Raw genomic sequence first — 94,676 nt, 5'->3', positions numbered from 1 at the left:
GTTGAGCTAACCGGTACTAATGAACCGTGAGGCTTAACCTTACAACGCCGAAGGTGTTTTGGCGTGATTTGAGCAATTCAGCTTGTGACGGATACAGCCTGTGGCCGGAAGTGGCGGCAGGTGAACAGAATTTGCCTGGCGGCCGTAGCGCGGTGGTCCCACCTGACCCCATGCCGAACTCAGAAGTGAAACGCCGTAGCGCCGATGGTAGTGTGGGGCCTCCCCATGCGAGAGTAGGGAACTGCCAGGCATCAAATAACGCAAGAGCCCATCCTCACGGATGGGCTTTTTGCATTTCTGCGTCTGGACTACAAAGCGCTATAGACTGCTCTTCCTGCGGGAACACGTCGTTCCCTTTTCGACATGTTTTTATCCAACAGCTCCAGAACCAGTGATTACCTATATGTCCCTAATGGCCAGTTTTGAAAAGCCGGTGACATGTTTTATTGTTATCTGCCTTTCTGCTCTTTCAGCCATGTAATAATGAACAAGCCAATCTGCTCAATATCATTAATATCGAGCAGGGGACAAACGCTATCAAGCTTAACGTCAGTAGCAACAGCAATAACAAACTCATCGAGTTCTAAATCTTCAGCGATATGCCCCGCTCCCTCCCGAAACAGAACGATTTTAGGTAGCGCTTCCTGTTTGAATCCCTCGACCAGAATAAGATCAAGCATGCTGGCGTCCATCCGGCTTGCAAGATAATGCAAATCAAGCGGCGGTCGCTCTGGCGTTTCAGTCATTAGCGCCCAACGCTTCTCACTGGCTACCAGGGTCTGATTGGCGCCAGCATGACGTAATTCATAACTATCTTTGCCAGGCTTATCCACATCCATTTCATGGTGGGTATGTTTGATTATTCCTGAACGGATCCCGTTTTGGCGTAGCCAGGGAATAAGCTGTTTGAGAAGTGTTGTTTTACCCGTTCCGCTCCATGCGGCAATGCCTAATAGTGGAACCATCATCTTTCCTGCCAGTAAGCCAAATCGTCGGTAGTATTAACGTTAATAAAACATGCGCTTTCGTGTTGAAAAGAGAGGCTATGCCCGCCTGCCTCGCGCAAAAAAAGCATTACGCGACGCTCGCCTCTCTCCAGGTAGTCATGCAATGGTTTTTCTAATGAGTGATGAAGCAAAGCAAGCGTGGGATGATCACGCTCGCCATCATGCGCCCAGACAGCTTTAGCATTCTGCCGTCCCTGCCACAGAACGGCGACTAAGTCTGATGGAATAAAAGGCGTGTCGCAGGGGCAAAAAAGAAACCATTCACTTTTGAGACTTTGCATTGCAGCAAGCATGCCGGCCAGCGGACCGGGATAATCAGGCAGCGTATCGCTAATAACCTGCAAGCCGCTTTGCTTATACGCTCCCATATTGCGGTTAGCGCTTATGGCTATTTTGTCCACCTGCTGTGATAAGCGCTGCGCAACGTGTTGCCAGAGCGGCTTTCCCTTCAAAAGCTGCAAGCCTTTATCCTGGCCATGCATTCTTCTTGCCTGTCCGCCTGCCAGAATCACGGCTGTTATTTCGTTACCGCGCATCACGTATATCACCTCTTTTCTTGTGGGTTTGAGCCTGCTAACGTGTCCTTCTTAAGCCAAAGGAGCTCATTATGAAATGCAAACGCCTGAATGAAGTTATCGAATTGCTGCAACCTGCCTGGGAAAAAGAGCCAGATCTTAACCTGCTGCAATTTTTGCAGAAACTGGCGACTGAGTCAGGTTATACCGGTGAACTTGCGGATCTCTCTGACGATATTTTGATTTACCAACTAAAAATGCGCGATAGCGCCAAAGATGCGGTGATCCCGGGTATCCAAAAAGATTACGAAGAAGATTTTAAAACCGCCCTGCTGCGCGCCCGCGGCGTAATTAAAGAGTAAAAGCTTGTAAGCGGATCCACCACTGCGGTCACAAAATGCTATTCTTGGCCATTCGCTTTGCTTTGCGGTTTTTGGAATGACCAATAACGCTTTTACTTTCCAGACATTACACCCGGATATGATTATGGATGCCCTGTTTGAACAGGGTATCCGCGTTGATTCAGGCCTGATTGCGCTTAATAGCTATGAGAACCGCGTTTACCAGTTTCAGGATGAAGATCGTAAGCGTTACGTGGTGAAATTCTATCGCCCCCAACGCTGGAGCGCGGAGCAGATCGGCGAAGAACACCGCTTTGCGCTGGAACTACAGCAAGAAGAGGTGCCGCTTGCCGCGCCTTTGCGTTTTAACAGCGAGACGCTGCTTTGCCATCAGGGATATTATTTTGCTGTGTTCCCAAGCCTGGGCGGTCGGCAGTATGAGGCCGATAGCCTTGATCAAATGGAATGGGTCGGAAGGTATCTCGGCCGGATTCATCAGTGTGGACGCCGCGCTCGCTTTGAACATCGTCCTTCTATCGACGTTCAGGAATATTTGATCGAACCTCGCCAGATTTTTGAACAACAGACCCTCATCCCGGCCTCGCTCAAAGCGGATTTTCTTAACGCAACGGATAAGCTAATTGAGGCTGTCAACGCGCAGTGGCATACCGGTTTTACACCGTTACGCCTGCATGGCGACTGCCACCCCGGCAATATTCTCTGGCGTGACGGGCCGCTGTTTGTCGACCTTGACGATGCGCGTAACGGCCCGGCGATACAAGATTTATGGATGCTGTTAAACGGCGATAAAGCCGAACAGCGCATCCAGCTTGAGACAATAATCGAAGCATACGAAGAATTCATGCCCTTTAGCCTTAACGAGCTTGCGCTGATAGAGCCTTTGCGCGCTATGCGTATGGTCTATTATCTGGCGTGGCTGCTTCGACGCTGGGAAGATCCCGCTTTTCCCAGAAGTTTTCCCTGGCTTGCCGAGGAAGATTACTGGCGCCGACAGACCGCCATTTTTATCGAACAGGTCAGGGTCTTGAGTGAACCGCCTCTACAATTAACGCCGATGTATTAATCAGTAATTTTCAGGAGAAAGTAGATTATGAAAAAGATTTGGCTGGCGCTGGCAGGTATGATTCTGGCTTTCAGCGCCTCAGCAGCGCAGGTTACCGACGGTAAAGAGTACATCACCTTACAAAAACCGGTGGCTGGCGAGCCCCAGGTACTGGAGTTCTTCTCCTTCTACTGCCCGCATTGCTATCAGTTTGAAGAAGTGCTGCATGTATCCGACACGGTGAAGAAAAAGCTGCCGGAAGGCACGAAAATGACCAAGTACCATGTCGAATTTCTTGGGCCGCTGGGTAAAGATTTGACTCAGGCATGGGCTGTAGCAATGGCGCTGGGCGTGGAAGACAAAATCACTGCGCCAATGTTTGAAGCGGTGCAAAAAACACAGACCGTTCAGTCGGTGGCGGATATTCGCAAAGTTTTTGTTGATGCGGGCGTAAAGCCGGAAGAGTATGACGCTGCATGGAACAGTTTTGTGGTGAAATCGCTGGTTGCCCAGCAGCAAAAAGCGGCGGCGGATCTGCAACTGCAAGGCGTTCCGGCCATGTATGTTAACGGCAAATATCAGCTGAACCCGCAGGGTATGGATACCAGCAATATGGACGCTTTTGTTCAGCAATATGCTGATACTGTTAAAGCGCTTGTCAGCCAGAAATAGTCGCTATAAAAAAACGCCGGTCATTCACCGGCGTTTTTGTTGCTTTCCGCCATGCGTTCCAGCATCGCATCTTTTTCACTCCATAAGTTATTCAGCCAGCGCTGAAAACCTCTTTTGAAGTTTTTATCGTTTACATAATCGCCATGTAATGTTTCATCAATCGGCAATAAATTAATCCGTACTACGATACGGGTAAGCTTGCCGCTCAGCATGTCATAAAACGGTTTTTCGTTATTTTCCGGATAGCTCAGCGTTACGTTAAGTAATTTATCAAACTGTTTCCCTAATACGTTCAGCGCCATAGCAATACCTGCCGCTTTTGGCGGGAGTAAACGTTTATAAGGGGAATGCTGCTGTCGCCGCTTTTCTTCCGTAAAGCGGGAACCCTCAACAAAATTCACTATTGTGGTGGGATGATGACGGAACTTCTCACAGGAGCGACGCGTCGTTTCTACATCTTTGCCGCGTCTTTCCGGGTGTCTAAGAAGATAGCTGCGTGAATAGCGCCGCATAAAAGGCATATCCAGCGCCCAGCAGGCCAGACCAATAAAGGGGATCCATGCAAGTTGCTGTTTCAAAAAGTACTTGTTCATAGGGATATGCTTGCGGAACAACACGCAAAGCACCACGATATCGGCCCAGCTATGATGATTACAAATGAGCAAATACCAGTTTTTTTTGTTAAGCCCTTCTAATCCTTCCACATCCCATTTCAGATGCGGATTTAAATGCAGCAATATCGCCAGCCCCTCGCACCAGCAATACATCATGAAATTGCAAAAGGCAGAGACAGAGCGCCAGACCGGTGGAAATGGCAAAACAAGCTTAATAATACCCGCCAGAATGATCGGCACAGAACAGCAGAGGGTAACCAGGACAGTTAATGCGATACTTAAAACCAGCGTTATCGCGGCGAGTATTCTCGACATAATGGCGTTTTCGATAAGTAATTGGAAAAAAACATAACAAAAATTTAAGAGAGCGATTTTACCAGAAATCAGTCCGCAACGAGGCTCTTAAAGGTAACCGGGTTTAAGAGAATGAAATTCATAAAACAAAATAGCAGCTTAATAATCCAGCTAACCTTTTTATATCCACATCAATAATTTTTCAGTCTGGCATAGTTAGCTAAAGCATTAATTACGCAAGTCATTGATGAAAATGGTTTTTTGTTATGCGAAGCGGTAAAATTCTATTACGTTATTAATGGCTTATAAAACTGTACACAAAGTTATCCACAGGCGGCGCTGGGAGGGATCTCGCGGATCGACAAAACTTTCGCCCCAGTTGGCCTGAAAAGTTCATGTTTTTTGCCAGGCTATGGCATCCTTTATCCATAACTTGATAATCAGGCACGGACACATGGTTCAGATCCCAGAAAATCCCCTTATCCTTGTTGATGGCTCTTCTTATCTCTACCGGGCTTATCACGCTTTTCCACCGCTGACTAACAGCGCAGGCGAACCGACAGGTGCGATGTATGGCGTACTGAATATGCTGCGCAGTCTCTTGCTGCAATATCAGCCGACGCACGCCGCAGTGGTGTTTGATGCGAAAGGAAAAACTTTCCGCGACGAGCTTTTCGAGCACTATAAATCTCATCGCCCGCCTATGCCGGATGATCTTCGCGCCCAGATTGAACCGCTTCACGCCATGGTAAAAGCTATGGGGCTGCCGCTGCTTGCCGTGAGCGGCGTCGAGGCAGACGACGTTATCGGCACGCTGGCGAAAGAAGCCGCCGCCGCAGGCCGCGCCGTGCTTATCAGCACGGGAGACAAAGATATGGCGCAGCTGGTCACGCCGCAGGTTACGCTTATCAATACGATGACCAACACCATTCTTGGCCCGGAAGAAGTACAGACCAAATATGGCGTGCCCCCGGAGCTGATTATTGATTTCCTGGCGCTGATGGGCGATTCGTCGGATAACATCCCCGGCGTGCCGGGCGTAGGAGAAAAAACCGCGCAGGCGCTGCTGCAAGGGCTGGGCGGGCTGGACTCGCTTTATGCTAACCCGGAAAAAATTGCAGAGCTTGCTTTTCGCGGCGCGAAAACCATGGCGGCGAAGCTTGAGCAAAGCAAAGACGTGGCTTATCTCTCCTATCAACTGGCGACTATCAAAACCGACGTGCCGCTGGAGCTCACCAGCGAGCAGCTTGAAGTGCAGCAACCGCTGGTGGATGAGCTGCTGGGCTTATTCAGGCGTTATGAGTTCAAACGCTGGACGTCTGACGTAGAGGCGGGCAAGTGGCTCCAGGCTAAAGGGGTAAAACCTGCCGTTAAGCCGAAAGAAACTATCCAGATTGAGGCTGAACCAGAAGAAGAAGCCGTTGCGCTCTCCTTTGAAAATTACGTCACGATTCTGGATGAAGAGACATTGCAGACGTGGATAGACCGTCTGAAAAAAGCGCCCGTTTTCGCCTTCGATACCGAAACCGACAGCCTGGATAACCTGACGGCTAACCTGGTGGGTATCTCTTTTGCCACGGAACCGGGCCTCGCCGCTTATGTCCCTGTCGCGCATGATTATCTGGATGCGCCGGATCAGCTTTCCCGTGAGCGCGTTCTCGAACTCCTCAAGCCATTGCTGGAAGATGAAAAACGGTTGAAGGTGGGACAGAACCTGAAATATGACCGTGGCGTGCTGGAAAATTATGGCATTGAGCTGCGCGGCATTGCGTTCGATACCATGCTGGAATCTTACATTCTCGACAGCGTTTCAGGCCGTCATGATATGGACAGCCTTGCTGAGCGCTGGCTTAAGCATCAAACCATTACCTTTGAAACCATCGCCGGCAAAGGAAAAAACCAGCTAACTTTTAACCAGATAGCACTGGAGGAAGCGGGGCGCTATGCGGCGGAAGATGCCGATGTCACGTTGCAGTTGCATTTGAAGATGTGGCCGAAGCTGCAAAAGCACGCAGGCCCGCTCAATATCTTCCAGAACATTGAAATGCCGCTGGTGCCGGTTATCTCGCGTATTGAGCGTAACGGCGTAAAAATTGACCCTGCCGTTCTGCATGCGCATTCTGAAGAGATAACCCATCATCTGGCGGAGCTCGAACAAAAAGCACACGAGATTGCAGGCGAGCCGTTCAACCTTTCTTCAACGAAACAGCTGCAAACGATCCTGTTCGAGAAGCAGGGCATCAAGCCATTGAAAAAAACGCCTGGCGGCGCGCCGTCCACCTCCGAAGAAGTGCTGGCGGAGCTGGCGCTGGACTACCCGTTGCCGAAGGTGATTTTGCAGTATCGCGGCCTGGCGAAGCTGAAATCGACCTATACCGATAAGCTGCCGCTGATGATCAACCCAAAAACGGGACGTGTTCATACCTCTTATCACCAGGCGGTAACGGCAACAGGGCGGCTTTCCTCAACCGATCCAAACCTGCAAAACATTCCGGTGCGTAATGAAGAGGGACGGCGCATTCGTCAGGCTTTTATTGCCCCTGACGATTACCTCATCGTTTCTGCTGACTATTCGCAAATCGAATTGCGCATTATGGCGCACCTTTCCCGCGATAAAGGCTTACTCAAGGCGTTTGCCGAAGGCCAGGACATTCACCGCGCCACGGCCGCTGAGGTATTCGGCATGCCGCTGGAGAGCGTTTCCGGCGAACAGCGGCGCAGCGCTAAAGCCATTAACTTTGGTCTGATTTACGGCATGAGCGCATTTGGCCTTTCGCGTCAGCTGAATATTTCCCGTAAAGAGTCGCAGAAGTATATGGATCTCTACTTTGAACGCTATCCGGGCGTGCTGGAATACATGGAACGCACCCGTAAGCAGGCAAAAGAGCAGGGATATGTTGAGACGCTGGAGGGGCGGCGTTTATACCTGCCGGATATTAACGCCAGTAATGCGGCGCGCCGCGCTGGCGCTGAACGCGCGGCGATCAACGCGCCGATGCAGGGAACCGCGGCGGACATCATCAAGCGCGCCATGATAGCCGTTGACGCCTGGTTACAGGAAGAGAAGCCGCGGGTAAAAATGATCATGCAGGTGCACGATGAACTGGTGTTTGAAGTGCATAAAGATGATCTCGAAGCCGTGTCGCAGAAGATTCATCACCTCATGGAAACCAGTACGCAACTTGACGTGCCTTTGCTGGTGGAAGTGGGCAGCGGTGAAAACTGGGATCAGGCGCACTAAACGGGTCAATGCATAGCCGTTTTATGTAACTAAGCAACATAAGTCATAGCGTTTTGTGATGATCATTAGAATTCGCTATGTAAAGAGTGAAAAAAAACTACAAAAAGTGCTTTGTAGGTCAGAAAAAAAAAGGTAGAGTTAAAGACGTAGGGTACAGAGGTAAGATGTTCTATCTTTCAGACCTTTTACTTCACGTAATCGGATTTGGCTGAATATTTAGCCGCCCCAGTCAGTAATGACTGGGGCGTTTTTTATTGTGCGGAACAAAGGGTGCGGGAAGCTGCCCCGCACGCGATCACGCCTCTTCGGCGTTTTCTTCTTCCGCGTCTGCCGGCATATCATTAAACCAGCTGTCCAGCTTGTGACGCAGTTTGTCGACGCCCATTTTCTTCAACGAAGAAAACATTTCTACCTGCACGTCGCCGTTAAACGCGATCACCGCTTCGCGCACCATATTAAGCTGTGACTTACGCGCGCCGCTTGCCAGCTTGTCTGCTTTGGTCAGCAGCACCAGCACCGGGATCTGGCTGTCCACCGCCCATTCAATCATCTGCTGATCGAGATCTTTAAGCGGATGACGAATATCCATCAGCACCACCAGCCCTTTCAGGCACAGGCGTTTCTCCAGATATTCACCCAGCGCGCGCTGCCATTTGCGTTTCATTTCTTCCGGCACTTCGGCATAACCATAGCCTGGCAGGTCTACCAGGCGCTTGCCTTCAGCCACTTCAAACAGGTTGATAAGCTGAGTACGCCCCGGCGTTTTACTGGTGCGCGCCAGGTTTTTTTGATGGGTGAGCGTATTTAACGCGCTGGATTTCCCCGCGTTAGAGCGACCGGCAAAGGCCACTTCAATGCCGGTGTCGGCAGGAAGATGGCGGATATCTGGCGCGCTGGTGACAAAGTGCGTCAGCTGATAATTCCAGTTAGTCAAAACGGTTTTCTCCGTCAGGGGATAAGCAATTGCCAGGATTATACCTGAACCTGGCCGAAAGACGGTGTTTATCCTGGCTGCTGGCTTACAACGCTTCCCCGCGCTTTTGTAAGCGATCGGCTATTCCTGCTTTGAGATTTTTTAGTAAAAAATCAGCAACATGCGAAATTTAAGTTAAGTAAAACAGCAGCTTATGCGTACAGAAATTTCTGAAAGTCCCCCAGTTATGGCTGCGCTTGCTTGAGCATCGGCAAGATCCTGGTAAAGTAGAAAGCACAGGCAAGGCAGCCTCAGGGAGAGGATTCCGCAACAGGATGCTGGCGTCAGGATGACGAACAACGGATTACGGCCAGGCTGGCCCGCCAGGGGAAGCGGCGTTAAAAGGGAAAAGGAAAGCGACACGGAGCGTTGCAGGCTAAGGGAAAGACAGGGGTTGTCGAAAAGCGACAGGGACGGAAAAACCGGTGACCGGTATAGAGTCAGGAAAAAGGGCGACAGGTAAATAATCTGTCGCCTTTTTTCTTTGCTTGCTTTCTGCTAGATTCCGCCGCAATTCTATACTGATCAAAACGGCTTAAGACGACATCACATGAAGCAACCAACCTCTGCCGGGCGCAGCAAAAACGGCGCCAAAGCGGGTCGTAAGACACGCGAAGACATCAATCAGGAAGCTCGCGACCGCAAGCGCGAGAAAAAGCACCGCGGCCACGCGCCGGGTAGCCGCGCCACAGGGACGACCGCAGGCTCAAAAGGCAAAGGCGGCGCGCAGGCAAAAGATCCGCGTATCGGCAGCAAAAAGCCGATTCCTCTGGGCGTGAACGAGGCGCCTGTTAAAAAGCAGCCTAAACCGAAGAGCGAGAAACCGATGCTTTCACCGCAAGCCGAGCTGGAGATGCTGGAAAACGACGAACGCCTGGATGCCCTGCTGGAGCGCCTTGAAGAGGGCGAAGCCATCAGCGCTGACGATCAGGCCTGGGTGGACGCTAAGCTTGACCGCATTGATGAGCTGATGCAGCAGCTCGGCCTCTCATATGACGACGATGAAGAGGAAGAGGAAGAAGGCCAGGACGATCTGATGCGTTTGCTCAAGGGCGGCAACTAAGATCGCGATGGGCCTGCCGGTTCTGCTCATACTCTTTCCAATAGTATGTTATCTGGTGTGGTTATTCGTTAAACTACAGCGGCTGTCGCGGCGACAAAAATGGCTGCGCAGCCGGCTTATCCCTCATCGGGCGGGTAGGCCAGTTCGCCGAACGCGTCGGCGAAACCGTCGGAAGGAGTAAGCATGTCTGAGCAGTTAATCGACTGGGATCTGGCCCTTATCCAGAAATATAACTATTCCGGGCCGCGCTATACCTCGTATCCCACCGCGCTGGAGTTCGCCGAATCGTTTGGCGAGCAGGATTTTCTTGAGGCATCGGCCCGCTATCCTGAGCGCCCACTTTCGCTCTATGTTCATATCCCGTTTTGCCACAAGCTCTGCTATTTCTGCGGCTGCAATAAAATCGTTACACGCCAGCAGCATAAGGCGGACCAGTATCTGGATGCGCTGGAGCAGGAAATCGTTCACCGCGCGCCGCTTTTCGCCGGGCGCCGCGTTAGCCAGCTGCACTGGGGCGGCGGCACGCCGACTTACCTGAACAAAGCGCAAATCAGCCGTCTGATGTCGTTGTTGCGAAATAACTTCCACTTTAACGAGGCGGCGGAAATCTCCATTGAGGTTGACCCGCGTGAAATCGAGCTGGATGTACTCGACCACCTGCGTGCCGAGGGCTTCAGCCGCCTGAGTATGGGCGTGCAGGATTTCAACAAAGAAGTGCAGCGCCTGGTTAACCGCGAGCAGGACGAAGCCTTTATTTTCGCTCTGATTAAGCATGCGCGGGAAATCGGTTTTACCTCCACCAATATCGACCTGATTTATGGCCTGCCGAAGCAGACGCCGGAAAGCTTCGCCTTTACGCTTGAACGCGTGGCGCAGCTTAGCCCGGACCGCCTCAGCGTCTTTAACTATGCGCATCTGCCGAACCTGTTTGCCGCCCAGCGCAAAATCAAGGAAGCGGATCTCCCTTCCGCGCAGCAAAAGCTCGATATTCTTCAGCAAACCATCCAGTCGCTGACTGGCGCAGGCTATCAGTTTATCGGCATGGACCATTTCGCCCGTCCGGACGATGAACTGGCGGTTGCCCAGCGCGAGGGCGTCCTGCACCGTAACTTCCAGGGTTACACCACGCAGGGAGATACCGACCTGCTGGGGCTTGGCGTTTCCGCCATCAGCATGCTGGGCGACTGCTACGCGCAAAACCAGAAAGAGTTGAAGCTTTACTATCAGCAGGTCGACGAAAAAGGCAATGCGCTGTGGCGTGGTCTTGCGCTGACGCGCGACGACTGCATCCGCCGTGACGTTATCAAGGCGCTGATTTGTAATTTCCAGCTGGCGTTCGCTGATATCGAAAAGGCCTGGCAGCTTAGTTTCGCTGACTATTTCGCAGAAGATCTCGCTTTGTTAAAACCACTGGCGCAAGACGGGCTGGTGGAAATAAACGCGCAGGGCATTCGGGTTACGGCGAAGGGCAGGTTGCTTATTCGCAACATCTGCATGTGTTTTGATATCTACTTGCGCCGCAAAGCGCGGCTCCAGCAATTTTCGCGGGTGATATAAAAAAGGCGGGTTTAAAACCCGCCTTTTTTAATTAAAGAAATTGACCAGCGCCGCACAGAGCAAAGCCGCTATCGCCGTTTGCGGCGTATGGCTTGCTGCCGCGCCCGCTTCGGCGCTGTGCGACACCAGTTGAATTAATGATTCCAGCATGTTGATCCCCCCGCGTGAACGCGCCAGATCATACTGAACTCATTATTACAGTAAAGTACAAAATTAACGCAATCTGCGCCGTGTGCTTATTTTTTACACAGCGCTACTGCGCTATTCCATTCCCAGCTCTTTCAGCTTACGCGTCAGGGTATTTCTTCCCCAGCCAAGCAACCGCGCCGCTTCCTGTTTATGGCCCTGCGTGTGGCGCAGAGCGGTGGTCAGCAATGTGCGCTCCATTTCCGGTTGTGCTTCCGACAACAGGTTTTGATGACCGGAACGCAGCGCCCGGTCGGCCCACTGCGCCAGCAGCGTCGCCCAGCTATCCGGCAGGCTCTGAGAGGGGCTGTCGGGCACGCTGGTTTCAAACAGTTCGCCAGGCAAATCCTGAATCAGCACCTCCTGGCCTGCCGCCATCACCGTCAGCCAGCGACAGGTGTTTTCCAGCTGGCGCACGTTGCCAGGCCAGGCGAGCCGGGTCAGCGCCGCCTCGGTTTCCGGGTGCAGCTGTTTAGCCTCCACGCCCAGTTCACGCGCCGCTACCTGCAAAAAGTGGCGGGCCAGGCGGGGAATATCTTCCCGGCGCTCGCGCAGCGGCGGCAAATGCACGCGAATTACATTCAGGCGGTGGAATAAGTCCTCGCGGAATTTCCCTTCCTGCACGCGCAATTCAAGATTCTGGTGCGTTGCAGCAATAATACGAACATCGACTTTTACCGGCGCGTAGCCGCCAACGCGGTAAAACTGACCGTCAGCCAGCACGCGCAGCAGGCGCGTCTGCACATCCAGCGGCATATCGCCAATTTCATCTAAAAACAGCGTGCCGCCGTCCGCCTGTTCAAAACGGCCCTGACGAATCTGGTTCGCGCCGGTAAAAGCCCCTTTTTCATGGCCGAACAGTTCGGATTCAATAAGGTCTTTGGGTATCGCCGCCATGTTCAGGGCGATAAAAGGCGCTTTTACGCGCGGGCTGTGACGATGCAGCGCATGCGCCACCAGCTCTTTACCGGTGCCGGATTCGCCATTGATAAGCACGCTGATGGAAGAGCGGGAAAGCCGGCCGATAATGCGAAAGACATCCTGCATCGCCGGCGCTTCGCCGATAATATCGGTCGTCGGGCCGAATACCTGCACGTTTCGCGGCTGCTGCTGTTCCTGATAGTGGCTAATCGCGCGCTCCACCAGCGCCACCGCCTCGTCAATATCAAATGGCTTTGGCAGGTAATCAAACGCGCCTTGCTGATAGGCGCTGACGGCAGCGTCCAGATCAGAATGCGCCGTCATTATGATGACCGGAAGCATCGGATGGCGCTGTTTAATCTGCTTAAGCAGCGCCAGGCCATCCATTCCCGGCATCCGGATGTCGGAAAGCAAGACGTCAGGCGTTTTGGTCGCCAGCGCATCGAGCACACCGCTTGCACTCTCAAAGGTGGTGCAGCTTAAGCCTGCGCCGGTAAGCGCGCGTTCCAGAACCCAGCGGATGGAGCTATCGTCATCAACGATCCAGACTATCCCTCGTTGCATAGAGACCTCTACTTCCGAATAGGCAGGTAAACCGAAAACTCGGTATGACCCGGCCAACTGTTAAATTCGATTTTTCCCGAATGTTGATCGATAAGGTTTCGGGCAATGGAAAGGCCCAGACCGGTGCCGCCTTCGCGGCCACTGACCATTGGGTAGAACAGCGTGTCCTGCAAATGGGCCGGAATGCCTGGCCCGTTATCTTCTACATCAATTCTGGCCGCAAGGCGGTAGCGCACGCCGTGCAGCGTTAGCTGGAAAGCGGTGCGAGTGCGCAGCACAATTTCGCCGCCTTCTTCTCCCAGCGCCTGTAGCGCGTTGCGCACAATATTAAGCAGCACTTGCTCAATCTGGTCCGGGTCGTGAGCGAACTCGGGCAGGCTTGGGTCGTAATCACGAACCAGCGTGACGTTTTCCGGCAGCTCCATCGACACCAGCTTAACCACGCGCTCGGCGACTTTGTGAATGCTTTCGGTGACATGCATGCCAGGCTGCTGCGGGCCCAGAAGCCTGTCTACCAGATTGCGCAGGCGGTCCGCCTGCTCAATGATGACTTTGGTGTATTCCGTCAAAGACGGGTCTGGCAGCGCTTTGCTCAGCAATTGTGCTGCGCCGCGCAGTCCGCCGAGCGGGTTTTTAATTTCATGCGCCAGCCCGCGCACTAAATCGCGTGCCGCCACTTGTTGCGCGTGTTGCAGTTGCTCCTGGCTCAGGCGGCGCTGGTTATCCATGGGCGCCATTTCGAGCAGGATGAGTCCTTCGGGCAGCCGCTGCGCCGTAAGGGAAAGAATATGCGAACGTCCGTCAATCACCAGCGTGACTTCGTTATCAGTAAAGCCCTGGCCTGCGTTCAGGCTCTCCTGCATCAGACTAATGTTCAGAGAAAAGTAGCTCAGCAGCTCAGGCAGCGGCGTGCCGTAAAGCTTGCGCGAGCTTTGCGCCAGCAGCTGTTGCGCCGCCGGGTTCGCGTAATGCACCGCGAGTTCATCATCTACCAGCAAAATGCTGTTGATGAGCGAGTTGAGGATCTGCCCAGCATCGGGCAGCGTGCCTGTTGCCATTCAGCAGTCTCCCAGGTTGCACCATTTTGGTGCATTATAACGTTTTGCGGCGAGAGATCGCCTGAAAACAGCGTTTGCGTGGAGAAAAAAGCCCATCCGAAGATGGGCTGAAAGTTTCCACGGCAACAAAAAATGACTTCGGATTAAACGCTGTAATACAGTTCGAACTCAACCGGGTGCGGCGTCATGCGTACGCGGTCGTTTTCTTCGCGACGCAGGGCGATGTAAGCATCGATAGCATCGTCAGTGAATACGCCGCCTGCGGTCAGGAACTCGCGGTCTGCGTCCAGTTCGTTAAGCGCTTCTTCCAGAGAACCGGCAACCTGCGGGATCTCTTTCGCTTCTTCCGGCGGCAGATCGTAGAGGTTTTTATCCATAGCTTCGCCCGGGTGGATTTTGTTCTTGATGCCATCCAGGCCGGCCATCAGCAGCGCGGCGAAGCACAGGTACGGGTTAGCCGCCGGGTCCGGGAAGCGCACTTCGATACGACGCGCTTTCGGAGAGGCAACTACCGGGATACGGATAGAAGCAGAGCGGTTGCGTGCGGAGTAAGCCAGCATAACCGGCGCTTCGTAACCCGGAACCAGACGCTTGTAGGAGTTGGTGGTCGGGTTAGACAGGGCGTTGATCGCTTTAGCGTGTTTAATTACGCCGCCGATGTAGTAAAGCGCCTGTTCAGACAGACCAGCATATTTGTCGCCAGAGAACAGGTTAGTGCCGTTCTTGGACAGAGACATGTGGCAGTGCATACCGGAGCCGTTGTCGCCGAACATCGGTTTCGGCATGAAGGTTGCGGTTTTGCCGAAGCGGTGCGCAACGTTATGCACTACATATTTATAGATCTGAATTTCGTCCGCTTTTTTGGTCATGGTGTTGAAGCGGGTCGCCACTTCGTTCTGACCTGCGGTGGCAACTTCGTGGTGGTGAGCTTCAACCACAAGGCCCATCTCTTCCATCACCAGACACATGGTAGAACGCAGATCCTGCGCGGAGTCTACCGGCGGAACCGGGAAATAACCGCCTTTCACGGCCGGACGGTGACCTTTGTTGCCGCCTTCGTATTTGGTAGAGGAGTTCCACGCGCCTTCGATGTCGTCGATAGCGACATGAGAGCCGGAAATCGAGCTGCCGAAGCGAATGTCGTCAAACAGGAAGAACTCCGGCTCCGGCCCGAACAGCACGGTGTCCGCAATGCCGGTAGAGCGCAGGTACTCTTCAGCGCGTTTAGCGATGGAGCGCGGGTCGCGGTCATAGCCCTGTAGGGTGCCTGGTTCCAGGATATCGCAGCGGATGATGAGCGTCGGTTCTTCGTAGAACGGGTCAATGACAGCGGTGGAAGCGTCCGGCATCAGCACCATGTCGGATTCGTTAATGCCTTTCCAGCCACCGATGGAAGAGCCATCAAACATTTTGCCTTCTTCAAAGAATTCGGCGTTTACCTGATGAGCAGGGATAGTGACGTGCTGTTCTTTACCTTTGGTATCGGTGAAACGCAGATCGACAAACTTCACCTCATGCTCGTTCAGCATCGTCAAAACGTGTTCAGCGGACATACTTAACTCTCCCGGATTTGTCATTGTCGTCGTGGTAACGAGGTATTCAAACACTGCTTAAAAAGGCTTTGTCGCCATGAAAAAGATAAAGCGAAAAGTGTGCCAACTTTTAAAATGCCTGCAAAAGGCGCTATGATGCGCACCATAGTGCAAAAGGGCTGCACCATTGTGGATAAATTGCACCAATACAGTGCCTGAATGTAAAAATAAGGCACCGTGTTGGTGCAATTTGCGTTATGTGGCCCTTTTATCGCTCCGTGAAAGCGATCACAAAGCCCGGCAGCTAAACTTGTTTGGGAAGGAAGTCTGTGATCCTGTTTAGTCCTTCGATTAATACGTGTACAATAACGCGCTATTTCTAATGCCTGAGGCAAAGTTGTGATCGAAAATCTGCGTAACATCGCCATCATTGCGCACGTTGACCACGGTAAAACTACCCTGGTTGACAAACTGCTCCAGCAATCCGGTACGTTCGACGAGCGTACTGAAGCACAAGAGCGTGTGATGGACTCCAACGATTTGGAGAAAGAGCGTGGGATTACCATCCTCGCAAAAAACACTGCCATCAAATGGAATGATTACCGTATCAACATCGTTGATACCCCAGGGCACGCCGACTTCGGGGGTGAAGTTGAGCGTGTTATGTCCATGGTTGACTCCGTGCTGCTGGTGGTTGACGCTTTTGACGGCCCGATGCCGCAAACGCGCTTCGTGACCAAAAAAGCATTTGCCCATGGTCTGAAGCCTATCGTGGTTATCAACAAAGTCGACCGTCCGGGCGCGCGTCCTGACTGGGTTGTCGATCAGGTGTTCGACCTGTTCGTAAACCTCGACGCCACCGACGAGCAGCTGGACTTCCCGATCGTTTACGCTTCTGCGCTGAACGGTATCGCGGGTATGGACCACGAAGACATGGCTGAAGACATGACCCCGCTGTACCAGGCGATTGTCGACCATGTTCCGGCGCCGGACGTAGACCTTGATGGTCCGCTACAGATGCAAATCTCCCAGCTCGACTACAACAACTACCTGGGCGTTATCGGCATTGGCCGCATCAAGCGCGGTAAAGTGAAGCCGAACCAGCAGGTTACGGTTATCGACAGCGAAGGCAAAACCCGCAACGGTAAAGTGGGCAAAGTACTGGGCCACCTGGGCCTGGAGCGTATCGATACCGACCTGGCGGAAGCGGGCGATATCATCGCTATCACTGGCCTTGGCGAACTGAACATCTCCGACACCATCTGCGATCCGCAGAATGTCGAAGCGCTGCCGCCGCTCTCTGTTGATGAGCCGACAGTTACCATGTTCTTCAACGTCAACACCTCGCCGTTCTGCGGTAAAGAAGGTAAATACGTTACCTCTCGTCAGATCCTTGACCGCCTGAACAAAGAGCTGGTGCATAACGTAGCGCTGCGCGTTGAAGAAACCGAAGACGCTGATGCATTCCGCGTTTCCGGTCGTGGCGAACTGCACCTGTCTGTTCTGATCGAAAACATGCGTCGTGAAGGTTTCGAAATGGCGGTTTCCCGCCCGAAAGTAATCTTCCGCGAAATCGACGGCCGTAAACAAGAGCCGTTCGAAAACGTAACGCTGGACGTTGAAGAGCAGCACCAGGGTTCTGTCATGCAGGCGCTGGGCGAGCGTAAAGGCGACCTGAAAAACATGAATCCGGACGGCAAAGGCCGCGTACGTCTCGACTACGTGATCCCAAGCCGTGGCCTTATCGGCTTCCGTTCCGAGTTCATGACCATGACCTCCGGTACCGGTCTGCTTTACTCCACCTTCAGCCACTACGACGACGTTCGTCCGGGCGAAGTGGGCCAGCGCAACAACGGCGTACTGATCTCCAACGGTCAGGGTAAAGCGGTAGCGTTCGCGCTGTTCGGTTTGCAGGATCGCGGCAAGCTGTTCCTGGGTCACGGTGCGGAAGTTTACGAAGGCCAGATTATCGGTATTCACAGCCGCTCTAACGACCTGACGGTAAACTGCCTGACCGGTAAGAAACTGACCAACATGCGTGCGTCCGGTACGGACGAGGCGACGGTTCTGGTTCCGCCGGTTAAGATGACGCTTGAGCAGGCGCTGGAGTTTATCGATGACGACGAACTGGTAGAAGTTACGCCGCAGTCTATTCGTATCCGTAAACGTCACCTGACCGAGAACGATCGTAAGCGCGCTTCTCGCGGTTCGAAAGAAGACTAATTTTAGTTAATAGTATAAAGCCCTGGTAGATAGAATCTATCAGGGTTTTTTTTTGATTATAATCACATACAGGAATGAGTCGTCCGTATATCCTGGCGATATAGTCTACTTTGTCAATTATAAGCAAAGCAGATAGTTAAGTAACATTAATAAACAATGTGTATGTTTATTAAGGGATTAATAAATGTCTAAATATATACTTGGTGATCGGGAACCTCATTACATAAAAGACTATGGGTCAGGTGGGTGGTGTAGCCTCTGTCTATCAAATTCATCAGACTTAAATTATTTAACAGCTATAGCAAAAGTTATTTATAATGCTTTGAATAATAAAGAAACAGAAGATTATGCTTACATTATAAAATTCATAAAATACCGTTACCCGATTGCCATTAATCATTTAAATCACTATCTTAAAAATCCTCTTGCGGGACAGGAGGATATTAATTATGATTTTCAGATAATGCAATATTTCATGCAAAAATCGCCTGGATTAAGAATGCTCTTCAATAATGAAATTCAGGAGGCTAAAACTTTTTGTGAAGATATTTCAGGGGAATTGTTTCCTGGTGTTTATAAAATAAGTTCAACGGAAGTTTCTCAGGGTGATTTTAAGAATGATAGTGCTGATCTTTTTTATGCAATCGGTGGATATCAATGCTGGGGGAAAGGTGAACTTACTGTGTCAGAAATACCTTATACAAAGCATGTTAAAGTAATATATAAGAATAACGATATCGGATCTCGCGGAAGATATGAATATAATTTATTATTTACTTTCGTGTTCTTTGATAGATATAACTGGAATATAACCAACAATAATTCAAGAGGTGTTCTGTTGGGCGGTGTGATACCTGTAAATGATGATTTTATGGGGAGGTTTCATCAGATGGGATTAGCAAGAGAGTATAATATTTGGGGGGAGTTATCGAAAAATATTCAATGGGCCGAAAGTTTTTGAGGGAAAGGAAATGCAAAATTTTTTTCATGGCCTTTACAGACTCCTGATTAATTTGATGGCCTTTATTTCTGTTTCCTTTATGTTATATACCCTACTAGCTTTCTATTCCAATACAAAAAGAAACAGTCAGTTATTGGCCGTGCAGTGGTGTGATGTACACACCGAACATCATTTCTGGGCTAATCAATATCGCGGTTTTTATCTCTACGCAGAAGATAATGGCAATAATCAAGTAAACATAAAAGCTCAAATGTTTGATGGGAGAAACTATAGTATATGGGATAATTACCGTCTCTATTTTACGGATGTCATTGCGAAGGAAAAAAGCATAGAAGATGCGAGGAAAAATTGGAGTAAACTAACATGCCTTCCCGGGGGTAAAATCGCTGCCGGGGAAAATGAGTTATTAATTGATTAGTGTGGTGTAAAATGACAGGCAAAAATAAATTAGGGATAATTTTTATTTGTTGTTTCGTTTCATGGTTTATGATGTTTACTACCGCTCGTTATTTTTCTATATCGTATTTCAGATGGGTAAATGGATATGCGATAACCTTTTCATTGGATAACAGACAGAGCGAAGAGAAAGCCGGAGAACCTTATGCAAGCTATAACGAATATTTTGATGTCAGACTAAGTGTTTATAAAAATAGAATGTTGTGGTTCATTGATCATCCTTGTTATACAAAGATATTGACTAAGCATACTGAGGATCAAAGAGACGCCAGTAACTGGCATGTATTAGAAATGACCAGTGAAAAGGGAAAAATTAATAACCACAAAAGAACTTTTGAGTATCAGCACGGCTGTGGTTAAATAAGACCGGGCAAGCACACCATTACCCGGCATTTCTATCAAAATGAATACCGTAACCCTAACCGAATACGGTATTGCTCCTGGTTATAGTCATTCCATCTGTCCAGCCATTGCAGTTCCAGATATGGCCGCCAGTGCGTGTCAATCTGGTAGCTAAATTTATTGGTAATCTCCCAGTGATGGTCTTTGCCATTTTTACTGTGATAATCATTTGTCCGCTGGAAAAAATGCGGTTCGAAGTATAAGAAAACGCATCGGTTACTTTAAAGTTCCAGTAATTCGCCAGTTCATGCGTGTCGTTTTTATCCATCTCGCCATTAAAGTCTGGCGTCTTATAATTATTATGATTATAGCGATAGCGGAAAGTCAGATTAAACCACGGGGCGAATGTGTAATTCGTATCAAGATAAACGGCTCCGCCTGAACCATCGCGGTTATCATTAATTAAGCCGCCCGGTTGAAAGGTCAGTTTATCGGTCGGCTTGAATAAAGGATACCAGCCTTCAATTTCGTTATAGCTGTGTTTGAGTTCGTCCCACTTGCCTACATTGTAAGCGTTAGTCAGCATAACCCCCGCGCCCTGGTCGAAATGATAACCGGCGCGGAGGATAACTTCATGCAGCTCAGAAGCCGTATTATAAGCTTCCCGGGTTTCAACCCAGGCGCCTGCCAAAGCAGAACAGGAGACAGAGGAAATCAGCATAAAAGTGGCGAGTCTTTTCATAATTTATCCATCTATCAGATACAGAAGGGCCGCCCCGTCTCTGTTACAGAGAAAGGCAAGGGCGGCCAGGCTTATTTTTATAAAGTGACTACTGACGCTTTATCTTTGGTTTTTATTTCGGTTTCCTGGGCTGGAAATTTTTTACGGTTGCTTATCTCCTCAATAATTAAAGCGAAGCGTTTTTCATTAAGCTTATAAAAGAAACCCATTGTTAATGCCGCGATGATGGCGAGGCTACAGGGCCAGATAAAAATAAGCTGACGCAAGCCGAGCAGCGTTTCAGCGCTTTGCAGCGTATTCGGGATATAACCTATTTGCGTGAGCATAATGCCAGGCAAAAAGCCGGCCAGCGCAGCGGATATTTTTCGTGAAAAGGTATAACCGGTATAAACCGAACCTTCGGCGCGGATCCCGGTTTTCCATTCGCCATAATCAACGGTATCCGGCACCAGCGCCCAGTTCAGGCTGTTAACAAACGCGGTGCCGAAAAAAGCCATGCAGGAAAACAGCACAAACATCAGCGAACTGTTGCCCCAGACAAAATTGAGCACGTCGCCTGCCGCCCATAACGCCAGCCCGCCAAGATAAACCTGCTTTTTACCAAACCGCTTCACCGCGCCAGGCACCAGAAACACGCCAACCAGAATGCAGCCCATGCTGAAAAAACCCATCCAGGAAAGCAGATGAATATCGTTGAGCACGTACTGGGTGTAATAAACCTGAATAGCCAGCTTGATGTTAAACGCGGCCAGCGTACAAAGATTGGCGATACAGAGCACCAGCAGCGGCGGGTTACGAAAAATAGCGCAGAACGATTTAACGATGCTGGGCTTATGGTTATCCGGCGTAACGTCAACATAGCGCTCCTGGACGCCGCTATAGCAACACCACATACAGAATAACCCGCACGTAGCGAACAGAAGCGCTGCCACAAGATAACCCTGCGAAGGGTTGCCCGCGAACAGCGACTGCACCGGCATAAAACCTACGGTACAGAGCAGCAACCCAAGCGTTGCGCCGCCCTGACGCCATGCCGCAAGTTGCGCTCGCTCGTTAGGGTTTTTCGTGATGGCGGGAACCATCGCGCCATAAGAGCAGTTCATCAGGCTGTAAAACAGGCCAAACATCATAAACAAAATGGTGGCGATGGCGGTTTTTACCGTCAGGCTAAAATCATTCGCCATAAACTGCGCGGTGGCGACCAACGCCACAGGTACAGAGGCATAAAGGATGAATGGCCGGAATTTGCCCTTCGCGCCAATGTTGCGGCGTGAATCTAACAGCACGCCAGTCAACATGTCGGTGAAAGCGGTAAAGAATTTCGCGACCAGAAAAATCACGCCGCCGTAAAAAGCGGGCATCCCCAGTTCATCGGTATAAAATTTCAAAAGATAAAGCGTACCGATGCACAGCATCAGATTTGAGCCAAAATCACCCATTCCATAGGCGCATTTTTCACGCAGGCTCAGTTTTAGCGTTAGCGGATCAGCGTTGCGGTTCATAATCGATCCTCGGGGCGCCCTCACGGGCACCCGGTCAACACGTTCAGGCCATACGTTTACGCAGCTCTATTTCTTCAACGATGCGGACATACAGCTTTTCGTTGAGGTTATAGAAACAGCCCATCGCAATAATGGTTAACACCGCCAGCGCGCAGGGGTAGATAAATATCAGCTGGCGAAGCCCTTCAATGGTGTCTGCGGATTGCGCCACATTAGGCACATAACCGATTTGCGTTAGCATCAGCCCCGGGAAAAAGCCCGCCAGCGCCTGCGAAACTTTGCGAAAGAAGGTAAAGCCGGTATAGACCGTGCCTTCGGACCGCACGCCAGTGCGCCATTCGCCATATTCCACCGTATCGGAGACCAGCGCCCAGTTCAGGCTGTTGACGAAGGCGGAGCCGAAAAACGCCAGGCAGGAGAAGGCAACGAAGCTGACCGAGCCGCTGCCCATCGTATAGTTGAGCAAATCGCCTGCAACCCATATCAGCAGCCCGCCGATATACACCTTCTTCTTACCAAAGCGACGTACCGCGCCGGGCATCAAAAAGACGCCAATAAAAATGCAGCCCATGCTGAAAAAGCCCATCCAGGAGAGGAGCATCGGATCGTTCAGCACGTATTGGGTGTAGTAGACCTGAATAGCCAGCTTAACGTTGAACGCGCCCAGCGTGCAGAGGTTAGCTATGCAAAGGATAAACAGCGGCCGGTTGCCCGCAATCGCGCGAAAAGATTGCAACAGCCCGGGCTTATGCGCAGGGTTTGCAGGCTGCGCTTCCACGTAACGTTCTTTCACGCCGGCGTAGCACCACCACATAAAGAACAGACCAAACAGCGAGAACAGCGTGGCGGCGAAGATATAGCCCAGCTGTTGATTACCTTCGATGAGGTTCATCACGGGCACAAAGCCAACCGTACAGAGCAACAATCCAAGCGTAGCGCCGCCCTGACGCCATGCCGCCAGCGAGGCGCGTTCATTGGGGTTTTTCGTCATAGCGGGCACCATCGCGCCATAAGAGCAGTTCATCATGCTGAAGAACAGCCCATAAAGCATGAACAGTACCGTCGCCATCACCGTTTTACCGGTGATTTCAAAAGGGGTGCCGACAAAGTTTGCGACAGCCAGCAGCGTAACGGGAAACGCGGCATACAGCACGAACGGGCGGAATTTCCCCTTCGGGCCGATCTTGCGCCGGGAATCGAGCATGATCCCGGTGCCCATATCGGTGAAGGCGGTAAAAAACTTCGCAATCAGGAAGATAATCCCGCCGTAGGTGCCGGGCAGCCCCAGCACGTCTGTATAGAATTTCAGCAGATAAAGCGTGCCGATATCGAGCAGGATATTGGAGCCGAGATCGCCCATTCCATAGGCAACTTTTTCTTTAAACGGCAAACGCAAGGTAGCAGGATCGGATGAATGCTGACTCATTTATTTCTCCTTCTGCCCGCCGGGTGGCCTCCGGCGGGCGAGCCTTATCAGATGAGACGTAACGCGTTAAACAGCGAAGCCCATTCGCTTTGCGCGCGGTAAAAGACCGGCGGCTGACCGAGAGGGGCGTTGATGGTGATTTCGCCGCCGCCGCACTCTTCCCCTGTCCAGAGGTTGATCCAACTGTCCTGCGGCAGATAAAGCGTCCAGTCGCTGCGGCCTTGCTCATACACGGGCGCGACCAGCAGATCGCGGCCAAACAGGTACTGGTATTTCAGCGTGTAGGTATGCGGGTCATCCTCGTAATGCAGAAACAGCGGGCGCATTACCGGCAGACCGGTTTTGGCGTTTTGCGCCACCGCCTGTTTGATGTAGGGCTTAAGCGTGGTGAAAACCGTGGTCATTCTGGCGAAGTGGGCAATGGTCCCGGCGTCGGCGTCAAATTGCCAGTTGTCGCCCGGACGGTTGCCTTCATGGGTGCGCATCATCGGCGTGAAAGCGCTGAAATCACACCAGCGCAGCAGCAGCTCTTTACTGCGCTTCATATCGAACAACGTGGTATAGCCGCCAATATCGCTATGGTGCAGCCCGTGGCCTGTCATCGCCAGCGAAAGCGCGGCCGGGATCACCGAAGCCAGCCCGTCGTCAAGACTCCAGTCAACGTTCTGATCGCCTGCCCACATCATCACCGAATGCTTCTGGCTGCCGGTGTAGCCTGCGCGCATGAAAAACAGCACTTCGCCAAGTTTGCCGGTCTCTTCCAGCGCTTCGTAATTGCATTTCGCCCATAGCGCAGGCCAGGCGTTATGCATAATTTCTGCGCTCACGCCGTTATGCAGGAATGTGTCTGTCGGCAGATACTCGCCAAAATCCGCCATCCAGCCGCCGCAGCCAAAGGCGATCAGGTTTTGTTTAATAACGTTTTTATACCAGTCATAGGCTTCCGGGTTGGTCAGGTCGATTACGCCGGCATAAAATTCACCAAATTCAACGTGATAGTCTTTACCCTGCGCGTTTTTCGTCAGATAACCGCGTTTCGCCGCCTCTTCGCACAAATCGCGATCGCTTGCGACATAAGGGTTGATGTAAGAAAGAAACTGAACGCCTTCGCGCTTCCACTGTTGGATCCGCTCGCCAAGCTGCGGGTAAAGCTCGCTGTTCCACTTCCAGTTCCACATCACGCGTTTGCCGAAAGAGGTCATGCGTATGCCGGACCAGTCCTGCGCCCAGATGCCGTTTACTTTCACGCCGCCGTTGCGCATGACGTCGAGCTTCTGCTGGCAAACGTCGGTGCCGCCCTGGATCCCAAGCGTGACGCCGTTATAAACCCAATCCGGCAGCTCGGGTTGACGGCCCAGCAAGCCGGTCAGTTTTTCCAGCAGCGCAATGTAGGTTTCTGCGCATTCGAAGCGCAGCGTGGCTTTATCTTCCCAGAACGCCAGCTCGTGATACTCCGGCGCGCTGAAATCAAAGTTCATATAACAGCTGTTATCGACGTGGCAGTAATACTTCTGCGTGCTGACGAAGGTGGGCTGCGGGAAAAAGGTCCAGTAATAATCGCCGCCAGCGTTCTCTTTGCAGTCAGCAAGCCAGGTGACATAGCTTTGCTTGTTGCGGCCGACGCCCTGTTCGCTGGTCCACAGAGGAAACGGCTTGCCGCGCAGATCGAAATAAGAGAACTGCTCTCCACAGCCATAAATATGATCGTCCGGCTGAGCCGCCAGCCGCAGCCAGATTCGATTATGGCTGCTGGCTTCATTTTGCAGCCGTAACTGAAGGCGGCCAGCGTCGTCGGTATCCACCACGAGCGTAGCGCTGACGGCATCGCCGCGACTAAAGCGGATAAGCCAACCCTCGCCTTGCTGCTTTACGGTTGCGTCAGGCAGGGCGATTTTTTCGTTTAGCTTATCTTTGATGCTGAAATTACCGCGAAACATATCAATGTCCGCCGCGCCTGCGCCAATCCACAGGCAAGGAGCTTGAGAGGTATGGCGCAGAATAAGACGCTGCTGCCAGATAAGCGTGAAACCGTCGCTGTGTTCGCGAAGTTCAGGAACAGGTAAACCCAGTTTTTGAGAAGTCATGACGATCTCCGTTGTAAGGTCTTCGGTAATTTGTTCATTTCTGTTTTTGTTATTCGCCGCCGATGGAAAAATGCAGCTGGTGCGTCTGGCCAGGCGCCAGAGAAACCAAATCCTGGCCGGAATTAAACGCATCGGGAGGACAGCTCATCGGCTCAACGGCGAGCCCGATCCGGTTTAACTTGTCGCCGGTATAGATTTGCAGCCAGGGTTGGTCGGAACGCAGGCAAGTCGACATAGCCTGACGTTGGCTGGTCAGCCGCACTTCCCAGGCCCCCTCGCGGCGAAGCGCCCTGAAGGTGTGATCGATTATGGTGGCGCCGATTTCCCTGGATGGCGAAAACAGCAGGCCTGAGGCCTGTGCCTGCATTAAACGCAGGGGATTACGTTGCGCATCCACGCTGAAAACTTCTTCAGCCGGTAGCGAGAGCGAGCAGTTGTCTACTTTTTCCAGATTGCAGGTTAAATAAGGGTGAACGCCAGCGCCGTAGGGCGCAGGCGTATCCCCTTTGTTTTGCGCGCTAAGACGGGCGCACAACCCCGCATCAGCATCCAGCTGATAACTGACTTCACAGGCGAGCATAAAAGGGTAGCCGTAAGTCGGCGGTAAAAAAGCGGTCAACGTGACGCCGGAAGCGGTCTGGCTCGCAATCTGCCAGTTGTGCCACGCCAGCAGCCCATGGATCGCCGAGCCAGACTCGCGGTCGTTAATCGCAGGCGCCAATTCTTTGCCTGCGTACAGGTAACGACCACCAGCAATACGATTTGGCCAGGGCATTAACACCTTTCCCATATGGGCTAAAGGCATCTCTTCCGGCTTATGCGGCACAACTAAATGTTGTTCGCCGCGAGTCAGCTCAGCAATGCCTGCGCCCACCGTAACGATTTTTGCCCGGTAGCGGCCAGCGGCCAGCGCGATGGTTGTTCCACTTTTATGCATGCCCGATCTCCCTGCGAAATTTACCGTGCGTTTTTATCCAGCAACCCGGCGGCAACGGCAGGCGCTAAGCCCGGCGCCAGAGGCAGGCGGGGGATCACCAGACAGTGCAGCAGATGGTAAATATCCTGTTTGCCATCCCAGACTTTGGTGGTGACCTGATTATTGGTATCGAGTTCCTGCCACCAGGAGCCGTTCTCGTAATCCATCAGGTATTTGACGCAGTAATCCCACCATTTCTGATACCAGGCTTCGTATTGCGGGTCGCCGGTCACGGTATAGAGGGCATAGGCGGTGCCCATCGCTTCAACGATTGGCCAGCGGACGCGCTCACGAACAATAGGAGTGCCGTCCCAGTCGACGGAATAGACGAAACCGTCTGCGCCGTCAGGCGCCCAGGCGTCGCGAAGGGTGGCGTGAAACAGCCCTTTGGCATCTTCCAGCAACCAGGCTGGCGGCGTTTCAAAGCGCGCTTCGAGCGCGGCGCGAAGGTGCAGCATCAGGCGGCCCCACTCAATCCAGTGGCCGGGCGTGCCGCCATAGGCGCGAAAACGGTGGGCGGGGTTATCTTTGTTGTAATCGCGAATAGGGTTCCAGTTAGCGTCGAAATGCTCGTTTACGCGGTACTCCCCTTTACGGGCGACGTCATGGATGATGACCGAGGCGATTCTCAGCGCACGGTCGAGCCATTTTCTGTCATGCGTCACGTCATAAACAATCAGGAACGCTTCTACGGCGTGCATATTGGCGTTGCCGCCGCGGTAATCTTCCGTTTTGCTGAATGCCTCGTCCCAGGATTCGAGGCACATCTGCTCCGTCTCGCTCCAGAAATAGCTTTCAATGACGGCAATGGCTTCGTCCAGCAAAGGGCGGGCGGCAGGGTGGCCGGTGGTCACCGCGCTGGCGGCGCCGAGTAAAACGAAAAAGTGCTGATAACCCTGTTTTGACGCGTCCACGACCCCTTCATCGTTTACGCAGGCGTACCAGCCGCCATACTGTTTATCTTTTAACGCGCCGTTCAGGGCGTTAATGCCGTGCTCCACCAGCGCGTATGCGCCAGGGCGACCCATCGCCGCCGCAACGGCGTAAACGTGCAGCATACGGGCGGTTATCCATAAATGCGTGCCCATATCCGTTCTGACCTGGCCGTTGTTTCCCAGCCAGCCGAAGCCGGTCGGCACTGCCGCCTTTGTGCCAAACGCAAAAATACGATCGGTTTCCTGCTCCAGCCAACGGTTATGACTCAGCGTATTAAACCATTTCATCTTGTGGTCCTCTTCTCAACGGCCAGCCATCATTTCGTCAACGATTTCGCCTAATCGCTGCAATTTCGGTACGGAGATGTCCCGGAGCATCGCTTCGGAATCGGGTAAGCCAATGACGGACGACCAGACGGCGCGGCCTGCCAGGAAACCAGAAGCGCCTGCCGTCATCGCTACCCTGACGGCGCGCGGGAAGAGTTTTTCATCTACGCCCGAAGAGAGAATGACCCAGGGCATATTGATATGTTCATTCAGCCTTTGCGAGGCGGTAAGCAGCGCATCGCGGGAGCCTTTCCCAAAGAGCGGCATTTCGACTTTGTAGAGGTCGGCGCCGCTGTCCCCAAGCTCTTTCGCCGCGTCGATAATCGCCTGCTCGCGATCAAACTTATCGCCGCGACGCGGCGGACGCACAACGGGTTCGATAATGCTGACCAGGCCGCTGGAATGGCACAGCTTATTAAACTCACTGACCATCTCCAGCCGCTGCTGCGGGTCTTCATCGCTGCGCCACAGCACCAGCAGTTTCAGCGCCTTTGCGCCGTCGCGTTTTACCGCTTGCGGATCGACGTTTTTATCAATAACGACGCTATCCACGGGAATACCGTTTCCGGGAATAAATTCATCTGCCGCGACAATCGTGGCGCAGCTTTGCGCTACGGCGTTTTGCTCAACCACCTGGCGGTAACAAAATTGCTGATCGACCAGAATAGCGGAGGCGTAGGGCGACAGAATGCGGGCGGCGTTGACTTTAAAATCCGTCAGCACCTTGTCGGCGACAGGGGTTGGCTCGCCTGCGGCGGCAAACATTAAACGCATCGCTTCCCGCTGGTCGACGGCCAGCATGGCGAAGCCGCCGGAAGGTCGGGTGATATCTTTAAGCGTGTAGTGAGTCATTCTTCTTTCCTTTTGCTTATTAAATTTTGCGGCTTCGCCCGGCTGACGTTCGCACCTGCTCAAGGATGGCGGTCCAGTCTTCTCGACCGCGCCCTGCGGCCCGGGCCTGACTGTAGACTTCACGGGAGGCGGCCCCGAGCGGCATGGGAACCTGCAACTGATTGGCGACATCCAGCGCAATACCCAGATCTTTGTGAGCAAGATCGATCATAAAGGCGGGAGAGAGATCGCCTTTCAGCACCTTGTTTGGCCACGATGTGGTGAAATGGCCTTTACCGGCAGGCGTGCCGCTCATCACTTTGAGCGCAACGTCGAAAGAGAGGCCGAGCGCTTCGCACAGGACGGCGGCTTCGGCGGACAGGGCGTTCAGGGCAATGCTCATGTAGTTGTTAATCAGCTTGACGCGAATGCCCATGCCAGGTCCGCCCGCGTTAACCAGCTCGTTACCCATGGCCATTAAGACTGGCGTGGCGCGTTCAACCTGCTCTGGCGTTCCCCCCGCCAGCAGCAGCAGCGTGCCGGCAATGGCGTGATCGGAGGTGCGGCCTACGGGAACATCCATCATGCTGAACCCGCGCTGCTTCATTTCGCTGATTAACCGATCTGTCTGCAACGGGTGAATAGTCGACATATCAATCACTAACGCCTCACGCGACAACGTTTCGCAGACGCCGTTTTCATCAAACAAAACAGCGCGAACCCGCTCGCCGTCAGGCAGCATGGTGATAACAAATTCCGCATCGGCAGCAGCCTGCGCCGCTGTCGATGCGGCCTGCGCGCCTTTTTCAACCAGCTGTTGAACCGCCTGCGCATTGAGGTCAAAGACCTTAAGCTGGTGCCCTTGCTTAAGCAGATTGCTTGCCATCGGCGCGCCCATCTGCCCCAGCCCTATAAAAGCGATTACCGGCATACTCTTCTCCTGAGCCTGTTGTATGTCATATTGTGTCAATAACTGAGCATTCATCTTGGTTGTTTTTGATCGTATTTGTAATTTATGGTCAAAAAATTGACAGGCGTCACTTTTTAAACATTTGATGGATCTAAAATGGCAACATTCAGAAAAGCCGGAAGGAATCTCTATGACTCGTATTGCTTGCGTGGGCATCACTGTTTTAGATCGCATCTGGTATCTCAATGCGTTACCTCATGACGGAGGGAAGTATGTCGCTGATAACTATCAGGAAACGGGAGGCGGCCCGGCGGCGACGGCAGCCGTAGCGGCAGCGAAACTGGGCGCACAGGTTGATTTCATCGGCCGGGTTGGCGATGACGATACGGGTAAAAGGCTGCTTGGCGAGCTTGAATCTCAGGGGGTAAATACCCGCTACACCAAAGTCTTTGCGGGCGCGCGCTCGTCGCAATCCGGCGTTTTAGTGGATGCCAGCGGCGAGCGAATTATTGTCAATTACCCGGGGCCTGAGCTTGCGGCCAGCGGCGACTGGTTACAGGCGTTAGACTTTTCACAATGGGACATCGTGCTGGCGGATGTACGCTGGCACGATGGCGCAAAGCAGGCGTTCACTCTGGCCCGGCGCCATGGCGTCACCACTTTGCTGGACGGCGACACCACGCCGCAGGATATTTCAGAACTGGTGGCCTTAAGCGACCATGCGGTGTTTTCATCGCCCGGCCTGCGACGCCTGACCGCCAACCACGATCCCCTGGAAGCGCTCAAAAGCGCAAAAACGCTCACAAACGGTCTGGTGTATGTCACTCAGGGGAGCGAGGGGTGTTATTGGCTGGAAAACGGCGCGCTTTGTCATCAGCCTGGGTTTGCTGTCAACGTGGTGGATACCACGGGCGCGGGCGATGTTTTCCATGGCGCTCTGGCCGTCAGCCTGGCGCAGCAGACGCCCACCTCTGAGGCGGTTCGCTTCGCAAGCGCGGTAGCGGCGCTAAAATGCACCCGTCCGGGCGGCCGCGAAGGTATCCCTGATTGTGATCAAACCCGCTCTTTTCTGTCACTTTTTGTATAAAATGCGGGGCGTGATGGTTTTCAGAGGACGGCCTATGAGCCTTACCGAACTAACCGGCAATCCGCGACACGATCAATTGCTCACGCTGATTGCCGATCGCGGTTACATGAATATTGACGAACTGGCGCAGCTGCTGGATGTTTCAACGCAAACGGTGCGCCGGGATATTCGTAAGCTTAGCGAGCAGGGCCTGATTACCCGCCATCATGGCGGCGCGGGCCGCGCTTCCAGCGTGATCAATACAGCTTTTGAGCAGCGGGAAGTCTCTCTGACGGAAGAAAAACGCGCCATTGCGGAAGCCGTGGCGGACTATATTCCCGACGGCTCTACCGTTTTTATTACTATCGGCACCACGGTAGAACATGTGGCCCGGGCTTTGCTCAATCATAACCACCTTCGCATTATCACCAACAGCCTGCGGGTGGCGCATATCCTGTTTAAAAACCCCCGTTTTGAGGTGATGGTGCCGGGCGGCACGCTGCGCCCCCATAACGGCGGCATTATCGGTCCTGCCGCAACGACGTTCGTTTCCGGTTTTCGCGCAGATTATTTGGTAACAAGCGTGGGGGCTATTGAGAGCGATGGCGCAATGCTGGAGTTTGATGTGAATGAAGCAAGCGTGGCGAAAACCATGATGGCGCATTCTCGCCATATTCTGCTTGCCGCCGATCATACGAAGTACCATGCTTCGGCGGCGGTAGAAATCGGTAACGCCGCCCAGGCCACCGCGCTCTTTACGGATAAGCTTCCCGACCCGGCTTTGCACAGCCTGCTCAAATCGGGGCATGTCGAGATCGTGCATGTCACCGACTCGGGCGATCAGGATAAAAATTAGTTTCTTATACCGGGGAGCCTGGCGCTGCCCGGTCACCTAAGCCACATCGCGATTCTCCTGCTCTGTTTTGCAAGCTATGCGCTCACGCGTAGTCAAACATCTTCATTCCCGCTACAGTTACCTCTCCATGGCTGACAGGAGAGCGACATGCTCTATATCTTTGATTTAGGTAATGTCATTGTCGATATTGATTTCAATCGCGTGCTGGGCGCCTGGAGCGATTTCAGCCGCGTGCCGCTGGCGAATCTGCAAAAAAGTTTCACCATGGGCGAGGCGTTTCACCAGCATGAACGCGGCGAAATCAGCGACGAAGCGTTTGCCCGCAAACTGTGCGATGAAATGGCGCTGCCTCTGAGTTTTGAACAGTTTTCTGCCGGCTGGCAGGCGGTCTTTGTTGCGCTGCGCCCGGAAGTCATCGACATCATGCATAAACTGCGGGAGCAGGGGCACCGCGTGGTCGTGCTTTCCAATACCAACCGCCTGCATACCACGTACTGGCCGGAGCAATATCCGGAAATCCGCGCCGCCGCCGATCGCATTTATCTCTCCCAGGAGATGGGCGCGCGTAAGCCAGAACCCGCTATTTATCAGCAGGTGCTCGAACAGGAAGGCTTTGCCGCCAGTGAAGCGGTATTTTTTGACGATAACGCCGATAATATTAAAGGAGCCCAACAGGCCGGCATCACCAGCATTCTGGTGACAGGCAAACAAACCGTGCCGGACTACTTTGCGAAGCTGTTATGTTAAAAACCGTTCATCATAAAGCCCGACATCACACCAGGCCCATCGTGGCCTGGCTGAAGCTGCTCTGGCACCGTATCGACCAGGATAATATGACGACGCTTGCCGGTAATCTGGCTTACGTATCGCTTCTGTCGCTGGTGCCTCTGGTGGCCGTTATTTTCGCGCTGTTTGCGGCGTTTCCCATGTTTTCAGACGTCAGCATGCAATTGCGCCATTTCGTATTCGCCAATTTTATGCCCGCAACTGGCGACATTATTCAGCGTTATATTGAGCAGTTCGTCGCAAACTCCAACAAGATGACGGCGGTAGGCGCCATCGGGCTAATTGTCACCTCTTTGCTTCTGATGTACGCCATCGACAGCGCGCTAAATACCATCTGGCGAAGCCAGCGCACGCGGCCGAAAATCTACTCTTTCGCGGTCTACTGGATGATTTTAACGCTTGGGCCTTTGCTGGCCGGGGCAAGTCTGGCTATCAGCGCCTGGGTGCTTTCACTGCGCTGGGTCAGCGGCATCGACAGTATGATTGACGATGTGCTGCGTATTTTTCCGCTGCTTCTCTCCTGGCTCTCTTTCTGGCTGCTTTACAGCATTGTTCCCACCACCCGCGTGCCGGGTAAAGACGCGCTTATCGGTTCGCTGGTGGCGGCGTTGCTGTTTGAGCTGGGAAAAAAAGGCTTCGCCCTTTACATCACCATGTTCCCTTCTTATCAGCTGATTTACGGCGTGCTGGCGGTTATCCCCATTCTGTTTGTCTGGGTTTACTGGACCTGGTGCATCGTCTTGCTTGGCGCGGAAATAACTGTCACTCTCGGCGATTACCGGAAATTAAAAGAAGCTGCCAGAGAAGAAGCTGAGAAACCATGATTGCATTAATTCAACGGGTCACGCAGGCCAGCGTCCGCGTGGCAGGCGAAGTGACGGGCGAAATTGGCCCGGGACTTTTGGTGCTGTTAGGTGTCGAAAAAGAAGACGACGAACACAAGGCTAACCGCCTGTGCGAACGCGTGCTGGGCTATCGAATTTTCAGCGATGACGCGGGCAAAATGAACCTTAACGTGCAGCAAGCCGGCGGCAGCGTGCTGGTTGTCTCGCAGTTCACGCTGGCGGCGGATACCGAACGCGGCATGCGCCCGAGCTTTTCGCGCGGCGCCGCGCCGCAGGACGCCGAGACGCTGTATGAATACTTTGTCGGCCGCTGCCGGGAACAGGGCGTTACCACCCAGACCGGGCGCTTCGCCGCCGACATGCAGGTATCTTTGATCAATGACGGGCCGGTAACCTTCTGGTTGCAGGTATGAGCCAGATTGCCGCATGGCCGCGGGTAACCAGAGAGAGTACAGCTATGTATCACCTTCGCGTACCGCAGACTGAAGAAGAACTTGAGCGCTACTACCAGTTTCGTTGGGAGATGCTGCGCAAGCCTTTGCATCAGCCAAAAGGCTCCGAGCGCGACGCTTACGACGCGCTGGCGCATCACCAGATGGTGATGGACGAAGAGGGCAACCTGGTCGCCATCGGCAGGCTATATATCAACGCTGACAATGAAGCTTCTATCCGCTTTATGGCGGTGCACCCTTCCGTTCAGGATAAAGGGCTTGGCACGCTGGTGGCGATGACGCTGGAGTCGGTCGCCCGACAGGAAGGGGTAAAGCGCGTGGTGTGCAGCGCGCGCGAAGACGCGGTGGAGTTTTTCGCCAAGCTGGGGTTCGTCAACCAGGGGGAGATAACCACGCCGCAAACCACGCCGTTGCGCCACTTTCTGATGATAAAACCGGTGGCGACGCTGGATGACATCCTGCATCGCGCCGACTGGTGCGCTCAGCTTCAGCAGGCCTGGTACCAGCATATTCCGCTCAGCGAAAAAATGGGCGTGCGCATTCTTCAGTATACCGGGCAGAAATTTATCACCACCATGCCGGAAGCGGGTAATCAGAATCCTCACCATACCTTGTTTGCGGGCAGCCTCTTTTCCCTGGCCACGCTGACTGGCTGGGGGCTTATCTGGTTAATGTTGCGCGAGCGCCACCTCGGCGGGACGATTATTCTCGCCGATGCGCATATCCGTTACAGCACCCCGATCACCGGAAAGCCTGGCGCGATTGCTGACTTAGGCTCCCTGAGCGGCGACCTCGACCGCCTCGCGCGCGGGCGCAAAGCACGGGTGCAGCTTCAGGTTGAGTTGTTTGGCGACGACACGCCAGGCGCGGTTTTTGAAGGTATTTATATCGTGTTGCCCGCTAAGCCCTTCGGGCCGCTGGAAGAGGGCGGCAACGAGGAAGAGTAGCCGCCCCGGAAAGCGTATCCATTCACTCTCTCGCTTCTGGCTGCTCTGCCCCCTTAGCGTTTGGGGGCAGGATAAAGCAAGGCAGATTATGCGCCCGGCACCACGCCGCCCTGCATCACTTGCTGGACTTGCTGCCCGCCAGCGCCTGTTACCTGCAACTGGCCATTCACGCTTGGCCGCAGCGGCGCGTCAGCCGCCAGGCTGCCGCTGGCGGTCAGTTGCAGATTGCCGTCTCCCTGTAGCGGCACCTGCGCCCATCCCCAGTTGCGCAACACATTCACCGGCACGGCGCGTCCGTTCAGGCTGAGCGTAACCTGCCGCTGCGGTAACTGCGAAATAGCCGCCGTCGCTTCCAGCATGCCTAGCCCGGCAAACGCGCTCAGTTCGGTAACGTTAATGGTGGATGCATTCGCGGTAAGCGTAATGGAAGGCCGACGCACATCGATGCGGTTAAAGGTTCCCGCCGCGGCGTTAAGCGTCGCGTTGCCGCCCCAGATCCCCCACTGGCTGTTGCGCGCGAGCTGCAAATTGTTGCCGTAGCCGTCCAGCGCCGTAAGCTGGAACGGGAAAACCGGATCGATATCGATTATCAGGTTGCGGCTGGCGGCGAGCCTTTTCACCGTGATGGCGTTAAGCCAGTCCGGGAGCTTCTGCTGCCACTGCTTTTTCCAGTCCGCCGGCAGGGTATATTCCAGCCCCGCCAGCGCTACCTCGTCCAGCTCCAGCCGACGCCCGTCGCGCAGCCAGTTGCCGGAAGCGCGCGCCATGCCGCCTTCCCAGCGTGTCGTGAACTGGCGCAGGGCAATGCCCTGAGAAGAGAAATCGGCATTCACAATCGGGTCGAAGAAATGCAGCGAGCCGGAGATAAACTCGCTGGCGTTCATGGAGAGCCTGCCGTCGTCGCTCTGCCAGTCGCCTTTGGCTATCGTCAGGTTGCGCACGCTAACATCGAGATCCGTCGCCGCCCAGCCCGGACCTTCCAGCCTCGCATCGGTGATTTCAAGACGGCCCAGCGCCAGCGAAGGCACCGTGGTCAGGGGTTTAAAAAAGTCGCTCAGGCTTTTATCGCTTTGCAGGCGAACGTCGCTGATGCGCAGGCTTTCCACCACCCAGCTACCGTCGGCGTTACGCCGGGCGGTGCCGGTCAGCGCGCCGCGCGCGACATCAGCGCCGATAGTGGAGAGCGTCACCTGATCTTTATCAATCGCTCCCTGAATCAACACGTTGCTTAATGGGACGCCGTTCAGCGTCATGGAACCTGCGCTTAACTGGATGTTTGCCTGAGTGCCGAGGATTTTACCGGCCTGCGGCAGCCAGGGGCTGATGCCGCCGTTTACGCGCTGTGCGCTGAGATCCCAGTCGGTATTCGGGCTGTTAAAGGCCATATCGCTAAGCTGCAAACGATCGGCGCGAAAGGGCAGAGGCGCGGTAGAAGGCGAAAAGTTCAGCGTGCCCTTTTGCAGCAGGATGGTGTCAACGTGAGAAGGCTCGGTGAGCTGGCGGCTGCTGAGTCCGATATCCACTTTCTGCGCCACCAGCGTAGCGGGCTGGCCGTTACGGCCGAAAGTGACATTTTTCAGCACCAGATGCGAGGGCGATGAGAAACGGTGATCCATTTCATCGAAAGTGATGTGGTAATCACTGTGGCCGTTAACCCAGCTTGTTATCCACCCCGCGCCCCAGCGCGTTTGCAGCAGGATATAAAACGCCAGCAGAACAAGCAGAACGGCTATCAGCAACGTAAGGATGAGCTTTCCAAGAAATTTCATTGTTTTCCATCCTGTGAAGTTCCGATGATGGAGTTATGCCCCATTCAGAAAAATAGCTCAAGGAAGGGATTGTCAAAGAGGGTAACAGCGATGGCGGCAGGGCGCCGCCATCGGAAAGTATTACGCTTTTTCGGGCGGGAAAACCAGGTTCAGCACAATAGCGGTAATGCCGCCTGCGGCGATGCCGGAAGAGAGCAGGTTCTTCACCCAGTCCGGCGCAAATTGCAGGATAAGCGGCTGCTGAGAGACGCCAAGGCCCACCGCCAGCGACAGCGCGATAATCATAATGGCGCGGCGGTTGAGCGGCTCGCGGGAGACAATGCGCACGCCGGACGCGGCGATAGTGCCGAACATCACGATGGTCGCGCCGCCGAGCACCGGTTCAGGGATATGCTGCACGAAGCCGCTTACCGCCGGGAACAGGCCCAGAACAATTAACATCAGCGCCACGACAAAACCTACGTAACGGCTGGCGACGCCGGTCAGCTGGATCACGCCGTTGTTCTGCCCGAAGCAGGAGTTCGGGAAGGTATTAAAAATGGCGGAGACGCAGGAGTTCAGGCCGTTCGCCAGCACGCCGCCTTTCAGGCGCTTCATATAAAGCGGGCCGGAAACGGGTTGTTCAGAGACGTCGGAGGTGGCGGTAATATCGCCGATGGTTTCCAGCGAGGTCACCATAAACACCAGCATCAGCGGCACCAGCAGGCTCCAGTCGATGCCAAGACCATAATAAAGCGGCGTGGGCACCATAATCAGCGATGAATTGGCCGCCGCGGTGCTCTGAGGCAGCATATCCATGCCCCACGCCAGCAGGTAGCCTACCGCCATGGCGATGACCAGCGACGCGACGCGCAGGTACGGGTTGCGCTGGCGATTAAGCAGAATAATCACCGCCAGCACGGCGCCCGCCAGCAGCAGGTTTTTCGGCGCGCCGAAGGTATGGTCGTTCATCGCCGCATAGCCGCCGCCAATCGACGTCAGGCCTACCTGAATCAGCGACAGGCCAATAATCATCACCACCACGCCGGAAACCAGCGGCGTAATGATGCGGCGCGCCAGGTGCAGCACGCGGGAGAGCAGCATTTCGGTGCAGCTTGCCAGCATCAGCGTGCCGAACAGCGCCGCCATCATTGTGGGGAGATCCGCGCCGCCGTTTTTCAGCGCCAGGCCGCCCATGATCAGCGGCGATACAAAGTTAAAGCTGGTGCCCTGAATTGACAGCAACCCGGACCCTACCGGCCCCCAGGCTTTGATCTGGATAATCGACGCCACGCCGGAAGCGAACAGCGACATGCTGATGATGTGCTGGGTATCCTGCGCTGGCAGCCCTAACGCCTGGCAAATTAACAGGGCCGGCGTAATCACCGCAACGAACATCGCCAGCAGATGCTGACAGGCGGCAAACAGGGTTTGCGGCAGCGGCGGGCGGTCTTCAAGGCGATAAATCAGTTCACTGTTCTGCGTCTTAGCAACCGGTTGCGCATTTTCAGATTCAACGGTATTAACGGACATCAACGGCTATCCCCAGGCGGAAAAGCGCACATTTTATCGGACTGTCTGGTAAAAGCAAACGATTGCATACAGGCTGCTTGAATAATTAACGTTTATTATTGATACGACTAATAAAGCCTTTTCTCCTTTTATGCCCATAGAAGTAAAAAGGCCATCCTTTTCAGGATGGCCTTTTGTTTATTCAGTTATATAAGCTGAATAATTACAGACGTTCGATTTCAATGGTCAGAGAACCGTGAACCGTACCGCTATTCGCCTGCTGGCCAGTCAGTTTAACCAGGCCAACACCCAGTTTGGTTTCCAGGCTGTTTGAAACCAGAGAATCCTGGTTAATTTTCAGCACGGTGCCGTCTTCTTTATACAGACCGATACCTACGCCGGTCGCGGTGCCGGTATTGGCCATTGCGGTGCCGGCAGCAGCGTCTGCGGTGCCTTTCAGTTTATAAGCAATTTTGCCCTGTGAAGCTAAGGTTTCACAGCCGTTGCCGTTACCGAACACGCTTACTGCTACGATTTTTGCCGGAACGGTAGCCTGATCCTGCGGTTTCAGTTCAACAAGGTCTGCCGTTAAGTTAATTGCGCTGTTATCAAGGCTAACGAAGCAGGAAGAGGAAGCGGTGTTAACCTGACCAACCACGCTCAGAGTTGCAGCGACATCAGTCGCCTGTGCAGTGCCAACAGCAAACAGTGAGGAAACAACAAGCCCTAAAAGTGTCTTTTTCATAATATAATCCTTTAAATATTCCTTGAAATAAAATAGGTGAAGCACACTCTGCCAGATAAATGGCGTGATTATGCTTCCATATTTTTTTATGTTTCCACTTCTAAAGATAAGTTATTCGTAGCGTAATTTGCGATTTTACTTTGCCCGCTTTAATTTCTTTTCCTGTTGCTGCATAACGTACCGCCAGCGGTAGAGGAAATGTATTTTGCTGTGAAGGCAGTGTAATTTCCAGCGGATTATGCGGCATTAGTACACTACCGTTATATAACATCTCTATTCCTACATTTTGTGCTGCATTTCCTGTCTGTACATTTGAAAAAACTGACGGGAAATTGGCATTATTAATTCCTTCAATATTAATGCTGGCCTTTCGGGTATTCATACATTGAAGGTTTACGCCTACCGGATAAGCGGGTTGCGTCGCCTGGCGCATTAATGCGCTGTCTTCAACAGGCGGCAGAGTAACCTGCGGCGTTATCATCTGGATAGCGCAATGGGCCTGCGCGGCCAGTACCGTTAAAGCCAGATTAACGACCAGCGAATTATCATTAAAAGAAACCAGAGACGGCGCGCTGAAAGTAGCCGTGCTGCTCTGCGTGAAATCTCCTGTTTTAATTACTTCGATTCTGAAACTTATATCTTCCGTGGAGACGGGTTGATGTGTAATGTTATTTAGTGTCTCGCTAAAAGGTAAAACCCACTCCTGATGTGCCGCGCCCGGTTTATCATAGATAACGGTAATACGTATACCTAATCCAGGTATTTCAGTGGCGTAAATATTCTGCCCCCGCTGCGATGTGGAAATACGGCCGGTTAGCGTTTTTCTTATTGCCTCCAGACACGCTTCGCTAACCGTTTCATGAATGCCCGTCAGTTGCGCCAGCGAGGCCTCTTTTTTAAAAAGCACCGTGCCCGTGGGTGCCTGGCCGGTATTATCCGGCAGCTTTACGGTTAATGGCACTGTCAGGTTAAGCGGCTCTGAACGTGCTGTTTTCTGGCAGCCATCCGCCATGGCATAAAAGGCTGCGCCCATTAAGGCGATTCCAGGCAGGATTGTCTGCAACAGGCGAGAGTTCTTTTTCATTTTTACTGACACTCAAGTGTGATAATAGCTACCGGCAATTTTTCCTGCTCTTTTTGCGGTAACGTAAAGGGAGCGGAACACGTTTCATTGTCTCCCCATTTAACATGCAATACGCCCTTATCTGGCGCGGCGTTCAGATACACTTGCCCGCCATCGCCGACGTAATAAACGGCATCGCTATCGTCGATTTTGGCCCGGGCGCCAAAAGGCAGCGTTTTGCCATGGTAATTTAAGGTCGCCACCGCTTTACGGCCGGATATCGCTTTAAACTGCGCAAGCACGATGGCGTCTTTTGTCGGCACAACATGCGTAGAAGTGCTGGCGAAATCCAGCGCCTTGCTGGCTCTACGCATATCAATGCTCAATGGGTTGCGATGGTAAGGCCGTATATCCGGCACGATGGTATAACCGTTAGCGTCGGTCATAATGTTCTGTCCGTTATTCAGCGGTACATCCTTATGACCAGGGATCGCCACCAGCGCGGCGCCGTTGTTAAAATATTTTCCGGCGGTGATGCCGTGACGATGGGCCAAAAGGCTGCCGGACGCGCTCCATGAAACGTACTGGTTGCGATCGGCATTCCAGGTAGCATCCATATCGCCGTACCGCCCGCGATAGTTAATTCCCAGCGAAGAGGACGTCGTGTCGCTTTGATCGGGTTGGGAAAGATAAGACAGGTTGCCGTTCCAGCTTAGATTGTCATTGTCGCCAACCCGGCCGTTGACGCCCAACTGGTTTGAAAGATCGCCCTTAAGTCCAGAAGTGCCGGTATAGGTGACCATGGGCTGCACCCGCGGGAAAGCTTCGTTAAAAGGCACCGACAGCGTTATCGACAGCTGCTTATCCCATTGCGGCGCGCTTTCATTGCGCGTCATGCTGTAAGCAAGCGAAAAGCTGACGGTTTTCCACGCGCCATTCCAGCCAAACTGCCACATGCGTGAAACCGTATTATCGTTGTTTTCTGTCCGGTTAAGCGTGGTATAGAAGCTGTGCCCGTCCGTTACCGGTTGGTTAATCGTCAGGTTATATTCCCGGCGTTTACGGTTAAGGTTGTCAAGCGTGGTGGTGTCCGCCCAGTCGCTGAACGACTGGTAATTACGAAAGTAATAGTGGTTATCGAGCTGGATCTGCGTATCTGTTTCCGCAATCGTATTACGGTAGGTCAAACGCACCATGTCGCCTGTTTGTTCAGCCGTAGTGTCGTGCCGGTATTTGCTGCGCGTAATATCAAGCGCCACGCCGCCAAGACGCAGCATATCCAGCCCGACGCCAACGCTAAACGCTTTAAACATCTCGTGATACTGGCTGCCGCCGTAGACAGTGGTATTTAACGGCAAACCCCATGAGAGTGCGGCCTGAAGCAGGTTGGGCTCTTTTTCCAGTCCATCGGCGGTAGAAATATAACGACCAGCCGCCAGCGTGTATTTTAACTGCCAGGTGCGCAGCAACTGCGGCACGCTGGAGTAGCTCACCGTATTATGCGTTTCTGAACCATCCGCTTCCGTTATCACCACATCCAGCTTGCCGCCGCTCGAAACCGAAGACAGATCGCTAATCACGAATGGGCCTGGCGGCACGGAGCGTTCGTAAATCGTGTAACCGTTGCTGCGCACCCTTACCCGGGCATTACTTTTAGCAATGCCGCGAATAACAGGCGCAAAACCGGTGAGCTGATCCGGAATCATGTCATCATCGGAATTGAGCTGTACGCCGCGGATCAGCAGCGCATCAAAAACGTTGCCAGAGGTACTGGCGTCGCCCACCGACAGCTCGCTTTTTAGCGCACGGATAGCCGTTTCGACATAGTTGGTGATGTTCTGCCAGCCGCTGTCCTTGTTCAACGTCGCGTTATTGCGATAGCGCCAGCGGCCAAGGTTCAGCCCATTCCTCAGGTTGGCGTAAAGGGAATCGGTTACATTTCCGCTGCGCTTGATATATTGCTGGCCGGAAAGCTGATAGGTGTTGAAGAGCGCGGGCAGCCCATCATCCCACTCTTCTTGCGGAACGCCTGTTAAGGTTTCATCGCGCAGCACCGTCTGGGGAATATTGACGCTCAGGTTGAGTTTGGAAAAATCAAAACTGGTTTTTGTGCCCGGGACCTGCTCTTCCATCGGCGCGCAGGCTTTTTTTAGCTCGTTATCTTCAGCTTTTGAGTTTACTTTGCTCATATCCACTCCCAGCTTTTGATAGTTACTAAAAGAGAGGCACGGCACCAGCCGTTTCTCTTTATCCAGTTCAAACCGAACGTTACTGGTCATCGTCTCGGCGCCATTGACGTCAATGTGCACCATATAGGTGCCCGGTGGCTGATAACCCTGGCTCAACAGTGTGGTATCGCTAATCGTCGCGTTACCGTTTACTGACTGAAGCAATCCAGGGTCAAAATATTCTCCCGCTACCGCCGTACGAGAAAAGAGTACCGACGCGACAAATGAAGCGAGCCACGTAATCCTTGTGTCGCGCATACTGCCCTGTTATTTACTCGAGAGGCTGTGATAAAGGCTCAGAGGTTGCGCCAGCGTCATTAACCGCATCCCATTCCACGGCGGAGCCGCTCGCAGGCTTATGCTTCAGCGTGTAGGTTTTTGAGCCAAACGCTGGAATGACGGTATTATTCGTGACCACGGAAACAGGTACCGATTCTTTATCAATAACAATCTTGTTCAGTACCAGGTTAAAGGGAGTATCGTTTTTCGCCGTCACGTTATTACCGGAGCGTATCCAGTGTAATTTTTTGACCGCCTCATCCGGCGTGCCCTCTAAGCCTGCGGGACGAAAGAAAAATTTAATGCGGTTATTGATAGCCAGCACCATGCGGCTTTCGATTTTGGTTTCTTCATCATTCAGGCCCGGCACGCCCTTCACATCCAGCCAAAAAAGACTTTCTCTGTCGGTGGGCAATCCTTTACCTAAATAAACGACGCGGATGACGTTATCGCTTTTAGGCGCAAGGCGAAAAAGCGGAGGTGTAACAACAAACGGCAAATCTTTTTTCACAGCGCTGTCGCCCGCGTCAAGCCAGGACTGCACTAAATAGGCGCGATCTTCATCACTGCGAACGGTAACAGAGGCATCACCCTCTTTTTCATTATAAACAAGGCGATCTGCGCTAAGCATCAGTGCTGCATTGGACATTCCTGACCAAAAAGCCGCACTCATCATTACCGTCAGGAATAGTTTTTTCATTGCAAATTCCACAAAAATAAAATGCTCGTTAATGTCATTACACCTGGTGTGGGGCCGCTAATAACTTATTAATAAACCAGGTTTGTTAATAAGAATTAAGATTAGAGGCGTTCTACCTGAACCGTTATAGACGTTTGTACTGACCCGGCCGTAGGGGCTGCTGCGCCTCTTAACTGGATCATGGCGACATAAAATGGATATTTCTGATTTAACGCCGGTACGGTATCAACATTAGGTTTAATGATAGTGCGGTTGGTGCTATAAACCTGTACGCCAACACCTTTTGCAGCGGTATTGCTGGTTGATGCGTTAACAAAGGCGTTGCCGAAGTTTGAATCCGCTGTACCCATGAATTTAATCGCCATCGCGCCGCCTGAAGCGTTAGTGCAACTTCCAACCAGACGAGCTGAATTTGGATACAGAATATTTGATTTAGGTACCGTGACGGACTGAAGCGGTAACGATGGAAGATAGTGTCTGCCTAAATCCAGCTGACTATGTTCCAGCTCAACCGAGCAATCCGCATTGGCGCTGCGAAGCTTTTTCGTTACTTTCCCTACTATTGTTAACGACCTTGTTACATCTACTGCCTGCGCCGCATTGGCTATAAATAAGCCGCACAGCGCAATAGCTAAGACTCGTTTTTTCATTTCAGATGTCCCTTTAAACTTTTTTCCTGCCATTAATGCCATTTCGCCAGTGAGTTTTTTTCTACAATCTTAAAAACCTGGCGGAAATGGATCATAACGATGCACGAATACCTTATCAAATAGGGCGTGAGAGGGAAAAATGCCCTATGAAATGCTATTAATTAACATGGTTTATACTTGTGCTATGAATAGCCGAATATATTTTTAAAATTATTAGGAATAGCGCCCGGTTATTAGCGCTGGAAGGTGGGCTGGTATTTTTAAAAGAAATAATGCGCGTTAGTAATATTTGTTATTTGGATTTTATAAGAAGTGATGAGTTACAAACGATTGATGGCGCGAATACTATTTTGACTTATAAAAAATTGTAAGTTTTTGCTTACGCATTGGAATAGCGTTCTGTTTCCGGCATCCAGCGTTCAATCAGAGCGGCTGCCTGGGCTGGATAACGCTCGTGAATGTGGCGCGCAACGCGCTGTACTTCGGGGATCAGTGCCTGGTCGCGCAGCAGATCGGCTACTTTGAATTCGGCGTTGCCGGTCTGGCGCGTGCCCAACAGCTCGCCCGGGCCGCGGATTTCCAGATCTTTTTGCGCAATCACAAAGCCATCATTACTGTCGCGAAGCACCTGCAAGCGTAGTTGCGCTGTTTTAGAGAGAGGAGATTTGTAGAGTAAAACGCAATGCGAGGCGACAGCGCCGCGGCCTACGCGGCCACGAAGCTGATGAAGCTGCGCAAGGCCCAGCCGCTCCGGGTTTTCAATGATCATCAGGCTGGCGTTAGGCACATCAACTCCCACCTCTATCACCGTTGTTGCTACCAGCAAATGCGTTTCGCCCTGCTTAAACGCCTGCATGACTGCCTGTTTTTCTGCGGGTTTCATGCGGCCATGCACCAGTGCTACCTTGAGTTCCGGCAACGCTGCTTTCAGCTCTTCCCACGTCGCCTCGGCAGCCTGAGCCTCAAGCAGTTCCGACTCTTCAATCAGCGTACAGACCCAGTAAGCCTGGCGGCCTTCTTGAGTGCAGGCGTGCCGCACCCGGTCGATAATATCGCCGCGGCGCGTATCGGGGATGGCGACGGTTGTCACTGGCGTACGGCCGGGCGGCAGTTCGTCTATCACCGAGGTATCGAGATCCGCGTATGCCGTCATCGCCAGCGTTCGCGGGATAGGCGTCGCGGTCATAATAAGCTGATGCGGGTGAAAGCCCTGCTGCTGACCTTTTTCCCACAGCGCGAGGCGCTGATGCACGCCAAAACGATGCTGCTCATCAATAATGACCAGCGCGAGGTTTTTAAACTGCACGTGCTCCTGGAAAATAGCGTGCGTGCCGACGACCATCGCGACCTGACCGCTGGCGATGGCCTCCTGCTGCGCCTGGCGCGCCTTCCCTTTCTGCTTACCGGCAAGCCAGCCAACCTGAATGCCAAGCGGTTCAAACCAGGCGCGGAAATTATTGGCATGTTGTTCGGCGAGAAGCTCGGTGGGCGCCATCATCGCCACCTGCTGGCCATGCGCGATAGCGCGTAATGCGGCAAGAGCGGCCACCAGCGTTTTACCGGAGCCGACGTCTCCCTGCACCAGGCGCATCATGGGAATATCCAGCGCCATGTCATGTTCTATTTCCGCCGTTACGCGCGCCTGGGCCGCGGTGGGCTTAAACGGCAGCGCGCGAAGGAATTGAGCCTTTAAGGTTTCTTTGGCATCAAGCGGCAAGGCACGATAGCGTTGCGCGCCCGCCCGCAGCGCCAGCATGCTCAGGTTATGCGCCAGCAGTTCTTCTAAAATTAAGCGCCGCTGCGCCGGATGCTTGCCGCTTTCGAGATCGGCCAGCTGTAGCGAAGGCGGCGGGCGGTGCAGCGTGCGGATGGCTTCTGGCAGGCTCATTAAGCCTTGCGACAGTTCGGCAGGCAGCAGTTCGGCCACCGGGCAGGTTTCCAGCACTTCCAGCGCCTGGTCTGTCAGCTTGCGAAGCGTGGCCTGGCGAACGCCTTCGGTTGTGGGATAAACCGGCGTCAGCGTTTCCTGCAATTCAGTGGTTTCCAGATCCCCCTGCACACGGTATTCAGGGTGTATCATCTCCGCGCCAAACTGCCCGCGTTTTACCTCGCCGTAGGCCAGTACCCTGCGCCCGTGCGCCAGGTTATTTTTCATACCGGGGTTGAAGTTGAAAAAACGCAGCGTCAATACGCCGGTGCCGTCGCTAAGCTGGCACACCATCATGCGTTTACGGCCAAAGACAACGTTACAGTTCAGCACTTCGGCTTCTACCGTGGCATAAACGCCAGGCAGCAGGTCGCTAATGGTGGAAAGTTGAGTGCGGTCTTCGTAACGGAGCGGGAAATGGAAGAGCAGATCCTGAACGGTATGCAGGCCAAGTTTCGCCAGCCTGGCGCTCTGGCTGGCCCCTACGCCGGTAAGCGAGCTGAGCGGAACCGCATCCAGCAGGCGGCCTTTCATGATTTACTCCGCAGCCTGCATTGTTGCCCACCAGCCCGCATCGGCTTCAATTTCGCCATTCTGATCCACAGAGGGGTAGGGCAAGCCTTTACGCTTCGCCACTCTCGCCAGCACCGGATAACCGCCTTCAAAAAGCAGGCGCTGCTGCTCAGCCAGGGAAAGCGTGCTGTTTTCCCGCTCGTACATGCCGGCATTTTGCCGCTGGCGCTGCGCCTCGTAGAGAATCAATGCGGACGCGACGGAAACGTTGAGCGATTGCACCATGCCGATCATCGGAATGATGATGTCCCGGTCGGCCAGGGCCAGCGCTTCCTGCGTGATGCCGGTTTTTTCCTGACCCATCAGAATGCAGGTCGGGCGGGTATAGTCAATTTCGCGAAAATCGACTGCTTTATCAGAAAGATGGGTGGCGAGAACCTGCATGCCTTGCGCTTTGAGCAGGCTGACCGCATCGCCAATAGTGCGGTGCGTTTTTACTTCCACCCAGCTATTGCTGCCAGCCGCTGAGGAAGCCATTGTACGCATGCGGTTGCCGGGCCAGACGGCATGCACTTCGTGTACGCCAACTGCATCTGCCGTGCGGATAATCGCCGAGACGTTATGAGGTTTATGCACCTGCTCCATGCAAACCGTCAGGTCTGGCTGACGGCGGGCAAGCATTTCACGGATTCGCGCGTAACGCTGTGGATTCATAACGCTAGTTTCTGTTGCGGTTAACTTTGATCACATCCGGCATCACGCGGATTTTACGCATAATATTTGCCAGATGGATGCGGTCGCGCGCGGTCAGGCGAATGAATGCGCTATAAACGCGACCATCTTTCTCTTCGGTGTTCAGGCTCTGGATATTGCTGCCAGCCGTGTTAATCGCCGCTGTCAGATTTGCCAGCGCGCCCTGGTGGTTAAACATATCCACCTTAATTTCGGTGATAAATTCCTGCTCGGTCTCTTTATCCCACTCAACCGCCATGAATTTTTCCGGCTCTTTCTGGTAACCGCGAATGTTTCGGCAGGATTCATGGTGGATCACCAGCCCTTTGCCGGGGCTGACGTGGGCGACAATCGGGTCGCCAGGGATAGGACGGCAGCATTTCGCAAAGGTGATAAGTACGCCGTCTGCGCCTTTAATCGGCAGATGGCTGTGGCTTGTGGAACTGCTTTGCGGCCCGGATGCAGAGGCCTCGCCTTGCAGAAGGTTTTTCGCCACTACCACGCTCATGGCGTTGCCAAGGCCAATTTCCGCCAGCAAATCATCAAGCGTGGCGAGCTTCATGCGCTCCAGCTCGCGCTGAATGTTCTCTTGCGGAATTTCGGCAAGCTTGCGGCTGCCGCCAAGCGCATGGTTAAGCAGGCGACGTCCCAGGCTTACCGAATCGTCGCGCTTGAGGTTTTTCAGCATCTGGCGGATTTTGGCGCGCGCTTTTGAACTCACGACAAAGTTCAGCCAGGCTGCATTAGGCCGGGCGCCCGGCGCGGTGATAATTTCCACCGTCTGCCCGCTGGAGAGCGATTGGGAAAGCGGATAAGGCTGACGGTCAACGCGCGCACCGACGCAGGCATGGCCGATATCGGTATGTACCGCGTAGGCGAAATCAACAGGCGTCGCGCCGGCGGGCAGTTCGACGATACGGCCTTCCGGGGTGAAAACGTAAATTTCATCCGGGAAGAGATCGGATTTAACGCTTTCGATAAATTCAAAGGAGCTGCCTGCGCTCTGCTGTAGCTCCAGCAGGCTTTGCATCCAGCGCTGCGCGCGGATTTGCGCCGTCGTGCTGCTTTCGTTGCGCTCTTTATAAGCCCAGTGCGCCGCGACACCCATTTCCGCCATCTGATCCATATCTTCCGTGCGGATTTGCACTTCCACCGGCACGCCGTGCGGACCAATCATGGAAGTATGCAGGGACTGGTAGCCGTTCGCTTTCGGGATGGCAATGTAATCTTTCATGCGCCCCGGACGCGGCTTATAAAGGCTGTGCATCTGGCCAAGCACGCGATAACAGGTATCCACATCCCTGACGATAACGCGAAACGCGTAAATATCCATGATGGAGTGGAAACGCTGTTCTTTGAGCACCATCTTGCAGTAGATGGAATAGAGGTGCTTTTCACGACCGCTAACGCGGCATGGGATCCCCGCTTCCTGTAAACGCCCTTCAATTTCAGAGAGGATTTTCTGAATCATCTCTTTGCGGTTGCCGCGCGCTGCTTTCACGACCTCTTTAATGACGCGATAGCGGTTGGGGTAAAGCGCTTCAAAACCGAGCTCTTCCAGCTCTGTCTTCAGGTGATGAATACCGAGACGGTGAGCCAGCGGACTGTAAATTTCAAGGGTTTCACGGGCGATACGACGACGCTTATCGGGGCGTAAAGAGCCCAGCGTGCGCATGTTATGCGTGCGGTCGGCAAGTTTGATGAGAATGACGCGGATATCCTGCACCATCGCCATAATCATCTTGCGAAAGTTTTCGGCCTGCGCCTCTTTCTTATCGCGGAATTTAAGCTTATCGAGCTTAGAGACGCCCTCTACCAGTTCAGCTACGCTTTTGCCGAACAGCTGCTCCATGTCCTGATAGGTGGCGGGCGTATCTTCAATCACGTCATGCAGTAGCGCGGCCATGAGCGTTTCATAGTCGAGTTTCATCTCGGCCAGAATGCATGCCACCGCTACCGGATGCGTGATGTAGGGTTCACCGCTTGAACGTGCCTGACCCTCGTGAGCGTCACGTGCAACGAGATAAGCCTGCTGCAGGCGCTTAATCTGGTCCTGCGGCAGGTATTGTTGAATCAGCTGATTCAGGCTTTCAAACAGATACAAGGGCTACCCGCAGAGTTATTAACGACGACCTTCAGCAATCGCGGTGACGGCCTGCAGTTCTGCGGCTTCCTGCTCCTGCTGCTCCTGGCGCTCGCGTACGTCGAGGATCTGGTTATTAATCAGACCTTCTTCAATTTCGCGCAGCGCGATAACGGTAGTTTTATCGTTTTCTTCCGGTACCAGCGGATCTTTGCCGCCTACCTGCATCTGACGAGCGCGACGAGCGGCGACCAGCACCAGATCAAAACGGTTACCAATTTTCTCTACAGCGTCCTGAACAGTTACGCGTGCCATACTAAAAATGCTCCACAGATGAAGAAATGACTGGGCATGATACTGAAAGTGGCTTCAGTCTGCCAATAGTTTGGTGATTAAAGCGTCATGTCGCTGCTTTTGGCGGCTCATACGCAAACGTTCGGCGCGAAGGATGGTTTTCAGATCGGCCAGCGCCATATCGAAATCATCATTCACAATAAGATAATCATATTCAGCGTAATGGCTCATTTCCGCGACCGCCTGCGCCATACGTTTCGCAATAACCTCTTCGCTATCCTGACCGCGGCCGCGCAAACGTCGATCTAACTCTTCTTTTGACGGAGGCAGAATAAAAATGCTGCGCGCTTGCGGCATTTTTTTACGGATTTGCTGAGCGCCTTGCCAGTCGATATCCAGAAAGATATCCACGCCAGTCGCCAGCACTTGCTCAATAGTAGAACGCGAAGTCCCGTAATAATTGCCAAACACTTCCGCATGCTCAAGAAAAGCATCTTCAGCAATCATGTTTCTGAACTCATCATGATTAACGAAGAAGTAATGCTCGCCGTGCACTTCGCCGGGGCGTGGACCACGCGTGGTATGCGAGACCGAAACTTGTGAATCGTAAAGCGGTTGTGTCTTTAAAAAAGCCTGAATAAGACTGGATTTACCCGCGCCGCTGGGGGCGGAAATAATATAAAGCGTGCCTTGAGCCATGAGTCTGTTTACGTCCTGGTGTGCCAAAAGAGGAGGCGTATACGGGCTTATTATACACGTAGCGGCTGTACGACGTAGCCTTTGTCACACTTTTCATCTTTAGCTTCTGTTTTTGCGTACCCGCTTCCAGCTCTGCGCAACTTTTGCGGCTCTGGCGTTATTTCTTTGAAAACAGCTCCATAAACGCTTGTTTCTTTGTAGCGCAGCGGCGCAGCCAGGCTTATGTTTCGGCGAAAGTGCGCAAGGAGATGCGGGATGAGAATCAGAATGTATTGGCTATTGGCCAGCCTGTATGGTTTCGGCGCTCAGGCGGGCTGTCCGGACTGGCCTTTACCTCGGGCAAAGGACGAAATATCTCATCTCCAGGCGCAGCTAACGCGCTGGGATGAAGCCTACTGGCAAAAAGGAGAAAGCCAGACCAGCGACGCGGTGTACGATCGGCTTAACGCGCAATTAACGCAATGGAAGCGCTGTTTTCACCAGGAGGCGGTTCAGAACGCGCCGCCTGCGCTGGCGCGGGGCCGCACTCCTCACCCTGTCGCGCATACCGGGCTGCGAAAGCTAACCGATGCCAGCGAGCTCAGAGAGTGGATGCATCAACGCACGTCAGTATGGGTACAGCCCAAGGTTGACGGTGTGGCGGTGACGCTGGTTTATCGTCATGGCGAATTGCAACAAGCGATAAGGCGGGGTGATGGTTTATATGGGGAAGACTGGACCGGAAAAGCACGACATATTCCCGCTATTCCGCAAAAGGTTGCTGGGGCACTAAAAAATAGCGTATTGCAGGGCGAGATTTTTTTACGTCGTCATGGGCATTTGCAGAAAACAGCAGGCGGCATTAACGCCCGGGCGCTGGTCGCGGGTGCGATGATGCGCCGTGAACCCTCGTCATTACTTAAAGAGCTGGATGTTTTTATCTGGGCCTGGCCGGATGGTCCCATAAATATGAAAGCGAAATGTAGAGGCGCTGGCAGCAGAAGGTTTTAGTCTGACAAAAGCGTGGACGAAACCGGTGAAGACCCGCGCAGAGATCGCGCAGTGGCGGGAACACTGGTTTACTACGCCTCTGCCGTTTGTAACCGATGGTGTGGTTGTGCGCGACGACAGCGAGCCTGCCGGTAAATTCTGGCGGCCGGGGCAAAGCGAGTGGGCTGTGGCCTGGAAATACCCGCCTGTAAAGCAGATGACCACCGTCAAGGGGATCCGCTTCGCAACGGGGCGTACAGGTAAAATTAGCGTTGTCGCAGATCTGGAACCCGTTTTGCTTGATGATAAATGGGTGAGGCATACCAATATTGGCTCAGTTTCACGATGGCATAAATGGGATATCGCCTCAGGCGACAGCGTCGCGGTAAGCCTTGCGGGACAGGGCATTCCCCGGCTCGATGAAGTTATCTGGCGCGTGGCGAAGCGTGATAAACCGAAGCCGCCAGCCAGGCAATCGAACGCAGCAGTAAGCTGTTTTTATGCATCTCATGAATGTGAAGCGCAATTTCTGGCGCGGCTGGTATGGCTAAGCCAGAAATCCGTGCTTGGCCTGAGCGGATTGGGAGAAGCGTCCTGGCAACAATTGCATCAGGCGCAGCGTTTTGAACATCTTTTTTCCTGGCTCGCGCTTGCGCCAGACGCTTTATCGTTAACGCCCGGTTTTTCCTCCCGCAGGGCGAGCCAGCTCTGGCATCGCTTCTCCTTTACGCGCAAGTTGCCTTTTCGGCAATGGCTTAAAGCGCTGGGGTTGCCGTTACCCGCCAGCGCTTTGCAAGCATTACCCGATCAAACCTGGCAAGAGCTAAGCGCACGCAATGAAACCAGCTGGCAGCAATTGCCTGGCGTTGGAGCAGAGCGTGCGCGGCAGCTTGTCAGCTTCATCCACCATCCGCAGGTTAGCGCACTGGCTGAGTGGCTAAGTAAGCAGCAAGTTACGGGTTTCACCAACAAGGCGCTATAAAGAATTTTTGCTCGCTTTTTTAACCGTGATATCAGGCTTAGGGTCATTAAAATGCGCCCTGAGCTGTTGATATTCGAATATATGACGACCGCCATCCATTACAGGGAACGTGTTATCCGGCTGAAAACAGGCATCAAATAATGAGCGGCAGTTTGGTTCGCCCGTCTTAATGCCCATCCAACTCAACATCAGGAAATAATTGTTGGCGGTAGACCAGGGCGTTTCAATTTTGCCTGTCTTACGTGGCTGGCTTTTAAGCGCATTGTCGCTGTACCAGAGGAACTGTGGTACATCATAAGCTTCTTTGCTTGGAAAGCGTGAACCATGCATATAAACAGATTCAAGCTGGGCATTTTTTTCCAGCCCGTGGTCAGAAAAATAGAGGAGTGAGGCGGAGCGATTCGTCAGGCGTTCCATGACCTCCGCCAGAAAATAGTCGGTGAAGCGAATCGCATTGTTATAGCAATCCTCATATTTATTCCCGGTGTGAAAATAATCATGAGATTCAGGATAACGCGTACAGGCCAGTTCATGGCTGCCGTTGATATGGAGAAAAATAACTTTTTTGCCGGGCTGTTTTAGCGCGTCATCAAACCAGGGCAATAACTCATCATCATAATGACCGTCAACCCAGTGCAGATGGTGGCTTGCGGCAGCGATAGCTGCTACGTAATTATTGCTCTTGCCGCTGTTGCCCTGCGCGCTTATCCAGTAGGTGTTAAAGCCTGCTTTATTAGCCGCATTCACGATGTTTTGCGAGAGGTTGTCGACAGTAAAATGTTCAGCATCCGCACGGCTTAATATCATTGGAACCGCCAGTACGGTCGCTGAAGCCGGGGCAATGGCTTTTTCGAAAATAAGCGCATTATTGCCAATCTTCATTTCAGCCGGCGTAGTGCTCAATGGAAAGCCATAAAGCTGCATATTGCTACGGCGGGCAGATTCGCCAATGACCACAACATACGTCTCTATATTCTGATCTTGCCAGGTCAGGTTGGTGTAATTTTCTCCACCCTGACCGACTTTTGCCGCCAGCTGGTTATCGCGGTTAGCAATAATGAAATCCGCAGCGACATAAAATGGAGTGTTCACCAGGATGCGCGCAGCTAAAGGATAATAGACTTCTTTATCTTTTTGCTTTTTAGACCAGCATGAAAAAGAGAACCAGCTAAAAAAGAGAACAAGCAACACAAAAGAGACGATACTTTGTCTGCGGTTTATTTTGTTTGATAATAAATGGATGGCTATTAATGTGAAGCTGAAATGCGCAATCGCGACTGGCATATAATAAAGATAAAGGCTCGCCATGCTTTTTATTTCGCGCATATGCGTGGTTAACACGCTCATAGCAAAGGCGACGTTAAACTCGCTCTCATAAATACTATAAGTACTGAAGTCAATGGCGAAATTAACTGACAGGCAGGCACAAAGCGCCAGCGAAATGATTTTTCCTGGCAGGCTTTTATAAATCGCAGCGGCGCTGGTAATCAGTAAAATATTACACACTGCAATACGTAATACAAACCTGGGCGGTTGTGTAAAAACAACGGGCCAAAGCAACATCAAAAGTGAGAGCGAAGCGCATAGAAAAAACGCGTTACGTTGCTCTTCACGTAACTTAGTAGCAACAATAGTGACAAAAGACATAATCTAAATTTTTTGTAATGGCCGCTGCTGGCCCTGAGTGTAGTGCGCTATTGTCACATACTTTGCGGCGCTTTCAATACGCAGAACCTGCTAAGTATAAGAATTGCGCATTTGTAGGGTAAATTTTAATCAATAAAGCGTCAAATTATAAATTTGTCTGAATAATAACCTTTATAAAGGCGGAAGGAGAAAAAGCGTTTTTGCTAGTGATGGGCAAATCGAAATAAATATTTTTATACGCGCAGGCAATGAGACATTTTCCGCGAAATGAGCGTGTTAAAAATAAAAAACCCGCTAAAGCGGGTTTATGCATCGTTAAAAACCACTATTCAATGTTCTGAATCTGTTCGCGCATCTGCTCAATCAATACCTTCAGCTCGATAGCGGAATTGGTTACATCGGCATTAATAGATTTTGATGCCAGCGTGTTCGATTCACGGTTGAACTCTTGCATCATAAAGTCCAGACGGCGGCCGACGGCTTCTTTTTTCTGCAAAATGTTGTAAGTCTCTTTAATATGCGCATCAAGACGGTCCAACTCTTCGGCAACGTCAATGCGCTGCGCCATCAGCACCAGTTCCTGTTCCAGGCGGTTGTTTTCAAGCTGCACCTGAGCATCTTCAAGTCTGGCGACCAGTCGCTCACGCTGCCATTGCAGGATAGAAGGCATCTGCGCGCGGACTTTAGCGACTTCGGCGCTTACGCCCTCCAGGCGCTGTTCGATAAGCGCTTTCAGAGCCTGTCCTTCTGTTTCGCGAGCGACGATAAAATCATCCAGCGCGCCGTCCAGCGCCGCCAGAATGTCAGCCGCAATAGCATCCAGATCCTGCTCCTGAGCCGCCATCACGCCTGGCCAGCGCAGAATATCGAGCGGGTTAATCTCGCCTTCGTCGCTCTGCATTTTTACCCAGTTCGCGGCGCTGACCAGCTGCTTCGCCAGTTTTTCATTGAGGATAAGCTCGCTTTGCGCGCTGGCGTCTGGTTCAAAACGCAGCGTGCACTCAATTTTTCCTCGCGTCAGGCGATTACGGATGCGCTCGCGAGCTACGGGTTCCAGGCTGCGAAACTGTTCCGGCAGGCGAAGGTAGGTTTCCAGATAGCGCTGGTTTACCGAGCGTAATTCCCAGGCGGCGCTACCCCAGTCACCCTTAATTTCTCGCCGGGCGTAGGCGGTCATGCTGCGGATCATAGTCATACCTGTTTTTAAAAAGAGTGATGCGATTATAGCTACCCCAGGCCTGGCAGGATAGGAATAAGCATCTTAAGTCCGTATAATGCGCAGCCACATCTGTTTCAAGCCGGAGAGAATTTCATGCGTCCATCAGGCCGTAGCGCTACCGAAGTGCGCCCAGTCACCCTGACCCGTCATTACACTAAACACGCTGAAGGCTCCGTGCTGGTTGAGTTTGGCGATACCAAAGTACTTTGCACCGCGACGATTGAAGAAGGCGTGCCGCGTTTTCTTAAAGGCCAGGGGCAAGGGTGGATCACCGCTGAGTACGGCATGTTGCCGCGTTCAACCCATACCCGTAACGCCCGCGAAGCGGCGAAAGGCAAACAGGGTGGCAGAACGCTTGAGATCCAACGCCTTATTGCGCGTTCTCTGCGCGCTGCCGTGGATTTAAAATCGCTGGGCGAATTTACCATCACGCTCGATTGCGATGTGTTGCAGGCTGATGGCGGCACCCGTACCGCTTCCATTACCGGCGCCTGTGTGGCGCTGGCAGACGCGTTAAATGCCATGGTCGCCAGCGGCAAGCTGAAAGCCAATCCGCTAAAAGGGATGGTTGCGGCTGTATCCGTAGGCATTGTGAATGGCGAAGCGGTTTGCGACCTGGAGTATGTGGAAGATTCGGCTGCGGAAACGGACATGAACGTTGTAATGACCGAAGATGGCCGCATTATTGAAGTACAGGGAACAGCTGAAGGCGAGCCGTTTACGCATGAAGAGTTGCTCTCGCTGCTGGCGTTAGCCCGCGGGGGGATTGAATCGATTGTCACGTCGCAGAAGGCGGCGTTAGCAAATTAATTTTTAAGGCGACTGTGAAGTCGCCTTTTTTATGCCTGAAAAATGCTATTTGAGGAGCAAAGCCATGAAACCGTATCAGCGTCAGTTTATTGAATTCGCCCTTAATAAACAGGTTCTGAAGTTTGGCGAATTTACGCTGAAATCCGGGCGCACCAGCCCCTATTTTTTCAACGCCGGGCTGTTTAATACGGGCCGCGATCTGGCATTGCTGGGCCGTTTTTATGCTGAAGCGCTGGTAGACTCCGGTATTGATTTTGACCTGATCTTCGGTCCCGCTTACAAAGGCATCCCGATTGCCACCACTACCGCTGTGGCGCTGGCAGAGCACCACGAACGCGACGTGCCTTACTGCTTTAACCGTAAAGAAGCGAAAGACCATGGCGAGGGCGGCAACCTGGTCGGCAGCCCGTTGCAGGGTCGCATTATGTTAGTGGACGATGTGATTACTGCCGGCACAGCCATCCGCGAATCGATGGAAATTATCCAGGCCAACGGGGCCACGCTGGCAGGCGTATTGATTTCTCTCGACAGGCAGGAGCGGGGGCGCGGTGATATCTCCGCTATTCAGGAAGTGGAGCGCGATTATGGCTGTAAGGTTATCTCAATCATCACCCTGAAAGAGTTAATCGCTTATCTGGAAGAAAAACCTGAGATGGCAGCGCACCTGGCCGCGGTGCGCGAATATCGCGAGCAGTACGGGGTATAAAGATAAAAAGGGCCGAAGGGCCCTTTTTATTTACTGAAGCTGCGCGGCAAGCAACGGCCAGCGGGATTCAAACTCTTCAGTAGGACTATAGCGAAACTCGCTGCGGACAAAACGCGACAACATGCCTTCACAAAATGCCAGTAGCTGGCTTGCCAGCAAAGTTTCGTCCGTTGCATAACCTTCGCCTTCACGCATTCTGCGCTCACGCAGAACCTGCCGCAGTTGCGCTTCGATACGTTCAAAAAGCTGATTAATACGCCCCTGCAAACGATCCTGCTCAAACATCAACGCATGACCGGTAAGAATGCGCGTTAGCCCGGGGTTGCGTTCGCCAAACCCCAGAATCAATTGCACTATCAGCCGCAGGCGCGTGGTGGTGTCTTTTTCATCCTTCAGGATGAGATTGATACGGGTAATAAGGCTGTCTTCGATAAACTCTATGAGGCTATCAAACATCCGGGTTTTGCTGGGAAAGTGACGATAGAGCGCCGCTTCGGAAACGCCAACGGAAGCTGCCAGTTTCGCCGTGGTGATGCGTTGACTGCCATCGCTGGATTCAAGCATCTGGGCCAGAGACTGAAGTATTTCTTCGCGACGATTCCTTTTCGCAGTTTGTTTTTCTGACATGTTCTGAAAGACCCCTGAGAATACATTCTTGCCAGGCGAGCATCCACAAGCGACCACAGGCGTTATGCCTGTGGTAATTTATTCGCTTTATTTCGCTTAGGGTATGCGTTTAACCCGGGGGCTTACTGCCGCCCGGAGTGACCGAAACCGCCTTCACCGCGCTCGGTCTCATCAAAGGCTTCAACAAGGTTGAATTCTGCCTGTATTACCGGCACAAACACCATCTGTGCGATGCGTTCGCCGGGCTCAATAATGAAGCTTTGCTGGCCGCGATTCCAGACGGAAACCATAAGTTGACCCTGATAATCAGAATCAATCAAGCCCACCAGGTTGCCCAGAACCACGCCATGCTTATGGCCAAGCCCTGAGCGTGGCAGGATAACCGCCGCAAGCGACGGGTCGGCGATATGAATCGCAAGGCCGGTCGGCAAAAGCGTCGTGGCGCCCGGCGCCAGTTCTACGGCGTCATCCAGACAGGCGCGCAGGTCAAGGCCAGCAGAGCCAGCGGTAGCGTAAGTCGGCAGCGGAAACTGCTGGCCTACGCGCGGGTCCAGAATTTTAACGTCGATTTTTTTCATCATAACGGGTAACGATTTCGTCCAGTAAGAGATGGCCAAGGCGTTCTTTCCGCTCAAGCGGCAAGATTTTATCGCCCTCCTGCCAGAAAAGATGCAAGGCGTTATTGTCGCTATTAAATCCTTGATTTGATTGTGAAACATCGTTGGCGCAAATCAAATCGAGGTTTTTTTGCTGGCGTTTTTGCCGCGCATATTCTTCCACATTATTCGTTTCGGCGGCAAACCCGACGACAAAAGGACGATTAACCGCAAGCGCAGCAACGCCTGCCACAATGTCAGGGTTCTTAATCATCGTCAGGGTCAGTTCATCTCCCTGCTTTTTGATTTTTTCACTGGCGATTTCTGCCGCGCGGTAATCCGCTACCGCGGCGCAGCCAATAAAAATGTGCTGCTGCTGCGCGCGTTTTTGCACTTCCGCTTCCATTTCCAGCGCCGTGGTTACCTCTACACGCTGCACAAAAGGCGGCGTGGATAAGGCGACCGGGCCTGAGACTAAGGTTACGTTAGCGCCGCGCGCCGCCGCCGCCGCGGCAATAGCGAAGCCCATTTTACCGGAGCTGTCGTTGGTGATGTAGCGTACGGGATCGAGCCGTTCACGGGTGGGGCCGGCGGTAATCATGATATTAAGATGTTGCAGATCTTTGACAGGCGCGAAATGCTGCGCAGCCATTTCCACTATCACTAGCGGATCAAGCATGCGCCCCGGTCCGATATCGCCGCACGCCTGGCTGCCGCTGTCCGGGCCCCATAGTTGCAAGCCGCGCGAAGCCAGTACTTGCAGATTATGTTGCGTCGCAGCGTTGCGGTACATTTGCTGGTTCATCGCAGGCACCACAGCGACAGGAGAAGGCGTGGCAAGACAAATTGTGGTGACCAAATCATTCGCCATACCCGCTGCTACGCGGGCGATAAGGTCAGCGGTAGCGGGAGCCAGGATGACTAAATCCGCCCACTTGCCCAGTTCAATGTGCCCCATCGCCGCTTCGGCGGCAGGGTCCAGCAGACTATCGGAAACGGGATAACCCGATACGGCTTGCAGACTTAACGGCGTGATAAACGCCTTAGCCGCTTCCGTCATGGCGACGCGCACTTCTGCGCCGCGCTCACGCAGGCGACGCACCAGTTCAGGCGCTTTATACGCAGCGATGCCTCCACTGACGCCCAGAACGATTTTTTTTCCGGAAAGCCCAGTCATGATTTTTTTCCGTTAATAACGAATAAGGCGGGCATTTTACCACAATCAAAAAACAGGCGGGGCAGCACAAAAAATCGACTTTGCGAGATGGCGCGCAAGTGCGACAAGCCATGCTTTCCGACAACGGCGTTTATGGCAGGATAAAACCTTAATGTCAGGGAGACAGGCGATGGCGGACGATAAAACAGCGCTGGCGGGGCCTCGTGAAAAATTGCTTATTTATGGCGCGAAGGAGTTAAGCGACGCAGAACTGCTGGCGATTTTTCTGCGCACAGGCAAACGTGGCGTTTATGTCGTCACGCTGGCGGAACAACTGCTCAGGCAGTTTGGCTCGCTGCGCCGTCTTTTGTCTGCAACGCTTGATGAGCTGGGCGCGGTGGGCGGCATCGGCGTCGCGAAATATGCGCAGCTTAGCGCAATAGCTGAATTAGGCAGGCGTTACGCTGCTTCCTGGGTGCAGGCCGAACAACCGCTTTTAAGCCCTGAGATGACGCGGGAATTTCTCATGAGCCAGCTTGGCGATGAACAACGCGAGATCTTTATGGTGATCTTCCTGGATAACCAACACCGCGTCATTAAAAACAGCCGGCTTTTTGCCGGCACGCTGAGCCATGTAGAGGTGCATCCGAGAGAAATAGTGCGGGAGGCGATAAGCCTTAACGCAGCGGCAATCATACTTGCGCATAATCATCCTTCGGGTCATGCCGAGCCCAGCAAGGCAGATAAATTAATTACGGAGCGCATCATAAATTGTTGCCAGTTTATGAATATCAGGGTGCTTGACCACCTGGTTATTGGGCGTGGAGAATGCGTTTCTTTCGCCGAACGTGGGTGGATATAAGCCAGGCGAGGCGATCCATAGCGATCTTTTCTGTTCGGGACTTGAGCAGAAGGCCCCGGCAGCGTATACTACGCCACCTTTGAGAATCTCGGGTTTGGCATTTGGGCCTGGCATACGCGAGTTCACATTGAACCGCCAGACCGGGCTTTAGGCCTGACGAGGCGCCAATACCCTATACGAAGCTCGAGCTAATTTGATTTTTGGAGAATAGACATGTCCCGAGTCTGCCAAGTTACTGGCAAGCGTCCGGTGACCGGTAATAACCGTTCACACGCACTGAACGCGACTAAACGCCGTTTTCTGCCGAACCTGCACTCTCACCGTTTCTGGGTAGAGAGCGAAAAGCGTTTCGTTACTCTGCGCGTATCTGCTAAAGGTATGCGTGTTATTGATAAAAAAGGCATCGACGTTGTTCTTTCTGAACTGCGTGCCCGTGGCGAGAAGTACTAAGGAGCTAAATCATGGCTAAAGGTATTCGCGAGAAAATCAAGCTGGTTTCTTCTGCTGGTACTGGTCACTTCTATACCACCACGAAGAACAAACGTACTAAGCCGGAAAAACTGGAACTGAAGAAATTCGATCCGGTTGTTCGTCAGCACGTTCTTTACAAAGAAGCTAAAATTAAATAATTTTAGCGACTTGTACAAAAACCCCGCTCCGGCGGGGTTTTTTGTTTTCTGACTATCCTCATATTAAGGTTATCCGATAAACAAAAATCACGAGAGAAAGCATGCCTGAATTACCCGAGGTCGAAACCAGCCGCCGCGGTATTGAACCGCATCTGGTTGGCGAAACCATTCTTCACGCTGTAGTGCGCAATAGCCGCCTGCGCTGGCCAGTCTCTGACGAAATCCATGCCTTAAGCGATAAGCCGGTTCTTAGCGTGCAGCGCCGCGCTAAATACCTGCTGCTTGAGTTGCCGGATGGCTGGATAATTATCCATCTGGGCATGTCCGGCAGCCTGCGGGTTCTGCCGCAGGAATTGCCGCCGGAAAAACACGATCATGTCGACCTGGTAATGAGCAACGGCAAAGTGCTGCGTTACACCGATCCGCGTCGTTTTGGCGCCTGGCTGTGGACCAAAGCGCTGGAAGGCCATAACGTGCTCGCGCATTTAGGGCCGGAGCCGCTTAGCGAAGCGTTCAACGGTGAATATCTGCATGCCAGAAGCGTGAAAAAGAAAACCGCGATAAAACCCTGGCTGATGGATAACAAGCTGGTGGTGGGCGTTGGCAACATTTATGCCAGCGAGTCGCTGTTTGCGGCGGGGATCCACCCCGATCGCCTTGCCTCATCGTTATCAAAAAAAGAGTGCGAATTACTGGCGCAGGCGATCAAGGCAGTCTTGTTACGATCGATAGAGCAGGGCGGCACTACGCTGCGGGATTTCCTGCAAAGTGACGGCAAGCCGGGCTATTTCGCACAGCAGTTACAGGTGTATGGCCGCGAAGGTGAACCTTGCCGGGTCTGCGGCACACCGATACTGGCGGGCAAACATGCCCAGCGCAGCACGTACTGGTGTCGCCGCTGCCAGAAATAATCAGCCGAGTTTTTCCAGCAACGCCTGATGCACGTGCGCCGGAAGAAAGTGAGAGACATCGCCCTGGTGGCGCGCCACTTCTTTGACCAGCGAAGACGAGATAAACGACCACTCTTTCGCGGGCATCAGGAAAACGCTTTCCAGCTCCGGCATCAGGTGACGATTCATATGCGCAAGCTGCATTTCATACTCGAAATCGCCTGATGTACGCAGACCGCGCACCAGAATATTTGCGTTTTGCGCCTGCGCGAAGTTCGCCATCAGATCGCTGAAACCCGTCACCTGCACTTTTTCAAGATGCGTTGTCGCCTGCTGCGCCAGCGCCACACGCTCTTCCAGCGTAAACATTGTTTTTTTATGCGGGCTTGCTGCAATCGCCAAAATAACTTCGTCGAACATGCGGGAAGCGCGGGTGAGGATATCGATATGGCCGTTGGTGATAGGGTCAAACGTGCCGGGATAAATAGCGCGAGTGGTCATAGCGGTTTCTTTTCCGTATAGCCGTGGTTTAAGGCCCACAGTTCGGTGTATTTATTAAAAGTATACTGGGCATTGACGACAGCAAGTAGCCAGCCCTGCTTGCCATCCAGTACGCCGCCTCGCAGCAAGAGCGTTTTACAAAAAGCGCCTAACGTATGGCCGAATATGGCCGCTATCGATACCTTTTTACCCCGCTGATGACGTTCCTGCGCCCAGGCCGCAGCGTAAGCCAGCTGTTTACGCTGAAAGCTGGCAAAATCCCGGCAGGTAAGATGCTCCAGATCGCCTTTCAGCGCGACTACTTGCGCGCCAGGCGCTTCCAGCGATTCATGCACCCGATTATCGTTATAGCGGTAACGCTCGCGCGGGTAGAGGCGGGTTACCCGGTCGGGATACCAGCCGCTGTGACGCATAAAGCGCCCCAGGAAAAGATTGCGGCGCGCGATGCTGTAAACCGTATTTGGCTGCGGGTTGTCCAGCGCCTGCCGAATGGCGTTCGCCAGCGCTGGCGTAACCCGCTCATCGGTATCGATCATCAAAATATAATCGCCAGTGGCGTACTGCTGCGCCCGCTGGCGCTGAACGCCGTAGCCTTGCCAGTCGGCCGCGGTAAATACGCGCGCGCCTGCCGCTTCAGCCAGTGCGACGGTATTGTCTTCGCTACCTGAATCCAGTAGCACAATTTCATCCGCCCACTTTACCGAGGCCAGGCAATCTGGCAGCACATCCGCCGCGTTTTTGGCAATCATGACAACCGAGAGACGCGAGGCCATTAGTGACTCCGCTGCGGCAGATAAGGCTGAAGAAGCTGTAAAAGACGCTGCAAAGCGCCCTGGTTCTGATGCAAAACCTCTACAGCGTGACGGCCATACCAGAGCCGATAATCTTCGTCAGTCAGCAGCGTGGAGATCTCTTTTACCAGCGAATCCGCATCGGTTACGGTGATGAGTCCGTCCGCTTCCTGCAATTTTGAGCAGATATCTTTGAAATTAAACGTATGCGGGCCCATCAGCACCGGAATAGCGTGTGCGGCAGGTTCAAGCGGGTTATGACCGCCGCGCTCCACCAGGCTTCCGCCGACAAAAGCGAGGTCTGCAATGCCGTACAGCAGCATCAGTTCGCCCATGGTATCGCCAATCACCACCTGGGTGCTGCCGGAAGGGATTTCGCCAGTGCTGCGCAGCGTGAAGCTAAAACCGGCTTTTTGCACCATTTCCCGCGCGTCTTTAAAGCGCTCCGGGTGGCGAGGCACAAGGATAAGCAGCAGATCCGGAAATATCTCCAGCAGCTTACGGTGAGCGTCAAGAATAATGGTTTCTTCGCCGTCATGCGTGCTGGTGGCGATCCACACTTTACGACGCGGCGCCCACTGGCGGCGCAGCGTAACAGCACGAGCCGCCAGCTCAGGCGTGACGGAAATATCAAATTTCAGGCTGCCTGTGACGGCCAGTTGATTGCGTTTGAGCCCAAGCGCAATAAAACGGCTGCCATCTTCCTCGTTCTGAGCGGCGATGAGCGTGATTTTACTTAGCAAGCGGCGCATAAAGCCGCCCAGCTTTTGATAACCCCGGGCCGAACGTTCCGAAAGACGGGCATTAGCGATAACCAGGGGAATTTTACGCTGGTGAAGCGCAGAGACCATATTCGGCCACAGCTCCGTCTCCATCACGATAACCAGCTTCGGGCTTACCGTGTCCAGAAAACGATTCATCGCGCCAGGCAGATCGTAAGGCAGGTAAACATGATGCACATCCTTACCGAACGCGGAGAGCACGCGCTCTGAACCGGTAGGCGTCATGGTGGTGACGGTAATGGGTAAACGAGGATAACGATGGCGCAACGCGCGCACCAGCGGGATCGCCGCCAGCGTCTCTCCTACGGAAACGGAATGAAGCAGAATGCCGTCTGGCTGAACTTTGCCCTGGCAATAGCCATAGCGTTCTCCCCAGCGCTTGCGGTAGGCCGGGGCTTTGCGGCTGCGAAGCAGCAGACGTAGCCAGACAAAAGGCTGTATAAGGTAGAGTAAAGCGGTATACAACGATTCCAAGCGAATATCCGTTATTTTCTTTATCGGCGGGCAAATTCTAAGCATTTAGCGTAGCTAAAGCTATCCTTTTGGCGTCATGCGCGCGGTTTTGCCCGACACGAATGTTAAGAGAGCGAGTTGTGGCGATTAAGCGGGCAGAACCGATCTGCCCGGCATGAGAAAAGCGACCGTTAAACGGCCTTTAGCGTTTGTTTTCTGGCAGGGAATCAAGGTGATAAGTTATACGCTCCGACAAGCCGCGAATATCGCCGCCCGTGATGAAGTAACTATCATCTTTTTGATTCGGGTTAGTCACGTCAAAGCCCAGCATTTTGTTGATAAGCGTGGCGAGCTGGAAATGGTTTTTCGGCTGCGCTGACGCGATCTCATCAAAGCGATAATCCGCCCCGTTACTGAAATAGATAAACGGTACCTGAGCTATCGGCATTTCTACCACCGAGTGGCCAAACAAACCGCCATCGCCTACGCGCTCGCCGTGGTCGGACGTAATAAACACCAGTACCGGCAGCTTAGATTTCGCCATCACCGTACGAATAGCCGAGGCCAGCTCTTTATCGTACAGGCGGACAGCATCGTCATACTCGTTTTTCTTCTGCGCAATATCGTCAGCGAGTTTTGGCGTTGAAAACTTCGCAAAGCCCGCCGGAATGTTGCGCTCGTAAGGAATATGCGGGGCGCGGCTGTTCAGCACCATAAAAAACGGTTTGGCGTAGTCGATTTTCGCCGTTTCCACAGAAGGCGTCAGCACGCTGTCGGCGCCCACTTCCGGCGCGGGGCGAATCTGCGTGTCTTCCCAGAAATTAATGTTGTGAATGCCGATCCAGTTACTTAAACCTTCCAGCCCCTGGGCGGAGATAAACGCCGTCTGGTAGCCTTGCTTTTGCGCATTGGCGAAAAGGTTGGTTGATTTGGATTTATAGGCAAAGTAGTTGTCCGGCTCGCGCAAGTTATTCACCAGCATCGGAATAGCTACCCGGGTAGAAACCGCATTCGAAACGATAATACGCGACGTGCCCTGATACTGTTTCATCAGCGCAGCCAGCTCCGGCGTCGTCTCGCGTTCATAACCTACCGCGCTGACGTGGTGCGGGTTAAGGCTTTCGCCGATAGCCAGAATAATCGAGTATTTGCCGCTCTGATAGCCTGGTACAGGCGTCACGCTGTAGGGATCGTAGTGAGCGATATTCTGGTTTTCGCCGGAAATGGCTTCAGGTATAAGCCGCACAGAACTGAAGCTCATCGCTGAAAGCCCGTTACGCAGCAGCGAATGGCGCAGGTCAGGGTTGAACTTATACATTTGCCCGTCGATGGCTTTATAGAATTGCCCGGCGAACATCACCACGATAGCCAGCAGGCAAGGCATCGCCAGCCATTTTTTCCATGCTGGCGCGAAGCGGCGGGCGAAGCCGAGCGAGAAAATGACCGCCGCCAGCATAAAGATAAAATAGATGCCAAGCGTGCCGAAGCTGTCGCTGATGCCGCTGGCGATATCTTTCGTCTCGACAAACGCCAGCCACACTTCGCTTGGGCCATAAAACTGGCCATAGAAGGTGTAATAAATCGCCTCGCTTATCTGCACGATAAACGTCACGGCAAGCAGCAGGCGCGTCAGGAAAAAGCGCGCGCTGGCAGCCGCGAGCAGAGAGATGATCGCGTACAGCAGCACATCATCGTGCTTCGGATGATAAACGTGATCTTTCAAAAGGATGCTGATTTCAGACAGGGAAAACAGCAGCATAAACGCGAGCGTCAGGCCCAGCGTGCGCAGCAGATTACTGCGCCCGGAGAGAGGCGTAGTCAACGTAGTAACAGACATGAAATGGCCTTAGAACATTACATTTTTCGGGTAAGCGGGCGGATCGCTTTGCCAAAACCAAAGCGCAGCGCGCGAACGGCTGCCGGGCGCTGATGCAACCCTTTTTGCCAGATAGATTCAAAGAGCGCGAACCAGCGCGCGGCAACCGCTTCACGCGAGTAAACCTGCAACCGTTTTTCTCCCTGCTCCAGCATGCTGCGAAACAGCGTCGGGTCATTTTTAAGACGCATAATCGCGGCGAAAGCTTCATCCGGATTTTTAGCAATTAAGTAATCAAGCTCGCTTTCACGGATGGCGCGGAAAGAGGGCTCGTCGTCGCAGACCATCACCGTTTTGCCAAGCCAGCCGTTAATCAGCTTGCTGGCAGGCTTGCGGGCGAGCTTATGGTCATGGGATTTACGAAAGCTCACGCAGACATCCACGTCGCGATAATCAGTCCAGTTGTTGAAAGAGATACGCAAGTCGATGCCTTCAGCCGCCAGCCTCTGCTTAAATTCTTCGCTGGCGTATTCCGGCGGGAAGCTATCCACGCGGCCAAAATAGGCGACGGTGCGCACGGCGTCATCGGTACGTTCGCGCGGCTGTACGCCCGGCTGCGGCCAGTTAGGAATGAAAAGTCGCCCTTTGCCTGAGGCCACTTCAGGGTTTTGCTCAACCACGTAATCTGCGCCTATGACGGGAGGCCTGTCAGCGCGAGCCACGACGGTAACGCCTTTCCAGGGTTTTACTCGTGAGCCGAAGTGATCGTTATGCATTAGATTAACTGCATCGGAGCGACATTCTGTTCCCCATGAACACTCTATTTTTTGGTTATAATAATAACTTAGAGTTAAAAGGGTTTGAAATGTCCAGACCCCTTTTCCGCCGCAGTAAAAACGTTCAGGAATTGTATCGGGGTTGATTTTGTTTTCAACAAGCTCCTGAAAATCCGGGAAGTACCGGGCGATAAAATCGTCACGGGAAACAACATGGATTTTAATTTTATTCATGATGGCCTGATTAATTAATGAGTTTTTTAAGGCGAAAATAACGACGACCCAGGCGCCAGCGCTGTTTAAAGCCGCGCGCGTTACGCCAAATCATCTCCCAGATACCCCGCTCAAACAGCTCGCGGGTGATTTCACGCTTCTTATCCGGATTTTCGATATTGTTGATGCTGTGCAAAATGCCCAGGCCCTCTTTGGCGATTTGCCAGTGACAGGCCGGGACGCGTTTTACCTGTTCCGGGTAGCGTTCATTGATGGCGTTGAGCAGCTCCAGAATCTTCATATAGTGGCGCGCTGAACGCATGCGCGTATCATCCGTACCGGGCGTATGCGAGACGGAAGCGGAGTGGATCAGGTAGTCATACAGCGCTTCGTCTATATACTGCACGCGCTCCGCCGTCAGCAGTACTTCCGTCGTCCAGGGAATATCCTGATGGCGCAAGCCAGGTTCGAAGGTAAAACCCTGGCGTTTAATAAAATCGTGTCGATAAATATTCAGCCAGGTCACGTGCAGGAATTTGCGCGAATTCAGCGCCATTTGCAGCCAGGTGGGGCCGTCCAGCACCCCGGTTGAGGCAAGGCGGTCTGAGGGAAATATCTTTTTCGCCGGGCGGCCATCGTCATAAATATAGGTGCCGTTGCAGGTGGCGACGTCGAGACGATTTTGCGTGGCGATTTCCAGCAAGCGATTGTACATCCCCGGATAAATCACATCATCAATGTCGGGAAAGGCAAGGTATTCGCCGCTCGCCAGCGCAAGACCGGTGTTACGCGCGACCGACACCCCCTGGTTCTCCTGCGTGACCACGCGAAAGCATGCGAATTCGCTGGCATAGCGGTTAATGATTTCCGCGGAACGGTCGGTTGAGCCATCATCCACGACAATCAGTTCGACGCTGCTGAGGTGCTGGTTTTTGATGCTGTCAAAAAACGCGCTCAGAAACTTCTCCCCGTTATAAACCGCAATAACGAGACTCAGAAGAGGGGTGTCAGACATACTTTCTCCGTGAAAACCGGGCCGTGCGAAAAATGCGTCAGTTTGACCGAATGGGCGTTGGACCGCAACGCTTAATCAGAGTTCGCGCGCCCGCCTCTTTGCTTTGTTTAAAGAAAGAAAAGCGGGCGCGTTTTGAAAAGGGTTAAGGTCTATTTTGCGCCCGGGAGGAACCAGAACGCAGACAGCAGATGCCCATCAGCAGGCCCGTCAGCATCATATATTGCTCCAGGTAATGGTCCTTGAGGTTATGGTCAACCATGGTGCGCGAGAAGAAACCAATTGTGAAAAGCAATAAGAACAGCCCAGGCATGGTTTTGTCGTGGCGGTAATGACGCCAGCCGGTGTACCAGCAGGCAAGCAGCAACGCCAGCCACCCTGCAATGCCCAGCACGCCGTTCTGTAGGCCGAATTCAATCAGGCCGTAGTGGCTGTGTGGAATATTAATGCGGTTATCATGCGTATCACGCCGCAAGATATAGCGAAACGCCTCTTTGCGCGGGCCTATGCCGAAAGGATGTTTCGCCACGATTTCCCATCCCTGATGGAAAAAGCTGGCGCGGCAACCGTTAGAGTGATCCATCGGTTGGCCTTCCTGATTAAGCGGAACGGTGCCCGTGGTCCGGTTATAGCAGTAGCTGGTAAACGGCGCATTCCAGCCCGTCTCGGCATCGCTTTTCAGGCTCTGCCAGCGCGGGTCGGTTTTCCATGAGGCGACGCCCAGGGCGATGGCGGCAATCAGCAATGCAACGAAGATAGCGCCAATCCTGGCGATATTGCCGCGGCGCATTTTGTGCAGGCCCAGCAGAATAAAGGTGGAAAACAGGCTGCCCACCAGTCCTATCGTTCCCCACCGGGTATCGACCAGCGCGGTGCAGGCCAGGTTAGCCAGCAGCATAAAGGCCAGGAAAGGGGTCTTCAGGGTTAAAAAACGCTGGTGGATTAAAGCGCGCGCCAGCAGTTCCGCAATCAGGAAGCCGGTTATCATGTTGATCTGGAAACTCATCCGCGTCCGGTTAAAAACAATCCGCGTTTCGCCCCAGTGGATAACCCCGTCACGCCAGTAAAGCCAGGCCGTATCCAGCAGGTGAACACAAATCACCCCCCAGAAGCAGAGCACAATGGCTGTAAAAAGCCGGTCTGCGGTAACGGAGGGGTACTGGGCCTGAATGACAGGAGACAGCACCAGACCGCAGCAGAAAAGCAGCACCGGGCGCAGCCACTGACCGTCCCAGTAATCCAGCATCTCTTTTATGTCCGGCGCGAAGATAAGGCCGTTAACCAAAATAAACAGCGTCAGCACGAGGAGTATAAGCAGCGCCGGTTTCGCCTGTCGCAGATTGAGCATTGCCCGAATGGGCGGCGTGCGGGCAAATAAACCCAGCGCCAGCAAAATGGCGAGATAAATAAAGCCGTTGCGATGAAAAAGCAGGAGATTGTTAGGAATCGGCCAGACAAAGCAGAGCGCCATTACGCTAAAAAGCAATAACCCTGTCAAAGACTTACGAATATTTATCATAAAATTTATAAAGCTAAAATGTATGCTTGTAATGTGCTGGAAAGAACAATCAGTAAAGCAGCTGAATGCTAAGCCGGATTTAAGAATAACGCTGAAAACGCCGGGAAAATTACCATAATTACCCCCTCTACAGAAGAATAAAGTTTGTAACGTGCTATAAAGCAAACGATATAATCCTGCCCTTTCAGACAGATTCGCGAAGGATAAAAACTATGCACATCGTTCATACCGAGGCGGATGGCGGAAAGGGAGGCCAGCCTCTGCGCATTATTAACGAGTCGCTAGGTATGGTGGAGCGAGACCATCAGGTTACGGTTCTGTGTCCGCAAGACGCTCCGCTGAACGCCCTTGCCCGCAACGCGGGGCTTCATGTCGTTAATCTGCCGCTAAAGCGTAAAAATCTCGCTAATCTGCTGGCGCTGCGCCGCTGGCTCAGCTGTCATCAGGTCGACGTTATCAACAGCCATAACTCGGCGGATACCTGGCTGGTTGCGCTGGCGAACCTCTTTTCACGGCGGACGGTGCCGCTGGTGCGCACGCGCCACGCCTCCGGCAAACCGCGTAATAACTGCAGCACCCGTTGGCTATTCGGCACAGCCTGTTCGCATATCGTTACCACAGGTGAAGCATTGCGCTATCAGCTGGTTGAGATTGGCGTGCCGCTGGCGCACAGCACATCCGTGCCAAGCGGCGTGGACACGGCGCGCTTCCGGCCGGGCGACAAAACCGAAGCGCGTCGCCGCTGCGGGCTGAGCGAAGACGATTTCTGGCTGGGCGTGGTTTCCCACCTTCGTCCGAACAAAGGTCATAGCGTGCTGCTACAGGCGCTGGCGAAAATCGACAATCCCCATATTAAGCTCGCGATTGTCGGCGAAGGCCCGCACCGCGAAACGCTGGAGCAAGAGATAACGGCGCTGGGTCTGGCGGAGCGGGTTGTCATGGCTGGTCATCGCAGCGACCCGGAACACTGGTTTCCGGCATTTGATATTGCGCTGAGTCCTTCGCACGATATGGAAGGCGTGCCGCAGGGGGTACTGCAATCGCTCGCCTCGCGGGTAGCGACTATCGCCACCGATGCGGGCGGAACGGGCGATGCCATCAAAAATAACGAAACGGGCCTGCTCATCCCCCAGCGCGATGCGCAGGCGTTAGTCGGGGCGATTGAGCGCCTTTACCGCGATGGCGTGCTGCGGGAGCGCCTGGCGCGGCAGGGATATGATTATCTTTGCCGCCATCTCACCCGGGAATGCATGCTGGAAGCGATGGAAAAGGTATTTACCGACGCCTGCCGGGCGCGACAGGCGCGATAAGCTAGGCCAGCAGTTCGCGATAAAGCGCGTTTAACTCCTGCGCCATGCGGTCGAGCGTAAAAGGCTCGGCGGTATGGCGCGCCGCCTTGCGATAATCTTCGCCGCGCGCGCGGCCCGCCAGCCATTGTGCGATGGCGTCACGGTATCCTTTCACATCCAGCGCATCGCGTACCCAACCGTTTTTGCCTTCTTCAATCCATTCCGCCGCGCCACACTGGGTGCTGGTCAGCAGCGGCAGGCCGCAGGCCAGCGCTTCCACGCAAACATTCGGGAACGGATCGTAAAGCGTGGGCAGAATAAGCGCATCGGCGCTGCCGTAAACCTGTTTGATGTCGGAAACCGGGCCAAGAAACTTCACGCGATCGGCTACGCCGAGCTTTGACGCCAGCGCTTCAAAGCGCCGGGCATGTTTATCGCGGCCCGCGACCAGCAGCCAGACGTCAGGATGCGCGGCGATAGCCTTCAGCGCTACCGCCACCCCTTTGCGGGTAAAGCCGGAGCCAACGTAGGCCAGCACCGGCGCCCCGGCGGGTATTCCCCAGGCTGCACGCTGCGAAAAGCGCTGTACATCCGGATGAAAAGCGGCGGTATCGACGCCGTTATAGATAACAGTGAGCTTTTCCGCGCCCAGCCCAAAGCGACGGGCAATATCGTCCCGCACCAGCTTCGAGTTGCAAATAACGTTGCGCAGTTGCGGGTGCGTAAACATCTCGCGCTCCGCCTGCAAGATGTAGCGGTGATAAGGGCTAAAGGTTTGTGTCCAGCGGCGCAGCGGCGAAAGAATGCGGTTGTACTGCTCAAGCCAGGCGGCGTGTACGCCATCGCCGGCGCGAAAAAGGGTCGCGCCCGGAATACGCTCGTGGCTTTGCACAATATCAAACCGGGCAAAATGTTTCGCCGCTTCGCGGGCGAACCCCGCTTCCCGCGCCTGACGGTTGCGAAAAGGCGGATTGACGGTCAGCGTTTTCCAGCCTGCGGCGTCTTCCCACTGGCGGGCTATCAGCGTGACGTCCAGTTCGCCGCTTTGCGAAAGCACATTCAGCGCGCGCGAAACAAAGCGCTCCGCCCCGCCGTTGGGGTTGTAAGTCTGGCGAACGATAGCAAGCTTCATGAGCGGTTTTCCAGCAGCAACGTATCAATGGCGCTCAGCACCTGCTGCGGCGTAATGGCCATGATGCAATCGGAGATGCCGCTGCCGCCGCAGCCGTCTTTACCGCACGGCTGGCAGGTGAAGCCTGCCGTAATCACCCGGTGCGGCACGCCCCAGGGCGCCCATTTGATGGCGCCGGTAGGCCCAAAAATCGCCACCGTCGGCGTGCCCACGGCGCTTGCCAGATGCATGGGCATGGAGTCGACGCCGAAATAGACGCGGGCGTGTTTCATCAGCGCGCCAAGCTGCTTGAGATTAAGTTTGCCGCTGAGGTCGAAAACCGGCTGCGTTATCGCGGCGCGCAGCTTGTCCATATACTCCGTCTCTTCACGCGACGGCGCGGCGGAGAGGATAACCGGCAGGCCGCGGCTGGCAAGCGCGTCCACGGTGGCCGCGAGGCTTTTGATATCCCAGGATTTAAACATCCAGCGCGAGGTGGGGTGCACAAGAATATAATCGCCGCCGCTCAGGCCAAACTCCTGCAAGCGCGCCTGCACAAACGCTTGCGCCTCTTCGCCCGGGACAAACAGCGTGCGCTTATCTTCGCTGGTGGCGGGATGAATGCCGATACGGCGCAGCGCATCGAGGTTTACTTCCACCATATGGCGGGTATTGTCCTGAATCGCCGGATAGAGCGTGGTGAACGATTTCACCCAGCGCCAGCGCGCCAGTCCGGTGCGTTTATCGGGGCGAAAGCCCACGGAAATGCGCGGCTTAAGGCGGCGCGCCAGCCGCGCGCCATGCCAGTGCTCGGTCAGGTTGATAAGCACGTCGTAGTCGCGCGCTTTAAGCGTTTTCACTAACCCGCGATAAAGGCTGAATTGCTTAAGTAAGCCCTGCTTACGCCAGTTGCGCCCGATAGTATGCACCTGGTCGATATACGGGTGACTGGTGAGCATCGCCTGGGTGTCGTCATAGACCAGCGCGTCCACCTCTACGCCCGGCCAGGCTTTTTTCAGCACGGTGAACATAGGCGAAGTCAGCAACACATCGCCATGGTGGCGCAGCTTAATAATCAGCACTCGCCGGGGCGGGCGCTCAGGAGTAAAAAAATCAGCCATGGACATTACCGGATTCAGAAGGCTTGTTGGCAAGCAAAGGCGCAAGCGCGGCGAAAACCGCAGCGGCGCGCAAATCGTTAAGTTGGTTCGAGTTTTCAGGTCGGCAGGTGTGCTGGTTTTGTCCGTAGCCGCCAATAAGCCCCGGGTCGGTCGGGCCGTAAAGCGTAACGTTAGGACGGTCCAGCGCCGCCGTCAGGTGGCTTAAGCCCGTATCCACGGACACTACGGCGCGCGCGCCTGCCAGGACATGCGCCACCTGCTCAAGGCTCATGCGCGGCAGCACCTCCACATGGCTATTTCCTTCAGCCAGGCGCCTCGCCCGCGCTTCTTCGTGCGGCGCTCCCCAGGGCAGCTTAATACGCAGCCCCGTCGGCGCCATAAGCGCAATCAACTCGCGCCAGTGGCTTTCCGGCCAGTGTTTATCGTCGCGGGTGGTCGCATGCAAAAACACGGCATAGCGCCCTGCGTCGTCCGGCAGGTTTTGCAGGAAATGTTGTGCGATGGCGTAATCGCCTTTCGTTTGCGGTTTTGCATAACCCAGGCTTTTGGCGAACAGTTCGCGCGTGCGCTCAACGGCGTGCTGCTGTTTTTCAATACGGTGGCGCTTGTTGTAAAAAAGGCTGGCAAGCGGCTCGCGCGCGCTGCGCCAGTCCATGCCGTGCTTTGCGCCACGGGCCAGGCGGGTCACCAGCGCAGCGCTTTTGATAAGCCCCTGGGCGTCGATAACTGCATCATACTTCACCGCCCGAAGCGATTCGCGAAACGCGCGGCGCTCGGCTTTTACCGGCGCAGAGAACCAGTCTTTTCGCCAGCGACGAATAGCCACGGGTAAAACGCGTTCCACCGCCGCATGCCAGGAAGGAATTTGCGCAAAGCCTTCTTCCACCACCCAGTCGAAACGGATGCCGGGAATGGCGAGCATGGCGTCTGTCAGCGCCGGCAGCGTGTGCAGCACATCGCCCATGGAGGACGTTTTAACAATCAGCACCCGCATCCGTTACGCGTCCTCGTCCATCAGCAAGGCGTTCAGCTCTTCAAGCACGCGGTCTGGCGTAATGTCGATAAGGCTCTGGTGATAGCCTTCTGCCGCATCGCCCTTGCGCACTTTGTGGTAGCCGGTAATCAGGCGAATGACTTTCGCCTTATGCGACAGCGGCGGCGTGAAATCGGGGCTGCTGGGGCCATAGAGCGCCACAAGCGGGCGGTTCAGGGCGGCCGCGACGTGCATAAGACCGGAATCGTTCGTTACCACCGCTTTACAGGCGGCGAGTAACACCACCGCCTGCTCAAGCTGGGTTTCGCCCGCCAGATTGCGACACCAGGCCTGCTGCTCCGTGCTTAACGCCGCAAGAATTTCGTTGCCTGCCTCATGATCTTTCGCCGAGCCGAACAGCGCCACCTGATAGCCTTCGTCAATCAGCTGTTTCGCCAGTTCCGCGTAGTGATAATGCGGCCAGCGTTTGGCCGGGCCAAACTCTGCGCCCGGGCAGAAACCGATGATCGAACGCTCTGAAGAGAGGTTAAACGCGGCGCAGGTTTGCGCTTTTTCGCCTTCATTAACCTGAAGTTGCGGCCATAAAAGCGGCTGCGGCAGATCTTTCGCCGACTGCATGACGCCTTTGTCATACGCCAGCGCCACGTAACGTTCCACCATTAGCGGCCAGGCTTGCTTATCCAGCACGCGCGCATCGTTCAGCAGACCGTAGCGCATTTCGCCGCGCCAGCCGGTACGGTGTGGAATGCCTGCAAAAAAAGGAACAAGGGCGGATTTAAACGAGTTGGGCAACACATAAGCGCGGTCATAGCGACGATCCCGCAGGCTCTGGCCGAGCTTACGCCTTTCCGCCAGCGCCAGCGCCCCGTGGCCGAGCGGCATCGGGATCGCTTCGTTGACTTCCGGCATACGCGATAAAAGCGGACGGCACCACGCGGGTGCCATCACATCGATTATCGCCTGGGGATAGCGCGCCCGGAGCGTGCGGTAAAGACTTTGCGACATCATCATGTCGCCCACCCATGACGGGCCGATCACCAGTATTTTCATGCATCAGCCTGCTTATGCGTCGCGGTTCAGCCAGGCCATATATTCCGTTACCCCTTCGGCCACGGTTTTAAACGGCTTGTCGTATCCCGCCGCGCGCAGGTTAGTGAGATCCGCCTGCGTGAATGCCTGGTAGCGGCCTTTCAGTTTGTCCGGGAACGGAATGTATTCGATGCTGCCTTTTTTGTGGAAAGCGAGCGTGGCGTCCGCCACCGCCTGGAAAGATTCCGCGCGGCCGGTGCCGCAGTTGAAAATGCCGGAAACGCCGTTTTGCCAGAACCACAGGTTCACCGCGGCGACATCGCCTACGTAGATGAAGTCGCGCTTAAAGTTGTCGCTGCCTTCAAAAAGTTTCGGGTTCTCGCCGGCATTCAGTTGGGTGTTCAGGTGATAGGCGACGCTCGCCATGCTGCCCTTGTGGTTTTCGCGCGGCCCGTAAACGTTGAAATAGCGGAAGCCGACAATCTGCGAATCCGCTTCAGGCAGGATTTTGCGGACATATTCGTCGAACAGGAATTTAGAATAGCCGTATACGTTCAGCGGCTGTTCAAATTCACGGGACTCTTTGAAATCGCTGGTGCGACCGCCGTAGGTGGCTGCCGAGGAGGCGTACAGAAACGGGATCTGGCGCTCCAGGCAGTAGTGCAGCAGCTCTTTAGAGTACTGATAATTGTTATCCATCATGTACTTGCCATCCCACTCTGTGGTGGAAGAGCAAGCGCCTTCATGGAAAACGGCGTCGATGTCGCCAAACTCTTCGCCTGCCATGACCTGAATCAGGAAGTCTTCTTTATCCATGTAGTCTTCAATGTTCAGGTCAACCAGGTTGGCGAACTTGGTGCCGTCCTTCAGGTTGTCGACCACCAGGATGTCGGTACGGCCGATATCATTCAGAGCCTTGATGATGTTGCTGCCGATAAAGCCGGCGCCGCCGGTAACAATGATCATAATCCTGTCCTTCCAAAGTGAGCCGGACGCAAATCTCCGGCATGAATGGTTCTAATCATACCATCACATCGGTTGCCCTTCAGCCATCCCCTGTTTTATCCGCCCGGACGACCGCCTGCCAAGCGTGATTTATGCTGCAAAACAGAGAATACCTGAATCGTCGTCTCGTCTGTTTGGGAAGCTTTGGGTAATAATATGTGCCGAATTGGCCCCTGCCTGGAGAATCGCAATGCGAGGCAATTTTTACCAACAGTTAGCGACCGAGCTTGAAAACGCACGCTCGGAAGGGTTGTTTAAAGAAGAACGCATTATTACCTCTGCCCAACAGGCAGATATTACGGTGGCGAATGGAAGCCACGTCATTAACTTCTGCGCCAATAACTACCTTGGCCTGGCCAACCACCCGGCGCTTATTGAAGCGGCGAAGGCGGGTATGGACAGCCACGGTTTCGGCATGGCCTCGGTGCGCTTTATTTGCGGCACGCAGGATACCCATAAGCAACTGGAACAAAAGCTGGCTGAATTTCTCGGCATGGAAGACTCCATTCTTTACTCTTCCTGCTTTGACGCCAACGGCGGCCTGTTTGAAACGCTGCTCGGCGCTGAAGACGCCATTATCTCCGACGCGCTGAACCACGCCTCCATTATTGACGGCGTGCGGTTGTGCAAGGCGAAGCGTTTCCGTTACGCCAACAATGATATGCAAGAGCTGGAGGCCTGCCTGAAAGCGGCGCGCGAAGCAGGCGCCCGCCACGTGCTTATCGCCACAGATGGCGTCTTCTCAATGGATGGCGTGATCGCCAATCTGAAAGGCGTTTGCGACCTGGCGGATAAATATGACGCGCTGGTCATGGTGGACGATTCCCACGCCGTCGGTTTTGTTGGCGCAAACGGCCGGGGCACCCATGAATACTGCGACGTAATGGGGCGTGTGGATATTATCACCGGCACGCTCGGCAAGGCGCTGGGCGGCGCATCCGGCGGCTACACCGCCGCGCGCAAAGACGTGGTGGAGTGGCTGCGTCAGCGTTCCCGCCCCTATCTTTTCTCTAATTCGCTGGCGCCGGCTATCGTCGCCGCCTCTATTAAAGTGCTGGAGATGCTGGAATCGGGCGCAGAACTGCGCGATCGCCTGTGGGCCAACGCGCGTCTGTTCCGTGAAAAGATGACGGCGGCGGGCTTTACGCTTGCGGGCGCCGATCACGCCATTATCCCGGTTATGCTTGGCGAGGCGGTCGTTGCGCAAAACTTCGCCCGGGAATTGCAGAAAGAGGGTATTTACGTGACCGGCTTCTTCTACCCGGTGGTGCCGAAAGGGCAGGCGCGTATTCGCACCCAGATGTCGGCGGCCCATTCGCCGGAACAGATTGAGCGCGCGGTGGAAGCTTTCACCCGCATCGGTAAACAGCTTGGCGTGATTGCCTGAGGATGTGAGATGAAAGCATTAGCGAAACTGAAAGCGGAAGAAGGCATCTGGATGACCGACGCGCCGGTGCCAGAGATGGGTCATAACGATCTGCTGATTAAAATTCGCAAATCCGCTATCTGCGGCACTGACGTGCACATTTATAACTGGGATGAATGGTCACAAAAGACTATCCCGGTGCCGATGGTGGTGGGCCATGAATATGTTGGCGAAGTGGTTGGCATCGGCCAGGAAGTCAAAGGCTTTGAAATTGGCGACCGCGTATCCGGCGAAGGGCATATCACCTGCGGCCACTGCCGTAACTGCCGCGGCGGGCGCACGCACCTTTGCCGCAACACCGTTGGCGTGGGCGTTAACCGCCCGGGCTCCTTCGCGGAATATCTGGTGATCCCGGCCTTTAACGCCTTCAAAATTCCGGACAACATCTCTGACGACTTGGCGTCTATTTTCGACCCGTTCGGTAATGCGGTGCATACCGCGCTCTCCTTTGACCTTGTGGGCGAGGATGTGCTGGTTTCTGGCGCAGGCCCGATTGGCATCATGGCGGCCGCCGTGGCGAAACACGTTGGCGCACGCAATGTGGTTATCACTGATGTGAATGAGTACCGTCTTGAGCTGGCGCGCAAGATGGGCGTAACGCGCGCGGTCAACGTCGCTCAGGAAGACCTGAAAGATGTGATGGACGAGCTGGGCATGACCGAAGGGTTTGACGTGGGGCTGGAGATGTCCGGCGCGGCGCCGGCGTTTCGCACCATGCTTGACACCATGAACCACGGCGGGCGTATCGCCATGCTGGGGATTCCGTCCTCGGAGATGACCATCGACTGGAACAAAGTTATCTTCAAAGGCCTGTTTATTAAAGGTATTTACGGCCGTGAGATGTTTGAAACCTGGTATAAGATGGCGGCGCTGATTCAGTCTGGCCTCGACCTGACGCCGCTTATCACGCACCACTATTCCATTGATGATTTCCAAAAAGGCTTCGACGCCATGCGTTCCGGGCAGTCAGGTAAGGTTATCCTTAACTGGAATAACTAAAATGATGACAAAAGCGCCTGCGGGCGCTTTTTTATTCGTTATTATGACCCTTATCACAACCAATCCGCAATCGCACAAATTCAGCATCGCTTTTTAGCAATTTGCTTAATATAGTCTGTTCATGCTTTGTTTAACTTTGTTAAAACTATGCTCAAGCTATCCGTCTGTCTGCTTACCTGTAATTCCGCCCGATTATTACGTGAGGTATTACCTCCGTTAATTATCGTTGCAGATGAAATCGTAGTGCTTGATTCCGGAAGCACGGATGAAACGTTAAAAATATGTCAGGAATATGACATTACTCCCCATACGCATCCTTATGCCATGCATGGCCAGCAGATGAATCACGCTATTGCGCTGGCTAAAAACGACTGGGTATTGTGTATGGACAGCGATGAAATTCTTGATAAAGAAACCGTGGATTTTATTCTCGCGCTTAAGGCGGGCGAGACCCCCGCGCCGGATAAAGCCTGGCGTCTTTCACGGTACTGGCATGTCTTAGGGCAGCCGGTGAGAACTATATATCCTGTATCTTCGCCTGATTTCCCCGTGCGTCTTTTTAACCGACGACAGGCCCGTTTTAACGATCGCCCCGTGGATGATAAAGTTGAGGGAAATATACACGCGGTAAAAATACCGGGCTATGTTCGCCACGACACTTTTTTCTCTCTCCATGAGGTGTTTAACAAGTTGAATGGCTATACCAGCCGGCTGGTAAAATATAAATATGTTAAACCTTCGCTGTTGCGCGGCGTAATAAGCGCTATCGGCGCCTTTTTTAAATGGTATTTATTTAGCGGCGCATGGCGAGAGGGAAAAGTGGGGCTGGTGACCGGGCTCTATGCCGCTTTTTATAGTTTCCTTAAATATTTCAAAGCCTGGTACGCTTACGACAAGAAGCGCACAGATGTAAAAACGGCTTCCGACTCTCACCTTATCCGCTAATAAAAAGGCCCGCGTTGAGCGGGCTTTTTTATTATTTCGTTTTACTCTGTCCCCAGCCCTGCCATTGATGCTGGAAGTAGGTGACCAGGTTGCTCTGACCTACGCTTTCGCTTATCACGCTAAAAAAGCGCGTAGCGTAAACGGGCTGCGGCGGCTGTTTGGGTTTACAAAATTTCACGCCGCGGAAGGGGTTTTTCGCGGCGGCGGGCGCTGGCTGGCCGGGCGGCGTAAGGTTCGGCGTTGACGTGTCCGTTGGCGGTTCGTTGAGTAAGCTGCCTGCGCGCACAAGCGTAATATCCGGCGGCAGGTTATAAACCATCTGCTGCAATACCCGCACGGTCGTCGGGTGGGGATGACCGATAGCGATAGCTGAACCGCTGCGCCGCGCGATGGCGATGGCCCGGTTAAACTGGAAGCGAATATCCGCCTCGTTTTGCGAGTCATCAAGAAAGACTTTGCGTTTGATTACCTTCACGCCAGTGCCTGCGGCGGCGCGCATCGACTGGCTGTTGCCGATAGTCATGCTGTCGAGGAAATAGAGGTTGTAGCGCTTCAGGGCCTGCATCACCTTCTGCATGCCAAAAAGGCTGGAGGTCATGGCGCTGCCCATATGGTTATTCATCCCGACCGCATAAGGCACTTTGTTTACCGCGTCCTGCACGATGCGCTCTATCTCATCGCTGCTCATCTCCGGGCGCAGCGTATCTTTTTCCAGAGGCTGCTTGCTAAGCGGCGCCATTGGCAGATGGATCAGCACCTCGTGACCTGCGTTGTGCGCTTTGGTCGCCATTTCACGGGCATGGGGCGCGTTCGGTAAGACGGCGACGGAAACGGCGGGCGGCAGCGCCAGCACCTGGTTTTCATTATGGGGACGATAACCAAAGTCATCGATCACCAGGGCGAGTTTACCGGCGAAAACCGGGGCGACAAGCGCCAGCATACCGGCAAAAGCAACAACAAGACGACGCAAATAAAGCAAAACTTATCTTCCCAACCATGGTTGTGGATTGACGGCCTGACCCTGGCGACGAATTTCGAAATAGAGCGAAGGCCGGCCCTGGCCGCCGCTGCTGCCAACCAGCGCAACAGGTTGCCCGGCGCGCACCTGCGCGCCTACGCTGACCAGCGCGCTCTGGTTGTAGCCATAAAGGCTCATATCGCCTTTACCATGTTCCACTACAACCACCAGACCGTAGCCCTGGAGCCAGTCGGCAAGAATAACGCGCCCATCCGCCACCGCTTTCACTTCCGTGCCTTCGGACGCGCCAATAACGATGCCTTTCCAACGTAGCTCACCTTGCAGCTGTTCGCCATAGCGATGCAGCAGCGGACCGCGAACCGGCCAGTATGCCTGACCGTTGGGTGAGCCCAGCCCGCCGGTGCGCGCCATAAGTGAGCGCTCGCTCTCAGATGGCTTATAGGTGGTGCCTTTACGGGAAGCTTCCTGCTGGCGGCTGCGTACCTGCTCCGCTTCACGCGCCTCTTTTTCAGCACGCGCACGCGCCGCCGCTTCAGCGCGGGCGAGGCGATCGCGCAGGCGCGATTCATTCTGCCGCAGCTCGCTCAGCTGCGCCTGCCCCTGCTGGATGGAAGACTCGAGGCCGGAAAGGGTTTTTTTGCGCTCGTTGCGCGCTTGCTCAAGCTTTGCCTGCTGTGCCTGCTGTTCGTAAAGCAGCGTTTGCTGCTGGCTCTGCTTTTCTTCCAGCTCCGCCTTTTGCGAGGCAACCTCTTCGCGGGTTTGCTTTAACTGCGCGATGGTTTCTTGCCGCGCCTCGTTAAGATAGCCGAAGTAAGCTTGCAGGCGCTGACCGCGCTGGCTCTCCTCACCGCTCAGGATCATCTGTAAGCCGGAGTGCTGGCCCTGGCGGAAAGAGGCGTCAAGCTGGGCCGCCAGGTTGCGTTCCTGCGAGGCTTTTTGCTGCTCAAGCTTCGCGATGGAGGCGTTCATCTCGTCAATCTGGCGGTTGAGCTGCGTCAGGGTGGTTTGCGTTTCACGCAGCTTGCGGGCTGCGGCGGCAATCGCCTGCTCCTGCTCTTTTAGCTGGGCGAGCAGTTTAGCGCGCTGCTGCTGTTGCTGGCGTACCGCCCGTTCTTTGGCGGCGATGTCCTGCTGAATGGATTTAAGCTGGTCGCGGTCATCCGCGTGGGCGGAGAGCGGGCATAACAATACGCCAGCGCTGAGCGCGCTGGCGTAGATCAAAGACCGCAGCGAATGCCGTTTCGGCTGTGCGGCCCATGTTATTGAAAAAATCGCCTTTCCCCTCATGGGGAGGGATTATTCCACGATGAACAGCGGCTTGCCAGTCATCTCTTGCGGGATTTCCATCCCCATCAGCGTAAGCATGGTCGGCGCGATATCGGAAAGTTTGCCGCCTTCTACCGCTTTCAACTGCTTATCGCCAACGTAAATCAGCGGCACCGGCAGGTTAGTGTGCGCCGTATGCGCCTGACCGGTGGACGGGTCGCGCATCTGCTCGGCGTTGCCGTGATCGGCGGTAATGAGCAACTGGCCGCCTGCGCTGAGCACCGCGTCGGTAATCTGGGCGATGCAGTTATCCAGCGTTTCCACTGCTTTCACGGCCGCCTCGAAAACGCCTGTATGGCCGACCATATCGCCGTTCGGGTAGTTACAGATAATGGCGTCATAGTTGCCGCTCCCGATAGCCGCGACTAACTTTTCCGTCAGCTCGGCCGAACTCATCTCCGGTTGCAGGTCATAAGTGGCGACTTTGGGCGAGTTGATTAACGTGCGATCTTCGCCCGGGAACGGCTCTTCCACGCCGCCGTTAAAGAAGAACGTAACGTGGGCATATTTCTCAGTTTCGGAGATACGCAGCTGCGTTTTGTTATGCTTCGCCATCCATTCGCCAAAGGTATTCGCAAGCGAGGCGGGCGGATAAGCGCAGGCGGTTTTGATGTCTGCCGCATATTCGGTAAGCATGACGAAATCGCTAAATTTGACCACTTTCTTACGGGCGAAACCGTCGAAGTTAGCGTTTACAAACGCGCGGGTGATCTGGCGGGCGCGGTCAGCACGGAAATTCATGAAAATCAACGCGTCGCCGTCTTCCATGGCGGAATCAACATCGCCTGCTTTACGGATCACTGTCGGCTTAACAAATTCATCGTTTTCATCGCGCGCGTAAGCGGCTTGTAAGCCTGCCACTGCGCTTTGCGCCTGAAATTCGCCGTGCGCCTGAGTCAGCAGATCATAAGCCAGCTCAACGCGGTCCCAGCGGTTGTCGCGGTCCATGGCGAAATAACGGCCAATGATGGTCGCCACGCGCCCTTTGCCCAGCGAAGCGAACTTATCTTCAAATGCTTTCAGGGAAGATTCGGCGCTACGCGGCGGCGTGTCGCGGCCATCCAGGAAAGCATGCAGGAAAATCTTTTCCGCGCCGCGCGCGGCGGCAAGCTCCACCATCGCCATGATGTGATCTTCATGGCTGTGTACGCCGCCCGCCGAGAGCAGGCCCATAATATGCACTGCTTTACCGGCGGCGACGGCTTTATCTACCGCGGCGGTCAGCGTCGGGTTGCTGAAAAAGGTACGTTCTTTAATTTCTACATCAAGACGGGTCAAATCCTGATAGACAATACGGCCCGCGCCGAGGTTAACGTGGCCGACTTCGGAGTTGCCCATCTGGCGGTCCGGCAAACCCACTTCCAGCCCGGAAGCATCTATAAGCGTATGCGGACGGGTAGCCCACAGCGCATCCATTACCGGCGTTTTGGCGTTGAAAATAGCATTATCCTGCTGGTCTTCACGGTAGCCGTAGCCATCCAGTATCACCAGCACCATTGGTTTTTTAGAACCTGACATTGCGACAACCTCATGCGCTAAAGACAAAAATTGGCGTAACTTTACTACACCGCGCCGGGGCGAATAGCCGCAGGAGATCAAAGAAAAGGGCAGGGCGAGAGGCGGTTTAAGGCGCTTTTTATCCTTTTTTACGTAACGCGCCGCAGAAAATGCACAACCTCTCTTCCACTGGCTGTAATTGACACAACGCGCAGGTATACTCCTCACCTGATTTTTTTTTCACTCACATCGGGAGTCCGTACCCCCCATGCAAGAAATTATGCAATTCGTTAGCCGTCACCCCATACTTAGTATCGCGTGGATTGCGTTACTGGCGGCGGTGATTTACACCACTTTCAAAGGGCTGACCTCTAAAGTGAAGGTTATCACCCGCGGTGAAGCCACCCGTTTAATCAATAAAGAAGATGCGGTGGTGGTGGATATTCGCCAGCGCGACGATTTCCGCAAAGGTCACATCTCCGGCGCGATTAACGTGCTGCCGAACGACATCAAAGCCGGTAACGTTGGCGAACTGGAAAAGCACAAAGCGAAACCGGTTATCGTAATTGACGCCAGCGGAATGGCGGCCCAGGAACCCGCTTCGTTGCTGAACAAAGCAGGCTTCGAGCAGGTTTACGTGCTGAAAGAGGGCGTAGCGGGCTGGAGCGGCGAAAATCTGCCGCTGGTGCGTGGTAAATAACTTACAAGAGGTAAAGTCATGGCCAACATTGAAATGTACACCAAAGCCACCTGCCCGTTTTGCCATCGTGCAAAGGCGCTGCTGACCAGCAAAGGGGTGACGTTTATCGAGTTGCCCATTGATGGCGATGCCGCGAAGCGTGAAGAGATGATCAAGCGCAGCGGACGCACTACCGTGCCGCAGATTTTCATCGACGCGCAGCATATCGGCGGCTGCGATGACTTGTATGCACTGGACGCACGTGGTGGACTCGATCCGCTTCTGCGCTAATGCGTTTTAGCCGTGACGGCGATTTTAAGGACATAACGTAAAAGGGTTCACTCATGTCAGAACAAAACAACACTGAAATGACCTTTCAGATTCAACGTGTTTATACCAAGGATATCTCTTTCGAAGCACCGAATGCTCCGCACGTGTTTCAGAAAGACTGGCAGCCGGAAGTCAAACTGGACCTGGACACCGCATCCAGCCAGCTTGCTGACGATGTGTTTGAAGTGGTGCTGCGCGTTACGGTAACAGCTACGCTTGGCGAAGAGACCGCTTTCCTGTGTGAAGTGCAGCAGGCGGGTATTTTCTCCGTAGGCGGCATTGAAGGCACGCAGATGGCGCACTGCCTTGGCGCTTACTGCCCGAACATCCTCTTCCCGTACGCCCGCGAATGCATCACCAGCCTGGTTTCCCGCGGTACGTTCCCGCAGCTGAACCTCGCGCCGGTTAACTTCGATGCGCTGTTCATGAATTACTTACAGCAGCAGGCTGGCGAAGGCGAAGGTGCGCAAGACCATCAGGATGCCTGATGAACACCGTTAATGCGTCAATGACAGTGATCGGTGCCGGCTCGTACGGCACCGCTCTCGCCATCACGCTGGCGAGAAACGGCCACCAGGTAGTCTTGTGGGGCCATAACCCGGAGCATATCGCTACGTTGCAGGCAGAACGCTGCAACGCTGCTTTTCTCCCCGATGTGCCTTTCCCTGATACGTTGCACCCCGAAAGCGATTTAGCCGCCGCGCTGGCTGCCAGCCGCAATATTCTGGTGGTCGTGCCAAGCCATGTTTTTGATCAGGTGCTGCGCCAGATTAAACCGTTAATGCGCCCGGACGCTCGCGTTGTCTGGGCGACGAAAGGGCTGGAAGCGGAAACCGGACGTCTGTTGCAGGATGTGGCGCGCGAAGCGCTGGGCGAAGCGATCCCGCTTGCCGTGATTTCCGGGCCGACCTTCGCCAAAGAGCTGGCCGCCGGTTTGCCGACCGCCATTTCCCTTGCTGCTACGGATGAAGCGTTTGCAAATGATTTGCAGGAATTACTGCACTGCGGCAAAAGCTTTCGTGTCTATATCAATCCGGATTTTATCGGCGTGCAGCTGGGCGGCGCGGTAAAAAACGTCATCGCCATCGGCGCAGGCATGTCGGACGGCATCGGTTTTGGCGCGAATGCGCGTACAGCGTTAATAACGCGCGGCCTGGCTGAAATGACACGCCTTGGCGCGGCGTTAGGCGCAGATCCAGGCACCTTTATGGGGATGGCGGGTCTGGGCGACCTCGTGCTCACCTGTACCGACAACCAGTCGCGCAACCGCCGCTTTGGCATGATGCTGGGCCAGGGAATGGATGTGCAGAGCGCGCAGACGCAAATCGGCCAGGTGGTGGAAGGCTACCGCAACACCAAAGAGGTGCGGGAGCTGGCGGCCCGCTTTGGCGTCGAAATGCCAATAACCGAGGAAATTTATCAGGTATTGTATTGCGGAAAAAATGCCCGCGAGGCAGCATTAACGTTGCTTGGTCGCGCGCGCAAGGATGAGCGAAGCAGTCACTGACGGAACGTCCGTAATTATAAAAACGCGCCGGTAACATCGCTTACCGGCCGTTGTTTGTTTGTCTGGAGAAAGCAATGCCGTGTGAAGAACTGGGTCTGGTCTGGAATAATATTAAAGCCGAAGCTCGTGCGCTTGCTGATTGTGAGCCGATGCTGGCCAGTTTTTACCATGCCACCTTGCTCAAGCATGAAAATCTCGGCAGCGCCCTGAGTTATATGCTCGCTAACAAGCTTGCCTCGCCTATTATGCCTGCTATCGCCATTCGTGAAGTTGTGGAAGAAGCCTATGCCGCTGACCCGGAAATGATAGCTTCCGCCGCCTGCGATATTCAGGCTGTCCGTACGCGCGACCCGGCGGTGGATAAATACTCTACGCCGCTGCTTTACCTTAAAGGTTTTCATGCGCTCCAGGCGCACCGCATCGGCCACTGGTTATGGAATCAGGGCCGTCAGGCGCTCGCCATTTTCCTGCAAAATCAGGTTTCGGTCTCTTTTCAGGTCGATATTCATCCGGCGGCGAAAATTGGGCGCGGCATCATGCTCGATCATGCAACCGGAATAGTGATTGGCGAAACGGCGGTAGTGGAAGATGACGTTTCGATTTTGCAATCCGTCACGCTTGGCGGCACCGGCAAAACCAGCGGCGACCGCCACCCGAAAATTCGCGAAGGGGTGATGATTGGCGCAGGTGCGAAAATCCTTGGCAATATTGAGGTAGGGCGCGGTGCGAAAATTGGCGCGGGATCGGTTGTGCTTCAACCTGTACCGCCGCACACCACGGCAGCGGGCGTGCCGGCGCGTATCGTTGGTAAGCCGGAAAGCGATAAGCCATCCATGGATATGGATCAGCACTTCAACGGCATCAACCACGGTTTTGAATACGGCGACGGAATTTAAGCCAGCCTTTCTGAGCGCCTGAGCCAAAGGCGCTCGTTACTCTGTTTCAGCTTCGCAATATCGCGCCAGGATATCCCATCTGGCGCCACGCCTCATAAACCACCACCGAAACCGAGTTCGATAAATTCATGCTCCGGCTGTCCGGCATCATCGGGATACGAATTTTTTGCTCTTTCGGCAAGGCGTCGAGAATAGATGCGGGCAGCCCACGGGTTTCCGGTCCGAACAGCAGATAATCACCGGCCTGATAGCTTACCGCGCTGTGCGCGGGCGTTCCCTTTGTTGTTAAGGCAAAGAGGCGCTGCGGTTTTTCCGCTTCCAGAAAAGCGGCGTAATCGTGGTGGCGCGTTACCGCAGCAAACTCATGATAATCCAGCCCGGCACGACGCAGGCGTTTGTCATCCCAGGTAAATCCCATCGGTTCAATGATGTGCAGCCGAAAGCCTGTATTGGCGCACAGACGAATAATATTACCGGTATTAGGTGGAATTTCAGGTTCAAACAAAACGATATTCAGCATAACACTCCCCTTTACGAGGGGCGCAGAATAGCAGAATTGGCAGGCGGGAAACATACGCAACGGCGAGCGCACCGTTTTCTGCGCTGGAGCGAAACAGCGCCCCTCTCTATGACAAGAGGGGCTGCTGATCAGGAGCGCTGGTGAAGCGGCAGCCAGATAGTCAAACGTAACCCGCCAAGCGGGCTGTCGTCCGCTTTCACCCAGCCGCGATGCTGTTGAATTGCCGTTTCGACAATCGCCAGCCCAAGGCCGGTACCGCCGGATTCGCGATCGCGCGCTTCATCGGTACGGTAGAAAGGACGGAAAATTTGCTCTCTGTCCTCCGGGCTAACGCCCGGGCCGTCATCATCAACATTAATGGTAATGCCCTGTTTATCAACGGAAAACGCCACGGCGATTTTGGTGTGCGAATAACGCAGCGCGTTGCGGACAATGTTTTCCAGCGCGCTTTCAAGCGCGTTCGGGTTGCCATACAGCGGCCAGGGGCCGGGCGGATAGGTCACTTCAAAGGTTTTCCCCATCTGCTCGGCTTCAAACGCGGCGTTATCCAGCACGTCGCCCCACAGCTGATTCGCCTTCATCGTTTCGCTAACCAGCGCGTTTTTCTGTTGATTGCGCGACATGACCAGCAGATCGTTAATCATGCTGTCGAGACGCTGCGCTTCGGTTTCAATGCGCTCAAGCTCTTTACTTTCGCCGCTGCGGCGGCGCAGCAGCGCGGTGCCAAGCTGCAAACGAGTAAGCGGCGTGCGCAACTCGTGAGAGATGTCAGAAAGCAGGCGCTGCTGGGTGGTCATCATGCGCTCCAGCGCAGTCACCATCTGGTTAAAGCTGGCGCCGGCGGCGATAAACTCCTGCGGCCCGGCTTCCAGTTCCGGATGCTGGCGCAGGTTGCCCCGGGCAACTTCATCGGCGGCGTTCTTGAGCTTACGGGCCGGGCGCGCAAGGCTCCAGGCAAGCCATAGCAGCAGCGGCGCGCTGACCAGCATGGTCACAATAAGCAGTAATAACGGCCTGTCGAACAGCAGGTTTATGAAGTCTGACTGCGAGCTGCTGGCCGGGCGAATCAGGTAAAGCTGATAATTATCCTCGCCATCACGCACGGAAAACGGTCCGACTAACTCCACGCGGCCATATTTTTTCTTTTGCGGATGATCTGCGTTATCAGACTGGCCGATAAAGTTGCGAATGATCTGCATTTCATTGCGTTCTGCGCCGATAACGCGGCCCTCGCTGGTTACCAGCAACAAACGCTGGCCCGGCGGCGCCCATTTATCAATCGCACGAAACAAACGACGCCACCACATGAGATCGTTAGGCGGGTCGTTTTCCAGTTCAGCTTCAACATGCTGCTCAATCATCGTGCCCTGACGCTGTTCGCTTTCCAGCAATTCCGTCATTTGACGGGTATCGAGCTTCGGCAACATCAATACCAGCATCAGCACCAGCGCCAGCGTTAACCAGAAAATGGCGAAGATGCGGGCGGTAAGGCTGCCTATCATGAAGTCGCCACCATCAGATAACCGCGTCCGCGCAGCGTTTTAAACCACGGGTGGCCATCTTTGCGATCCGGCAGTTTGCGGCGCAGGTTGGAAATATGCATATCGATAGCGCGGTCAAACGGCGTTAAGCGCTTGCCCAGCACTTCCTGGCTTAAATGCTCGCGGGAAACCACCTGGCCTAAGTGCTGCGCCAGCAGGTAAAGCAGAGTGAATTCAGTGCCGGTAAGCTCAAGCGTCTGGCCGTCAAAGCTGGCCTCCTGGCGGCCCGGGTTGAGACTTAACGCGTCAACTTCCAGCGTGGGCGAACCGCTTTCGCTGTTTTGCTGCTGCTCGCTCCAGTGTGAGCGGCGCAAAATAGCGCGAATACGGGCTACCAGCTCGCGGTCATTAAACGGTTTAGGCAGATAATCATCGGCGCCAAGTTCAAGACCCAGCACGCGGTCAAGCTCGCTGCCTCGCGCGGTAAGCATTATTACGGGAGTCTGGTGAGTCTGGCGCAGCTCTTTAAGGGTATCAATGCCGTTTTTCTTCGGCATCATTACGTCGAGCAAAAGCAGGTCGATGCTGTCATCCAGGAGGTCAAGCGCCTGCTCCCCGTCATGGGCAACGAGTACGTTAAAACCTTCCATGTCGAGCAATTCCTTTAGCAGGGAAGTCAGCTCGCGGTCATCATCAACTAACAAAATTTTATTCATTGTTAAGTACCTCCGAGGCAGAAATTACGTCATCAAGACTCGCTAATCCATGACTTTACGTTGTTTTACACCCCCTGACGCATGTTTGCAGCCCAAATCGTAGACTCATTTTCGTGGAATCGCAGCACACAAGTTTTTCAGGAGTCAGTGATGCGCAATGTTATTACTGCCGTCATGGCCTCAACACTGGCGTTCGGTGCACTGGCCAGCCAGGCTGCTGAAGTCGTAAACGGCGATAACTGGCATCCGACTGAAGCGCTTTCGCAACGTAACAGTGTGCAGAGCCATATGTTCGACGGCATCAATCTCACGGAGCATCAGCGTCAGCAAATGCGGGACTTGATGCAGCAGGCGCGGCATGAACAGCCCCCTGTTAATGTTAGTGAAATGGACACCATGCACAGGCTGGTGACCGCAGAAAATTTTGATGAAAACGCTGTGCGCGCTCAGGCAGAAAAGATGGCGCAGGAACAGGTCGCCCGCCAGGTTGAAATGGCGAAAGTGCGCAACCAAATGTTCCGTCTGTTAACGCCAGAGCAGCAAGCGGTTTTAAACGAGAAGCATCAGCAGCGCATGCGACAGCTTCGCGAAGTGGCCCAGGTGCAATGGCCTGGCGCTTCAAAAAACGTTTTTAGTAGCAGTACCCGTAGTAACCAGTAACAACCCTGTTTTCCTTGCCATAGACACCATCCCTGTCTTCCCCCTCATGACGAGGGGGTTTTTTTTGCCTTTTTTCCGCGTAACCAGCAGCTTTGTCACCGGCTCTTTACAGACCTTCTCGCTCATCTGGCGCGACAGCATAGAATTTAAGCAGAACCGGCGAGGCGGCATTCGTCAGAAGTGGCATACGGCGAGACGCTTTTTTTCATCTTTGCCTGCGAGGCTATCCGTTATACTTGCCGCTTAAGGTGCTGGAGTGGTTATGAATCATACTTATGCGCAACTGGTAAATCGGGCCGCCGTCGCCGCCACGGTTATGGCTTCGCTGCTGCTGATTATCAAAATTTTCGCCTGGTGGTATACCGGCTCGGTCAGTATCCTGGCGGCGCTGGTAGATTCTCTGGTAGATATCGCCGCTTCGCTGACCAACCTGTTGGTCGTGCGGTACTCTCTTCAGCCTGCTGATGAGGAACATACGTTTGGTCACGGCAAAGCGGAATCTCTGGCGGCGCTGGCGCAGAGCATGTTTATTTCCGGCTCGGCCTTATTTCTCTTTCTGACCAGCATTCAACATCTGGCGCAGCCGGAACCGATGAACGAACCGGGCGTGGGTATGGTCGTTACTCTGGCAGCGCTCGTCAGCACGCTGGCGCTGGTAACATTCCAGCGCTGGGTTGTGCGTAAAACCCGCAGCCAGGCCGTACGGGCGGATATGCTTCACTATCAGTCTGATGTTATGATGAACGGCGCGATTCTGGTTGCGCTGGCGCTATCGTGGTATGGCTGGCATCGTGCCGATTCGTTGTTCGCGCTCGGTATTGGCATCTATATTCTGTATAGTGCTTTACGAATGGGTTATGAGGCGGTGCAGTCTTTACTGGATCGCGCTTTACCCGATAACGAACGTCAGGCAATCATTGATATCGTCTCCTCCTGGCCCGGCGTCAGAGGAGCGCACGATCTTCGCACGCGGCAGTCAGGGCCGACCCGCTTTATTCAACTTCATCTGGAAATGGAAGATAATTTGCCGCTGGTTCAGGCGCATCTGGTCGCTGAACAAGTGGAACAGGCGATTCTGGCGCATTTTCCGGGGTCAGATGTGATTATTCATCAGGATCCTTGCTCGGTGGTACCCCAGCCGCAGCAGGGCCAGTTTGAGCTTAAGTAATTGCCGCAGCGGGCTTCTGTGTGTAGCCTTTTTTGGTAAAAGTCAGTCCTCTGTGGCCTGACCTGAATCAATTCAGCAACGAGCGGTTACGTTACTATTTGCAGCATTGGTCGGCCGTTTCGCCAGAGCGCGGCGGTATTCGGCAACAGAATTCATTTAGTATTCTACGTTCAGAGGTAGTCATGATTAAGAAAATCGGTGTGTTGACGAGTGGCGGTGATGCGCCGGGCATGAACGCTGCTATCCGTGGCGTGGTCCGCGCAGCCTTAACTGAAGGGCTGGAAGTATTCGGCATTTACGACGGCTACCTGGGCCTTTATGAAGACCGTATGATCCAACTCGACCGCTACAGCGTTTCCGACATGATCAACCGCGGCGGCACATTCCTGGGCTCAGCGCGTTTCCCGGAATTCCGTGAAGAACACATCCGCGCCGTGGCTATCGAAAACATGAAAAAACGCGGCATCGACGCGCTGGTGGTTATCGGCGGCGATGGTTCCTATATGGGCGCTAAGCGTCTGACTGAAATGGGTTTTCCTTGCATCGGCCTGCCGGGCACCATTGATAACGACGTAGCCGGCACCGACTACACCATCGGCTACTTCACCGCGCTGCATACTGTTGTTGAAGCAATTGACCGTCTGCGCGATACCTCTTCTTCCCACCAGCGTATCTCTATCGTTGAAGTTATGGGCCGCTACTGCGGCGACCTGACGCTGGCGGCGGCCATTGCGGGCGGTTGCGAGTTTATCGTTCTGCCGGAAGTGGAATTCAACCGTGAAGATCTGGTTGCGGAAATCAAAGCCGGCATCGCCAAAGGTAAAAAGCACGCTATCGTCGCCATTACCGAGCACATTTGCGATATCGATGAACTGGCGAAGTATATTGAATCCGAAACCAAACGCGAAACCCGTGCGACCGTGCTGGGTCACATTCAGCGCGGCGGTTCTCCGGTGCCTTACGACCGTATCCTCGCCTCCCGCATGGGCGCGTACGCTATCGAACTGCTGTTGCAGGGCTACGGCGGCCGCTGCGTAGGTATCCAGAACGAGAAGATGGTGCATCACGACATCATCGACGCTATCGAAAATATGAAGCGTCCGTTTAAAGGCGACTGGCTGGAATGCGCCAAGAAGCTTTACTAAGTTAATAAGAAGCCGGGGCAACCCGGCTTTTTTTTGTCTCCATTTATTCCCACAGGTTATAGCCAATCTTTTTTTATTCTTTAATCAGCGCCACGCTTTCTGGCACGCTCTTTTCATCACAACATTATTTTTCAAGAGAGCGTGCGATGAACAAGTGGGGAGTAGGGTTAACATTACTGTTGGCGTCGACGAGCGTACTGGCAAAGGATATCCAGTTATTAAACGTCTCCTATGACCCAACGCGTGAGCTGTATGAAGAATATAACAAGGCCTTCAGCGCGCACTGGAAAAAAGAAACGGGCGATAACGTGACGGTTCGCCAGTCGCACGGCGGCTCCGGCAAGCAAGCCACTTCGGTAATTAACGGCATTGAGGCGGATGTCGTTACGCTGGCGCTCGCTTATGACGTTGACGCCATTGCGGAGCGCGGTCGTATCGATAAAAACTGGATCCAGCGCCTGCCGGACAACTCCGCGCCTTATACTTCCACCATCGTTTTCCTTGTACGCAAGGGCAACCCGAAACAGATCCGCGACTGGAACGACCTTGTGAAGCCGGGCGTCTCGGTCATTACGCCGAACCCGAAGAGTTCCGGCGGCGCTCGCTGGAATTACCTGGCGGCATGGGGCTATGCGCTGCATCAGAACAACGGCGACCAGGCGAAAGCGCAGGATTTCGTCAAAGCGCTGTATAAAAATGTTGAAGTGCTGGATTCCGGCGCGCGCGGCTCGACCAATACCTTTGTTGAGCGCGGCATCGGCGATGTGCTGATTGCCTGGGAAAACGAAGCGTTGCTGGCGGCGAACGAGCTTGGCAAAGATAAGTTTGAAATTGTAACGCCGAGCGAGTCTATTCTCGCGGAGCCGACTGTCTCTGTCGTGGACAAAGTCGTCGACAAGAAAGGCACCAAAGCGGTGGCGGAAGCGTACCTGAAATATCTCTACTCGCCGGAAGGCCAGGAGATTGCGGCGAAGAACTTCTACCGCCCGCGCGACCCGGCGGTCGCGAAAAAATATGAAAACACCTTCCCGAAACTGAAGCTGTTTACCATTGATGATGTGTTCGGCGGCTGGACGAAAGCGCAAAAAGCGCATTTCTCTAACGGCGGCACCTTCGACCAAATCAGCAAGCGTTAAGATCACGGGCCGCAGGGAAGCGGCAATCTTAAAAGGCGGGTAGCGCAGCGCTGGCCGCCTTTTTGCCGATAAATCTCCTCATTTCCCGCCCTTTTTGCGTTACGCTCAGCTTCCCGGAATAAAAAAGGATGAAGCATGAAGCGAACGCTATACGTCATTTTTGCACTCCTGTCGCTGCTGGCTATCACCGCCATCCTGGCCTGGTATGCTTTAAAACCCGATAATCCTGATGCGCTGCGGCATATAGCAATAGAACAATGCGTGCCGCATCAGCAGCGGGAAAACCGCCCGGCGCCCTGCGTGCAGGTGAATCTTGCTGATGGCTATACGGTGCTGAAAGACCGTAACGGGCCGCTACAGTATTTGTTAATGCCGGCTTGGCGTATTAACGGCGTGGAAAGCCCGCTGCTTCTTGAGGCGCAAACACCCAACTTCTTTTGGCATTCGTGGCAGGCGCGGCGTTTTATGAGTGAAAAGCGTGGCGAAAAGGTGCCGGACGAAGCCATATCGCTTGCCATAAATTCCCGGCTGGGACGTTCGCAAAACCATCTGCATGTTCATATCTCCTGCCTGCGACCGGATGTGCGCGCCCGGCTGGATGACAATATCCATCGCATCAGCAGCCAGTGGCAACCCTTTCCAGGCGGATTACGCGGCCATGATTATCTGGCGCGGCGTGTGACAGAGGCGGAGCTTTCCCGGCGCAGCCCCTTTATGATGCTGGCGGAAGAAGTAGAGCAGGCGCGCGGCCATATGGGACGTTATGGGCTGGCGATAGCGAAGCAGAAAGATGGTTCGTTTATCCTGCTGGCGACCGCCCGTAACCTGCTGGATTTTAACCTGGCTTCCGCTGAGGAGATTCAGGATCACGACTGCGGCATCCTTAATTCTCAGGGGTAAGGTGACGTTTACTTAACCGTGCGGCAGTGTAAACTTGCCCGAAATTTCGACAGGAGACAGGTATGTCGCACTGGTTTTCTCATCCTCTGTTTTTGCCTACGCTGGTTATTCTGCTCACTATTATTCTGTGGGCGACCTCCCTGCTGGCGGAGTTTATTACCGCGCTGCTCTTTTTTACGGTAGCGATGGTTTTAAAAATCGCCCCGGCGGAAACCATTTTCAGCGGCTTCGCCTCTTCTGCGTTCTGGCTGGTATTCAGCGGCTTTGTGCTGGGCGTCGCGATTCGCAAAACCGGCCTGGCCGACCGGGCGGCGAGGGCGCTGTCAGCGCAGCTTACCGGCGCCTGGTGGCAAATGGTCGGCAGCGTGGTTTTACTCAGCTACGCGCTGGCATTCGTGATGCCTTCAAACATGGGGCGCATTGCGCTGCTTATGCCGATTGTGGCGGCCATGGCGAAGCGCGCTGGCGTAGAGGAGGGCACGCGCGGCTGGTACGGTCTGGCGCTGGCGGTCGGTTTTGGCACATTCCAGCTTTCCGCGACGATCTTGCCCGCCAACGTGCCTAACCTTGTGATGAGCGGCGCGGCGGAAGGGTCTTACGGCCTGCATCTGAACTATCTGCCCTATCTGCTGCTCCATACCCCGGTGCTGGGCATGCTTAAGGGGCTGATACTGATTGCGCTTATCTGCTGGCTCTTCCCGGGAAAAGCGAAGCCTGCGCAACATTTACCGCCTGCGCCGCCCATGAGCCGCGCGGAAAAACGTCTTGCCTGGCTTCTGCTGGTGGTATTAACGCTTTGGGTAACAGAAAGCTGGCACGGCATAGGTCCGGCGTGGACCGGGCTTGCCGCCGCGGTCGTCACGCTGCTGCCGCGCGTGGGTTTTATTTCGGGAGAGGAATTTTCCAGCGGCGTGAACATGCGCACCTGCATTTATGTGGCCGGTATCCTGGGGCTTGCCACCACGGTCACGCAAACCGGGCTGGGCCGTGCGGTGGGCGAAGCGCTGCTGCATGTCATGCCGCTGGATGCCGATAAGCCCTTCACAAGCTTTGCCGCCCTGACAGGCATTACTACCGTGCTCAACTTTATTATGACCGCGAACGGCGTACCGGCGCTGTACACCACGCTGGCGCAAAGTTTTTCGCAGACGACAGGTTTCCCGCTGCTTTCCGTGATTATGATTCAGGTTTTAGGCTATTCGACGCCGTTGCTGCCTTATCAGGCCTCGCCGATAGTCGTGGCGATGGCGCTTGGCAAAGTACCGGCGCGGGCGGGCATGAAGCTTTGTCTGTGGCTGGCGGTCGCGACGTTTCTGGTGCTGCTGCCGCTTGATTACGGCTGGTTCAGGCTTCTTGGCAAGCTCTGAATGAAAAAGCCCGGGAGCAGGGCTGCCGGGCTTTAAAACGCATGGCGGGGAAA

At 54.0% G+C, this 94,676-nt stretch carries 88 protein-coding genes, 1 rRNA gene and 2 pseudogenes; 40 read left to right on the top strand and 51 right to left on the bottom strand.

Annotated elements, in window-relative coordinates; translation table 11 throughout:
- Positions 1–134 precede the first annotated feature (134 nt).
- A 5S ribosomal RNA gene (gene rrf / locus DW56_RS21070) occupies positions 135–250 on the top strand.
- A 199-nt stretch (positions 251–449) separates the two neighbouring features.
- On the opposite strand, the gene mobB is transcribed toward rrf, so the two are convergent.
- Positions 450–980: a molybdopterin-guanine dinucleotide biosynthesis protein MobB gene (gene mobB, locus DW56_RS21065; RefSeq protein WP_234409178.1), complete on the bottom strand. Its 531-nt coding sequence runs from the start codon at positions 978–980 to the stop codon at positions 450–452.
- Entirely contained in the window at positions 965–1,543 is a 579-nt protein-coding gene (gene mobA / locus DW56_RS21060; RefSeq protein WP_029697539.1) for a molybdenum cofactor guanylyltransferase MobA, read from the bottom strand. The genes mobB and mobA overlap by 16 nt, the downstream gene beginning before the upstream one ends.
- A gap of 71 nt (positions 1,544–1,614) precedes the next feature.
- Here mobA and DW56_RS21055 point away from each other — a divergent pair, with 71 nt between their 5' ends.
- The 3 genes from DW56_RS21055 (at position 1,615) to dsbA (ending at position 3,598) form a co-directional block, all read left to right on the top strand.
- On the top strand, positions 1,615–1,884 hold the full coding sequence (locus tag DW56_RS21055; protein WP_024551517.1) for a YihD family protein: 270 nt from the start codon (positions 1,615–1,617) through the stop codon (positions 1,882–1,884).
- 76 nt (positions 1,885–1,960) lie between these two features.
- Entirely contained in the window at positions 1,961–2,947 is a 987-nt protein-coding gene (locus tag DW56_RS21050; RefSeq protein ID WP_024551518.1) for a serine/threonine protein kinase, read from the top strand.
- Between the two features lie 27 nt (positions 2,948–2,974).
- Entirely contained in the window at positions 2,975–3,598 is a 624-nt protein-coding gene (gene dsbA / locus DW56_RS21045; RefSeq protein ID WP_024551519.1) for a thiol:disulfide interchange protein DsbA, read from the top strand.
- 20 nt (positions 3,599–3,618) lie between these two features.
- Here dsbA and DW56_RS21040 read toward each other — a convergent pair whose 3' ends face one another.
- A complete protein-coding gene (locus DW56_RS21040; protein ID WP_029697541.1) occupies positions 3,619–4,527 on the bottom strand; it encodes an acyltransferase in 909 nt (302 codons plus the stop codon).
- Positions 4,528–4,960: 433 nt separating this feature from the next.
- On the opposite strand from DW56_RS21040, the gene polA reads away from it, so the two are divergent.
- Together polA and spfP are read left to right on the top strand one after the other, a co-directional pair.
- Positions 4,961–7,747, top strand: coding sequence for a DNA polymerase I (gene polA / locus DW56_RS21035; RefSeq protein ID WP_024551522.1), 2,787 nt, complete (start codon positions 4,961–4,963; stop codon positions 7,745–7,747).
- 164 nt (positions 7,748–7,911) lie between these two features.
- Positions 7,912–7,959: a small protein SpfP gene (gene spfP, locus DW56_RS23250; RefSeq protein WP_071892919.1), complete on the top strand. Its 48-nt coding sequence runs from the start codon at positions 7,912–7,914 to the stop codon at positions 7,957–7,959.
- Between the two features lie 83 nt (positions 7,960–8,042).
- Here spfP and yihA read toward each other — a convergent pair whose 3' ends face one another.
- Positions 8,043–8,681: a ribosome biogenesis GTP-binding protein YihA/YsxC gene (gene yihA / locus DW56_RS21030; RefSeq protein ID WP_024551523.1), complete on the bottom strand. Its 639-nt coding sequence runs from the start codon at positions 8,679–8,681 to the stop codon at positions 8,043–8,045.
- A gap of 589 nt (positions 8,682–9,270) precedes the next feature.
- On the opposite strand from yihA, the gene yihI reads away from it, so the two are divergent.
- Both yihI and hemN read left to right on the top strand, forming a co-directional pair.
- A complete protein-coding gene (gene yihI, locus DW56_RS21025; protein ID WP_024551524.1) occupies positions 9,271–9,783 on the top strand; it encodes a Der GTPase-activating protein YihI in 513 nt (170 codons plus the stop codon).
- Positions 9,784–9,966: 183 nt separating this feature from the next.
- Positions 9,967–11,340: an oxygen-independent coproporphyrinogen III oxidase gene (gene hemN, locus DW56_RS21020; RefSeq protein WP_024551525.1), complete on the top strand. Its 1,374-nt coding sequence runs from the start codon at positions 9,967–9,969 to the stop codon at positions 11,338–11,340.
- 27 nt (positions 11,341–11,367) lie between these two features.
- Here hemN and DW56_RS22580 read toward each other — a convergent pair whose 3' ends face one another.
- From DW56_RS22580 to glnA, 4 genes are all read right to left on the bottom strand, one after another.
- Positions 11,368–11,490 carry a YshB family small membrane protein gene (locus DW56_RS22580; protein WP_139152786.1) on the bottom strand — a complete coding sequence of 41 codons (123 nt, stop codon included), beginning with the start codon at positions 11,488–11,490 and terminating at the stop codon, positions 11,368–11,370.
- Positions 11,491–11,601: 111 nt separating this feature from the next.
- Positions 11,602–13,011 carry a nitrogen regulation protein NR(I) gene (gene glnG, locus DW56_RS21015; RefSeq protein ID WP_024551526.1) on the bottom strand — a complete coding sequence of 470 codons (1,410 nt, stop codon included), beginning with the start codon at positions 13,009–13,011 and terminating at the stop codon, positions 11,602–11,604.
- Between the two features lie 8 nt (positions 13,012–13,019).
- On the bottom strand, positions 13,020–14,069 hold the full coding sequence (gene glnL, locus DW56_RS21010) for a nitrogen regulation protein NR(II) (protein ID WP_024551527.1): 1,050 nt from the start codon (positions 14,067–14,069) through the stop codon (positions 13,020–13,022).
- Positions 14,070–14,212: 143 nt separating this feature from the next.
- Positions 14,213–15,622 (bottom strand): glutamate--ammonia ligase, encoded by a 1,410-nt coding sequence (gene glnA, locus DW56_RS21005; RefSeq protein WP_024551528.1) that lies wholly within the window; start codon positions 15,620–15,622, stop codon positions 14,213–14,215.
- 378 nt (positions 15,623–16,000) lie between these two features.
- On the opposite strand from glnA, the gene typA reads away from it, so the two are divergent.
- The 4 genes from typA (at position 16,001) to DW56_RS22575 (ending at position 19,601) form a co-directional block, all read left to right on the top strand.
- Positions 16,001–17,824 carry a ribosome-dependent GTPase TypA gene (gene typA, locus DW56_RS21000; RefSeq protein ID WP_024551529.1) on the top strand — a complete coding sequence of 608 codons (1,824 nt, stop codon included), beginning with the start codon at positions 16,001–16,003 and terminating at the stop codon, positions 17,822–17,824.
- Positions 17,825–18,008: 184 nt separating this feature from the next.
- Positions 18,009–18,785 (top strand): hypothetical protein, encoded by a 777-nt coding sequence (locus tag DW56_RS20995; RefSeq protein ID WP_024551530.1) that lies wholly within the window; start codon positions 18,009–18,011, stop codon positions 18,783–18,785.
- Between the two features lie 10 nt (positions 18,786–18,795).
- Positions 18,796–19,203, top strand: coding sequence for a hypothetical protein (locus DW56_RS20990; protein ID WP_024551531.1), 408 nt, complete (start codon positions 18,796–18,798; stop codon positions 19,201–19,203).
- 11 nt (positions 19,204–19,214) lie between these two features.
- Positions 19,215–19,601, top strand: a complete 387-nt coding sequence (locus tag DW56_RS22575; protein WP_139152787.1) for a hypothetical protein — start codon at positions 19,215–19,217, stop codon at positions 19,599–19,601.
- A 38-nt stretch (positions 19,602–19,639) separates the two neighbouring features.
- On the opposite strand, the pseudogene ompL reads toward DW56_RS22575, so the two are convergent.
- The 8 genes and pseudogenes from ompL to yihU all read right to left on the bottom strand — a co-directional run bounded on the left by ompL (position 19,640) and on the right by yihU (position 29,337).
- Positions 19,640–20,325: pseudogene (gene ompL, locus DW56_RS20985) on the bottom strand (porin OmpL).
- A gap of 77 nt (positions 20,326–20,402) precedes the next feature.
- The gene (locus tag DW56_RS20980) at positions 20,403–21,827 is read right to left on the bottom strand and encodes an MFS transporter (RefSeq protein ID WP_024551532.1); all 1,425 of its coding nucleotides are present in this window, start codon (positions 21,825–21,827) and stop codon (positions 20,403–20,405) included.
- 43 nt (positions 21,828–21,870) lie between these two features.
- Positions 21,871–23,253 carry an MFS transporter gene (locus DW56_RS20975; RefSeq protein WP_024551533.1) on the bottom strand — a complete coding sequence of 461 codons (1,383 nt, stop codon included), beginning with the start codon at positions 23,251–23,253 and terminating at the stop codon, positions 21,871–21,873.
- 47 nt (positions 23,254–23,300) lie between these two features.
- Positions 23,301–25,337: an alpha-glucosidase gene (locus DW56_RS20970; RefSeq protein WP_024551534.1), complete on the bottom strand. Its 2,037-nt coding sequence runs from the start codon at positions 25,335–25,337 to the stop codon at positions 23,301–23,303.
- A gap of 49 nt (positions 25,338–25,386) precedes the next feature.
- The gene (locus DW56_RS20965; RefSeq protein WP_024551535.1) at positions 25,387–26,274 is read right to left on the bottom strand and encodes an aldose-1-epimerase; all 888 of its coding nucleotides are present in this window, start codon (positions 26,272–26,274) and stop codon (positions 25,387–25,389) included.
- Positions 26,275–26,294: 20 nt separating this feature from the next.
- On the bottom strand, positions 26,295–27,536 hold the full coding sequence (yihS, locus tag DW56_RS20960) for a sulfoquinovose isomerase (protein WP_024551536.1): 1,242 nt from the start codon (positions 27,534–27,536) through the stop codon (positions 26,295–26,297).
- Positions 27,537–27,551: 15 nt separating this feature from the next.
- On the bottom strand, positions 27,552–28,427 hold the full coding sequence (gene yihT, locus DW56_RS20955; RefSeq protein WP_024551537.1) for a sulfofructosephosphate aldolase: 876 nt from the start codon (positions 28,425–28,427) through the stop codon (positions 27,552–27,554).
- 19 nt (positions 28,428–28,446) lie between these two features.
- Positions 28,447–29,337, bottom strand: a complete 891-nt coding sequence (gene yihU, locus DW56_RS20950; protein WP_024551538.1) for a sulfolactaldehyde 3-reductase — start codon at positions 29,335–29,337, stop codon at positions 28,447–28,449.
- Positions 29,338–29,506: 169 nt separating this feature from the next.
- Here yihU and DW56_RS20945 point away from each other — a divergent pair, with 169 nt between their 5' ends.
- The 6 genes from DW56_RS20945 (at position 29,507) to fabY (ending at position 34,268) form a co-directional block, all read left to right on the top strand.
- Entirely contained in the window at positions 29,507–30,403 is an 897-nt protein-coding gene (locus tag DW56_RS20945) for a sugar kinase (RefSeq protein ID WP_024551539.1), read from the top strand.
- A 34-nt stretch (positions 30,404–30,437) separates the two neighbouring features.
- A complete protein-coding gene (locus DW56_RS20940) occupies positions 30,438–31,238 on the top strand; it encodes a DeoR/GlpR family DNA-binding transcription regulator (protein ID WP_024551540.1) in 801 nt (266 codons plus the stop codon).
- A 147-nt stretch (positions 31,239–31,385) separates the two neighbouring features.
- Positions 31,386–31,985 (top strand): glucose-1-phosphatase, encoded by a 600-nt coding sequence (yihX, locus tag DW56_RS20935; RefSeq protein ID WP_024551541.1) that lies wholly within the window; start codon positions 31,386–31,388, stop codon positions 31,983–31,985.
- The gene (locus DW56_RS20930) at positions 31,979–32,848 is read left to right on the top strand and encodes a virulence factor BrkB family protein (RefSeq protein WP_024551542.1); all 870 of its coding nucleotides are present in this window, start codon (positions 31,979–31,981) and stop codon (positions 32,846–32,848) included. The genes yihX and DW56_RS20930 overlap by 7 nt, the downstream gene beginning before the upstream one ends.
- Positions 32,845–33,282, top strand: a complete 438-nt coding sequence (gene dtd / locus DW56_RS20925) for a D-aminoacyl-tRNA deacylase (RefSeq protein ID WP_024551543.1) — start codon at positions 32,845–32,847, stop codon at positions 33,280–33,282. The genes DW56_RS20930 and dtd overlap by 4 nt, the downstream gene beginning before the upstream one ends.
- Before the next feature lie 44 nt (positions 33,283–33,326).
- Positions 33,327–34,268, top strand: coding sequence for a fatty acid biosynthesis protein FabY (gene fabY / locus DW56_RS20920; protein WP_024551544.1), 942 nt, complete (start codon positions 33,327–33,329; stop codon positions 34,266–34,268).
- 86 nt (positions 34,269–34,354) lie between these two features.
- Here the strand turns inward: fabY and DW56_RS20915 are convergent, their stop codons facing one another.
- The 12 genes from DW56_RS20915 to gmk all read right to left on the bottom strand — a co-directional run bounded on the left by DW56_RS20915 (position 34,355) and on the right by gmk (position 49,441).
- Entirely contained in the window at positions 34,355–36,037 is a 1,683-nt protein-coding gene (locus DW56_RS20915) for an AsmA family protein (protein WP_024551545.1), read from the bottom strand.
- A gap of 120 nt (positions 36,038–36,157) precedes the next feature.
- The gene (locus DW56_RS20910; protein ID WP_024551546.1) at positions 36,158–37,549 is read right to left on the bottom strand and encodes a nucleobase:cation symporter-2 family protein; all 1,392 of its coding nucleotides are present in this window, start codon (positions 37,547–37,549) and stop codon (positions 36,158–36,160) included.
- 202 nt (positions 37,550–37,751) lie between these two features.
- On the bottom strand, positions 37,752–38,273 hold the full coding sequence (locus DW56_RS20905; protein WP_024551547.1) for a fimbrial protein: 522 nt from the start codon (positions 38,271–38,273) through the stop codon (positions 37,752–37,754).
- A gap of 100 nt (positions 38,274–38,373) precedes the next feature.
- On the bottom strand, positions 38,374–39,357 hold the full coding sequence (locus DW56_RS20900) for a fimbrial protein (protein WP_024551548.1): 984 nt from the start codon (positions 39,355–39,357) through the stop codon (positions 38,374–38,376).
- A 2-nt stretch (positions 39,358–39,359) separates the two neighbouring features.
- Positions 39,360–41,822 (bottom strand): fimbria/pilus outer membrane usher protein, encoded by a 2,463-nt coding sequence (locus DW56_RS20895; RefSeq protein ID WP_024551549.1) that lies wholly within the window; start codon positions 41,820–41,822, stop codon positions 39,360–39,362.
- Positions 41,823–41,835: 13 nt separating this feature from the next.
- Positions 41,836–42,543 (bottom strand): fimbrial biogenesis chaperone, encoded by a 708-nt coding sequence (locus tag DW56_RS20890; protein ID WP_024551550.1) that lies wholly within the window; start codon positions 42,541–42,543, stop codon positions 41,836–41,838.
- A 101-nt stretch (positions 42,544–42,644) separates the two neighbouring features.
- Entirely contained in the window at positions 42,645–43,235 is a 591-nt protein-coding gene (locus DW56_RS22215) for a fimbrial protein (protein ID WP_081711393.1), read from the bottom strand.
- 337 nt (positions 43,236–43,572) lie between these two features.
- Positions 43,573–45,654 (bottom strand): ATP-dependent DNA helicase RecG, encoded by a 2,082-nt coding sequence (gene recG, locus DW56_RS20880; protein ID WP_024551552.1) that lies wholly within the window; start codon positions 45,652–45,654, stop codon positions 43,573–43,575.
- A 3-nt stretch (positions 45,655–45,657) separates the two neighbouring features.
- Positions 45,658–46,347, bottom strand: coding sequence for a tRNA (guanosine(18)-2'-O)-methyltransferase TrmH (trmH, locus tag DW56_RS20875; RefSeq protein WP_024551553.1), 690 nt, complete (start codon positions 46,345–46,347; stop codon positions 45,658–45,660).
- A 4-nt stretch (positions 46,348–46,351) separates the two neighbouring features.
- Positions 46,352–48,469 carry a bifunctional GTP diphosphokinase/guanosine-3',5'-bis pyrophosphate 3'-pyrophosphohydrolase gene (spoT, locus tag DW56_RS20870; protein WP_024551554.1) on the bottom strand — a complete coding sequence of 706 codons (2,118 nt, stop codon included), beginning with the start codon at positions 48,467–48,469 and terminating at the stop codon, positions 46,352–46,354.
- 18 nt (positions 48,470–48,487) lie between these two features.
- Positions 48,488–48,763 (bottom strand): DNA-directed RNA polymerase subunit omega, encoded by a 276-nt coding sequence (gene rpoZ / locus DW56_RS20865; protein WP_000135058.1) that lies wholly within the window; start codon positions 48,761–48,763, stop codon positions 48,488–48,490.
- Positions 48,764–48,817: 54 nt separating this feature from the next.
- On the bottom strand, positions 48,818–49,441 hold the full coding sequence (gene gmk, locus DW56_RS20860) for a guanylate kinase (protein ID WP_024551555.1): 624 nt from the start codon (positions 49,439–49,441) through the stop codon (positions 48,818–48,820).
- A gap of 255 nt (positions 49,442–49,696) precedes the next feature.
- Between gmk and ligB the strand changes: the two are divergent.
- Positions 49,697–51,392 (top strand): annotated as a pseudogene (gene ligB, locus DW56_RS20855) (NAD-dependent DNA ligase LigB).
- On the opposite strand, the gene DW56_RS20850 reads toward ligB, so the two are convergent.
- Positions 51,387–53,039, bottom strand: a complete 1,653-nt coding sequence (locus tag DW56_RS20850; protein WP_024551556.1) for a phosphoethanolamine transferase — start codon at positions 53,037–53,039, stop codon at positions 51,387–51,389. The pseudogene ligB and the gene DW56_RS20850 overlap by 6 nt on opposite strands.
- Before the next feature lie 325 nt (positions 53,040–53,364).
- Complete coding sequence (locus DW56_RS20845; protein ID WP_024551557.1) at positions 53,365–54,228, bottom strand: YicC/YloC family endoribonuclease; 864 nt, start codon at positions 54,226–54,228, stop codon at positions 53,365–53,367.
- A 123-nt stretch (positions 54,229–54,351) separates the two neighbouring features.
- Here DW56_RS20845 and rph point away from each other — a divergent pair, with 123 nt between their 5' ends.
- The gene (gene rph, locus DW56_RS20840; protein WP_024551558.1) at positions 54,352–55,068 is read left to right on the top strand and encodes a ribonuclease PH; all 717 of its coding nucleotides are present in this window, start codon (positions 54,352–54,354) and stop codon (positions 55,066–55,068) included.
- A gap of 64 nt (positions 55,069–55,132) precedes the next feature.
- Positions 55,133–55,774, top strand: a complete 642-nt coding sequence (gene pyrE / locus DW56_RS20835) for an orotate phosphoribosyltransferase (RefSeq protein WP_024551559.1) — start codon at positions 55,133–55,135, stop codon at positions 55,772–55,774.
- 30 nt (positions 55,775–55,804) lie between these two features.
- Here pyrE and slmA read toward each other — a convergent pair whose 3' ends face one another.
- The 3 genes from slmA to coaBC all read right to left on the bottom strand — a co-directional run bounded on the left by slmA (position 55,805) and on the right by coaBC (position 58,174).
- Positions 55,805–56,401, bottom strand: coding sequence for a nucleoid occlusion factor SlmA (slmA, locus tag DW56_RS20830; RefSeq protein WP_024551560.1), 597 nt, complete (start codon positions 56,399–56,401; stop codon positions 55,805–55,807).
- Between the two features lie 122 nt (positions 56,402–56,523).
- Complete coding sequence (gene dut / locus DW56_RS20825) at positions 56,524–56,982, bottom strand: dUTP diphosphatase (protein WP_024551561.1); 459 nt, start codon at positions 56,980–56,982, stop codon at positions 56,524–56,526.
- Positions 56,960–58,174 (bottom strand): bifunctional phosphopantothenoylcysteine decarboxylase/phosphopantothenate--cysteine ligase CoaBC, encoded by a 1,215-nt coding sequence (gene coaBC, locus DW56_RS20820; RefSeq protein WP_024551562.1) that lies wholly within the window; start codon positions 58,172–58,174, stop codon positions 56,960–56,962. Before coaBC ends, dut begins: the two co-directional genes overlap by 23 nt.
- A 169-nt stretch (positions 58,175–58,343) precedes the next feature.
- Between coaBC and radC the strand changes: the two genes are divergently transcribed.
- The 4 genes from radC to mutM all read left to right on the top strand — a co-directional run bounded on the left by radC (position 58,344) and on the right by mutM (position 60,555).
- Positions 58,344–59,015, top strand: a complete 672-nt coding sequence (gene radC / locus DW56_RS20815) for a RadC family protein (protein WP_024551563.1) — start codon at positions 58,344–58,346, stop codon at positions 59,013–59,015.
- Positions 59,016–59,228: 213 nt separating this feature from the next.
- Positions 59,229–59,465 carry a 50S ribosomal protein L28 gene (gene rpmB, locus DW56_RS20810; protein ID WP_004388471.1) on the top strand — a complete coding sequence of 79 codons (237 nt, stop codon included), beginning with the start codon at positions 59,229–59,231 and terminating at the stop codon, positions 59,463–59,465.
- 11 nt (positions 59,466–59,476) lie between these two features.
- Positions 59,477–59,644, top strand: a complete 168-nt coding sequence (rpmG, locus tag DW56_RS20805; protein WP_003024094.1) for a 50S ribosomal protein L33 — start codon at positions 59,477–59,479, stop codon at positions 59,642–59,644.
- A gap of 101 nt (positions 59,645–59,745) precedes the next feature.
- Positions 59,746–60,555, top strand: a complete 810-nt coding sequence (mutM, locus tag DW56_RS20800; RefSeq protein ID WP_024551564.1) for a bifunctional DNA-formamidopyrimidine glycosylase/DNA-(apurinic or apyrimidinic site) lyase — start codon at positions 59,746–59,748, stop codon at positions 60,553–60,555.
- Here the strand turns inward: mutM and coaD are convergent, their stop codons facing one another.
- From coaD to DW56_RS20765, 7 genes are all read right to left on the bottom strand, one after another.
- Positions 60,556–61,035, bottom strand: a complete 480-nt coding sequence (coaD, locus tag DW56_RS20795) for a pantetheine-phosphate adenylyltransferase (RefSeq protein WP_024551565.1) — start codon at positions 61,033–61,035, stop codon at positions 60,556–60,558. It abuts the gene before it with no gap.
- Entirely contained in the window at positions 61,032–61,808 is a 777-nt protein-coding gene (locus DW56_RS20790; RefSeq protein ID WP_024551566.1) for a glycosyltransferase family 2 protein, read from the bottom strand. The genes coaD and DW56_RS20790 overlap by 4 nt, the downstream gene beginning before the upstream one ends.
- A complete protein-coding gene (waaA, locus tag DW56_RS20785) occupies positions 61,808–63,082 on the bottom strand; it encodes a lipid IV(A) 3-deoxy-D-manno-octulosonic acid transferase (protein WP_024551567.1) in 1,275 nt (424 codons plus the stop codon). Before waaA ends, DW56_RS20790 begins: the two co-directional genes overlap by 1 nt.
- Positions 63,083–63,263: 181 nt before the next feature.
- The gene (locus DW56_RS20780) at positions 63,264–64,898 is read right to left on the bottom strand and encodes a sulfatase-like hydrolase/transferase (RefSeq protein WP_024551568.1); all 1,635 of its coding nucleotides are present in this window, start codon (positions 64,896–64,898) and stop codon (positions 63,264–63,266) included.
- A 17-nt stretch (positions 64,899–64,915) separates the two neighbouring features.
- Complete coding sequence (locus DW56_RS20775; protein WP_234409176.1) at positions 64,916–65,653, bottom strand: glycosyltransferase family protein; 738 nt, start codon at positions 65,651–65,653, stop codon at positions 64,916–64,918.
- A 244-nt stretch (positions 65,654–65,897) separates the two neighbouring features.
- Positions 65,898–66,881: a glycosyltransferase gene (locus tag DW56_RS20770; RefSeq protein WP_024551570.1), complete on the bottom strand. Its 984-nt coding sequence runs from the start codon at positions 66,879–66,881 to the stop codon at positions 65,898–65,900.
- A gap of 142 nt (positions 66,882–67,023) precedes the next feature.
- Positions 67,024–68,397 (bottom strand): O-antigen ligase family protein, encoded by a 1,374-nt coding sequence (locus DW56_RS20765; protein ID WP_024551571.1) that lies wholly within the window; start codon positions 68,395–68,397, stop codon positions 67,024–67,026.
- A 212-nt stretch (positions 68,398–68,609) separates the two neighbouring features.
- Between DW56_RS20765 and DW56_RS20760 the strand changes: the two genes are divergently transcribed.
- Positions 68,610–69,707: a glycosyltransferase family 4 protein gene (locus tag DW56_RS20760; protein WP_024551572.1), complete on the top strand. Its 1,098-nt coding sequence runs from the start codon at positions 68,610–68,612 to the stop codon at positions 69,705–69,707.
- 1 nt (position 69,708) lies between these two features.
- Here DW56_RS20760 and DW56_RS20755 read toward each other — a convergent pair whose 3' ends face one another.
- Genes DW56_RS20755 through rfaD form a run of 5 tightly spaced genes read right to left on the bottom strand, consistent with a single transcriptional unit; the run spans position 69,709 to position 74,907 of the window.
- Complete coding sequence (locus DW56_RS20755; RefSeq protein WP_024551573.1) at positions 69,709–70,818, bottom strand: glycosyltransferase family 4 protein; 1,110 nt, start codon at positions 70,816–70,818, stop codon at positions 69,709–69,711.
- A complete protein-coding gene (gene rfaQ, locus DW56_RS20750; RefSeq protein WP_024551574.1) occupies positions 70,815–71,918 on the bottom strand; it encodes a putative lipopolysaccharide heptosyltransferase III in 1,104 nt (367 codons plus the stop codon). The genes DW56_RS20755 and rfaQ overlap by 4 nt, the downstream gene beginning before the upstream one ends.
- Complete coding sequence (rfaC, locus tag DW56_RS20745; protein WP_024551575.1) at positions 71,911–72,912, bottom strand: lipopolysaccharide heptosyltransferase RfaC; 1,002 nt, start codon at positions 72,910–72,912, stop codon at positions 71,911–71,913. Before rfaC ends, rfaQ begins: the two co-directional genes overlap by 8 nt.
- Before the next feature lie 3 nt (positions 72,913–72,915).
- Positions 72,916–73,962, bottom strand: coding sequence for an ADP-heptose--LPS heptosyltransferase RfaF (gene rfaF / locus DW56_RS20740; protein ID WP_024551576.1), 1,047 nt, complete (start codon positions 73,960–73,962; stop codon positions 72,916–72,918).
- A gap of 12 nt (positions 73,963–73,974) precedes the next feature.
- Positions 73,975–74,907, bottom strand: coding sequence for an ADP-glyceromanno-heptose 6-epimerase (gene rfaD / locus DW56_RS20735; RefSeq protein ID WP_024551577.1), 933 nt, complete (start codon positions 74,905–74,907; stop codon positions 73,975–73,977).
- Between the two features lie 229 nt (positions 74,908–75,136).
- On the opposite strand from rfaD, the gene kbl reads away from it, so the two are divergent.
- The 3 genes from kbl (at position 75,137) to DW56_RS20720 (ending at position 78,316) form a co-directional block, all read left to right on the top strand.
- Entirely contained in the window at positions 75,137–76,333 is a 1,197-nt protein-coding gene (gene kbl, locus DW56_RS20730) for a glycine C-acetyltransferase (protein WP_024551578.1), read from the top strand.
- 9 nt (positions 76,334–76,342) lie between these two features.
- On the top strand, positions 76,343–77,371 hold the full coding sequence (tdh, locus tag DW56_RS20725) for an L-threonine 3-dehydrogenase (RefSeq protein WP_024551579.1): 1,029 nt from the start codon (positions 76,343–76,345) through the stop codon (positions 77,369–77,371).
- 147 nt (positions 77,372–77,518) lie between these two features.
- Positions 77,519–78,316: a glycosyltransferase family 2 protein gene (locus DW56_RS20720; RefSeq protein ID WP_024551580.1), complete on the top strand. Its 798-nt coding sequence runs from the start codon at positions 77,519–77,521 to the stop codon at positions 78,314–78,316.
- 31 nt (positions 78,317–78,347) lie between these two features.
- Here DW56_RS20720 and DW56_RS20715 read toward each other — a convergent pair whose 3' ends face one another.
- From DW56_RS20715 to gpmM, 3 genes are read right to left on the bottom strand one after another with little or no spacing between them, the layout of a single operon-like run.
- Positions 78,348–79,256: a divergent polysaccharide deacetylase family protein gene (locus tag DW56_RS20715; protein ID WP_051179329.1), complete on the bottom strand. Its 909-nt coding sequence runs from the start codon at positions 79,254–79,256 to the stop codon at positions 78,348–78,350.
- A 42-nt stretch (positions 79,257–79,298) separates the two neighbouring features.
- Positions 79,299–80,558: a murein hydrolase activator EnvC gene (gene envC, locus DW56_RS20710; RefSeq protein ID WP_024562030.1), complete on the bottom strand. Its 1,260-nt coding sequence runs from the start codon at positions 80,556–80,558 to the stop codon at positions 79,299–79,301.
- Positions 80,559–80,591: 33 nt separating this feature from the next.
- Positions 80,592–82,139 carry a 2,3-bisphosphoglycerate-independent phosphoglycerate mutase gene (gene gpmM, locus DW56_RS20705; RefSeq protein WP_024562031.1) on the bottom strand — a complete coding sequence of 516 codons (1,548 nt, stop codon included), beginning with the start codon at positions 82,137–82,139 and terminating at the stop codon, positions 80,592–80,594.
- 247 nt (positions 82,140–82,386) lie between these two features.
- Here gpmM and DW56_RS20700 point away from each other — a divergent pair, with 247 nt between their 5' ends.
- The 5 genes from DW56_RS20700 to cysE all read left to right on the top strand — a co-directional run bounded on the left by DW56_RS20700 (position 82,387) and on the right by cysE (position 85,530).
- Complete coding sequence (locus tag DW56_RS20700) at positions 82,387–82,818, top strand: rhodanese-like domain-containing protein (protein WP_024553612.1); 432 nt, start codon at positions 82,387–82,389, stop codon at positions 82,816–82,818.
- 18 nt (positions 82,819–82,836) lie between these two features.
- Positions 82,837–83,088 carry a glutaredoxin 3 gene (gene grxC / locus DW56_RS20695; RefSeq protein WP_024553613.1) on the top strand — a complete coding sequence of 84 codons (252 nt, stop codon included), beginning with the start codon at positions 82,837–82,839 and terminating at the stop codon, positions 83,086–83,088.
- A gap of 53 nt (positions 83,089–83,141) precedes the next feature.
- On the top strand, positions 83,142–83,615 hold the full coding sequence (gene secB / locus DW56_RS20690) for a protein-export chaperone SecB (RefSeq protein ID WP_024553614.1): 474 nt from the start codon (positions 83,142–83,144) through the stop codon (positions 83,613–83,615).
- The gene (gpsA, locus tag DW56_RS20685; protein ID WP_024553615.1) at positions 83,615–84,634 is read left to right on the top strand and encodes an NAD(P)H-dependent glycerol-3-phosphate dehydrogenase; all 1,020 of its coding nucleotides are present in this window, start codon (positions 83,615–83,617) and stop codon (positions 84,632–84,634) included. The genes secB and gpsA overlap by 1 nt, the downstream gene beginning before the upstream one ends.
- Before the next feature lie 74 nt (positions 84,635–84,708).
- A complete protein-coding gene (gene cysE, locus DW56_RS20680) occupies positions 84,709–85,530 on the top strand; it encodes a serine O-acetyltransferase (protein ID WP_024553616.1) in 822 nt (273 codons plus the stop codon).
- Positions 85,531–85,576: 46 nt separating this feature from the next.
- Here the strand turns inward: cysE and trmL are convergent, their stop codons facing one another.
- The 3 genes from trmL to cpxR all read right to left on the bottom strand — a co-directional run bounded on the left by trmL (position 85,577) and on the right by cpxR (position 88,247).
- Entirely contained in the window at positions 85,577–86,050 is a 474-nt protein-coding gene (gene trmL / locus DW56_RS20675) for a tRNA (uridine(34)/cytosine(34)/5-carboxymethylaminomethyluridine(34)-2'-O)-methyltransferase TrmL (protein WP_024553617.1), read from the bottom strand.
- A 128-nt stretch (positions 86,051–86,178) separates the two neighbouring features.
- Complete coding sequence (gene cpxA, locus DW56_RS20670; RefSeq protein WP_024553618.1) at positions 86,179–87,552, bottom strand: envelope stress sensor histidine kinase CpxA; 1,374 nt, start codon at positions 87,550–87,552, stop codon at positions 86,179–86,181.
- Entirely contained in the window at positions 87,549–88,247 is a 699-nt protein-coding gene (gene cpxR / locus DW56_RS20665; protein WP_024553619.1) for an envelope stress response regulator transcription factor CpxR, read from the bottom strand. The genes cpxA and cpxR overlap by 4 nt, the downstream gene beginning before the upstream one ends.
- A 150-nt stretch (positions 88,248–88,397) precedes the next feature.
- Here cpxR and cpxP point away from each other — a divergent pair, with 150 nt between their 5' ends.
- The 6 genes from cpxP (at position 88,398) to DW56_RS20635 (ending at position 94,623) form a co-directional block, all read left to right on the top strand.
- Positions 88,398–88,907, top strand: a complete 510-nt coding sequence (gene cpxP, locus DW56_RS20660) for a cell-envelope stress modulator CpxP (protein ID WP_024553620.1) — start codon at positions 88,398–88,400, stop codon at positions 88,905–88,907.
- Positions 88,908–89,169: 262 nt separating this feature from the next.
- A complete protein-coding gene (gene fieF, locus DW56_RS20655) occupies positions 89,170–90,075 on the top strand; it encodes a CDF family cation-efflux transporter FieF (protein WP_024553621.1) in 906 nt (301 codons plus the stop codon).
- A gap of 182 nt (positions 90,076–90,257) precedes the next feature.
- On the top strand, positions 90,258–91,220 hold the full coding sequence (gene pfkA / locus DW56_RS20650) for a 6-phosphofructokinase (RefSeq protein ID WP_024553622.1): 963 nt from the start codon (positions 90,258–90,260) through the stop codon (positions 91,218–91,220).
- A 146-nt stretch (positions 91,221–91,366) separates the two neighbouring features.
- Complete coding sequence (locus tag DW56_RS20645) at positions 91,367–92,356, top strand: sulfate ABC transporter substrate-binding protein (protein WP_024553623.1); 990 nt, start codon at positions 91,367–91,369, stop codon at positions 92,354–92,356.
- 135 nt (positions 92,357–92,491) lie between these two features.
- Positions 92,492–93,256 (top strand): CDP-diacylglycerol diphosphatase, encoded by a 765-nt coding sequence (gene cdh / locus DW56_RS20640; protein WP_024553624.1) that lies wholly within the window; start codon positions 92,492–92,494, stop codon positions 93,254–93,256.
- Positions 93,257–93,318: 62 nt separating this feature from the next.
- Positions 93,319–94,623, top strand: a complete 1,305-nt coding sequence (locus tag DW56_RS20635) for an SLC13 family permease (protein WP_029590233.1) — start codon at positions 93,319–93,321, stop codon at positions 94,621–94,623.
- The last annotated feature ends 53 nt before the right edge of the window (positions 94,624–94,676 follow it).

Source organism: Franconibacter helveticus LMG 23732 (assembly GCF_000463115.2).
GTDB classification, from domain to species: domain Bacteria; phylum Pseudomonadota; class Gammaproteobacteria; order Enterobacterales; family Enterobacteriaceae; genus Franconibacter; species Franconibacter helveticus.
The sequence above is the reverse complement of the archived record's forward strand: the minus strand, read 5'-3'. Positions and strand labels throughout refer to the sequence as shown.

Bases quoted from the DNA above. Each gene is read 5' to 3' on its own strand.
- cpxP (WP_024553620.1), top strand. From the start codon at position 88,398: ATGCGCAATGTTATTACTGCCGTCATGGCCTCAACACTGGCGTTCGGT.
- DW56_RS20700 (WP_024553612.1), top strand. From the start codon at position 82,387: ATGCAAGAAATTATGCAATTCGTTAGCCGTCACCCCATACTTAGTATC.
- rpoZ (WP_000135058.1), bottom strand. From the start codon at position 48,763: ATGGCACGCGTAACTGTTCAGGACGCTGTAGAGAAAATTGGTAACCGT.
- DW56_RS20760 (WP_024551572.1), top strand. From the start codon at position 68,610: ATGCACATCGTTCATACCGAGGCGGATGGCGGAAAGGGAGGCCAGCCT.
- cpxR (WP_024553619.1), bottom strand. From the start codon at position 88,247: ATGAATAAAATTTTGTTAGTTGATGATGACCGCGAGCTGACTTCCCTG.
- glnA (WP_024551528.1), bottom strand. From the start codon at position 15,622: ATGTCCGCTGAACACGTTTTGACGATGCTGAACGAGCATGAGGTGAAG.
- yihX (WP_024551541.1), top strand. From the start codon at position 31,386: ATGCTCTATATCTTTGATTTAGGTAATGTCATTGTCGATATTGATTTC.
- DW56_RS21055 (WP_024551517.1), top strand. From the start codon at position 1,615: ATGAAATGCAAACGCCTGAATGAAGTTATCGAATTGCTGCAACCTGCC.
- fabY (WP_024551544.1), top strand. From the start codon at position 33,327: ATGTATCACCTTCGCGTACCGCAGACTGAAGAAGAACTTGAGCGCTAC.
- DW56_RS20845 (WP_024551557.1), bottom strand. From the start codon at position 54,228: ATGATCCGCAGCATGACCGCCTACGCCCGGCGAGAAATTAAGGGTGAC.
- glnG (WP_024551526.1), bottom strand. From the start codon at position 13,011: ATGCAACGAGGGATAGTCTGGATCGTTGATGACGATAGCTCCATCCGC.
- DW56_RS22215 (WP_081711393.1), bottom strand. From the start codon at position 43,235: ATGGCATTAATGGCAGGAAAAAAGTTTAAAGGGACATCTGAAATGAAA.
- cpxA (WP_024553618.1), bottom strand. From the start codon at position 87,552: ATGATAGGCAGCCTTACCGCCCGCATCTTCGCCATTTTCTGGTTAACG.
- DW56_RS21040 (WP_029697541.1), bottom strand. From the start codon at position 4,527: ATGTCGAGAATACTCGCCGCGATAACGCTGGTTTTAAGTATCGCATTA.
- recG (WP_024551552.1), bottom strand. From the start codon at position 45,654: ATGAAAGGCCGCCTGCTGGATGCGGTTCCGCTCAGCTCGCTTACCGGC.
- DW56_RS22580 (WP_139152786.1), bottom strand. From the start codon at position 11,490: ATGCTGGAATCATTAATTCAACTGGTGTCGCACAGCGCCGAAGCGGGC.
- gmk (WP_024551555.1), bottom strand. From the start codon at position 49,441: ATGGCTCAAGGCACGCTTTATATTATTTCCGCCCCCAGCGGCGCGGGT.
- pyrE (WP_024551559.1), top strand. From the start codon at position 55,133: ATGAAACCGTATCAGCGTCAGTTTATTGAATTCGCCCTTAATAAACAG.
- DW56_RS20790 (WP_024551566.1), bottom strand. From the start codon at position 61,808: ATGGCCTCGCGTCTCTCGGTTGTCATGATTGCCAAAAACGCGGCGGAT.
- yihT (WP_024551537.1), bottom strand. From the start codon at position 28,427: ATGACTCACTACACGCTTAAAGATATCACCCGACCTTCCGGCGGCTTC.
- DW56_RS21050 (WP_024551518.1), top strand. From the start codon at position 1,961: ATGACCAATAACGCTTTTACTTTCCAGACATTACACCCGGATATGATT.
- coaD (WP_024551565.1), bottom strand. From the start codon at position 61,035: ATGACCACTCGCGCTATTTATCCCGGCACGTTTGACCCTATCACCAAC.
- polA (WP_024551522.1), top strand. From the start codon at position 4,961: ATGGTTCAGATCCCAGAAAATCCCCTTATCCTTGTTGATGGCTCTTCT.
- rfaD (WP_024551577.1), bottom strand. From the start codon at position 74,907: ATGATCATTGTTACCGGCGGCGCCGGCTTTATCGGCAGCAACATCATC.
- yihS (WP_024551536.1), bottom strand. From the start codon at position 27,536: ATGAAATGGTTTAATACGCTGAGTCATAACCGTTGGCTGGAGCAGGAA.
- DW56_RS20780 (WP_024551568.1), bottom strand. From the start codon at position 64,898: ATGTCTGTTACTACGTTGACTACGCCTCTCTCCGGGCGCAGTAATCTG.
- DW56_RS20645 (WP_024553623.1), top strand. From the start codon at position 91,367: ATGAACAAGTGGGGAGTAGGGTTAACATTACTGTTGGCGTCGACGAGC.
- DW56_RS20905 (WP_024551547.1), bottom strand. From the start codon at position 38,273: ATGAAAAAGACACTTTTAGGGCTTGTTGTTTCCTCACTGTTTGCTGTT.
- cdh (WP_024553624.1), top strand. From the start codon at position 92,492: ATGAAGCGAACGCTATACGTCATTTTTGCACTCCTGTCGCTGCTGGCT.
- DW56_RS20895 (WP_024551549.1), bottom strand. From the start codon at position 41,822: ATGCGCGACACAAGGATTACGTGGCTCGCTTCATTTGTCGCGTCGGTA.
- trmL (WP_024553617.1), bottom strand. From the start codon at position 86,050: ATGCTGAATATCGTTTTGTTTGAACCTGAAATTCCACCTAATACCGGT.
- mobA (WP_029697539.1), bottom strand. From the start codon at position 1,543: ATGCGCGGTAACGAAATAACAGCCGTGATTCTGGCAGGCGGACAGGCA.
- cysE (WP_024553616.1), top strand. From the start codon at position 84,709: ATGCCGTGTGAAGAACTGGGTCTGGTCTGGAATAATATTAAAGCCGAA.
- DW56_RS20715 (WP_051179329.1), bottom strand. From the start codon at position 79,256: ATGCTGGCGCTTGTCGCCCCGGTTTTCGCCGGTAAACTCGCCCTGGTG.
- kbl (WP_024551578.1), top strand. From the start codon at position 75,137: ATGCGAGGCAATTTTTACCAACAGTTAGCGACCGAGCTTGAAAACGCA.
- DW56_RS20765 (WP_024551571.1), bottom strand. From the start codon at position 68,397: ATGATAAATATTCGTAAGTCTTTGACAGGGTTATTGCTTTTTAGCGTA.
- radC (WP_024551563.1), top strand. From the start codon at position 58,344: ATGGCGGACGATAAAACAGCGCTGGCGGGGCCTCGTGAAAAATTGCTT.
- rfaC (WP_024551575.1), bottom strand. From the start codon at position 72,912: ATGCGGGTGCTGATTGTTAAAACGTCCTCCATGGGCGATGTGCTGCAC.
- pfkA (WP_024553622.1), top strand. From the start codon at position 90,258: ATGATTAAGAAAATCGGTGTGTTGACGAGTGGCGGTGATGCGCCGGGC.
- hemN (WP_024551525.1), top strand. From the start codon at position 9,967: ATGTCTGAGCAGTTAATCGACTGGGATCTGGCCCTTATCCAGAAATAT.
- DW56_RS20990 (WP_024551531.1), top strand. From the start codon at position 18,796: ATGCAAAATTTTTTTCATGGCCTTTACAGACTCCTGATTAATTTGATG.
- DW56_RS20940 (WP_024551540.1), top strand. From the start codon at position 30,438: ATGAGCCTTACCGAACTAACCGGCAATCCGCGACACGATCAATTGCTC.
- dtd (WP_024551543.1), top strand. From the start codon at position 32,845: ATGATTGCATTAATTCAACGGGTCACGCAGGCCAGCGTCCGCGTGGCA.
- yihI (WP_024551524.1), top strand. From the start codon at position 9,271: ATGAAGCAACCAACCTCTGCCGGGCGCAGCAAAAACGGCGCCAAAGCG.
- DW56_RS22575 (WP_139152787.1), top strand. From the start codon at position 19,215: ATGACAGGCAAAAATAAATTAGGGATAATTTTTATTTGTTGTTTCGTT.
- DW56_RS20930 (WP_024551542.1), top strand. From the start codon at position 31,979: ATGTTAAAAACCGTTCATCATAAAGCCCGACATCACACCAGGCCCATC.
- rph (WP_024551558.1), top strand. From the start codon at position 54,352: ATGCGTCCATCAGGCCGTAGCGCTACCGAAGTGCGCCCAGTCACCCTG.
- DW56_RS20965 (WP_024551535.1), bottom strand. From the start codon at position 26,274: ATGCATAAAAGTGGAACAACCATCGCGCTGGCCGCTGGCCGCTACCGG.
- DW56_RS20945 (WP_024551539.1), top strand. From the start codon at position 29,507: ATGACTCGTATTGCTTGCGTGGGCATCACTGTTTTAGATCGCATCTGG.
- gpsA (WP_024553615.1), top strand. From the start codon at position 83,615: ATGAACACCGTTAATGCGTCAATGACAGTGATCGGTGCCGGCTCGTAC.
- DW56_RS20850 (WP_024551556.1), bottom strand. From the start codon at position 53,039: ATGTCTTTTGTCACTATTGTTGCTACTAAGTTACGTGAAGAGCAACGT.
- coaBC (WP_024551562.1), bottom strand. From the start codon at position 58,174: ATGACTGGGCTTTCCGGAAAAAAAATCGTTCTGGGCGTCAGTGGAGGC.
- trmH (WP_024551553.1), bottom strand. From the start codon at position 46,347: ATGAATCCACAGCGTTACGCGCGAATCCGTGAAATGCTTGCCCGCCGT.
- DW56_RS20900 (WP_024551548.1), bottom strand. From the start codon at position 39,357: ATGAAAAAGAACTCTCGCCTGTTGCAGACAATCCTGCCTGGAATCGCC.
- mutM (WP_024551564.1), top strand. From the start codon at position 59,746: ATGCCTGAATTACCCGAGGTCGAAACCAGCCGCCGCGGTATTGAACCG.
- DW56_RS20770 (WP_024551570.1), bottom strand. From the start codon at position 66,881: ATGTCTGACACCCCTCTTCTGAGTCTCGTTATTGCGGTTTATAACGGG.
- slmA (WP_024551560.1), bottom strand. From the start codon at position 56,401: ATGTCAGAAAAACAAACTGCGAAAAGGAATCGTCGCGAAGAAATACTT.
- DW56_RS20910 (WP_024551546.1), bottom strand. From the start codon at position 37,549: ATGTCCGTTAATACCGTTGAATCTGAAAATGCGCAACCGGTTGCTAAG.
- yihU (WP_024551538.1), bottom strand. From the start codon at position 29,337: ATGCCGGTAATCGCTTTTATAGGGCTGGGGCAGATGGGCGCGCCGATG.
- secB (WP_024553614.1), top strand. From the start codon at position 83,142: ATGTCAGAACAAAACAACACTGAAATGACCTTTCAGATTCAACGTGTT.
- DW56_RS20635 (WP_029590233.1), top strand. From the start codon at position 93,319: ATGTCGCACTGGTTTTCTCATCCTCTGTTTTTGCCTACGCTGGTTATT.
- rpmG (WP_003024094.1), top strand. From the start codon at position 59,477: ATGGCTAAAGGTATTCGCGAGAAAATCAAGCTGGTTTCTTCTGCTGGT.
- glnL (WP_024551527.1), bottom strand. From the start codon at position 14,069: ATGGCAACAGGCACGCTGCCCGATGCTGGGCAGATCCTCAACTCGCTC.
- DW56_RS20975 (WP_024551533.1), bottom strand. From the start codon at position 23,253: ATGAGTCAGCATTCATCCGATCCTGCTACCTTGCGTTTGCCGTTTAAA.
- DW56_RS20995 (WP_024551530.1), top strand. From the start codon at position 18,009: ATGTCTAAATATATACTTGGTGATCGGGAACCTCATTACATAAAAGAC.
- DW56_RS20970 (WP_024551534.1), bottom strand. From the start codon at position 25,337: ATGACTTCTCAAAAACTGGGTTTACCTGTTCCTGAACTTCGCGAACAC.
- DW56_RS20915 (WP_024551545.1), bottom strand. From the start codon at position 36,037: ATGAAATTTCTTGGAAAGCTCATCCTTACGTTGCTGATAGCCGTTCTG.
- grxC (WP_024553613.1), top strand. From the start codon at position 82,837: ATGGCCAACATTGAAATGTACACCAAAGCCACCTGCCCGTTTTGCCAT.
- DW56_RS20720 (WP_024551580.1), top strand. From the start codon at position 77,519: ATGCTCAAGCTATCCGTCTGTCTGCTTACCTGTAATTCCGCCCGATTA.
- gpmM (WP_024562031.1), bottom strand. From the start codon at position 82,139: ATGTCAGGTTCTAAAAAACCAATGGTGCTGGTGATACTGGATGGCTAC.
- fieF (WP_024553621.1), top strand. From the start codon at position 89,170: ATGAATCATACTTATGCGCAACTGGTAAATCGGGCCGCCGTCGCCGCC.
- DW56_RS20980 (WP_024551532.1), bottom strand. From the start codon at position 21,827: ATGAACCGCAACGCTGATCCGCTAACGCTAAAACTGAGCCTGCGTGAA.
- rpmB (WP_004388471.1), top strand. From the start codon at position 59,229: ATGTCCCGAGTCTGCCAAGTTACTGGCAAGCGTCCGGTGACCGGTAAT.
- dut (WP_024551561.1), bottom strand. From the start codon at position 56,982: ATGATGAAAAAAATCGACGTTAAAATTCTGGACCCGCGCGTAGGCCAG.
- dsbA (WP_024551519.1), top strand. From the start codon at position 2,975: ATGAAAAAGATTTGGCTGGCGCTGGCAGGTATGATTCTGGCTTTCAGC.
- DW56_RS20755 (WP_024551573.1), bottom strand. From the start codon at position 70,818: ATGAAGCTTGCTATCGTTCGCCAGACTTACAACCCCAACGGCGGGGCG.
- DW56_RS20890 (WP_024551550.1), bottom strand. From the start codon at position 42,543: ATGAAAAAACTATTCCTGACGGTAATGATGAGTGCGGCTTTTTGGTCA.
- tdh (WP_024551579.1), top strand. From the start codon at position 76,343: ATGAAAGCATTAGCGAAACTGAAAGCGGAAGAAGGCATCTGGATGACC.
- rfaF (WP_024551576.1), bottom strand. From the start codon at position 73,962: ATGAAAATACTGGTGATCGGCCCGTCATGGGTGGGCGACATGATGATG.
- DW56_RS20775 (WP_234409176.1), bottom strand. From the start codon at position 65,653: ATGCATAACGATCACTTCGGCTCACGAGTAAAACCCTGGAAAGGCGTT.
- rfaQ (WP_024551574.1), bottom strand. From the start codon at position 71,918: ATGGCTGATTTTTTTACTCCTGAGCGCCCGCCCCGGCGAGTGCTGATT.